Annotated in this window: 111 protein-coding genes and 1 tRNA gene (1 of these 112 cut by a window edge); 67 read left to right on the forward strand and 45 right to left on the reverse strand. The window is 68.6% G+C overall.

Annotated features, from left to right (window positions below):
* Positions 1-222: 222 nt before the first annotated feature.
* Positions 223-987 (forward strand): alpha/beta fold hydrolase, encoded by a 765-nt coding sequence (locus CEF10_RS08110; RefSeq protein WP_101067642.1) that lies wholly within the window; start codon positions 223-225, stop codon positions 985-987.
* A gap of 99 nt (positions 988-1,086) precedes the next feature.
* Here the strand turns inward: CEF10_RS08110 and CEF10_RS08115 are convergent, their stop codons facing one another.
* Positions 1,087-1,272, reverse strand: a complete 186-nt coding sequence (locus CEF10_RS08115) for a CTP synthetase (RefSeq protein ID WP_101067643.1) — start codon at positions 1,270-1,272, stop codon at positions 1,087-1,089.
* 155 nt (positions 1,273-1,427) lie between these two features.
* Between CEF10_RS08115 and CEF10_RS08120 the strand changes: the two genes are divergently transcribed.
* Entirely contained in the window at positions 1,428-1,703 is a 276-nt protein-coding gene (locus CEF10_RS08120; protein WP_101067644.1) for a hypothetical protein, read from the forward strand.
* 221 nt (positions 1,704-1,924) lie between these two features.
* A complete protein-coding gene (locus tag CEF10_RS08125) occupies positions 1,925-2,578 on the forward strand; it encodes a hypothetical protein (RefSeq protein ID WP_101067645.1) in 654 nt (217 codons plus the stop codon).
* 145 nt (positions 2,579-2,723) lie between these two features.
* On the opposite strand, the gene CEF10_RS08130 is transcribed toward CEF10_RS08125, so the two are convergent.
* The 9 genes from CEF10_RS08130 to coaBC form a co-directional block, all read right to left on the reverse strand.
* On the reverse strand, positions 2,724-2,909 hold the full coding sequence (locus CEF10_RS08130) for a CTP synthetase (protein ID WP_101067646.1): 186 nt from the start codon (positions 2,907-2,909) through the stop codon (positions 2,724-2,726).
* A gap of 53 nt (positions 2,910-2,962) precedes the next feature.
* Positions 2,963-3,217, reverse strand: coding sequence for a hypothetical protein (locus tag CEF10_RS08135; RefSeq protein WP_101067647.1), 255 nt, complete (start codon positions 3,215-3,217; stop codon positions 2,963-2,965).
* A gap of 95 nt (positions 3,218-3,312) precedes the next feature.
* The gene (locus tag CEF10_RS08140; protein WP_101067648.1) at positions 3,313-3,552 is read right to left on the reverse strand and encodes a hypothetical protein; all 240 of its coding nucleotides are present in this window, start codon (positions 3,550-3,552) and stop codon (positions 3,313-3,315) included.
* Positions 3,553-3,960: 408 nt separating this feature from the next.
* Entirely contained in the window at positions 3,961-5,121 is a 1,161-nt protein-coding gene (locus CEF10_RS16855) for a hypothetical protein (protein ID WP_157932977.1), read from the reverse strand.
* Positions 5,122-5,139: 18 nt separating this feature from the next.
* Positions 5,140-5,376: a DUF2442 domain-containing protein gene (locus CEF10_RS08145; RefSeq protein WP_101067649.1), complete on the reverse strand. Its 237-nt coding sequence runs from the start codon at positions 5,374-5,376 to the stop codon at positions 5,140-5,142.
* Between the two features lie 346 nt (positions 5,377-5,722).
* A complete protein-coding gene (gene lepA / locus CEF10_RS08150; RefSeq protein WP_101067650.1) occupies positions 5,723-7,525 on the reverse strand; it encodes a translation elongation factor 4 in 1,803 nt (600 codons plus the stop codon).
* A gap of 47 nt (positions 7,526-7,572) precedes the next feature.
* Entirely contained in the window at positions 7,573-8,643 is a 1,071-nt protein-coding gene (locus CEF10_RS08155; RefSeq protein WP_101067651.1) for a HesA/MoeB/ThiF family protein, read from the reverse strand.
* Positions 8,643-9,104, reverse strand: a complete 462-nt coding sequence (dut, locus tag CEF10_RS08160; RefSeq protein WP_101067652.1) for a dUTP diphosphatase — start codon at positions 9,102-9,104, stop codon at positions 8,643-8,645. The genes CEF10_RS08155 and dut overlap by 1 nt, the downstream gene beginning before the upstream one ends.
* A gap of 50 nt (positions 9,105-9,154) precedes the next feature.
* The gene (coaBC, locus tag CEF10_RS08165; RefSeq protein ID WP_101067653.1) at positions 9,155-10,348 is read right to left on the reverse strand and encodes a bifunctional phosphopantothenoylcysteine decarboxylase/phosphopantothenate--cysteine ligase CoaBC; all 1,194 of its coding nucleotides are present in this window, start codon (positions 10,346-10,348) and stop codon (positions 9,155-9,157) included.
* Between the two features lie 65 nt (positions 10,349-10,413).
* On the opposite strand from coaBC, the gene CEF10_RS08170 reads away from it, so the two are divergent.
* Positions 10,414-10,881 carry a hypothetical protein gene (locus CEF10_RS08170; RefSeq protein ID WP_101067654.1) on the forward strand — a complete coding sequence of 156 codons (468 nt, stop codon included), beginning with the start codon at positions 10,414-10,416 and terminating at the stop codon, positions 10,879-10,881.
* Positions 10,882-10,884: 3 nt separating this feature from the next.
* On the opposite strand, the gene CEF10_RS08175 is transcribed toward CEF10_RS08170, so the two are convergent.
* Together CEF10_RS08175 and CEF10_RS08180 are read right to left on the reverse strand one after the other, a co-directional pair.
* Complete coding sequence (locus CEF10_RS08175) at positions 10,885-11,655, reverse strand: ChaN family lipoprotein (RefSeq protein WP_101067655.1); 771 nt, start codon at positions 11,653-11,655, stop codon at positions 10,885-10,887.
* A complete protein-coding gene (locus tag CEF10_RS08180) occupies positions 11,652-12,485 on the reverse strand; it encodes an RNA polymerase factor sigma-32 (protein WP_232796448.1) in 834 nt (277 codons plus the stop codon). Before CEF10_RS08180 ends, CEF10_RS08175 begins: the two co-directional genes overlap by 4 nt.
* Positions 12,486-12,640: 155 nt before the next feature.
* Here CEF10_RS08180 and cobU point away from each other — a divergent pair, with 155 nt between their 5' ends.
* The 3 genes from cobU (at position 12,641) to CEF10_RS08195 (ending at position 15,369) form a co-directional block, all read left to right on the forward strand.
* Positions 12,641-13,162 (forward strand): bifunctional adenosylcobinamide kinase/adenosylcobinamide-phosphate guanylyltransferase, encoded by a 522-nt coding sequence (cobU, locus tag CEF10_RS08185; protein WP_101067657.1) that lies wholly within the window; start codon positions 12,641-12,643, stop codon positions 13,160-13,162.
* On the forward strand, positions 13,159-13,731 hold the full coding sequence (locus CEF10_RS08190; protein ID WP_101067658.1) for a histidine phosphatase family protein: 573 nt from the start codon (positions 13,159-13,161) through the stop codon (positions 13,729-13,731). Before cobU ends, CEF10_RS08190 begins: the two co-directional genes overlap by 4 nt.
* Positions 13,732-13,854: 123 nt before the next feature.
* Positions 13,855-15,369, forward strand: a complete 1,515-nt coding sequence (locus tag CEF10_RS08195) for a YifB family Mg chelatase-like AAA ATPase (RefSeq protein WP_101067659.1) — start codon at positions 13,855-13,857, stop codon at positions 15,367-15,369.
* Here the strand turns inward: CEF10_RS08195 and CEF10_RS08200 are convergent.
* The 4 genes from CEF10_RS08200 to rsmI all read right to left on the reverse strand — a co-directional run bounded on the left by CEF10_RS08200 (position 15,335) and on the right by rsmI (position 18,533).
* The gene (locus CEF10_RS08200) at positions 15,335-16,252 is read right to left on the reverse strand and encodes an alpha/beta hydrolase (protein ID WP_101067660.1); all 918 of its coding nucleotides are present in this window, start codon (positions 16,250-16,252) and stop codon (positions 15,335-15,337) included. The genes CEF10_RS08195 and CEF10_RS08200 overlap by 35 nt on opposite strands.
* Positions 16,249-17,184, reverse strand: coding sequence for a glutathione synthase (gene gshB / locus CEF10_RS08205; protein ID WP_101067661.1), 936 nt, complete (start codon positions 17,182-17,184; stop codon positions 16,249-16,251). Before gshB ends, CEF10_RS08200 begins: the two co-directional genes overlap by 4 nt.
* Positions 17,185-17,253: 69 nt before the next feature.
* Entirely contained in the window at positions 17,254-17,673 is a 420-nt protein-coding gene (locus CEF10_RS08210) for a YraN family protein (protein WP_101067662.1), read from the reverse strand.
* A complete protein-coding gene (gene rsmI, locus CEF10_RS08215) occupies positions 17,670-18,533 on the reverse strand; it encodes a 16S rRNA (cytidine(1402)-2'-O)-methyltransferase (RefSeq protein ID WP_232796442.1) in 864 nt (287 codons plus the stop codon). The genes CEF10_RS08210 and rsmI overlap by 4 nt, the downstream gene beginning before the upstream one ends.
* An 86-nt stretch (positions 18,534-18,619) precedes the next feature.
* Here rsmI and CEF10_RS08220 point away from each other — a divergent pair, with 86 nt between their 5' ends.
* From CEF10_RS08220 to CEF10_RS08235, 4 genes are all read left to right on the forward strand, one after another.
* Positions 18,620-19,801: a penicillin-binding protein activator gene (locus tag CEF10_RS08220; RefSeq protein ID WP_101067664.1), complete on the forward strand. Its 1,182-nt coding sequence runs from the start codon at positions 18,620-18,622 to the stop codon at positions 19,799-19,801.
* A gap of 20 nt (positions 19,802-19,821) precedes the next feature.
* A complete protein-coding gene (locus CEF10_RS08225; RefSeq protein ID WP_101067665.1) occupies positions 19,822-22,599 on the forward strand; it encodes a [protein-PII] uridylyltransferase in 2,778 nt (925 codons plus the stop codon).
* A gap of 581 nt (positions 22,600-23,180) precedes the next feature.
* On the forward strand, positions 23,181-24,734 hold the full coding sequence (locus CEF10_RS08230; protein WP_101067666.1) for a hypothetical protein: 1,554 nt from the start codon (positions 23,181-23,183) through the stop codon (positions 24,732-24,734).
* A 301-nt stretch (positions 24,735-25,035) separates the two neighbouring features.
* Complete coding sequence (locus CEF10_RS08235) at positions 25,036-25,956, forward strand: hypothetical protein (RefSeq protein ID WP_157932978.1); 921 nt, start codon at positions 25,036-25,038, stop codon at positions 25,954-25,956.
* A 389-nt stretch (positions 25,957-26,345) separates the two neighbouring features.
* Here CEF10_RS08235 and CEF10_RS08240 read toward each other — a convergent pair whose 3' ends face one another.
* Both CEF10_RS08240 and CEF10_RS16860 read right to left on the reverse strand, forming a co-directional pair.
* A complete protein-coding gene (locus CEF10_RS08240) occupies positions 26,346-27,749 on the reverse strand; it encodes a class I SAM-dependent methyltransferase (protein ID WP_101067668.1) in 1,404 nt (467 codons plus the stop codon).
* Between the two features lie 8 nt (positions 27,750-27,757).
* On the reverse strand, positions 27,758-28,486 hold the full coding sequence (locus CEF10_RS16860; protein WP_157932979.1) for a hypothetical protein: 729 nt from the start codon (positions 28,484-28,486) through the stop codon (positions 27,758-27,760).
* 663 nt (positions 28,487-29,149) lie between these two features.
* On the opposite strand from CEF10_RS16860, the gene murJ reads away from it, so the two are divergent.
* Positions 29,150-30,688 carry a murein biosynthesis integral membrane protein MurJ gene (gene murJ, locus CEF10_RS08250; RefSeq protein WP_101067670.1) on the forward strand — a complete coding sequence of 513 codons (1,539 nt, stop codon included), beginning with the start codon at positions 29,150-29,152 and terminating at the stop codon, positions 30,686-30,688.
* Between the two features lie 11 nt (positions 30,689-30,699).
* On the opposite strand, the gene CEF10_RS08255 is transcribed toward murJ, so the two are convergent.
* A complete protein-coding gene (locus tag CEF10_RS08255; protein ID WP_101067671.1) occupies positions 30,700-31,386 on the reverse strand; it encodes a rhomboid family intramembrane serine protease in 687 nt (228 codons plus the stop codon).
* Between the two features lie 82 nt (positions 31,387-31,468).
* Here CEF10_RS08255 and trpS point away from each other — a divergent pair, with 82 nt between their 5' ends.
* The 3 genes from trpS to CEF10_RS08270 all read left to right on the forward strand — a co-directional run bounded on the left by trpS (position 31,469) and on the right by CEF10_RS08270 (position 33,749).
* Positions 31,469-32,518 carry a tryptophan--tRNA ligase gene (gene trpS, locus CEF10_RS08260; protein WP_101067672.1) on the forward strand — a complete coding sequence of 350 codons (1,050 nt, stop codon included), beginning with the start codon at positions 31,469-31,471 and terminating at the stop codon, positions 32,516-32,518.
* A gap of 52 nt (positions 32,519-32,570) precedes the next feature.
* On the forward strand, positions 32,571-33,152 hold the full coding sequence (locus CEF10_RS08265; protein ID WP_101067673.1) for a VOC family protein: 582 nt from the start codon (positions 32,571-32,573) through the stop codon (positions 33,150-33,152).
* A 105-nt stretch (positions 33,153-33,257) separates the two neighbouring features.
* Positions 33,258-33,749 carry a VOC family protein gene (locus tag CEF10_RS08270; RefSeq protein ID WP_101067674.1) on the forward strand — a complete coding sequence of 164 codons (492 nt, stop codon included), beginning with the start codon at positions 33,258-33,260 and terminating at the stop codon, positions 33,747-33,749.
* A gap of 13 nt (positions 33,750-33,762) precedes the next feature.
* Here the strand turns inward: CEF10_RS08270 and CEF10_RS08275 are convergent, their stop codons facing one another.
* Entirely contained in the window at positions 33,763-34,323 is a 561-nt protein-coding gene (locus tag CEF10_RS08275; protein WP_408638437.1) for a hypothetical protein, read from the reverse strand.
* A gap of 181 nt (positions 34,324-34,504) precedes the next feature.
* Here CEF10_RS08275 and CEF10_RS08280 point away from each other — a divergent pair, with 181 nt between their 5' ends.
* The 7 genes from CEF10_RS08280 to CEF10_RS08310 all read left to right on the forward strand — a co-directional run bounded on the left by CEF10_RS08280 (position 34,505) and on the right by CEF10_RS08310 (position 39,296).
* Complete coding sequence (locus CEF10_RS08280; protein ID WP_101067676.1) at positions 34,505-35,371, forward strand: branched-chain amino acid aminotransferase; 867 nt, start codon at positions 34,505-34,507, stop codon at positions 35,369-35,371.
* A 62-nt stretch (positions 35,372-35,433) separates the two neighbouring features.
* The gene (locus tag CEF10_RS08285) at positions 35,434-35,889 is read left to right on the forward strand and encodes a universal stress protein (protein WP_101067677.1); all 456 of its coding nucleotides are present in this window, start codon (positions 35,434-35,436) and stop codon (positions 35,887-35,889) included.
* 90 nt (positions 35,890-35,979) lie between these two features.
* Positions 35,980-36,543: a NifU family protein gene (locus CEF10_RS08290; RefSeq protein ID WP_101067678.1), complete on the forward strand. Its 564-nt coding sequence runs from the start codon at positions 35,980-35,982 to the stop codon at positions 36,541-36,543.
* A 4-nt stretch (positions 36,544-36,547) separates the two neighbouring features.
* Positions 36,548-37,135: a tRNA (adenosine(37)-N6)-threonylcarbamoyltransferase complex dimerization subunit type 1 TsaB gene (tsaB, locus tag CEF10_RS08295; RefSeq protein WP_332870143.1), complete on the forward strand. Its 588-nt coding sequence runs from the start codon at positions 36,548-36,550 to the stop codon at positions 37,133-37,135.
* Positions 37,125-37,541: a GNAT family N-acetyltransferase gene (locus CEF10_RS08300; RefSeq protein WP_101067679.1), complete on the forward strand. Its 417-nt coding sequence runs from the start codon at positions 37,125-37,127 to the stop codon at positions 37,539-37,541. Before tsaB ends, CEF10_RS08300 begins: the two co-directional genes overlap by 11 nt.
* A gap of 79 nt (positions 37,542-37,620) precedes the next feature.
* Positions 37,621-38,538 carry a sulfite exporter TauE/SafE family protein gene (locus tag CEF10_RS08305; protein WP_101067790.1) on the forward strand — a complete coding sequence of 306 codons (918 nt, stop codon included), beginning with the start codon at positions 37,621-37,623 and terminating at the stop codon, positions 38,536-38,538.
* Entirely contained in the window at positions 38,538-39,296 is a 759-nt protein-coding gene (locus CEF10_RS08310) for a TIGR02186 family protein (RefSeq protein WP_101067680.1), read from the forward strand. Before CEF10_RS08305 ends, CEF10_RS08310 begins: the two co-directional genes overlap by 1 nt.
* 3 nt (positions 39,297-39,299) lie before the next feature.
* Here CEF10_RS08310 and CEF10_RS08315 read toward each other — a convergent pair whose 3' ends face one another.
* From CEF10_RS08315 to CEF10_RS08330, 4 genes are all read right to left on the reverse strand, one after another.
* Positions 39,300-40,016 (reverse strand): SDR family oxidoreductase, encoded by a 717-nt coding sequence (locus CEF10_RS08315; protein ID WP_101067681.1) that lies wholly within the window; start codon positions 40,014-40,016, stop codon positions 39,300-39,302.
* Complete coding sequence (locus CEF10_RS08320) at positions 40,013-41,539, reverse strand: ATP-dependent DNA helicase (protein WP_101067682.1); 1,527 nt, start codon at positions 41,537-41,539, stop codon at positions 40,013-40,015. Before CEF10_RS08320 ends, CEF10_RS08315 begins: the two co-directional genes overlap by 4 nt.
* 103 nt (positions 41,540-41,642) lie before the next feature.
* Positions 41,643-42,929, reverse strand: coding sequence for a crotonyl-CoA carboxylase/reductase (gene ccrA / locus CEF10_RS08325; protein WP_101067683.1), 1,287 nt, complete (start codon positions 42,927-42,929; stop codon positions 41,643-41,645).
* A gap of 140 nt (positions 42,930-43,069) precedes the next feature.
* On the reverse strand, positions 43,070-44,440 hold the full coding sequence (locus tag CEF10_RS08330) for a 1-acyl-sn-glycerol-3-phosphate acyltransferase (protein ID WP_101067684.1): 1,371 nt from the start codon (positions 44,438-44,440) through the stop codon (positions 43,070-43,072).
* A gap of 136 nt (positions 44,441-44,576) precedes the next feature.
* Between CEF10_RS08330 and CEF10_RS08335 the strand changes: the two genes are divergently transcribed.
* From CEF10_RS08335 to CEF10_RS08365, 7 genes are all read left to right on the forward strand, one after another.
* Complete coding sequence (locus tag CEF10_RS08335; protein WP_101067685.1) at positions 44,577-46,568, forward strand: protein meaA; 1,992 nt, start codon at positions 44,577-44,579, stop codon at positions 46,566-46,568.
* Between the two features lie 147 nt (positions 46,569-46,715).
* Entirely contained in the window at positions 46,716-47,024 is a 309-nt protein-coding gene (locus tag CEF10_RS08340) for an H-NS histone family protein (RefSeq protein WP_101067686.1), read from the forward strand.
* A gap of 71 nt (positions 47,025-47,095) precedes the next feature.
* Complete coding sequence (locus tag CEF10_RS08345) at positions 47,096-47,545, forward strand: GNAT family N-acetyltransferase (RefSeq protein WP_101067687.1); 450 nt, start codon at positions 47,096-47,098, stop codon at positions 47,543-47,545.
* Positions 47,546-47,646: 101 nt separating this feature from the next.
* Positions 47,647-48,414, forward strand: a complete 768-nt coding sequence (locus CEF10_RS08350; RefSeq protein WP_101067688.1) for an enoyl-CoA hydratase/isomerase family protein — start codon at positions 47,647-47,649, stop codon at positions 48,412-48,414.
* The gene (locus CEF10_RS08355) at positions 48,407-49,948 is read left to right on the forward strand and encodes an AMP-binding protein (RefSeq protein ID WP_198586165.1); all 1,542 of its coding nucleotides are present in this window, start codon (positions 48,407-48,409) and stop codon (positions 49,946-49,948) included. The genes CEF10_RS08350 and CEF10_RS08355 overlap by 8 nt, the downstream gene beginning before the upstream one ends.
* A 71-nt stretch (positions 49,949-50,019) precedes the next feature.
* Positions 50,020-51,192 (forward strand): M24 family metallopeptidase, encoded by a 1,173-nt coding sequence (locus tag CEF10_RS08360; RefSeq protein ID WP_101067690.1) that lies wholly within the window; start codon positions 50,020-50,022, stop codon positions 51,190-51,192.
* 20 nt (positions 51,193-51,212) lie between these two features.
* Positions 51,213-52,790 (forward strand): gamma-glutamyltransferase family protein, encoded by a 1,578-nt coding sequence (locus CEF10_RS08365; protein ID WP_101067691.1) that lies wholly within the window; start codon positions 51,213-51,215, stop codon positions 52,788-52,790.
* Positions 52,791-52,797: 7 nt separating this feature from the next.
* On the opposite strand, the gene CEF10_RS08370 is transcribed toward CEF10_RS08365, so the two are convergent.
* Entirely contained in the window at positions 52,798-53,514 is a 717-nt protein-coding gene (locus CEF10_RS08370) for an aspartate/glutamate racemase family protein (protein WP_101067692.1), read from the reverse strand.
* Positions 53,515-53,518: 4 nt separating this feature from the next.
* A complete protein-coding gene (locus CEF10_RS08375) occupies positions 53,519-54,217 on the reverse strand; it encodes a GntR family transcriptional regulator (protein WP_101067693.1) in 699 nt (232 codons plus the stop codon).
* A gap of 57 nt (positions 54,218-54,274) precedes the next feature.
* Between CEF10_RS08375 and CEF10_RS08380 the strand changes: the two genes are divergently transcribed.
* From CEF10_RS08380 to CEF10_RS08430, 11 genes are all read left to right on the forward strand, one after another.
* Positions 54,275-56,029 carry a thiamine pyrophosphate-binding protein gene (locus CEF10_RS08380; RefSeq protein WP_101067694.1) on the forward strand — a complete coding sequence of 585 codons (1,755 nt, stop codon included), beginning with the start codon at positions 54,275-54,277 and terminating at the stop codon, positions 56,027-56,029.
* Complete coding sequence (locus CEF10_RS08385) at positions 56,026-57,168, forward strand: enolase C-terminal domain-like protein (RefSeq protein ID WP_101067695.1); 1,143 nt, start codon at positions 56,026-56,028, stop codon at positions 57,166-57,168. The genes CEF10_RS08380 and CEF10_RS08385 overlap by 4 nt, the downstream gene beginning before the upstream one ends.
* The gene (locus tag CEF10_RS08390) at positions 57,165-58,427 is read left to right on the forward strand and encodes an NAD(P)/FAD-dependent oxidoreductase (protein WP_101067696.1); all 1,263 of its coding nucleotides are present in this window, start codon (positions 57,165-57,167) and stop codon (positions 58,425-58,427) included. The genes CEF10_RS08385 and CEF10_RS08390 overlap by 4 nt, the downstream gene beginning before the upstream one ends.
* A 42-nt stretch (positions 58,428-58,469) precedes the next feature.
* On the forward strand, positions 58,470-59,450 hold the full coding sequence (locus CEF10_RS08395; protein WP_101067697.1) for a TRAP transporter substrate-binding protein: 981 nt from the start codon (positions 58,470-58,472) through the stop codon (positions 59,448-59,450).
* A 79-nt stretch (positions 59,451-59,529) separates the two neighbouring features.
* Positions 59,530-60,063: a TRAP transporter small permease gene (locus tag CEF10_RS08400; RefSeq protein ID WP_101067698.1), complete on the forward strand. Its 534-nt coding sequence runs from the start codon at positions 59,530-59,532 to the stop codon at positions 60,061-60,063.
* Between the two features lie 6 nt (positions 60,064-60,069).
* Positions 60,070-61,383, forward strand: coding sequence for a TRAP transporter large permease (locus CEF10_RS08405; protein ID WP_101067699.1), 1,314 nt, complete (start codon positions 60,070-60,072; stop codon positions 61,381-61,383).
* A gap of 4 nt (positions 61,384-61,387) precedes the next feature.
* Complete coding sequence (locus CEF10_RS08410) at positions 61,388-62,140, forward strand: TSUP family transporter (RefSeq protein ID WP_101067700.1); 753 nt, start codon at positions 61,388-61,390, stop codon at positions 62,138-62,140.
* The gene (locus tag CEF10_RS08415) at positions 62,137-63,072 is read left to right on the forward strand and encodes a hypothetical protein (RefSeq protein WP_101067701.1); all 936 of its coding nucleotides are present in this window, start codon (positions 62,137-62,139) and stop codon (positions 63,070-63,072) included. The genes CEF10_RS08410 and CEF10_RS08415 overlap by 4 nt, the downstream gene beginning before the upstream one ends.
* 90 nt (positions 63,073-63,162) lie before the next feature.
* Positions 63,163-63,933, forward strand: a complete 771-nt coding sequence (locus CEF10_RS08420; RefSeq protein ID WP_101067702.1) for a 5-oxoprolinase subunit B family protein — start codon at positions 63,163-63,165, stop codon at positions 63,931-63,933.
* A complete protein-coding gene (locus CEF10_RS08425; RefSeq protein WP_101067703.1) occupies positions 63,930-64,958 on the forward strand; it encodes a 5-oxoprolinase subunit C family protein in 1,029 nt (342 codons plus the stop codon). Before CEF10_RS08420 ends, CEF10_RS08425 begins: the two co-directional genes overlap by 4 nt.
* Positions 64,955-65,728, forward strand: a complete 774-nt coding sequence (locus tag CEF10_RS08430; RefSeq protein WP_101067704.1) for a LamB/YcsF family protein — start codon at positions 64,955-64,957, stop codon at positions 65,726-65,728. The genes CEF10_RS08425 and CEF10_RS08430 overlap by 4 nt, the downstream gene beginning before the upstream one ends.
* A 614-nt stretch (positions 65,729-66,342) precedes the next feature.
* On the opposite strand, the gene phbB is transcribed toward CEF10_RS08430, so the two are convergent.
* The gene (gene phbB / locus CEF10_RS08435; RefSeq protein WP_101067705.1) at positions 66,343-67,074 is read right to left on the reverse strand and encodes an acetoacetyl-CoA reductase; all 732 of its coding nucleotides are present in this window, start codon (positions 67,072-67,074) and stop codon (positions 66,343-66,345) included.
* Positions 67,075-67,207: 133 nt separating this feature from the next.
* Between phbB and CEF10_RS08440 the strand changes: the two genes are divergently transcribed.
* Complete coding sequence (locus CEF10_RS08440; RefSeq protein ID WP_157932980.1) at positions 67,208-68,347, forward strand: alpha/beta fold hydrolase; 1,140 nt, start codon at positions 67,208-67,210, stop codon at positions 68,345-68,347.
* A gap of 76 nt (positions 68,348-68,423) precedes the next feature.
* Here the strand turns inward: CEF10_RS08440 and CEF10_RS08445 are convergent, their stop codons facing one another.
* Entirely contained in the window at positions 68,424-71,069 is a 2,646-nt protein-coding gene (locus CEF10_RS08445) for a cation-translocating P-type ATPase (protein WP_101067707.1), read from the reverse strand.
* Positions 71,070-71,693: 624 nt separating this feature from the next.
* Here CEF10_RS08445 and CEF10_RS08450 point away from each other — a divergent pair.
* The 13 genes from CEF10_RS08450 (at position 71,694) to CEF10_RS08505 (ending at position 80,705) form a co-directional block, all read left to right on the forward strand.
* Positions 71,694-72,812 carry a tyrosine-type recombinase/integrase gene (locus CEF10_RS08450; RefSeq protein ID WP_101067708.1) on the forward strand — a complete coding sequence of 373 codons (1,119 nt, stop codon included), beginning with the start codon at positions 71,694-71,696 and terminating at the stop codon, positions 72,810-72,812.
* A complete protein-coding gene (locus CEF10_RS08455) occupies positions 72,809-73,543 on the forward strand; it encodes a hypothetical protein (RefSeq protein ID WP_101067709.1) in 735 nt (244 codons plus the stop codon). Before CEF10_RS08450 ends, CEF10_RS08455 begins: the two co-directional genes overlap by 4 nt.
* A gap of 72 nt (positions 73,544-73,615) precedes the next feature.
* Positions 73,616-73,858, forward strand: coding sequence for a MerR family transcriptional regulator (locus CEF10_RS08460; protein WP_101067710.1), 243 nt, complete (start codon positions 73,616-73,618; stop codon positions 73,856-73,858).
* Entirely contained in the window at positions 73,855-74,109 is a 255-nt protein-coding gene (locus CEF10_RS08465; protein WP_101067711.1) for a hypothetical protein, read from the forward strand. The genes CEF10_RS08460 and CEF10_RS08465 overlap by 4 nt, the downstream gene beginning before the upstream one ends.
* Positions 74,106-74,432 carry a DUF4326 domain-containing protein gene (locus tag CEF10_RS08470; protein WP_198586166.1) on the forward strand — a complete coding sequence of 109 codons (327 nt, stop codon included), beginning with the start codon at positions 74,106-74,108 and terminating at the stop codon, positions 74,430-74,432. The genes CEF10_RS08465 and CEF10_RS08470 overlap by 4 nt, the downstream gene beginning before the upstream one ends.
* Before the next feature lie 120 nt (positions 74,433-74,552).
* Positions 74,553-74,996: a hypothetical protein gene (locus tag CEF10_RS08475; RefSeq protein ID WP_101067712.1), complete on the forward strand. Its 444-nt coding sequence runs from the start codon at positions 74,553-74,555 to the stop codon at positions 74,994-74,996.
* An 88-nt stretch (positions 74,997-75,084) separates the two neighbouring features.
* On the forward strand, positions 75,085-77,562 hold the full coding sequence (locus CEF10_RS08480; protein ID WP_101067713.1) for a DUF3987 domain-containing protein: 2,478 nt from the start codon (positions 75,085-75,087) through the stop codon (positions 77,560-77,562).
* On the forward strand, positions 77,559-77,948 hold the full coding sequence (locus CEF10_RS16865; protein WP_157932981.1) for a hypothetical protein: 390 nt from the start codon (positions 77,559-77,561) through the stop codon (positions 77,946-77,948). The genes CEF10_RS08480 and CEF10_RS16865 overlap by 4 nt, the downstream gene beginning before the upstream one ends.
* An 80-nt stretch (positions 77,949-78,028) precedes the next feature.
* The gene (locus CEF10_RS08485) at positions 78,029-78,295 is read left to right on the forward strand and encodes a hypothetical protein (protein ID WP_101067714.1); all 267 of its coding nucleotides are present in this window, start codon (positions 78,029-78,031) and stop codon (positions 78,293-78,295) included.
* A gap of 158 nt (positions 78,296-78,453) precedes the next feature.
* Entirely contained in the window at positions 78,454-79,599 is a 1,146-nt protein-coding gene (locus CEF10_RS08490) for a phage major capsid protein (protein WP_101067715.1), read from the forward strand.
* 223 nt (positions 79,600-79,822) lie between these two features.
* A complete protein-coding gene (locus CEF10_RS08495; RefSeq protein ID WP_198586167.1) occupies positions 79,823-80,287 on the forward strand; it encodes a phage terminase small subunit P27 family in 465 nt (154 codons plus the stop codon).
* Entirely contained in the window at positions 80,284-80,526 is a 243-nt protein-coding gene (locus tag CEF10_RS08500) for a hypothetical protein (RefSeq protein WP_101067716.1), read from the forward strand. The genes CEF10_RS08495 and CEF10_RS08500 overlap by 4 nt, the downstream gene beginning before the upstream one ends.
* Positions 80,523-80,705: a hypothetical protein gene (locus CEF10_RS08505; protein WP_101067717.1), complete on the forward strand. Its 183-nt coding sequence runs from the start codon at positions 80,523-80,525 to the stop codon at positions 80,703-80,705. The genes CEF10_RS08500 and CEF10_RS08505 overlap by 4 nt, the downstream gene beginning before the upstream one ends.
* 363 nt (positions 80,706-81,068) lie before the next feature.
* Here the strand turns inward: CEF10_RS08505 and CEF10_RS08510 are convergent.
* The 3 genes from CEF10_RS08510 to CEF10_RS08520 form a co-directional block, all read right to left on the reverse strand.
* Positions 81,069-81,158: transfer RNA gene (locus CEF10_RS08510), tRNA-Ser, on the reverse strand.
* 143 nt (positions 81,159-81,301) lie between these two features.
* Positions 81,302-83,683 (reverse strand): YbcC family protein, encoded by a 2,382-nt coding sequence (locus CEF10_RS08515; RefSeq protein WP_101067718.1) that lies wholly within the window; start codon positions 83,681-83,683, stop codon positions 81,302-81,304.
* Between the two features lie 16 nt (positions 83,684-83,699).
* Positions 83,700-85,262, reverse strand: coding sequence for a proton-conducting transporter transmembrane domain-containing protein (locus CEF10_RS08520; protein ID WP_101067719.1), 1,563 nt, complete (start codon positions 85,260-85,262; stop codon positions 83,700-83,702).
* Between the two features lie 104 nt (positions 85,263-85,366).
* On the opposite strand from CEF10_RS08520, the gene CEF10_RS08525 reads away from it, so the two are divergent.
* From CEF10_RS08525 to CEF10_RS08535, 3 genes are all read left to right on the forward strand, one after another.
* A complete protein-coding gene (locus CEF10_RS08525) occupies positions 85,367-86,251 on the forward strand; it encodes a LysR family transcriptional regulator (protein WP_101067720.1) in 885 nt (294 codons plus the stop codon).
* A gap of 103 nt (positions 86,252-86,354) precedes the next feature.
* Entirely contained in the window at positions 86,355-88,160 is a 1,806-nt protein-coding gene (locus tag CEF10_RS08530) for an autotransporter assembly complex protein TamA (protein ID WP_101067721.1), read from the forward strand.
* A complete protein-coding gene (locus tag CEF10_RS08535; protein ID WP_101067722.1) occupies positions 88,160-91,897 on the forward strand; it encodes a translocation/assembly module TamB domain-containing protein in 3,738 nt (1,245 codons plus the stop codon). The genes CEF10_RS08530 and CEF10_RS08535 overlap by 1 nt, the downstream gene beginning before the upstream one ends.
* 46 nt (positions 91,898-91,943) lie before the next feature.
* On the opposite strand, the gene CEF10_RS08540 is transcribed toward CEF10_RS08535, so the two are convergent.
* Positions 91,944-94,511: a GcvT family protein gene (locus CEF10_RS08540; RefSeq protein ID WP_101067723.1), complete on the reverse strand. Its 2,568-nt coding sequence runs from the start codon at positions 94,509-94,511 to the stop codon at positions 91,944-91,946.
* Between the two features lie 421 nt (positions 94,512-94,932).
* Here CEF10_RS08540 and CEF10_RS08545 point away from each other — a divergent pair, with 421 nt between their 5' ends.
* Positions 94,933-95,454 (forward strand): hypothetical protein, encoded by a 522-nt coding sequence (locus tag CEF10_RS08545; protein WP_232796444.1) that lies wholly within the window; start codon positions 94,933-94,935, stop codon positions 95,452-95,454.
* A 15-nt stretch (positions 95,455-95,469) separates the two neighbouring features.
* Here CEF10_RS08545 and ychF read toward each other — a convergent pair whose 3' ends face one another.
* Positions 95,470-96,567, reverse strand: coding sequence for a redox-regulated ATPase YchF (ychF, locus tag CEF10_RS08550; protein WP_101067725.1), 1,098 nt, complete (start codon positions 96,565-96,567; stop codon positions 95,470-95,472).
* 81 nt (positions 96,568-96,648) lie between these two features.
* On the reverse strand, positions 96,649-97,029 hold the full coding sequence (locus CEF10_RS08555; protein WP_157932982.1) for a hypothetical protein: 381 nt from the start codon (positions 97,027-97,029) through the stop codon (positions 96,649-96,651).
* A 201-nt stretch (positions 97,030-97,230) separates the two neighbouring features.
* Between CEF10_RS08555 and trpA the strand changes: the two genes are divergently transcribed.
* Positions 97,231-98,022, forward strand: a complete 792-nt coding sequence (gene trpA, locus CEF10_RS08560; RefSeq protein ID WP_101067727.1) for a tryptophan synthase subunit alpha — start codon at positions 97,231-97,233, stop codon at positions 98,020-98,022.
* 130 nt (positions 98,023-98,152) lie between these two features.
* A complete protein-coding gene (locus CEF10_RS08565) occupies positions 98,153-98,629 on the forward strand; it encodes an Hsp20/alpha crystallin family protein (RefSeq protein ID WP_101067728.1) in 477 nt (158 codons plus the stop codon).
* A gap of 65 nt (positions 98,630-98,694) precedes the next feature.
* On the opposite strand, the gene CEF10_RS08570 is transcribed toward CEF10_RS08565, so the two are convergent.
* A complete protein-coding gene (locus tag CEF10_RS08570; RefSeq protein WP_232796445.1) occupies positions 98,695-99,468 on the reverse strand; it encodes a ZIP family metal transporter in 774 nt (257 codons plus the stop codon).
* Between the two features lie 22 nt (positions 99,469-99,490).
* A complete protein-coding gene (locus CEF10_RS08575; protein WP_101067729.1) occupies positions 99,491-99,928 on the reverse strand; it encodes a MaoC family dehydratase in 438 nt (145 codons plus the stop codon).
* Between the two features lie 113 nt (positions 99,929-100,041).
* On the opposite strand from CEF10_RS08575, the gene CEF10_RS08580 reads away from it, so the two are divergent.
* The 7 genes from CEF10_RS08580 to CEF10_RS08610 all read left to right on the forward strand — a co-directional run bounded on the left by CEF10_RS08580 (position 100,042) and on the right by CEF10_RS08610 (position 105,587).
* Complete coding sequence (locus tag CEF10_RS08580; RefSeq protein WP_101067730.1) at positions 100,042-101,208, forward strand: alpha-hydroxy acid oxidase; 1,167 nt, start codon at positions 100,042-100,044, stop codon at positions 101,206-101,208.
* Positions 101,209-101,266: 58 nt separating this feature from the next.
* Complete coding sequence (locus tag CEF10_RS08585; protein ID WP_101067731.1) at positions 101,267-101,896, forward strand: hypothetical protein; 630 nt, start codon at positions 101,267-101,269, stop codon at positions 101,894-101,896.
* A gap of 129 nt (positions 101,897-102,025) precedes the next feature.
* Positions 102,026-102,688 carry a 50S ribosomal protein L25/general stress protein Ctc gene (locus CEF10_RS08590; protein ID WP_101067794.1) on the forward strand — a complete coding sequence of 221 codons (663 nt, stop codon included), beginning with the start codon at positions 102,026-102,028 and terminating at the stop codon, positions 102,686-102,688.
* Positions 102,689-102,817: 129 nt separating this feature from the next.
* A complete protein-coding gene (gene pth, locus CEF10_RS08595; RefSeq protein WP_101067732.1) occupies positions 102,818-103,510 on the forward strand; it encodes an aminoacyl-tRNA hydrolase in 693 nt (230 codons plus the stop codon).
* An 81-nt stretch (positions 103,511-103,591) separates the two neighbouring features.
* On the forward strand, positions 103,592-104,746 hold the full coding sequence (locus CEF10_RS08600) for a serine hydrolase domain-containing protein (RefSeq protein WP_101067795.1): 1,155 nt from the start codon (positions 103,592-103,594) through the stop codon (positions 104,744-104,746).
* 71 nt (positions 104,747-104,817) lie between these two features.
* On the forward strand, positions 104,818-105,138 hold the full coding sequence (locus CEF10_RS08605; RefSeq protein WP_101067733.1) for an antibiotic biosynthesis monooxygenase family protein: 321 nt from the start codon (positions 104,818-104,820) through the stop codon (positions 105,136-105,138).
* 68 nt (positions 105,139-105,206) lie between these two features.
* Positions 105,207-105,587 carry a DUF2237 family protein gene (locus CEF10_RS08610; protein WP_101067734.1) on the forward strand — a complete coding sequence of 127 codons (381 nt, stop codon included), beginning with the start codon at positions 105,207-105,209 and terminating at the stop codon, positions 105,585-105,587.
* A gap of 9 nt (positions 105,588-105,596) precedes the next feature.
* Here the strand turns inward: CEF10_RS08610 and CEF10_RS08615 are convergent, their stop codons facing one another.
* The 9 genes from CEF10_RS08615 to aroA form a co-directional block, all read right to left on the reverse strand.
* The gene (locus CEF10_RS08615) at positions 105,597-105,941 is read right to left on the reverse strand and encodes a hypothetical protein (protein WP_101067735.1); all 345 of its coding nucleotides are present in this window, start codon (positions 105,939-105,941) and stop codon (positions 105,597-105,599) included.
* Between the two features lie 33 nt (positions 105,942-105,974).
* The gene (gene trpB / locus CEF10_RS08620; protein WP_101067736.1) at positions 105,975-107,204 is read right to left on the reverse strand and encodes a tryptophan synthase subunit beta; all 1,230 of its coding nucleotides are present in this window, start codon (positions 107,202-107,204) and stop codon (positions 105,975-105,977) included.
* A gap of 106 nt (positions 107,205-107,310) precedes the next feature.
* Positions 107,311-107,967, reverse strand: a complete 657-nt coding sequence (locus CEF10_RS08625; RefSeq protein WP_101067737.1) for a phosphoribosylanthranilate isomerase — start codon at positions 107,965-107,967, stop codon at positions 107,311-107,313.
* 5 nt (positions 107,968-107,972) lie between these two features.
* Positions 107,973-108,323, reverse strand: coding sequence for a lipopolysaccharide assembly protein LapA domain-containing protein (locus tag CEF10_RS08630; RefSeq protein ID WP_101067738.1), 351 nt, complete (start codon positions 108,321-108,323; stop codon positions 107,973-107,975).
* A gap of 4 nt (positions 108,324-108,327) precedes the next feature.
* Positions 108,328-108,609 carry an integration host factor subunit beta gene (ihfB, locus tag CEF10_RS08635; protein WP_101067739.1) on the reverse strand — a complete coding sequence of 94 codons (282 nt, stop codon included), beginning with the start codon at positions 108,607-108,609 and terminating at the stop codon, positions 108,328-108,330.
* Between the two features lie 278 nt (positions 108,610-108,887).
* Positions 108,888-110,573 carry a 30S ribosomal protein S1 gene (gene rpsA, locus CEF10_RS08640; protein ID WP_101067740.1) on the reverse strand — a complete coding sequence of 562 codons (1,686 nt, stop codon included), beginning with the start codon at positions 110,571-110,573 and terminating at the stop codon, positions 108,888-108,890.
* A gap of 244 nt (positions 110,574-110,817) precedes the next feature.
* On the reverse strand, positions 110,818-111,207 hold the full coding sequence (locus CEF10_RS08645) for a DUF4168 domain-containing protein (protein WP_101067741.1): 390 nt from the start codon (positions 111,205-111,207) through the stop codon (positions 110,818-110,820).
* 118 nt (positions 111,208-111,325) lie between these two features.
* A complete protein-coding gene (gene cmk / locus CEF10_RS08650) occupies positions 111,326-111,949 on the reverse strand; it encodes a (d)CMP kinase (protein WP_101067742.1) in 624 nt (207 codons plus the stop codon).
* 60 nt (positions 111,950-112,009) lie between these two features.
* On the reverse strand, positions 112,010-112,579 hold the 3' portion of the coding sequence (gene aroA, locus CEF10_RS08655; protein ID WP_101067796.1) for a 3-phosphoshikimate 1-carboxyvinyltransferase. The gene runs 756 nt beyond the window's last position; 570 of the gene's 1,326 nt are visible here — the last part of the coding sequence; the start codon falls outside the window, past its right edge; its stop codon occupies positions 112,010-112,012.

Here is a 112,579-nt window from a genome sequence, read left to right on the forward strand (position 1 = left end):
GCCGCGCGGCAGGCTGCGCCGCGCGCGCGCCAGCCGCGTGCGCAGGTCGCGGCCGCGCAGGCCCATCCGCGCGCCCAGCAGCGCGTGCAGGTCTGCGAACCTGGCGTTCAGGTCGTCGCGGTCGATCATCCGTTCCCCCCTCGGGCGCCGCAGGTCTAGCCCGCTCGCGCGGGCACCTCAACAGGGCTGGCGCCGCCGCGACGCGGACGTTAATCAGGGGCCATGCTCAACACAATCCGCCACGGCACATCCTCGGACGCCCCGCCCCTGCTGATCGCCCACGGCCTTTACGGCTCCGCGCGCAACTGGGGCGCCGTGGCCAAGCGTCTGGCCGGCCCGCGCGAGGTGATTGCGGTGGACATGCGCAATCACGGCGCCAGCCCGTGGCACGACACGCACGGCTACCCCGAGATGGCCGCCGACCTTGCGCGGGTGATCGAGGCCGACGGCGGCCGGGCGGACGTGCTGGGCCATTCCATGGGCGGCAAGGCGGCGATGGTGCTGGCGCTGACACGCCCCGAGCTTGTGAACCGGCTGGTCGTGGCCGACATCGCGCCGGTGGCCTACGGCCATTCGCAGATCCAGTACATCGAGGCGATGAAGGCGGTCGACCTCGACCGGGTCGGGAAGCGCTCGGACGCCGAGGCGCAGCTCGCCCCGCTGGTGGACATGCCGCAGCTGGTGTCCTTCTTCACCCAGTCGCTGGACGTGCAGGAGAAACGCTGGCGGCTCAACCTCGACACCCTGGCCGCCGAGATGCCGAAGATCCTGGGCTTTCCCGAGATCGCAGGGCAGTTCGACGGCCCCGTGCTGTTCCTGTCGGGTGGCGGGTCCGACTACGTCACGCGCGATCATCGCCCCGCGATCAAGCGGCTGTTTCCCGCCGCGCAGTTCCTGAAGATCCCCGGCGCGGGCCACTGGCTGCACGCCGAGAAACCCCGCGAGTTCGTCGCGGCCGTGGACGCCTGGCTGAACGAGACCGGCTGACACCACGCCACGCGATGCGGATAGGACGGCGGCGGCCCCACGGGGACCCCTCCCTTTCAACCGCCGCCGCCCGGCCCGCGCGGGGCGCGGGCATCCCGCTCAGTCGCCGCCGTAAAGCGCGCGGGCGACGAGAAAGGCCACGGGCAACGCGGCGACGAATCCGGCAAGCGCGGAGAAGACCACCGGCTGCGTCGTGTCATAGCCGGCGGCCAGTGCGGCGATCATCGCGGACCCCGCGAAAGTGACCCCGATGAAGACGTAAAGGATGAGACCCAAGCGAAACATTTGACCCCTCAGTGCAGTCCACGCGCGTTTTCCAAGCACCCACATTAGCCATTTCGAATATGGCACACATTGATCTGGGTCAGCCCGCGCGCCTTGATCCGCGTCATGCCGCCGGCACGCCGGGCCATGTTAGGATGGGCCGAGGAGGGACCAAAATGATCACGCTGGACGACATCGAGGACATGACCGACCTGAGCCGCGAGGAGATCGCGGCGGTCGCCGAACACGAACACCTGCCCGAATTCAACGCGGCCGTGCTGGGGGACTATACCATGCACCTGCACCACGGCGCGGCGCGGGTACAGCAGATGATCTGCGACGACATCCGCGCGGCGCTGCACCGCGACGACCTTGGGCACGCGCGCGAACTTTACGCCGTGCTGCACCACTTCATCGCCAAACACCCCGAGGCCGCGCGCGGGGCGGAGTGAGGCGTCAGTCGGGCCCGTGAATCGCACGGGTCCCCGCCCGGCCGCCGCGGGGGTCATGCACGCGGACCGCGATGACCCCGGGCACATTAACCACGTGTCAACCCTTTGGGCCAAAAAACCTTATTTCGAACAAAAGGTCTGCCAAGTGTTCTATTTAAGTCAATTTGTTGGCAACTGGGGGGATGCCGGCATCGAACGCACCAGAGCCAGGATCATTCGCAATGCTCAAGACCTTCGCCAAACACACCCGCAAGACCAGCGAGACGGGGATCGCCTCGCCCGGTCAGGACTCGATCCAGACCCTCATCGGCCTCTACTACGACACGGAGAAACGCTGTGATGAAGCGACCGATGAGCTGGAACGCAAGGCCAAGGAAATCATCGCGCGCGTCGACGGGCATGCCGCCGACGGCCGTTTCGGACCGGCGTCGGACGGCGCCCGCCGGAGCGGTACGACACCCGCCTCGGATATCGACGAAACGAACGTTTTCATGGAAGTATCGGACAAGGAGGCCTTCTCGTACCGCGCCCAGCTTGCCCGGAAATACTGTATCCCCTACCGTGTCATGAGCGGCACGAACTTCATCGAGGGCGTAACGGACGAGGATCTGGAAACGCTCGAAAACCTCGAGATCCGCATCCAGTTGCTCCAGTATCAGCTGCAACAGACCGAGCATTTCATACTGGATTCCGTCCCGGAAGATACCGACAACGCGCTGGCCAAGCTGAAATTCATCTCGGCGCTTCTGCTCGACGGCTGCCACCTCGACACGGATCATTTCGCCTATCACGTCAAGGAATGCGTCGATCAGTGCGAAGGCCAGATGCGCGACATGCTCGACACGTACAGAAAGCACGAGGACCTGCTCGTCTGACGCGCGGCGCGGCCCCTTGGGCCAGCCAATGCCGGGGTTGCGCAACGGGCTGGCCCGATGCCGCACCACCACCCGCGAACCGGCTGCCCGGGCCTGCCCCGGCAGCCGGGCGCCGCGGCCCGCGCATGAGGCGGTGCGGCGTCTCTCAGTCGTCGCCTGCCATCGCACGGGCCACCGCCCGGGCCACCGGGACCGCGGCGACAAAGCCCAGCGCGACCGCGCCACCCAGAATCAGGGGCGTGACATGACCGGTGACGAGGGCAACGACGATCCCCACGCCCGCCAGCGTGGCACCGATGAACAGGTGCAGGACGACGATGAGCCAGAACATGGCGCATGGTCTGCACGGGGCCGCGCGGCCCCGCCTTGATCCATGTCAGGCGATCACACCTCGCGCGCGTCCGCGTCGGGCACCACGGCCGAGGGCCCGCCCTTGCGGTGGTCGAATTCGGGGTCGTCGCGCTTGACCTTGCGCGAAACCAGGTATCCGGCCGGCCAGCTCAGCACCAGCCCCGCCAGCGCGGCGGCCAGGATGACTTGCCAGCTGTAGAACCCGAGGGCCAGCACCACGATCACCAGCCCGCCCATCAGCGCGGGCGCCGTGGCGGAAAGTGTCAGGACATAAGTCAGGCGATCCATGTCGGCCTCCTTTCGTTTCCCGGCATGAAACGTGGGGATTGCCGGCGCCGGCCCCCAAGGGACGGTCACGGGCATGTGAGCGCGCGCCCCGCCGGTCATTCGACGCCCAGCATCTCCTTGGCCTTGGCCAGCGTTTCGACCGAGGCCGCGTGATCGCCGGCCTCGTGCAAGGCTTCGCCTTCCGCACGCAGGGCCTTCACCTCGGCCATCCGGGCCTCGGAAAGCTCGGCGGTTTCCATCGCCGCGTCGATCTTCGCCATGTCCATGGGGCACTGCCCGGCCATGGCGGGCGCGGCCAGCAGGGCAAGGGCGGCTGTCAGGGCAAGATGTTTCATGTCGTCTCCTCCCGTTGGTCGATGCCGAGGAGATAGCGCGACGCGGGCACAAGGCGAATCGGAGCGCGGGTCACGGCATGTTGACCCCGCAGCGGCCCGGATGCGGCATGTCCGACGACCGGCGGCCCGTCGCGACCGGCGCGGCGTTGATGCGGATCGGCCTCCTTTCGGGGGCCGTCGGCGCGGGACGGCACGCCGGGCTTGCCCCGCGGCGCCGGATGCGCTTGGCTGGGGCCGGCCGCAAGGCCGGGCTATCGCGCGACCTGCGCGCAGGCCGAGGATTGGCCGTTCTCCAGCGTGCACCGGGACGGCCGGTTCCGGCCGGGGGATGGATACGGGGGCGTAGGGCGGGATTTCATGCCGCTGATGCGGGCGGACAATGTGGACATCGTGAGGTGCAACCCCACCCTACGGGTGCTGCCGTGCAAAAAATTCAATCCGTGTTGTCGGATCGACAAGCATCCAGCCTGGTATTTCCTGTTCAAGAAATATGTCCGAAGAATCGAACGCGCTGAATACCTTGAAAACAAAAGCATCTGACATCTTTGTCAGTGAAGCGCCGAATGAAGCTTCTCCGCCAACTCCGGACGCTGCAATGGCAGTACGACCCGCGCCATCGAAGCGCATGAAAGCGTCATCCCATCCTGTCGTATCATTCGGGGTCGCAACGTCTTGAGAACCTCCGAATTTTGTATCCGAAACCGCGCCATATCCGCAGTTGGAATGATCATATTTACAAGCGAACATCATCCAGGCGCGTTTCAAGGTATCGACATTCAGCTTGGGGGCATAATCGGTTTGCAACCGGATCTTCCAACTCGACAATTGGCCTACTTCATTCACCATGAAAAGATCATTCTTGCCCCGATTCATCATTTCTGCGGCCAGTTCTACGGGAAAGTTGTCCTTGGCTTCGGACAGCAGAAAAATCGTGAGTCTTTGAATATTTTGAATATACTCTGTTACCTTATCGGCCGGGATAACTTTCTGGCCCTTGAAATCAACAAATGGTGCGTGAAAACCCAATCTTGATGTGGGATAAAGAATTCTCCGTGGTTCAGGATTCCATCCTTCGCAATTTGAATAACATGCTTCCTCAAAGTGCTTGTATAGAACGTTATCCGGATGCGTCAGTGTGCCCGCCATAAAAATGACAGCACAAGCTGAAAAACAATTTTCATTTGGCGGCACCTTGGTTGCGAAATATTCATTGACAAGTAAAGCAATTTTGCCCCCTTCCAAGAAGGAGCCTCCGGGCCCATATGTGCAAACCATTCTTGGCCAAACATCATCGAGCGCATCAGTAGATTTCTTGTATGCAGCGTAATCTCGTCTCAGAATTTTCGAAGCAAGGTTAGAAAATTTTTCAAAGTCACCGGTTTTTAATTTGCCAGATATGGAGATATCACATCCAAATTGTTCCCGATCGCGCTCCTTGATGCTGGCAGCGTAAACGTTGATGGCAGATATGCCCAAAAGAAAATTGATGAGGACGCAGCAAAACACAGTTTTCGTCCAGTCGATTGAGGGCGCGAACTTTCTTAATGGTTCTGAAGCGGGAAAACGCATAGCCGGCCTCCTTCCCGTTCACGCCGCCACGTGCGCCCCGCCCTCGCCCGCCAGCAAGGCGGGAACCGAGATGTCTTCGCCCAGCGCCGCCCAGTGCAGCCCGTAGGCGCTGATCGTCACCGCGACGCGCTGCTCCGTGGTGGCGTTCAGCAGCCGGGGGAACCACGCCAGCGACACGCCGAGGATGCGGCCATCGCTCGGATACACCCACATGGTGTCGTCGTCGAAGCGGACAGAGGTTGCATGAACGCTCATGGAGCCATGCAACTCCAGGATGCGCGTGTGGTCAAGGGGTGGTGGGTTTGGAACCCGCCCTACACGGGATTTGCCCATCGCTCACCGCGCATCGCGTTCCCGCGCGGAATCGAGGCGCGCAGCGCCGCCGCGCGATCGCCAGACCGCCCGATCGGGCTGGCGATTTGGTGACGCAGGCACGCCGGTCAGAGGTATTTCGACCTTGGCGGGGATAAAGTGCCCCGAACCGTCCTCGGATCGCCATCCCGCGGTCTGGCCATCGCGCGGCGTTCACGATATTGGGCATGGTGGGGTGAAACCCCAGCCTATGGGAACAAAGGGGCGTGGCGACAGGGTGACCCCCGCCTCACTCGTCCATCTTCAACGCCGAGATGAAGGCTTCCTGCGGGATCTCGACCTTGCCGAACTGGCGCATCTTCTTCTTGCCGGCCTTCTGCTTTTCCAGCAGCTTCTTCTTGCGCGTCACGTCCCCGCCGTAGCACTTGGCGGTCACGTCCTTGCGCATGGCGCTCAGCGTCTCGCGCGCGATGACCTTGCCGCCGATCGCCGCCTGGATCGGGATCTTGAACATGTGGCGCGGGATCAGGTCCTTGAGCTTCTCGCACATCGCCCGGCCGCGCATCTCGGCCCGGTCGCGGTGGACCATGGTCGACAGCGCGTCCACCGGTTCGTCGTTGACCAGGATCTGCATCTTCACCAGCGTGTCCTCGCGGTAGCCGGTGATCTCGTAGTCGAAGCTGGCATAGCCCTTGGTCACCGATTTCAGCCGGTCGTAGAAGTCGAAGACCACCTCGTTCAAGGGCAGGTCGTAGACCACCATCGCCCGGCTGCCGGCATAGCTGAGATCGAGCTGGATGCCGCGGCGTTCCTGGCAGAGCTTCAGCACATCGCCCAGGAAGTCGTCGGGCACGAGGATCGTGGCCTTGATCCGCGGCTCCTCGACATGGGCCACCTCCACCGGGTCGGGCATGTCGGCGGGGTTGTGCAGCTCGTGCATTTCCCCGTCCTTCATGTAGACGTGATAGACCACCGAGGGCGCGGTCGTGATCAGCGAGATGTCGTATTCCCGCTCGATCCGGTCGCGCACCACCTCCAGGTGCAGCAGCCCCAGGAACCCGCAGCGGAAGCCGAAGCCCAGCGCGGCGGAGCTTTCCATCTCGTAGGTGAAGGACGCGTCGTTGAGCGCCAGCTTCTCGATGGCCGAGCGCAGCGCCTCGAACTCCGAGGTATCGACGGGAAAGAGCCCGCAGAACACCACCGGCACCGAGGGCTTGAACCCCGGCAGCGCCTTGGCGCAGGGTGCCCTGTCGTGGGTGATGGTATCGCCCACCCGGGTGTCGCGCACCTGCTTGATCGAGGCGGTGATGAAGCCGATCTCGCCGGGGCCGAGGTCATCGACCACCGTCATCGCGGGGCGGAACACGCCGATGCGGTCGATGGTGTGCACGCTGCCCGTCTGCATCATGCGGATGCGGTCGCCCTTCTTCAGCCGCCCGTCCATGATCCGCACCAAGACCACGACGCCGAGGTAGGGGTCGTACTTGCTGTCCACCAGCATGGCCTTGAGCGGCGCGTCGGCATCGCCCTGCGGCGCGGGCAGCTCGTGCACGATGGCCTCCAGCGTCTCGCGGATGCCCTGCCCCGTCTTGGCGCTGACATGGATGGCACCGGTGGCGTCGATGCCGATGACGTCCTCGATCTGCTCGGCCACGCGGTCGCAGTCGCTGGCCGGCAGGTCGATCTTGTTGAGCACCGGGATCAGCTCGTGGTCCGCGTCGATCGCCTGGTAGACGTTGGCCAGCGTCTGCGCCTCCACGCCCTGCGTGCTGTCGACGACCAGCAGCGACCCCTCGACCGCCTGCATCGACCGTGACACCTCGTAGGAGAAATCGACGTGCCCCGGCGTGTCGATGAGGTTGAGCACGTATTGCTCGCCGTCTTTGGCGGTGTAGTCGATGCGCACCGTGTTGGCCTTGATGGTGATGCCGCGCTCGCGCTCGATGTCCATCGCGTCGAGAAGCTGCTCCTTCATGTCGCGCTCGGCGACGGTGTCCGTCATCTGGATCAGCCGGTCGGCCAGGGTGGACTTGCCGTGGTCGATGTGCGCCACGATCGAGAAATTGCGGATGTGCGAGAGCGGTGTTGCCATGAGGATGCGATATGCTCCGGTGTGGCGGCAGGGTCAATAGCCCGCGCTCAGCCCGCGGCGGTCGTCTCGCCGCCGCACACCGGGCACCCCGGCTGCGGCGCAAGGGTGATGCGCCGGCTTTCGCCGTGAAGCGCGTCGTGGATCAGCATGGTGCCGCGCAGCGGCGTGCCCGCGCCCGCGATGATCTTGATCGCCTCGGCCGCCATCATGGTGCCCAGGATGCCGGGCAGCGGCCCCAGCACGCCCGCCTCCGCGCAGCTCGGCGCAAGCCCCTCGGCAGGCGCCTCGGGGAAGATGCATTCGTAACAAGGTGTGCCGCGCGCGGTGTCGAAGACGGTAAGCTGCCCCTCCCACTGCGACAGGGCGCCCGAGATCAGCGGCACCCCGGCGGCATGGGCCGCGGCGTTGGCTGTATAGCGGGTCTCGAAATTGTCGCTGCCGTCAAGCACCAGGTCATAGTCCGCGAAAAGGTCCCCGGCGATCTCCGCGGTCAGCCGCCGGTTGTAGGGGCGCACGGCCACGAAGGGGTTCTGCGCCTGCAATGCCTCTGCGGCCGACTGCACCTTGGGCCGGCCGATGGCGTCGTCGCGGTGGATGACCTGCCGCTGCAGGTTGGCGTTCTCCACCACGTCGCCGTCGATCACGCCCAGCGTGCCCACGCCCGCCGCACCGAGGTAGAGCAGCGCGGGCGAGCCCAGCCCGCCGGCCCCGATCACCAGCACGCGCGCGCGTTTCAGCCGGGTCTGGCCCGGCCCGCCGATCTCGCGCAACACGATGTGGCGGGCATAGCGTTCCAGCTCCGTGGGCGACAGCCGCGCGTCCTGCGCCGGCGCGTCCCGCGGCCCGCCGTTTCCCGCGGGCGCGGCGGCCCGGGCGCGCAGGTACCGCAACCCCGAACGGTACCCCAGGACGAGCGCGACGCCACCGCCCAGGATCAGCCAGGGCGCCGGGCTGCCGCCCGTGGCCTGCCGCAGCCCGTGGTCCAGGGGCAGCCCCAATTGCATAACGACGACAGCCGCCCACAACCCGCCGATCATCGCCCAGCGATGCCGGCGCGGGGTGCCCATCACGGCGCCCAGCCCCCAAAGCCCCGCGGCGATCACCAGCACCAGTGCCATCACGCAACCCCCGTGGAGCCGAAACCGCCCCCGCCGCGCGGCGTGTCGCCCAGCGTCTCGGCCAGTTCGAAACCCGCGCGCACCACGGGCGCCACCACCATCTGCGCGATCCGCGCGCCGTGCGCGACATGGAACACCGCCTCGCCCGCGTTCATCACGATCACGCCCAGCGGGCCGCGGTAGTCGCTGTCGATGGTCGCCGGCGCATTCGGCAATGTAATCCCGTGACGCAGCGCCAGCCCCGAGCGCGGGCGCAGCTGCACCTCGTATCCGTCGGGAACGGCCAGCCGCAGCCCCGTGGGCACCAGCGCCCGCGCGCCCGGGGCCAGCGTCACGCCCGCCCGCTCCGCTTCGGGAAAGTTGGCACGCAGGTCCGCGCCCGCCGCTCCGGCGCTTTCATAGGCCGGCAGGCCCAGCGCCCGGTCCGCCCCGTCGTCCCAGGTGATACGGATGGTGACCATGCCAATCCCTTCATCTTGCCCGAAATACTCCCGCCGGAGGCGCCCGGCGGTCAAGCCAGCGCGTCGGCGATCCGCCGGGCCAGGCGGTCGCCCACCTGCGCCTTCGTCATCCGCGGCCAGTCCTCGACGCCACCGTCGGTGATCAATGTAATGGCGTTCTCCACGCCGCCCATGATTCCCGTGGCCAGGCTCACGTCGTTGGCAAGCATCCAGTCGCAGCCCTTGCGCGCGCGCTTGGCAGCGGCATTCTCGATCACGTCGTGCGTCTCGGCAGCAAACCCCACGACCAGCCGGGGGCGCCCTGCCGCCATCCCGGCCACCGTGGCCAGGATGTCCGGGTTTTCGGCGAAATCGAGGCGCGGGGTGCCCCCGGCCTCCTTTTTCATCTTGCGCTCGCCCGCGCCGGTGACGTGCCAATCGGCCACGGCCGCCGCGAAGATGGCCGCATCCGCGGGCAGCGCCGCCTGCACCGCCGACAGCATCTCGCGCGCGGTTTCCACGCGCACCACCTCGACACCCGGCGGCGGCGGCACCTCGGCCGGCCCCGTGACGAAGACCACCTCCGCACCCAGCCCCGCCAGCGCCGATGCGATGGCCGTGCCCTGCACGCCGGAGGAGCGGTTGGCGATGTAGCGCACCGGGTCGATGGGCTCGTGCGTGGGCCCCGAGGTCACCACGATACGGCGCCCCGAAAGCGGGCCGTGGCGCAGCCGAGCGCCCGCGGCCTCGACGATTTCCCACGGCTCGGACATCCGCCCGGGGCCGTGTTCGCCGCAGGCCATGTCGCCCGTGCCCGGCCCGACCGTCGTGACGCCGTCGGTTTCAAGCGTGGCAAGGTTGCGCCGGGTGGCGGGGTGCTGCCACATCCGCACGTTCATCGCGGGCGCGACCAGCACCGGCGTATCGGTGGCCAGAAGCAGGGTGGAGGCCAGGTCGTCGGCGTGGCCGTGGGCCATCTTCGCCATCAGGTCGGCGGTAGCGGGCGCCACCACGACCAGATCGGCACTGCGCGACAGCTCGATATGGCCCATCTCGGCCTCGTCGGTCAGGTCGAACAGCGCGGTATAGGCCTTCTCGCCCGCCAGCCCCGCCGCCGACAGGGGCGTGACGAATTCCTCCCCCGCCCGTGTCAGCACCGGCGTCACGCCCGCGCCCTCGGCGCGGAACCGGCGGATCAGCTCCAGCGCCTTGAAGGCGGCGATGCCGCCGCCGATGATCAGAAGGATTCGTTTGCCTGCCAGCACGTAACTTGCTCCCGGATTGCCCGACGTTTATAGGCTTGGGCAGGCCCTGAAACAATGGACAGCCGATGGCCCGGCTCGAATTGACCACGACCCTCGCCGCCCCGATCGCGGATGTCTGGGAGGCGCTGCAACGGCCGGCGACCCTGGCGTGGGTGTCGCGCGGCTGGCTGGCCTTCCGCCCCATAGACCCGCCGGCGCTGCCCGCGCGCTGGCCCCGCAGCGGCGATTTCACTGTCGCTCTCGCCGCCTTCGGCATGGTCCCGATCGGCCGGCAGGTCATGGGCGTGCGCCGCCCCGACGTGGCCCCGCCCCGCCGCGCGCTGCGCGACAAGGGGCACGGCACGCTCGTCCGGGTCTGGGACCACATCATCGAGCTCACCCCCCAGGGCGAAACGGCCACCCGCTACACCGACCGCGTCCGGATCGAGGCCGGGTGGCTGACACCGCTGGTCTGGCTGTGGGCCCGGGGGTTCTATGCACACAGGCAACGGCGCTGGCACGAGTTGGTCCGCAACGGCTTCGACACGGGATGACTCCTACCCGGAAAAGGCCGCGCAGGGGTCCGGGCGATCGACGCCCGGCGCCGAGATCACCTCGTCGAAGCGCCCAGGCAGGGTGCGGTCATCCTCGGTCTGGCCAACGACATGAACGTCGAGGTCCGGCGCCACGCGCCGCAGGAACCGGGGCATGCCGCGATCGGCCCGCGCATGGCCGTTGCCCGTGATCACCGCCACCGGGCCGCCGGTGTCGCGCACCGCGCGCACGGCGGCCCGCGCCAGCATGGCGTCGCGCAGCCGCTGGATGGCGACCATGCCGGGCAGCGCGGATTCGGGCAGCGCGTCGCAATGCGCGGCCATCTGCTCGGCCTCGCGCGCGGCCCTCTCGTCCTCGGGCAGTGGCCTGTCCAGCCCGTAGGCCGCCGGGTCACCCCCGAAGCTTTCGGCGATGCCCGTCTCCATCGCATCGCGGGCCTGCGCGCGCGGCAGCCCGGCGCCGTAGATGCGTGCCTGCGGTGCAGCGGCGAAGATCGGGTAATACATCCCGAAATCGGGCCAGCCGCGCGCCTCCCACTCCAGCACCTTGCCCAGTTTTTCCGGGTCGTCGCGCAGATCGGGCGCCACGCGCGCGGCCTGCGCTGGCGTGAGCATCTCGAAGACGATCGCCGCCGGTTGCAGCTGCGCCACGCGCGCGGCCTGCGTCTCGTGGTGGGCGGGATTGTCATGCACCTCGCCCAGGACGAGCACGTCCTGGGCAAGGGCCGTGACGGGCATGAGGGCGGCGAGCGCCGCGCAGAGCAGGCGTTTCATGCCAGCAGGCTTTGCACCTCTGCACCCTGGCGTTCAAGATGCTTGCGCATCTTCTCGAACGCCGCCGCTTCGAGTTGCCGCACCCGTTCCTTGGACAGCGACAGTTCCTCGCCCAGGCTTTCCAGCGTGCGCGGCTCGTCGCGCAGCTTGCGCTCGTGCACGATGAAGCGTTCGCGGTCGTTGAGCCTGCCCATGGCGTCGGCCAGCCACTGGCGCAGGGCGTCGCGGTCGTGATCGTGCTCGACCAGCTCGTCGCCGCGCAGGCCCTCGTCCTCGAGCGTATCGATCCACTCGCGGCCCTCGTCCTCGGCCGACTGCGTGGCGTTCAGCGAGAAGTCGGCGCCCGACAGCCGGCCCTCCATCATCTCGACGTCGCGCAAGGGCACGCCGACCTCGTGGGCGACCATCTCGCGCAGCTGGTGACGATCCAGTTCCTCGCCCTTCGCCATTGCCTCGCGCTCGATACGGGCCTGCACCCGGCGCATGTTGAAGAACAGCGATTTCTGGCTGGAGGTCGACCCGGTGCGCACCATCGACCAGTTGCGCATGACGTAGTCCTGCACGCTGGCCTTGATCCACCAGACGGCATAGGTGGAAAACCGCACGCCCCGGTCGGGGTCGAACTTGTCGGCGGCCTTCATGAGGCCCAGCCCGGCCTCCTGGATCAGGTCGTTCATCGGCGCACCGTAACGGCGGAACTTGGCCGCCATCGAGATCGCCAGACGCATGTAAGCGTTGATCAGCCGGTGCAGGGCTTCCTCGTCACGGTGATCGCGCCAGGCGTAAGCCAGCGCGCGTTCGGTTTCCGCGTCCAGCAACTCCGCCTTCATGGCGCTGCGGGACATCGTCGTCGTTTCAGGTGTGTCCAAAGGCATTGTGACCCCCTCCGGGCGCGTCAGCCTCGGGACCGACGCCCCTTTTGCAGTGTTGCACGGAATGGTACGCAGCAAAAATCAAACCGGATCACATCGAGGTGCCAAGCGGGATGCTGCCAGACCTCACACTGGTGCTCGGGGGCGCAGCCTCGGGCAAGTCCGCCTTCGCCGAGCGCCTCGTGCGCGACAGCGGGCAGCGGCCGCTCTATCTTGCGACCGCGCAGGCGCATGACGACGAGATGCGCGCGAAGATCGCGCGTCACCGCGCCGCGCGCGGCCCGGGCTGGGACACCGCCGAGGCGCCGCGCGAGCCCGCCGAGGTTCTGGCCGGCGCCGCCGCCGGGCAGGCGGTGCTGCTGGATTGCGCGACCATGTGGCTGAGCAACACCCTGCTGGCCGGGGCCGACGTCGACGCCGCGCGCACCACGCTGCTGCACGCGCTCGCGGCCTGCGCCGCGCCCGTGGTGGTCGTCAGCAACGAGGTGGGCCTGTCGGGCGTGCCGGACAACGCGCTGGCCCGGCGGTTCCGTGACGCGCAGGGCCGGCTCAACCAGGCTCTGGCCGAGCAGGCGGACCTCGCGGTGCTGGTGGTCGCCGGGCTGCCGCAGGTCCTCAAGGGGCACCTGCCTTGACCCGGCTGCACTGGGTCCGCCACGGGCCCACGCACGCGCGCGCCATGGTCGGCTGGTCGGACATCGCCGCCGACCTGAGCGACGCGGACACCCTCGGCCGGCTGGCGGCGCATCTGCCGCCGGATGCGCCGGTGATCGCCTCCGACCTGCAGCGTGCGGACCAGACGGCGGCCGCGATCGCGGGCGCGCGCCCGCGCCTTCCCGCCGACCCCGACCTGCGCGAGATCCATTTCGGCGACTGGGAAATGCGCGGCGTGGCCGACCTTGCCGACGACGCGCGTCTGCGCGCCTTCTGGGACACGCCCGGCGACGTGCGCGCGCCCGGCGGCGAAAGCTGGCACGAGGTCTGCGCGCGGGTGAACCGCGCGGTCGACCGGCTGCTGGCGGGCGAGCCGCCCGCCGATATCGTGGTCGTCGCGCACATGGGCGCGATCCTGACGCAGGTGCAGAGGGCGCTGGACGTCAGTGCCTACGCCGCCTTCGGCCACCGCATCGACACGCTGTCGGTGACCGAACTCCACCTGAGAGACGATGGCTGGCACGCCGCGCGGATCAACCACCGCCCGTGACGGCGGCGCCGTCGGGATCGAGTATTTCGGGCAAGATGAAGGCATGGGGGAGGGCGCGTGTTAACCATTCGGTAACAGCCGGCGGGGTACGCGTTAACCATCCTTCGGCAACACCGGCACACCATGGTCTCCCGCGCCTACACCGTCGCCTTCGAGGGGGTCGAAACCCGGCCCGTGGAGGTGCAGTGCGCGGTCACGCCCGGCATGCCCGCCTTTTCGGTCGTGGGCCTCCCCGACAAGGCGGTCAGCGAGGCGCGCGACCGCGTGCGCACCGCGCTGGGCGCCATGGCGATCGCCCTGCCCTCCAAGCGAATCACCGTCAACCTTTCGCCGGCCGACCTGCCCAAGGAGGGCAGCCATTTCGACCTGCCCATCGCGCTGGCGTTGCTGGCCGCGCTCGAGGTGATCCCCGAGGACGCGGTCGAGGCCACCACCGCGCTGGGCGAGTTGTCGCTTGACGGCGCGCTGCTGCCGGTGATCGGCGCCCTGCCCGCCGCGCTGGCCGCCGCCGCGGAGGAGCGCACGCTGCTGTGCCCGCGCGCCTCGGGCGCCGAGGCCGCCTGGGTCGATGCCGCGCAGGTGATCGGGGCGGGCACGCTCGCCGACGTGGTGCGCCACTACACCGGCCAGTCGCCGCTGCCGCCGGCCGCGCCGGGCGAGGTCACCGGCGACGCCTCGGGCCGCGATCTGCGCGATGTCAAGGGCCAGGAACGCGCCAAGCGTGCGCTGGAGATCGCCGCGGCGGGCCGGCACCACCTGCTGATGGTGGGCAGCCCCGGTGCCGGCAAGTCGATGCTGGCCGCGCGCCTGCCCGGCATCCTGCCGCCGCTGACGGCGGCCGAGGCGCTGGAAACCTCGATGATCCACTCGCTGGCCGGGCTCCTCGACGAGGGCGGGATCAGCCGCGCGCGCCCCTTCCGCGAACCGCACCACACCGCCTCGATGGCGGCGATCGTCGGCGGCGGGCGCCGCGCCGCCCCGGGCGAGATCAGCCTCGCGCACAACGGGGTGCTGTTCATGGACGAGTTCCCGGAATTCCCCCGCACCGTGCTGGAGACCCTGCGCCAGCCGATCGAGACCGGCGAGGTCATGATCGCCCGCGCCAACGCCCATGTGAAATATCCCTGCCGCTTCATGCTGGTGGCCGCCGCGAACCCCTGCAGGTGCGGCCACCTCAGCGACCCGGCCCGTGCCTGCGCCCGCGCGCCCCAGTGCGGCGAGGATTACCTCGGCCGCATCTCGGGGCCGTTGCTGGACCGCTTCGACATGCGCATCGATGTCCCCCCCGTGGCGTTCTCGGATCTCGACCTGCCCGCGGCGGGCGACGGCACGGCAACGGTCGCTTGCCGGGTGCGCGACGCGCGCGCGGCGCAGGCGGCACGCTACGGCGAACACGCGGCGTTCCGGCTGAACGCCGACGCGGAAGGTTCCGCGCTGGAGGCGGCCGCGACGCCCGACGCGGAGGGGCGCGCGCTGATCTCGCGCGCGGCGGACCGTTTCGGCCTGTCGGCCCGCGGCTACCACAGGGTCCTGCGGCTGGCGCGCACGATCGCCGACCTCGACGGGACCGAGGCGGTGCGCCAGCCGCATGTGGCCGAGGCGCTCAGCTACCGGCTGGCCGGGATGACAGACAGCTGATCCACCCCGCGAGATGCAGCAGCGTCTCGCGCGCCTCGGGCAAAAGCCGGGGCGGGAACATGGGCCAGACGTGGGGCAGCCCCGGCGCGATCCGGCAGGCCACGGGCACGCCCTGCCCCGACAGGCGCCGGGCCATGCGCCGGGTATCGTCCAGCAGGATCTCGGTGTCCCCGGCCGTCAACCAGACCGGGCCGGCGCCCGCGAAATCCGCGAAGAGGGGCGAGGCCCGCGGATCATCGGCGTCGGCCCCGTGCAGGTACATCCCGGCCAGCTCGCCCGCGCGCGACGCGGGCAGCATCGGGTCGGCGCGCGCGTTGTCGCGCAAGCTGCGCCCCGAGAACGTCAGGTCGGTCAGCGGCGAGAAGGCGAAGCTTCCCAGCGGCTGCGGCAGGCTCAGCCGCGCGACCTCGGCCAGCACCGCGAGCGCCAGCCCGCCGCCCGCGCTGTCGCCGCCCAGGATCACGGGGCCCTCAGCGGCGAGCGCGCGATAGGCCGTCAGCGCATCGTCGAGCGCCGCGGGAAACGGGTGCTCGGGGGCAAGGCGGTAGTCCGGCAGGCACGCCGGCAGCCCGGTCAGCGCCGAGAGCCGCGCCAGCATGGCGCGGTGGGTGCGCGGGCTGCCGAAGACGTAGCCGCCGCCGTGGAAATACAGGATCGCCGGCCCCTCTCGCACGCCCGGCACGCTCGCCCAGTGGACGGGCACGGCGTGGCCCGACTCCTCCAGCGCGCCGTCCCGGAAGGCCGCGCCACGCGGCGGCCGGAACCAGAACCGCGCCTTGGCCTCGAAGCTATCGCGCAGCGCGACCGAGTCGTCGATCCGCGCCAGCATGGGCTTTTCCGTCAGCCGCAGCGCGAGGTTCAGCAACCGCCGGCGCACGCTCACGCCCGGCGCGCCTCCACCGCGTCCCAGATCATGCCGGCGACGTTCGTGCCGTCGAACCGCTCCATCTCCTGGATGCCGGTGGGCGACGTCACGTTGATCTCGGTCAGGTAGTCGCCGATCACGTCGATGCCCACGAAGACCTGCCCCTTGTCACGAAGCAGCGGGCCGATGGCCGCGCAGATCTCGCGGTCGCGCGCGGTCAGCTCCGCCTTCTCGGCCCGGCCGCCCACGTGCATGTTCGACCGCGTCTCGCCCGAGGCGGGCACGCGGTTGATGACGCCGGCCGGTTCGCCGTCCACGAGGATCACCCGCTTGTCGCCGCGCGCGATCTGCGGAAGGTATTTCTGCACGATCAGCGGCTCGCGCGAGAAACCGGTGAAGAGTTCGTGCAGCGAAGCAAGGTTGCGGTCGGATTCCGACAGGTGAAAGACGCCCGCGCCGCCGTTGCCGTAGAGCGGCTTCAGGATCACGTCGCCCTGGGCCGCCTTGAAGGCGCGGATCGTCTCGAGGTCGCGGGCGATGGTGGTCGGCGGCATCAGCTCGGGGAAATCCAGCACCAGCAGCTTCTCGGGGAAATTGCGCACCCAGAACGGGTCATTGACCACCAGCGTGCCCGGGGCCAGCCGCTGCAGCAGGTGCGTGGTGGTGATGTAGAACATGTCGAACGGCGGGTCCTGGCGCAGCCAGACGACATCGAAATCCGACAGGTTGACCACCCTCTCGTCGCCGAGGCGGAAATGGTCGCCCGCCACGCGCCGCACCTCCAGCGGATGCCCGCGCGCGGTGACGGTGCCCTGGTCATAGGCCAGGTGCTCGGGCAGGTAGTAGAACAACTCGTGCCCGCGCGCCTGCGCCTCCTCGGCCAGCCGGAACGTGCTGTCGGCCTCGATGTCGACGGGGCCGATCGGGTCCATCTGAAATGCGATCTTCATGCCGTGCCCTTCGCGTCGCCTGCTGCGCTTGCGCCTCACTTCATGCGCCAAGGGGACGCCGGGTGCAAATCAGAAATGGCCGAAGGCGTTCTCGATGATCTCGACGTGCCCCGCACCGTCCACGGCGGCCAGGTCGAAGCGCACCGGGGTCAGCTGGCCCGCCGGAAGCGTGCCGATGTATTCCGCGGCGGCGGCGTGAATGCGGCGCATCTGCGCCGGCCGCAGATGCGCGATGGCCTGGTCGGTGGTGCGGGCGCGCTTGACCTCGACGAAGACGATGGTGTCGCCTTCGCGCAGCACGAGGTCGATCTCGCCGCCCCGTCCCCGCCATCGCCGCGCCAGCGACGCGGCGCCGCGCGCGGCAAAGACCGCGGCGGCCTGCCGCTCGGCGGCATCGCCGGCCAGCGCGTTGCGCTGGCCCCGCGTGCGCCGACCCGGCGCACCCGCCGGGTGCGCGCCGGTCGAGGCAGCCTGCGCATGCACCGTCATGCCTTGCCCTCCAGTTCCAGGGCGCGCTGATAGACCCGCCGGCGCGGCAACGACAGCTGCCGCGCCACGCTGTCGGCCGCGTCGCGGACCGTGCGGGTTTCCAGCGCCTGTTCAAGGGCGGAGTCTAGGTCCGACTCGTTAACGGGCCGTTCAGGCGCCTCGCCGATCAGCACGACGACCTCTCCCTTCACCCCTTGCGCGGCGCTGCGCGCGGCCAGTTCCTCCAGCGTGCCGCGCTGCACCTCCTCGAACCGCTTGGTCAGTTCCCGCGCGATCGCCGCGGGCCGATCACCGCCCAGCGCCTCGGCGGCGTCCGCCAGCATCGCCGCCGTGCGCGCCGGCGATTCGAAGAACACCAGCGTGCCGGGCACCTGCGCCAGCGCGGCAAGCGCGGCCTTGCGCTTGTTGCCGCCGCTCGGCAGGAACCCGCCGAAGAAGAACCGGTCGGTCGGCAGCCCCGACAGCGCCAGCGCCGTGACCGGCGCCGAGGCACCGGGCGCCACCGTCACCGCGTGCCCGGCCTCGCGCGCGGCGCGCGCCAGATCGTAGCCCGGATCCGCGATCATCGGCATGCCCGCCTCCGAGGCGTAAACGACCGATTTGCCCTCTGCCAGCTCTGCCAGGAGCCGCGGCCGCATGCGCGCGCCGTTGTGGTCGTGGTAGGACAGAAGCGGCCGGTCGGCCCGCGCGATACCGTGGATCTGCATCAGCTTGCGCAGGCTGCGCGTGTCCTCGGCGGCCAGCACGTCGGCGCCCGCCAGCAGGTCGAGCGCACGCAGCGTGATGTCGCGCGCCGTCCCGATCGGCGTGGCGATCAGGTAGAGCCCCGGCGCGGTGCCTGTTTCGCTCGGATTCCCCACTGGACCCATCCCGCGTGACGTTTATTATCGCGACCACCCGCGGCACCGGCCGGCGCCGCGGCATCGAAGGAAGCGAGAAGGTCCCCATGTTCGCCGTTTTCCACCGCGCCCGCAAGCTGATCGGACGTCCCGTCCTCGTCCTGGCCGCCCTTTGGCTGGCCGCCTGTCAACCCGCCGGGCTGAGCGATGTGACCGGCGCGCCCTCGCTGCGCGGCGGCCAGCCGGTGCCCGTGGCCCTTCTGGTGCCGCACGGCGCGCAGGACGCACAGGTCCAGAAGCTGGCGCGCGACCTCGAGAACGCGGCGCGCATGGCCGCCTCGGACCTGCAGGGCGTCAAGGTCGACCTGCGCGTCTACGGCACCGCCGACACGCCGGCCAAGGCGGCCGAGGCCGCGCGCAACGCCGTGGCCGACGGGGCCAGGATCATCGTCGGCCCGCTGCGCGCCGAAACCGCCCGCGCCGCGGGCGGGGCCGCGGCCGGGCGTGGCGTCAACGTGCTGGCGTTTTCCAACAATCCCGAGGCGGCCGGCGGCAACGTCTTCATCCTCGGACAGACCTTCGAGACGACGGCGCGACGGCTGACGCGGTTCGCCGTGCGCGAGGGCCGCGAGCGGTTCCTCGTCCTGCACGCGCGCAACGAGGCCGGCCGGCTGGGCCGCCGCGCGATCGAGACGGCCGTGCAGCGCAGCGGCGCCCGGGTGGTTGGCACGGTGAGCTACGAGTTCTCGCAGCAGGCGGTGATCGAGTCGGTCGACCGCGTGCGCGACGCCGTGTCCGAGGGCGCGCCCGACACCATCTTCATGACCGCCAACTCGGCGGGCGCGCTGCCGCTTTATTCGCAGATGCTGCCCGAGGCCGGCATGGGGCCGCCGGAAATCCAGTACATCGGGCTGAGCCGGTGGGACAAGCCGCCGCAGACGCTGGAACTTCCCGGCGTGCAGGGCGGCTGGTTCGCCCTGCCCGACCCGCAGCGGCAGGCGCGTTTCCGCAGCCGCTACGAATCCGCCTATGGCGCGCCACCGCACGAGATCGCCGGGCTGGCCTATGACGGCATCGCCGCCGTGGGGGCGCTGGCCAAGCAGGGCCGCCGTGACGCGCTGAGCCGCGACTCGCTGACCCAGTCCGCCGGGTTCCAGGGCGTCAGCGGCGTCTTCCGCTTCCACCCGGACGGCACCAACGACCGCGGGCTCGCCGTCGCCACGATCCGCGACAACGCGGTCAAGGTGCTGGCCCCCGCACCGCAAAGCTTCAGCGGCACCGGTTTCTGATCGCCCGCGCAAGGACGCCCATGAAGGATCTCGCCCCCGGCCCGGACGACCTGATCCGCCCGGCCGCCGACATCTTCGACACCGCCGCGGTGGCGCACCGGCTTGACCGGATCATCGACCAGGGCCGGCAGGACGGCGACACCGAAGCGATGCGCCGAGAGGTCGTGGCACTGCTGCGCGAGGCGCTGGACCGCGGGCGCGAGATCATCGCCGAGGGCTTCGCCGCGCACCCGTTCCAGGCACGCCCGGTGACCCGGGCCTATACCTGGCTGACCGACTGCGTGATCCTGACGGCGCTGGAGGCCGCCACCCGCGGGATGCACCCGCTGGCCACGCCCACCGAATCCGAGCGCATCGCAGTCTGCGCGGTCGGCGGCTTCGGCCGGGGCGAGATGGCCCCGCAATCCGACGTCGACCTTCTGTTCCTGACACCCTACAAGATCACGCCCTGGGCCGAGAGCGTGATCGAGAGCATGCTCTACATCCTGTGGGACCTGAAGCTGAAGGTCGGCCACGCCAGCCGCACGATCCGCGACTGCCTTCGGCTGGGCACGGAGGATTTCACGATCCGCACCGCGCTGCTGGAGTTCCGCTATCTCGGCGGTGACGCGGCGCTGGCCGGGGAGCTGGAGGCGCGGCTGTGGGACGAGCTGTTCGAGGGCAGCGAACGCGATTTCATCGAGGCCAAGCTGGGCGAGCGCGACGCGCGTCACGAGAAGCAGGGCGGCCAGCGCTACATGGTCGAACCCAACGTGAAGGAGGGCAAGGGCGGGCTGCGCGACCTGCAATCGCTGTTCTGGATCGCCAAGTACCTGCACCGGGTCAACGACGCGGCGGAACTGGTGCGCCTGGGCGTCTTCACCGCCGAGGAATTCGACACCTTCGAACGCGCCGAGACCTTCCTGTGGGCCGTGCGCTGCCACCTGCACCTGCTGACGGGGCGGCCCAACGACCAGCTGACCTTCGACTTGCAGGTCGAGGTGGCCGAGCGCATGGGCTATGCCGACAGCGCCGGCCGCCGCGCGGTGGAACACTTCATGCAGGACTATTTCCGCCACGCCACCGCGGTGGGCGACCTCACCCGCATCTTCCTGACCAAGCTGGAGGCCGCGCACGTCAAGTCCGAACCGCTGCTGCAGCGGATCTTCCGGCGCAAGAAAAAGCTCAAGAAGGGCTACGTCGAGGTGCACGGCCGGCTGGCGATCGCCGACGAGGCGGAATTCCTGTCCGACCGGCTGAACCTGCTGCGCCTGTTCGAGGAGGGGCTGCGCACCGGGCTTCTGATCCACCCCGACGCGATGCGGCTGGTGGCCGCCAACCTGCACCTGATCGACGACTCCGTCCGCCGCGACCGCGAGGCGCAGAAGCTGTTCCTCGGGCTGCTGCTCAAGCACGGCAACCCCGAGCGCGCCCTGCGGCGGATGAACGAGGTCGGGATGCTCGCCGCCGTCATCCCCGAGTTCGAGCCGATCGTCGCGATGATGCAGTTCAACATGTATCACAGCTACACGGTCGACGAGCACACCATCCAGTGCATCAGCCAGCTGGCCCGCATCGAGCGCGGCGAGCTGGAGGAGGAGCTGCCCGTCGCCTCCTCGATCCTCGAGGAGGGGGCGATCAACCGGCGCGTGCTCTACGTCGCGCTGCTGCTGCACGACATCGGCAAGGGCCGCGACGAGGATCACTCGATCCTCGGCGCCCGCATCGCCCGCCGCGTCGCGCCGCGGCTCGGGCTGAAACCGCGCGAGGTCGACACCGTGGAATGGCTGGTGCGCTACCACCTGCTGATGTCGGACATGGCGCAGAAACGCGACATCGCCGATCCGCGCACCGTGCGCGACTTCGCCAAGGCCGTGCAGACGAAGGAACGGCTGGACCTGCTGTGCGTGCTCACCGTCTGCGACATCCGCGGCGTTGGCCCGGGCACCTGGAACAACTGGAAGGCCTCGCTGCTGCGCGCGCTCTACCGCCAGACCCGCCGTGCGCTCGAGGGCGGGCTGGAGGACCTCAACCGCGAACAGCGCGGCTCGGAGGCCAAGCGCAAGCTGCGCGAGATGCTGGCCGACTGGCCGAAATCCGAGATCAAGCGCGAGACGGCCCGCCACTACCCGACCTACTGGCAGGGGCTGCACGTCACCGCGCATGTCGTCTTTGCCCGGCTGCTGCGCGAACTCGAGGACGACGGCATCGGCATCGACCTGGCGATCGACGAGGACCGCGACGCCACCCGCGCCTGCTTCGTCATGGCCGACCATCCCGGGATCTTCTCGCGGCTGGCGGGCGCGCTGGCGCTGGCGGGCGCCAACGTGGTGGACGCGCGCACCTACACCTCCAAGGACGGCTACGCCACCGCCGCGTTCTGGATTCAGGACGGCGACGGCCACCCCTTCGAGGCCGAGCGCCTGCCGCGCCTGCGCGAGATGATCCACAAGACGCTTAGGGGCGAGGTCGTCGCCGGAGAGGCCATACGCCGCCGCGACAAGCTGAAGAAACGCGAAAAGGCGTTCCGGGTGCCCACCCATATCACCTTCGACAACGACGGCTCCGAGATCTTCACGATCATCGAGGTCGACACCCGCGACCGCCCCGGGCTGCTCTACGACCTCACGCGCACGCTGTCGGACAACCACGTCAACATCGCCAGCGCGGTGATCGCCACCTACGGCGAACAGGTGGTCGACACCTTTTACGTCAAGGACATGTTCGGACTGAAACTGCACTCCGAGGCCAAGCGCACCGCGCTCGAGCGCAAGTTGCGCGCGGCCATCACCGAGGGCGTGAAACGCGCGGAAGGGTGAGGGCCGGTGCGCCGCCGAAGGCACCGGGAAACCAACCGGGAGAGGATTCGAGGCCCGAACGGGCGGAGCGCGGGGGCTGCCCCGAAACGGTCCGCACACGGCGCCCGACAACCGCTGGACGCGGTCGAGGCGAGTGGCAAGGGCCACCGGAACGAGTGCAGCCAAGAACAGGTCATCTTCGCGCGGATGATGACAGGTCTGACGACGAGGCACCGTGAGGCGAAGACCGTCATGATCGGCGTGACTTGCCCGAAGCCCCACCCGGCAGCGACCGGGAGGGGCGTGAAAGGGAGCGCCTCGAGCCGTCGCAAGCTCATCCCTCTGGCACGCCCCAAAATTGGCTTCGACAATCACTTTACCGGCGCCTATGATCCCAGACGGCGCTCCTGTTGGGCAACGCCGGGTGAAGGAGGAACTGCCACCGGAGGTTTTCCGGCCGGGGGCCAATGAACCGTGCCGGGGCGATCGATGAGCGCTGGCGGGAGCATGCAGCCCTCGGGCGCGCTGGCCCGGATCAAGCACGGGGTTTTGGCAAGCCGACGCACACTGACATGACCAATCCACGCTCTCCGTCCCGCGCATTGCGCCTGCTTTGGTTCTTCACCGTGCTTTGCGTGATCTTCGGCCTTCTCTACCGGCTCCTGCCCGTTGCCCTCGGCCCCGACTGGTTGGCACGGTTCTTCATCACCGAGGATGGCTATCTGATGCTGACCGTGGCGCGCAATCTGGCGGACGGCGCCGGCCTGTCGGTCTCGGATGGCGAGATTGCCACGAACGGCGTGCAGCCTTTGGGCACTTTTCTCTACGCTCTGCCCTACCTGGCCACCGGCGGGGACAAAGTGACAAGCCTCGTCGGCGTCATCCTGATCATGGCGCTCGTGTCGGTCTTCGCGTTGTTCGCGATCCGCGCCTTCGCGGCACGCAGCCTGGCCGGGTTGGCCGAGGGGCCGATCTGGGCTTGGATGGTCGCCGCGTTATGGTTTCTTGGTCCGCTCATGCTTTTTCACAGCATGAACGCGCTAGAAACCGGCCTGGCGACACTGGCGGTCGTCGCCCTGCTCTTGTGGTTCGGAAACCTCTGCGAAGCGCAAAGGCCTTTCACGGTCGCTGAAAGGATCGTGCTGGGGCTTCTATCGGGCCTGGTTTTCCTGGCCCGGATCGATTGCGCCTTCCTGGTCACGGCGATCTTCGCGGTGCATTTCGCGCGCTGTTTGCTGACCGGAGGAGGACTCGGTCGGGCGCTGCGGGATCTTACGTTGCCCGGCCTCATCAGTCTGGCGATGGCCACCCCGTGGCTCGTTTACAACAAGGTCGGGTTCGGCTCGATCATGCCGATCAGCGGCACGGCACAGTCACTCACAGCGGAGTTCGGTCAGAATCTCGGGCTTCTGCCGGCGAAACTGTTCGAAACCATGTTTCCGATGCTGCCGATACCCGGCGCGCTCGAAAGCGCGTTGCCGGTGCAGGTGATCTGCGGGCTGAGTGTTGTCGGTGTTCTCGTCGTATTTGCGGGGCTTTCTTGGTCACGCCGCCGCCCCTTCCACGCGGCGCTTCTGGCCTACGGGCTTTATGGCGTGGCGATCGCGTTCTACTACGGTGCCCTTTTCGGTGCGCCGCATTTCCTGAGCCGCTACTTGGCACCGCTTGGCCCGCTGCTGATCATCGCGGCGATCACCGTGGCCCTGACGCTGTTCGAACGTGTGTCCCGGCACGGCCCAGCCATCACCGGCGCGCTGAGCGCGGCCAGCCTTGTCCTTTGCATCGCCCTTCTGGGCGTGAAACTGGCCGGAGGGCTCAAGCAGGGGCATTTCCAGGTCGTGGAATGGGTCGACGAGAACGTCCCCGATGACGTCTGGGTCGGCGCGGTGCAGACCGGCACGTTGGGCTACTGGCATGACCGAACGATCAATCTCGACGGCAAGGTCAACCCCGAGGCGCTGGCCGCCATCAAGGCGCAGGGCAGCGTGCTCGACTATGTCGTCGACAGTCCGATCACATATCTGGCCGACTGGTCCGGCATTGCCGGCTGGGTCGACAACCCGCGGTTCGCCGAGGCCTTCGAACTCCTCGTTATGGACGAGGACCGGAACCTCGGTGTCCTTCGGCGCCGCGACAGCGACCCGGTGGGAAGCTGAGATGCCGGCCGTGGCATCGCCGCCCCCGAGATGACTGTCGGTCGCGACCGCTCCGGGCAGGTGCAGCGGGGGATCGTGGCCGCCTCGTTCGAGGCGTATCGCGTCTTCCGCGAGGCCCGGCTTGCTTGAACGGCCGCAACGATGCGCCACCCTCAAGGGCCGCGTCACCCGTTCCCGGCCATGGCGCGCGGCGGGACGTGCGGAGTTTCGAAACGGACGGGAACAAACCGGACCCGTCTTCCCGATCGCGCCGTTTGTTGCCAGTATGACCGGCAACATGAACACGAAGGTCCGATCAATGATGCTGCATGGACGACTGATACTGCTCGCGGCGCTCATCGGGTGCGCAACCCTGATCCCGGCTGCCAACGCTCAGGTCGCGGACCTGCCGCCGCGCGAGCCGAGCCCGCTTTCCGTGCGGCAGATCCACAGCGGCCACAGCCTGACGGATACGTATATGAGCCACCCCTGGCCGGGCCGCCTCGTCCTGGCGACCAGGGCCACCCCGGGCGGCGAAGACGCCCAGGACACGATCGCAACGTCCACGATTCCCGGCGCGCCCCTGCACTGGCGATGGAGGCATGAACCCGGTCACGGAAAACCGGATGCCCGCTCGGACATCGGGGATTACGAGCTTCTGGTCACGACCGAGGCCGTTCCCCTGAGCCCGAGCCCGGAGGACTTCGCGGCGAACACGCTCGACCAGATCGAGAAATGGGTCCGGAACACGTGGGAACACGGCAACCGGGGGCGCGGCGCCGAATTCATGCTCTACAGCACCTGGGTGCATTGGCCGACGCCCGAGGAAGGGGCCGCGGCAGCCGGAGGCGGATTGCCGTTCCGCCGGCAACTCGAGCGCGAGGGGAAGAAATGGGAACGGATGCAGGACCACGCGAACGCCGTGCGCCCGGCCGGCATGCCGCCGGTCTACATGATCCCGGGCCACAGGCTCATGATGCGCATCCACGACGACATCCGGACCGGGCGCGCACCGGACCTCGATCACATCAGCGACATCTTCGCGGACGACATCCATCCCAACGACATGGGGCGGTACGCGGTGACATGTCTCGTCTACGCCGTGATCTACCAACGCGACCCGCGGAGCCTGCCGGACAAGCTGGCCGATCCCGAGGATACCCTGAGCACGGCGCAGGCCCGGTATTTCAAGGAAACCGCGTGGGAGGTCGCGAGAAACTACGACCGCGCGGGATTGCGATGATGGAACGCAGCCCGATCCGGGCGCCGGGCGGTTCTGCCACCTCGCGCGCACGCTGACGGACAACCGCGTCAACATCGCCAGCGCGGTGAAAAAACGGTCGACACCATCCAAGTCAAGGCCGAACCCGGGCCGAACCCGATCCCCGAGGCCAAGCGCGCCGCGCGCCATGGCCGGGACGAGTGCGCATGCAAGCCGGGCGAAGCGCTGCCTGTCGCCGCGTTGCGGACGCATAGCCGGTCCTGACGGCGAGACGGCCCGGTATCATCACTGCCACCGAACGATATCGAGACGGAGCGGAACCTACTTGAACAGGTCGCGTTGCATCAGCAGCCGTGCATGAGCCAAATCGGCCCACCATGCGGAGTTTCGCTGACATGGCAATATTCGGGTCAGAGGCCTACTCCATGCAACATGTGTGCACGCTCACCAAGTGCCTCTCCGTTGCAATAGGCCACAAGCTCATCCTCGCTCATTCTCACGCCGGCCCCGAGAAACGCCGATGCGAATGCGGGCCATCGCTCCTGTTCCAGGTAGACCTGCCGGCGACCGAATTCATTGAAGGCTTCGCAGGCATCCAGAGATATTTGTTTCGGTCGGTTTGTGAGGAGCGGCTCAACGAGCCCGCCCGCGATCATGGCGACCAGTGCCTTCTGACTCTCTTCCGGGTCGGCTCCATGATTTTTCGCCTGCTCAATCACTTCGCCTACGGTTGTTGGTCCGTCGGACACCGCTTCGGCCACGATATTTCCGAGTTCCCCGGCAACCGGAATGTTTCCGCGTGGTGTGCGTATCGTGAGGGGGACGGATAGATCTTTCAATTTCGCAATACCCAGGTTCCTAAAATTCTCGACGCCCGTTTCCGCGTTGACGATCGGCGCGCCACGCGAAAAAACGTCCATTCGAAAAGATTGATTGAGCGCGAAATCCCTGAAAGTTTCGCCCAGTCCTGCGTTTGACGCCTTGTCGAGGTAAACCTGAAGTTCGTTCGAGAAACACAGGCTATCGAAGTTCTCGATAAGCCGCGCCGAGCCAAGATAGTCGAGACAGTAAGGCAGTTCCGTTTTCGCCAAACGGTCATGCCACAAAGCCGCCGCGTGACGCGGGCGGAATTCATGTTCCAAATACGATTGCGGTTTGTCAGCGAGCCTGTCGAGCCAGAGTGCGGCAGCCGAATTGTCGCGAAAGAATCCGGCTTGCTCCTGTCTGAGAAGACCCAAGTAGTCGAGGGCCGCTTTCGTTGGCGGCTCCGTTGCAAATGAACCCGGACTTTCAGCCAACTGTTGGACCAGATGCCTTGCAGGTTCAAAGGCTGCCCACCCGGGCATTGAATTATAGCTCATATACACAAGGCCACCGGTTCGGAGGTGACGTTGCAGGATTTCATAAATATTTTCACGGGTCACGGTATCGACCCATGACAGCACACCGTGACACACAATAAAATCGAACGTCCCAAGTTCGCCCGAAGACGTTTCCACCACATCCTGGAAGCTCGCCTCGATATAATTCGCATTCGGGAGACCGATTGATTTCGCACGGTCCACCGCCTTCAGAACGTGGTCCGGAATGAGATCAATGCCGACGAACTCGCTTTCGGGATAAACCGCGGCCAGCAAAGACGTGGTGAAGCCGCTGCCACATCCGAGGTCAAGAAAGCGGAATGGCTGTTCTAAGCACAGTGGCCGCCGGTTTCGCAGCACCGATAAGCATCTCAGATGCGCCGGTGCAACAGCGGGATAGTAATGGAGCGGAAATTCGCGTTCGGTAAAATAACCATCGGGATCACCAGACATCTTCGCAGTCAGACGAAGAAGGGGTCAAAGTCGGGTGCCAAATTGTTAATTCCCGTCTCGAAATCAAGCGGAATACCACCGGCGTCCGGGTCGCTTATCTTGTGAAAATCCTCAAATATTCCATCAATCTTGAGAAACGCATCATCGGTACCACTAGCTTGGTCTTCGGATGCATCCGGGGGCAGGTAGAATTTCATGAAATCAATTTTCACGAAATCCTCGTCGCTTCCATTGCTTTCGGGTGGCGTGAAGATGAAATCATCTCCGGATTCAGCAAACACATACTTCATGAAGATTTCGGGCGGCAGCTCATCCAGATATGGCGAAGATTTATCATAAATCTCGGGTGTAGTCCCATCAAACAATTTTACACCGACAATATCGGTACCATCCAGAATTTCTTCGACTGGATCAGCAGTCCATTTTCCGGACAAATTGCTCCAGTCCGTTCCGGGTACATTACTCCAGTCCGTTCCGGGTACAGGCGACCAATCCCAATTAATCTTTCTAAACGCATCACCGTTGCTCTCGGTCGGCCCAAGCACGGGCATGACGGGCTCAGTTACCGGGCCGTCCGGGGGAATTTGGTCGATGACTTCCTTTAGGAAAAAATCGTCGTTTCTCGCAATAAATTCTGTTTTTGTTGCTACTGAAAACGAGTCTGGCAGAGGTGCCCCGAGAACGGACTGAGGGTCGTCGACGATTGTCGCTGCATCAGCACGGTATCTTGTAGACATAATATATTCTCCCCATTCATTATTGTAACAAATGACCGGGGGGTGTCTCAAACGCGGAATCAGCCCGCATTCCAGGTACTTGATCCACGGTCGCATGCAAGGGCCGGCGTGTATTCCGCGGCGTCGGAGTCATATTGGCGCCGGTGTTGAGGGGGTCCCGAGCGCGGCGGAAAAGCCGAAATCGCAACATGGGTTCAACGCTTCGCAACGCTCTCCCATAGGCCGGGCTACCCTGTCCGGCGGCGCGCATCAGCCGGCGCACGACCGCCTTGGTGAAACGGCTCTGGCTGTTGATGACCACGCTTCGGTTGGGCAGCGCATCGTCCGGACCGGGTTTTGCGCAACTGGATAGACGGCTGTGGTTTCCGGTTTTGCAAGGTCGGCTTCTGCACATTCCCGCCATCCACGACCCGCCCAACACGGTCGGACTCGGCCACCCAGCCGCACCTGCCCGCGCGCCCGGTCAACCCCGCCGCGGGGCGGGCGGGGGCACCGACGTGATACCGACGGTGTGCCGACGCGGGACCGGGCGAAGGTTTCGCCGCCGTCTCCGCGGCCTGACCGTGATTCGCCGCCCGGCGCGGCGCGGGCGCGGGCCGGTGCCCTTCCCCCCCGCGCGCCGATCCGCTAAGCGGGGGGCGATCCGCCCCGGGAGGTGCGCCCATGAAACCCGTCCGCCTGCTTTCGGGCGTGCTGACCGTCAGCGCCTGGACCCTGATGAGCCGGGTCCTGGGCTTCGTGCGCGACGTGCTGATCGCGGGCTTCCTCGGGCCCGGGGTGGCGATGGACGCCTTCGTCGCCGCCTTCCGCCTGCCCAACATGTTCCGGCGCTTCTTCGCCGAGGGCGCGTTCAACGCGGCCTTCGTGCCCATGTTCTCCAAGCGCCTGGAATCGCGGGACGATCCCGAGGGCTTCGCGGCGCTGGCGCTGTCGGGGCTGGGGCTTGTGCTGCTGGTGCTGTCGGGGCTGGCGATGGTGTTCATGCCCGCGCTGGTCTGGGCCACGGCCGAGGGCTTCGCCGGCGGGCCGCGCTTCGGGCTGACGGTGGATTACGGGCGGATCGTGTTCCCCTACATCCTGTTCATCTCGCTCGCGGCGCTGTTCTCGGGCGTGCTGAACGCCACCGGCCGCTTCGCCGCCGCGGCCGCCGCGCCGGTGCTGCTGAATGTCATGCTGGTCGCCGCCATGAGCGTCGCCGCCTGGATGGGCGGCGCGGTGGCGCGCGTCCTGGTCTGGACGATCCCCGTGGCCGGGGTGGCGCAGCTGGCGCTGGTCTGGATGGCGACGCGCCGGGCGGGCCTGCATATCGTGCCCGTGCGGCCCCGATGGACGCCCGAGATGGCACATCTCGTGCGCGTGGCCGTGCCGGCGGCGCTGGCGGGGGGCGTGATGCAGGTCAACCTTCTGGTGGGCCAGCAGGTGGCGTCGAACTTCGACAAGGCGGTCAGCTGGCTCTACGCCGCCGACCGGCTCTACCAGCTGCCGCTGGGCGTGGTGGGCATCGCCGTGGGCATCGTGCTGCTGCCCGACCTGTCGCGCCGCCTGAAGGCCGAGGACGACGCCGGCGCGCGCGAGGCATTCTCGCGCGCCGGTGAGATTTCGCTGGCGCTGACGGTGCCCGCGGCCGTGGCGCTGGTGGTGGTACCGCTGCCGCTGGTGTCGGTCCTGTTCGAGCGCGGGGCCTTCGGGGCCGACGACACCGCCGCGACGGCGCTGGCGGTGGCCGTCTACGGGCTGGGGCTGCCGGCCTTCGTGCTGCAGAAGATCCTCCAGCCCCTGTTCTTCGCGCGCGAGGACACGCGCAGCCCTTTCCGCTACGCGCTGGTGGCGATGGTGGTGAACGCCGTTGTCGCCATCGGGCTGTCGTTCTTCATCGGCTGGATCGCCGCGGCCATCGGCACGACGCTGGCGGGCTGGGCGATGGTCGTGGCGCTGGCCCGCGGCGCGCGGCCGATGGGTGATGTCGCCCGGTTCGACGCCCGGTTCCGCGCGCGGATCTGGCGCATCCTGATCGCCTCGGCCGTGATGGGCGCGGTGCTGTGGGGCGCGATGGTGCTGCTCACCCCGATGTTCGCGCTGCCCGGCTGGCGCTGGGGGGCGCTGATTGCGCTGGTGGGCGCGGGCCTCGTCAGCTATTTCGGCACGGGCCAGGTGATCGGCGCCTTCCGCCTGCACGAATTCCGCGCTGCGCTGCGGCGCTGATCCGTGCGCGCTCAGCGATGGCGGATCATGGCGCGCATCCGCTGCCAGCCGCCCGGGCTGACGAAGAAGGACAGCGCGAAGCCCGCGGCGAAGCCGGCGACATCCGCCACCCAGTCGCGGCTGCCGCCGAAGATCAGCCCGAACACCAGCTGGATGCCCAGAAGCACCGCGATCAGCGTGAAGGCGCGCGATTGCTGGGCGCCCATCTGCCCCAGCCGCTGCCACAGGATGTAGGTGAACCCGCCGATCAGCCCGTAAACCCCGGGGAACGCCCCGATGAGCCACGGCTGCCCGGCGGCCACGAACCCGTAGACGACCGCCCCGACCACCGTGGACACCACGAAGACCGACAGCGTGGCCAACTGGCTGAAGACCTCGCCCACGAACTTGCCCAGCGCCAGCAGCAGGACCCCGGCAAAGATCGCGTGGGTGAAGGTGCCGTGCACGAAGGCGTAGCTGACGAAGCGGATGACATGCTCGGCCGGGTAGACGCCGTTCACCAGCATCCAGTCCATCACGTCCGCGTTGAACCCGAAGGCCTGGATCGCGCCCTGGCGCCAGCCCACGGCCTCGGGGCCGCCGACAATGCCGCGGGACCCCAGCATGAAGGCCGTCTCGATCCCCATGATGACGAGGAAGAGCGCGGCGATGACGGGGGGCAGCGGGTTGACCGGGTGCTGGGGCTCGGGCGGTGTCATCGGGTCTTCGGGGCCTTTGCTTGACGGGGCATCGGCCCATGGGTAAGCGAGGCCGACGGATAAATCCAGACGGAGATCGATCATGACGGAAGGGGCCCAGACGCCCCGCGCGGCCGATGGCTTCACGCCGCGCGTCTTTTCGGGGATCCAGCCCTCGGGCAACCTGCACCTGGGCAACTACCTGGGCGCGCTCAAGCGGTTCGCGGAACCGCTGGATGCGGGGGTGGAGGCGCTCTACTGCATGGTGGACCTGCACGCGATCACGGTCTGGCAAGAACCCGACGCGCTGCGCCACGCCACGCGCGAACTGGCGGCGGGCTTCATCGCCTCGGGCCTCGACCCGGAGCGGGCGATCCTGTTCAACCAGAGCCAGGTGGCCGAGCACGCGCAGCTGGCGTGGATCTTCAACTGCGTGGCGCGCATGGGCTGGATGAAGCGGATGACGCAGTTCAAGGACAAGGCCGGCAAGAACGCCGAGCAGGCCAGCCTCGGGCTTTTCGGCTACCCGGCGCTGATGGCGGCCGACATCCTCGTGTACCACGCCACGCAGGTGCCCGTGGGCGAGGACCAGAAGCAGCACCTGGAGTTAACCCGCAACATCGCCGCCAAGTTCAACCACGACTACGGTATCGAGTTCTTCCCCGACACCGAGCCCGTGATCGAGGGCGCGGCGACACGGGTGATGAGCCTGCGCGACGGCGAGAAGAAGATGTCGAAATCCGACCCCTCGGACATGAGCCGTATCAACCTGACCGACGACGCCGACACCATCGCCAAGAAGATCCGCAAGGCCAAGACCGACCCCGAGCCGCTGCCGGAGACGGCCGAAGGCCTGGAGACGCGGCCGGAAGCGCGCAACCTCGTCAACATCTATGCCGCGCTGGCCGACAAGAGCGTCGAACAGGTCATGGCCGAAGCGGGGGGCAAGCCGTTTTCCGAGTTCAAGCCGATGCTGGCCGACCTCGCAGTCGAGCGCATCGCCCCCATCTCTGCCGAGATGGGCCGGCTGATGGAGGACCCCGCCGAGATCGATCGCCTTCTCGCCCGCGGCGCCGAGCGCGCCCGCGCCATCGCGCATCCGATCCTGCAACGCACCTACGAGATCGTCGGCATGGTCGGCGCCCGCCCCTGACCCGTTGCATCGGTGCGCGCGCGCCCCGATAGTCGACGGACAGGAGGGCGACATGCGCAAGATCCAGGCACAGGGCGTGCACCACATAACGCTGACCGGCGCCGACCGGCAGACCTCGATCGATTTCTGGGAGGGCATGCTGGGCATGCCCTTCGTCTTCGAGCAGCCCAACCTCGACGACCCGGACGAAGGGCACCTGTACTTCGATCCCGGCGACGGGCGGCTGATCACGGTGTTCACCAACGAGGCGCGCGCGCCGGTGCACCGCCGCACGCCGGCCGACCCGGGCTGCGTGCATCACCTGGCCTTCGCGGTCAGCCGCGCCAGCTTCGCGCAGGTGGCCGAACGGTTGAACGAGCGCAACATCGCGCATTCCGGGCCGAAGGACCGCGGGTTCATGGACTCGATCTATTTCCGTGACCCGCTCGGCCTGCTCATCGAACTGGCCTGCTACCGGTTCGAGCCGCCGACCGGTTGCAGCCACGCCGATGTGCTGATGGAGGCACACCGGCTGCGTGCGGAACGCGGCGATCACGCCATAGCCGAGGTTCACCTGGCCGATGCCATAGAGCGGCTGGTCTCGGCGCGGCGGCCGAGCCTGTCGTCGGACCGGACCGCCAAGCCCCCCCGCTGACGGTCCCGCTGTGCAACGGCGCACAGGCGGCCGCGCATGCGCCGGGATTGCGCGAACGCGGGCGCGTGCCCATCATGCCGGCGCAACAAACGCACGGTGACCACCATGACCGCCCCGGTTCATCCCGAAACCCGCATCGGACACATTCACCTGAAAGTCGCGGACCTCGACCGCGCGGTCGGCTTCTATGCCGGTGTTCTCGGTTTCGAGGTGCAACAATACTTCGGGGATTCGGCGGCCTTCCTTTCGGCCGGCGGCTATCACCATCACATCGCGCTGAACACCTGGCACAGCAAGGGCGGGCCGCCCGCGCCCAAGCATCGCGCGGGGCTGTTTCACGCCGCGATCCTCTACCCCGACCGCACGCAACTGGCCGACGCGGTCGCGCGGGTGGTTGCTGCCGGGATCCCGATCGAGGGCGCGGCCGACCACGGGGTGAGCGAGGCCGTCTACCTTTCTGATCCGGATGGCAACGGGATCGAACTCTGCCGCGACCGGCCGCGCGAAGACTGGCCGCGCGATCCAGGGGGCGCGCTTGCCATGGTCAACGCGCCGCTCGACGTGCAGGCGCTGCTGAACGAGGCCCCCGACAGGTAAGCACGGACGCCGGTTACCGTTGCCGCGTCACGGCTTCGGCGTCCGGCCGGCGCGCCGCGCGGTCGCGCTTGGCGGCCAGAACCTCCTTGCGCGGCCGCCAGGCATATCGGGTGTCGTCGCGCGTCGGCACCCAGTGCAGCACGCCGCCCTTTCGCCAGGGGTCCAGCACGATGCCGTCGAACATCGTGTCGCCGCGCCGGCTGACGATGACGGTGGAATGATCGATGCGGAACGGGTTGTCGGCGTTAGCGATGGCCCGGTGCAGTTCCAGCGTGCGGAATCGCTCCTGCGCCAGCCGCGCCTGCATGTCGTGCGCCCAGTGCCAGCACAGTCCGCGCGGGCGCAGACCCATGTTGACCTTCGCGTTGTGCACGAGCGGGGGATCGGTGATCCGGTATTCCTCGGCCAGCCGGTCGGTGTGGGCATAGGCGACGCGGGCGGCGCGCGCGGCCTCCTGCGGGTCGACGTCCTTGCCCAGCGCGCGGATCCCGGTCGCCAGCGCCGCCACTTCCGTGCGCTCCGTGGCCGGCGGCGCACCGGCGCATCCGGTCAACGCCAGCGATGCCGCCAGCACCACAATGCACATGACCCTACGGACGAGTCCCAAGGCCGTCGGCCCCTTTTGCTGCCCCTTGTGATCGAAAGCTACCCGGCGCCTTCGACGATGTCGAGATGCCCAACCGGTGACCCACTGGACCCCGGCGCCACGCGGCCCTAGGCTGCGTCGCAAACGGGGCGAAGGAGGAGGCGCAGCAATGGCCACGGGCACCAATATCCGCACCTATTTCGACGGCCACTGGCACGACGGCGACGTCATGGTCATGCGGGCGGCCGACCACGGGGCTTGGCTGGGCAGCAGCGTGTTCGACGGCGCGCGCTACGTCGACGGGCTGGCGCCGGACCTCGACAAGCACTGCGCGCGGGTCAACGCATCGGCGCGGGCGCTGATGATCACCCCGACCGTGACCACGGACGAGATGGTCGGGATCATCAACGAGGGGCTGGGCGCCTACCCGAAGGACGCGGCGATCTACATTCGCCCGATGTACTGGGCGATCGAGGGCGGCCACCTCGCCGTGGTGCCCAAGGAGGACGGCGCGACGGGATTCGCGATCAGCCTCGAGGAGGTGCCGATGGCCCCGCCCGAGGCCACGACAACCCTGACGCGCACGCGGTTCCGCCGGCCGGTGCTCGAGGACGCGGTCGTGAACGCGAAGGCGGGGTGCCTTTATCCCAACAACGCGCGCATGCTGGCCGAGGCGCGGTCCAAGGGCTTCGGCAACGCGCTGGTCGCCGACGCGCTGGGCAACGTGGCCGAAACGGCGACCGCCAACGTCTTCGCGGTCCGCGACGGCGAGGTGTTCACGCCCATTCCCAACGGCACCTTCCTGTCCGGCATCACCCGGGCGCGGCACATCGACAACATGCGCGCCGAGGGCATGACCGTGCACGAGACGGTGATGAGTTTCGAGGATTTCCACGCCGCCGACGAGGTCTTCCTGTCGGGCAACCTGATGAAGGTCACGCCGGTCACGGCGTTCGACGACACCAGCTACCAGGTCGGCCCGGTGACGCGGCAGGTGCGCGACATGTACTGGGACTGGGCGAAAAGCGCGAGATGAGCGCGCAGCTTGCCCGGCGGGCCGATTGGCGGCATCATGTGCCGGGCGAGGAGTGATCCGACATGCGCAAGTTTCTTGTTGTCCTGGACGACAGCCGCGAATGCCTCAACGCGATGCGGTTCGCGGCGATGCGCGCGGCGCACACCTCGGCGGGTGTCGAGATCCTGTCGGTCATTCCGCCCGAGGAGTTCAACCACTGGATCGGCGTGGGCGAGGTCATGCGCGAGGAGGCGCGCGAACGCATCCACGCGCATTACGAGGTGTTCGCCAAGTGGATGCGCGACAAGCAGGGCGTGGACCCCGAACTGGTGATCCGCGAGGGCGAACCGGTCAACGAGATCATCGCGCAGGTGCAGGACGACCCGGAAATCGGCGTTCTCGTCCTCGGGGCGGGCACCGGCAAGAAGGGGCCCGGCCCGCTGGTCACACAGCTGACCAGGAACGCCGGCACGATGCCGATCCCGATCACGATCGTGCCCGGCGACCTGACCAAGGAACGACTGGAAGCGATCACCTGACCGCGCCCGATTTTTAGAACGGTTCTAAACCTTGACTTCGTCCACCGGGGTCCGCATATCTTGGCAAGCCCGACGAAAGGTGCACCTGAAATGTTCATCCAGACCGAATCGACGCCGAATCCCGCCACCCTGAAGTTCCTGCCTGGGCAGACCGTTCTGGAGGCCGGCACCGCCGACTTTCCTTCGCCTGACGCCGCCGACAAGTCCCCGCTGGCCAAGCGAATCTTCGGGGTCGATGGCGTCACGGGCGTGTTCTTCGGCAATGACTTCGTGACCGTGACCAAGGCCGAGGACATCGAGTGGGATCACATCAAGCCCGCCATCCTCGGCGCGATCATGGAGCATTACCAGACCGGTGAGCCGGTGATCGCCGGCGAGGGCGCCGAACCGGCCGGCCATGCCGAGCACCACGGCGAGGACGCCGAGATCGTGGGCCAGATCAAGGAATTGCTGGACACCCGCGTGCGCCCCGCCGTGGCGCAGGACGGCGGCGACATCACCTTCCACGGCTTCGAACGCGGCGTCGTCTACCTGCACATGCAGGGCGCCTGCGCGGGTTGCCCGTCCTCGACCATCACGCTGAAGATGGGCATCGAGAACCTGCTGCGCCACTACATTCCCGAAGTGACCGAGGTGCGCCCGATCGGCATCTGACGCGTTGCTGACACTGGGCTTCGATACGTCCGGCCCGCATTGCGCGGCCGTCCTGCTGCGCGATGGCGCGGTCGTCGCGTCCGCCGCGGATGACATGGGCCACGGGCAGGCCGAACATCTCGTGCCCATGCTCGAACGCATCCTTGCCGAGGCAAACGTCGGATGGGCCGACCTCGACCGTATCGGCGTCGGCATCGGCCCCGGGAATTTCACCGGCATCCGGATCGCGGTCGCAACCGCGCGAGGGCTGGCGCTGGCACTGGAACGGCCGGCTGTCGGCGTCTCCAGCTTCCGGGCCATCGAGCACGGCCGCGCCGAGCCGCACCTGGCCGTGGTGCCGGGCCCGCGCGACCAACGCTACATCGCGCCGCCGGGCGAGCCGCCGTCGCTGGTGACGCTGGCCGAAGCGCAGGCGCATGGCCTGCCGCTGCGCGAACCTCCCCCACCGGCGCAGCTCGTGGAGGCTATCGCGCGGATCGCGGCCGCCGCGGACGTGACCGACCTTCCACCGCCTGCGCCGCTTTACGTCAAGCCCGCCGATGCAGCCCCGCCGCGCGACCCTGCCCCGAGGATCCTGCAGGATGACGCCTGAGGCGATGGCAGCGCTGCACGCGCGGGCCTTCGCGGGCGAAGGCCGTGGCTGGCGCGCGCCGGAGTTCCGTGCCCTGCTCGACAGCGTTGGCGTTTTCGCAACGGGTGACGCGCGGGCCTTCGCGCTCGGCCGCGTGGCCGGCGACGAGGCGGAGCTTCTGACGCTGGCCACCGACCCGGCGCACAGGCGGCAGGGCCTGGGGCGTGCGCGATTGGCCGACTACGAGGCCGAAGCGCGACAGCGCGGCGCGCGGCATGCCTTTCTGGAGGTTGCCGGCGACAATGCCGCGGCCTGCATGCTCTATCGCGCCGCGGGCTACGCCGAGGCGGGCCGGCGGCCGGCCTACTACGCGCGCCCCGGTGGATCCCGGGCCGACGCGCTGATCCTGCGCCGCCCCCTGGAATAGCCCGACGACCCGCCGGCAATCGCCTCCTGATTCCGCCCCAGCCTTGTCAAACCGGCGGACATGCGGCTAGGTGATGGTCATGCAGATCTACCTGCCCATAGCCGAAGTCTCGGTGAACGCCTTCCTCCTGTTCGGGCTGGGCGGGCTGGTGGGCATCCTGTCGGGCATGTTCGGCGTGGGCGGCGGCTTCCTCATGACGCCGCTTCTGTTCTTCATCGGCATTCCCCCCGCCGTGGCCGTGGCGACCGAGGCCAACCAGATCGTCGCCTCGTCCTTCTCGGGCGTGCTGGCGCACCTGCGACGAAAGACGGTCGACCTGAAGATGGGGGTGGTATTGCTCATCGGCGGTCTCGCGGGGGCGGCGCTGGGTGTGCTGGTTTTCAACTACCTCAAGTCGCTGGGCCAGGTCGATCTTCTGGTGCGGCTTTGCTACGTGGTGTTCCTGGGCGTGATCGGGGGCATGATGTTCCTCGAAAGCCTGCGCGCGATCCGGCAAACACGCTCGGGCGGCCCGGCCCGCCGGCGCCGTCGGCACACATGGGTGCACGGGCTGCCCTTCAAGATGCGGTTCCGCACCTCGGGGCTTTACATCAGCGTCATCCCGCCGGTCCTGGTCGGCGTGGCCGTGGGTATCCTCGCGGCGATCATGGGTGTGGGCGGCGGCTTCATCATGGTGCCGGCGATGATCTACATCCTCGGCATGCCGACCAAGGTGGTTGTCGGCACCTCGCTGTTCCAGATCATCTTCGTCACCGCCTTCACGACGCTGCTGCACGCGACGACGAACTACACCGTCGACGTGGCATTGGCCGTGCTGCTGCTGGTGGGCGGTGTCATCGGTGCCCAGATCGGCACGCAGATCGGCACGCGGATGAAGGCCGAACAGCTGCGCATCCTGCTGGCCGTCATGGTGCTGGCCGTCTGCGGCAAGCTGGCCGCCGATCTTCTGATCAAGCCGGCCGAGGTCTATTCCATCGGCGAGGCGGGAGGGCACTGATGCGGCTGTGGCTCGGGCTCCTGCTGTGCCTTTGCGCCCTGCCCCTGCGGGCCGAGGAGGTGGTGCTGGGCCTGAGCCGGGACAGGGTCGCGATCACGGCAACCTTCGAGGGGTCCGAGATACTGGTCTTCGGGGCGGTCAAGCGGGAGGCGCCGATTCCCCAGGAGCCGCTCGATGTGATCGTGGCCATCGCCGGGCCTTCGAAACCGGCGGTGGTGCGCCGGAAGGAACGCCGCTTCGGCATCTGGATGAACACCGAGGCCGTCGAGGTGGACGCGGCACCCAGCTTCTACGCCGTGGCCACCAGCGGGCCGCTCGACAAGGTATTGTCCGAGGTCGAGGACCTGCGCCACCAGATCACGCTCGAACGTGCGATCCGCTCGGTGGGCGCGCCGATGACCATCAAGGACGCGCGGCGGTTCACACAGGCGCTGATCCGCATCCGCAAGAAACAGGGCGCCTACCAGACGCTCGAGGGCGGTGTCGCGCTGGACGAACAGACGCTGTTCCGGACCGCCATCGACCTGCCGGCCAACCTGACCGAGGGGCAATACGACACGCGCATCTTCCTCACGCGCGAGGGGCGCGTGGTGTCCAATTTCGAGACCACCATCGACGTGCGCAAGGTCGGGCTGGAACGCTGGCTTTTCACGCTGTCGCGGCAGCAGCCCCTGCTTTACGGGCTGATGTCGCTGGCCATCGCCATCGCCGCCGGCTGGGGCGCCTCGGCGGCCTTCCAGCTCCTGCGGCGCGCCTGAGCGTCAGCCGCGGCCGACGAAGGGCATCCTGGTCGCCATCAGCGTCATGAACTGCATGTTCGCCTCTGCCGGGAGCTTCGCCATGTGCAGCACCGTGCGCGCCACCTCGGCCACGTCCATCGTTGGCGGCGGGTTGTCCGGGTCGGTGGCGATGACACCGTCAAGAAGCGCTGTGCGCGCGTTGCCGATATCGATCTGGCCGCAGGCGATGTCGAAGTCGCGCCCGTCGAGCGACAGCGACTTCGTCAGCCCCGTGATCGCGTGCTTGGTCGCGGTGTAGCCCACCGAGGCGGGCCGTGGCGCGTGCGCGCTGATCGAGCCGTTGTTGATGATGCGCCCGCCCCGCGGGGTCTGCGCGCGCATCCGGGCAAAGGCCGCCCGCGCACAAAGGAACATGCCCGTCAGGTTGACCTCGACGATCTGCCGCCATTCCTCCGGGTCGAGCCCGTCGATCAGCGCGGCCCGCCCGAAGGTGCCGGCGTTGTTGAACAGAACATCCAGACGCCGCTCCGCGCAGAACGCGCCAAACGCCGCGTCAACGGCGGCCGCGTCGGTCACGTCGCACGGCAGAACACGGGCAGCCGGGTGGCCGTCGGCCACGGCCTCGAGCGCATCGCGGCGGCGCGCCAGAAGCCCCACCCGCCAGCCGGCGTCAAGGAAATGGCGGGCGCATTCCGCGCCGATCCCGGCGCTCGCCCCGGTGATGACGATCGAGTTCACGTTTCCTCGGCCTCCAGTTCCAGCGGCGCGGGCGCGGCCTTCAGATCGTCGGTGCGCAGCGGATGCGTGGGCTTCGACAGGCGGTTGCGCACCACCCAGTGCAGACGCTCCTCCGCGCGGGTGATGGCGACATAGGCCAGCCGCTTCCACAATGGCTGGCCGGCCTCCGTGCGACCCATGCGCGCGGCGGCGAACAGGTCGGGCGCGAAGACCTGCACCTCGGGCCATTGCGATCCCTGCGCCTTGTGAATGGTGACCGCCGCCCCGTGAAGGAAGCTCGCGCCCATCGAGGCGGCAAACGGGATGAAGGGTTCCTCCTCCTCCGGCTTCTCGATACGCACGATACTGGCCGCGCTCACGCGCGGATCCTCCGCGCCGATGACGTGGAGCCGCGAAAAGCCGGGCTTCTTGCCGGGGCCGAGGTAGATGACCTGCGCCCCCTTGATGAGCCCGCGCGCCTCGAGGTCCAGCCGCCGCTTGCGGTGCTTGAGCGGCAGTTCGATCCCGTCGCAGATCAGTGGCTCGCCCGGCAGAAGTTCCGTCTCCGGGGCCTGGTGCACGGTGCGGAACGCCTGGATCAGACGGATGCGGGTCGCGTTGCGCCACACCAGCACGGGGCTGCGCGCCATCAGGTCGACCTCCACCCGGCCCGAAACCTGCACACGGTCGTCGCGGGCGGCGATCTCGTGGACCATCGACTCGAAGTCCTGAAAACCGATCGCCGGGTCGGACAGAGCGTGTGCCAGATCGAGGATCGGGTTGTCCTGCGTCTGCCGGTGCACGCGGTGCAGGGTCAGCTTGGCGTCATCGGCCATCCCGTCGAAAACCATGCGCCCCGACTGGTTCACGGGCGCAAGCTGCGCGGGGTCACCAAACAGCAGGACGGTTGGGAAGATTTCGCGCAGGTCCTCCATCTGCCGGTCATCGAGCATCGAGGCCTCGTCGACGAAACCGATGTCGAGCGGATCCTCGCGGCGCTTCCAGCCGGTGATGAAATCCGACCCGCGCAACCCGGCGGCGGCCAGCGCCCCCGGCACCGACTTGTGGCTTTCGTAGAAGGCCAGCGCGCGGTCGAGCGCCTGGTCGGTCAGCCCTTCGATCTCCGGGCGGTCCCCTTCGCCCGAAAGCCACTCGGCGATCTTCTCGTAGTCCTTGTCGTAGACGGGGGTGTAGAGGATGCGGTGGATCGTGGTGGCGGGCACGCCGCGGGTGCGCAGCACGCTCGCGGCCTTGTTCGTGGGCGCCAGCACCGCAAGAGTGCGCCGGTCGCGGCGGCGGCGCCCCTCGTAATCGCCCGAAACCAGCTCGACCCCGGCCTCGCGCAGCGCGTGCGTCAGCGAGGACAGCAGCAGCGTCTTGCCCGACCCGGCCTTGCCGACAACCGACATGACGCGCGATCGCCCCTCGCGCGGGGGGGCCAGCAGGCCGTTGTCCAGGTCGACGCCGGCCTCGCGCAGCGCCTCGGCGATGCGATCGTGGGCCTCGGCCTGGTCCTCGGAAAATGCGGGCGCCGGTACGGACATGGCGCGAACCCTAACCTTGCGCCGCGGCCTGCGCCAGAGCAAGCGGCGCCGCGCGAAACACGCGGCGCCAATGTCCTGACCGGGGCTGCAGCCCGCGCGCCGGTTACGGGCCCGCCTCGAGCACGTCCTCGACGGTGCGCAGCCCGGTGCGCGGCGATTGCACCAGCACGGCCATGTTGCCCGGCTTGTGCTCGTTGCGCAGCATCTTCATGTGTGCCTGCGGCAGGGTATCCCACGCGAAGACCTCGGACATGCAGGGATCGAGCCGACGTTCGAGCATCAGCTTGTTGGCGGCGCTCGCCTGCTTGAGGTGGGCGAAATGGCTGCCCTGCAGGCGCTTCTGGTGGCTCCACATGTGACGCACGTCGAAGGTGCAGTTGTAGCCCGTCGTGCCGGCGCAGATCACCACCATGCCGCCCCGTTTGACCACGAATGTAGAGACGGGGAACGTCGCCTCGCCCGGATGCTCGAAGACCATGTCGACGTTCACGCCCTTGCCGGTGGTGTCCCAGATGGCCTTGCCGAAACGGCGGACCTCGGCGAACCACTCCTTGTATTCCTCGGTGTTGACTTCCGGCAGCCGGCCCCAGCAGTTGAAATCCTTGCGGTTGATCACACCCTTCGCGCCCAGGTCCATCACGAAGTCGCGCTTGTCCTCTTCGGATATCACGCCGATCGCGTTCGCGCCGGCGGTGTTGATCAGCTGGATCGCGAAGGATCCCAACCCGCCCGAAGCCCCCCAGACCAGGACGTTCTGGCCCGGTTTCAGGTCATGCGGTTCGTGGCCGAACAGCATCCGGTAGGCGGTGGCCAACGTCAGCGTGTAACATCCCGACTCCTCCCAGGTCAGGTGCTTGGGCCGCGGCATCAGCTGCTGCGCCTGCACCCGGGTGAACTGGGCGAAGGAGCCGTCGGGGCTCTCGTAGCCCCAGATGCGCTGGCTGGGCGACAGCATCGGATCGCCCCCGTTGCAGGCCTCGTCGTCGCCGTCGTCCTGGTTGCAGTGCACGACAACCTCGTCGCCGACCTTCCAGCGGGTGACCTTTTCGCCGACCTTCCACACGATGCCCGCCGCGTCCGAGCCGATGATCGCGTAGGGCGCCTTGTGCTGACGGAACACCGAGGCCGGCTGGCCGAGGCAGGCCCAGACGCCGTTGTAGTTGACGCCCGCGGCCATGACCAGGATCAGCACCTCGTGGCTGTCGATCTCGGGCGTGTCCACGACCTCCTTCTGAAGGGCCTGGTCGGGGTCGCCGTGACGCTCCTGCCGCAGGACCCATGCGTGCATCTTCGGCGGCACATAGCCAAGCGGGGGCAGTTCGCCGACCTCGTAAAGGTCCTTTTCCGGTGCGTCGTACTCGGCGATGCCCGTTTCCGTGTCCAGCGCCATGGTCAGCCTCCTCGTCATCCTTTTGCCGCGACGCAGAATCGCGGTTCGCCCCATGGGATAGCCAGCGGCACGCAACAATGCAATGCCGTTTGGTTGGAATTTGTAATTTTATGACCGCGCGGATGCAGAAAGATCCGCGATTACGCGCTGCACCCGCGAAAATGATGGCCGATGGAGGCCGCGTAATACTCCAGCAGGGGCCGCGCGTCCTCGGGCACCGTGATCGCGCCGCGCCCGTCCGCGACCAGCCCGCGCCATCGCAACCGCCGCAACCCTTCCGCCGCAAGCGCGGCACCGTCCCCGTCGGGGTGGCGCACGTGGTCGCGCGGCAGCGCCGCGACCATCCCGTCGACCGCCGCGGCCAGATCGGACTCGCCGGGCGGGGCATCCGCCAGCAGCAATGCGCGGGCGACCAGCGGCACGGGAAGGACTGGCACCTCGGCGCCGATGCGTTCCATCAGAACCTCGCCCAGACCCTCCACCCCGGCGCCGGGCCTGTCACGCTCGAACGTCGCCAGTGACAGCGGAGGGCCGAAGCTCACCGCGGCGAACCCCTGCCGGTGGTAACGGCCCGCCAGCTTGCGCCAGAGCTGTTTCAGGATGGAAACGGCGACAACGCTGATGCGGGCGCGAAAGCGGCGTTCGCCCGACCGACCGGCTGCCACGAGGGTCCGGTCCTCGAGCACCCGGTCGTAGTTCAGCGCCACCGGCACGAAGACAACGTCGCGCGACTCGGCGCTACGCCCTTCCACGATGTATTTCAGCAGGCCCAGACGTGGCGGCGCCAGCGCGCCGTCGAGGCTGAGACCGCCCTCGGGGAACACCGCTTGTGTCACGCCGCCTTCCGTCGCCAGCCTGACGTAACGCGCGAGCACCCGGCGGTAGAGATCATCGCGCGATTTCCGGCGAATGAAATAGGCCCCCATCGCCCGGATCAGGCCCGAAAGCGGCCAGACCCGGGCCCATTCGCCCACGGCATAGGCCAGGGCCGAGCGTTCGGCGACCAGCCAGGTGACCAGCACGTAATCCATGTTGCTGCGATGGTTCATGACGAAGACGACTGTTGCGTCGCGGTCCACGGCACCGAAAGCGTCCTCGTCGAAATGTCCCAGCCGGACGTGATAGAGTGCCCGGCTGAGCCACTTGGCGAGCCGCGTGGCAACCCCGAAATAAGCCGTGGCGCTGAAACGCGGCACGATCTCGCGGGCGTAGCGGCGCGCCTGTTCGAAGGCCACGTTCTCGGGCACGCCGTGCTCCTTCGCATGCTGCGCCACGGCGCGGCTGACCTCGGGGTCGTAGATCAGCCGCTGGATCATGTCGTGGCGACGGGCCAGCTTGAACGGCTCGATCGGCCGCTGCAGCCGTTCGTTGAGGCGCGCGACCACCCGCTCCATCCGGCGGCGGAAGAACCACCGAACGGAGGGAAAGAGAAAATGCGACGCGAAGGTGACCGCCGCGAAGGCGACCAGGAGCACCAGCACCCATAACGGCATTTCGACGGTTCGGCCCATTGGTGCAGCAAAGCAGGTCGCGCGCCCCGCGTAAATGGCCTACGCCGCAACGCAGCGAATTGACAGTGCCACAATGTTTTTCCTATGAACGCGTAAGCGCAACAAAATTGCGCAAACTGATTCACGAGGCCCGCCGATGTCGCAGACGCAGAATGAGCCGCAGAAAGACCGCCAGCCCGACCGCCCCTGGCTGATCCGCACCTATGCCGGGCATTCGACTGCAGAAGCCTCGAACGCGCTTTACCGCGCCAACCTGGCCAAGGGACAGACCGGGCTTTCGGTCGCCTTCGACCTGCCCACGCAGACCGGCTACGACAGCGACCACGTGCTGGCAAAAGGCGAGGTCGGCAAGGTCGGGGTACCGGTGTGCCACATGGGCGACATGCGCACGCTGTTCGACCGGATCCCGCTGGACCAGATGAACACCTCGATGACGATCAACGCCACCGCGCCGTGGCTTCTTTCGCTCTACATCGCGGTGGCCGAGGAACAGGGCGCGGACACCTCCAAGCTGACCGGCACGGTGCAGAACGACCTGATCAAGGAATACCTCAGCCGCGGCACGTACATCTGCCCGCCCAAGCCGTCGCTCCGGCTGATCGGGGACGTGGCGGAATACTGCTATGCCAACGTTCCCAAGTGGAACCCGATGAACGTCTGCTCCTACCACCTTCAGGAAGCGGGCGCGACGCCCGAGCAGGAGCTGGCCTTTGCCCTTGGCACCGCGACGGCGGTGCTGGACGAGCTGCAAACCCGCGTGCCTGCCGCTGATTTCCCGCGGCTGGTGGGGCGAATCAGCTTTTTCGTGAACGCGGGCATCCGGTTCGTCACCGAGATGTGCAAGATGCGCGCCTTTGTCGACCTGTGGGACGAGATCTGCCGCGAGCGTTACGGCGTGGAGGACCCGAAATACCGCCGCTTCCGCTATGGCGTGCAGGTCAACAGCCTCGGGTTGACCGAGCAGCAGCCGGAAAACAACGTCTACCGCATCCTGCTGGAGATGCTGGCGGTGACGCTGTCGAAGAATGCACGCGCGCGCGCCGTGCAGCTGCCGGCCTGGAACGAGGCGCTTGGCCTGCCCCGGCCGTGGGACCAGCAGTGGTCGATGCGCATGCAACAGATCCTGGCCTACGAGACGGACCTTCTGGAGTTCGACGATCTGTTCGACGGCAACCCGGCGGTCGACGCCAAGGTCGAGGAACTGAAAGAGGGCGCGCGCCACGAGCTCGCCAGCATCGACAGCATGGGCGGGGCCGTCAATGCCATCGAGTACATGAAGGCGCGGCTTGTGGACTCCAACGCCGACCGGCTGGGCCGGATCGAGCGCAACGAGACCGTGGTCGTGGGCGTCAACAAGTTCACCGAGTGCGAACCCAGCCCGCTGATGGACGAGGAGGGCGGCATCCTTGTCGTCGACCCGGCGGTGGAACAGGAGCAGGTGGACAGGCTCGACGCCTGGCGGGCCGCGCGCGACGATGCGGCCGTGTCCGAAGCGCTGGCCGCCCTGCGCGCGGCCGCGCAGGCGGGCGAAAACATCATGCCGCCCTCGATCGCGGCCGCCAAGGCGGGGGTGACCACCGGCGAATGGGCCGAGCAGATGCGCGCCGTGTTCGGCGAATACCGCGGGCCCACCGGCGTGTCGCCCAACCCGTCGAACAAGACCGAGGGCCTTGACGATATACGCGCCCGGGTGGACGCGGTCAGCGACAGGCTGGGCCGGCGCCTGAAATTCCTCGTCGGAAAGCCCGGCCTCGACGGGCACTCCAACGGGGCGGAACAGATCGCCTTCCGCGCACGCGACTGCGGCATGAACATAGACTACGAAGGTATCCGGCTGACGCCCGAACAGATCGTCGCCGGCGCGGTGGAAAGCGGCGCGCATGTCATCGGGCTGTCGATCCTGTCGGGCAGCCACGTGCCGCTGGTCGAGGATACGCTGCACCGTCTGCACGAGGCCGGACTCGGCGACGTGCCCGTGATCGTGGGCGGCATCATTCCCGAAGAGGACGCGAAACGTCTCAAGGACATGGGCGTTTCGAAAGTCTACACGCCAAAGGATTTCGAGCTGAACACGATCATGATCGACATCGTGACGCTCGCCGATCCCGCGGCGCTGGCCGCTGAATAAGCCTGCGGCAAACCCTTGCGGGAATTCACGAACGGGCTTCGCCTCTGAATGGAAGCCGGCGCCGGAATTGCGACCCATCCGTTTTCGGGATTGCATTTTCATGCAATTGCGCCAATATCCTTGAAAACATGTTCAAGGGGAAACGAGATGGAAATCGATCTCGACAAAATGTCGAAAGACGAGTTGCTGGCTCTGAAAAGAGACGTTGAAAAGGCGCTGAAGACTGTCGAAACCCGCCGCCGCGCCGAAGCGATGCGTGCGGCGGAAGAGGCGGCCAAGGAATACGGCTTCTCTCTTAACGATTTGCAAGGCGGTGCCGGAAAGGGGTCGAAAGGTGCGCCCAAGTACCGAAACCCCGAAAATCCCGAACAGACCTGGACAGGCCGGGGCCGCAAACCGAATTGGGTGATCGAGGCACTGGAAAACGGCAAATCGCTCGACGATCTGGCAATCTGAAGCAAAAGCCGCATGGTGTCTCAAGACGAGATCATGAAGATTTCGCCGGAAACCTGCGGGAATGCCGGTCCATGAGCGGGAAAGTTCGAATCCGGCCGATCGAACGGCGCGATGAAAGCGGTTGGCGCGCGCTCTGGACGGAGTACCTGGATTTCTACGAAACGACCGTCTCCGACGAGGTCTACCAGACAACCTTCGCGCGGCTGTGTTCATCCGACCATCCCGACCAGAACGGCCTGATCGCGCTCAGCGGCGACCGCCCTGTCGGGCTGGTTCACTACATCTTCCATCCGCACAACTGGCGGATCGAGAAGACCTGCTACCTGCAGGATCTCTACACCCACCCGGACGTGCGCGGCACGGGCGTCGGCCGCGAATTGATCGAGGCCGTCTACGCCGCCGCCGATGCCGCCGGATGCCCCTCGGTCTATTGGCTGACACAGGACTTCAACACCCAGGCGCGGCGGCTCTACGACCGGGTGGGCAAGCTGACGCCCTTCATCAAGTACGCGCGCCCATAGACACGCGCGGCAGAACATTGACCGCGCCACCGCTTGCCGCCTAGCCTTCCGCCCCGAGGGCACCCGACGCCCGGATGCCCGGAACCAGGAGGCCGACAGGCATGGCGGACGATCCCATTCTCGAAGACCGGGCGGGCGGCTGCCTGTGCCTGACACTCAACCGGCCCGACCGGATGAACGCCTGGGACAGCGCGATGCGCGCGCAACTGGTGAACCGCCTGGCCGCGGCCGCCACCGACCCCGAAGTGGCGGCCGTGGTGCTGACCGGCGCGGGCGACCGCGCCTTCAGCGCGGGTCAGGACCTCAATGAACTCAGCACCTTCGACGCGGGCATGGCCGAGGACTGGATCGACAGTTTCGGCGCGCTCTATCGCGCGGTGGGCACGTTGGAGGTGCCGGTGATCGCCGCGCTGAACGGCGTGGCCGCCGGATCGGCGTTCCAGTTCGTGCTGCTCACCGATATCCGCATCGGGCACGCCGGCGTGCGCCTTGGCCAGCCCGAGGTGAACTCCGGCATCGCCAGCATCACCGGGCCCTGGATCATGCGCGAGATGCTCGGGCTGTCGCGGACGAAGGAACTGACGCTCACGGGCCGCCTGATGGACGCCGACGAGGCGCACCGGCTGGGCGCGCTGCACGAAGTGGTCCCGCAGGACCGCGTGCTGCCCCGCGCGATGGAACTGGCCGACGAGCTTGGCGCCAAACCCCGCACGGCGATGCGCCTGATCAAGCGGCGCTTCTTCGAGGTGCTGGAGCCGGGACTGGACGATGCGATCACGGCGGCCAAGCGCTATCATCGCATGTCGTTCGAGTCCGGCGAGATGCAGGAGGAAACGCGCAGGTTCCTCGGCCGGGGCGGCGATGAATAGCATCGCATCCCTGCCCGCCGCCCTGGCGCCGCCCTTCCCCCGAACGCTGGGTGGCCTTCTGTTGGACCGGGAGCGCGACACGCCGGACGACGTGCTGCTGATCCACGAGGGGCGCGAAATCACCATCGGCGAACTTGCCGCCGCCGCGCGGGCCGAGGCCGGTGCGCTCCGGGCACAGGGTATCGTGCCGGGTGATCCGGTGCTGACGATGCTGGAGGCCGGGCCGGGCCACATCGCGCAGGTGCTGGGCATCGCGCTGGCCGGTGCGCTCTGGGTGCCGCTGGCACCCGACGCGCGGGGGCCGTCGCTGGCGCATGCACTCACGGTGGCCGACCCGATGCTGGCGGTGGCCGCGCCGGGCACCACGCAGACACTGCGCGCGGCGGGCTACCCGGCCGACCGTCCGGTCCTGGAGCGTGACGGCTGGGCATGGCGGCCTGCCGAGGCGGCACCCGAACTCGGGCCGCCCGCCGACCCGGACGCGCACCGCGCGATCCTGTTCACTTCGGGCACCACCGGCCCGCCCAAGGGCGTGATCGTGACCGAGCGGATGCTGATCGCCTCGGCCGCCGGTTGCGCGCTGGCCAGCGCCTGCACGCCCGGCGACGGCTACCTGATGTGGGAGCCGATGCACCACATCGGCGGGCCGCAATTGCTGGCGATGGCGCTGGCGGGGCGGGCGCGGCTTGTGCTGGTCGAACGTTTCAGCGCCAGCGGGTTCTGGGACGCGGTGCGCCAGAACCGCGTGACGAAGATGCACTATCTGGGCGGCATCCTGGAAATCCTGCTCAAGGCGGCACCGGCCGCGAACGACCGCGACCACCCGGTCACGCTGGCCTTCGGGGGCGGGGCCCGGCCCGACGTCCAGCGTACGTTTTCCGAACGTTTCGGCGTGCCGCTGCGCGAGGTCTACGGCATGACCGAGGCCTCGAGCTTCACCACGGTGAACATGAACGGCGCGGAAGGCGCGGTCGGCCAGCCCGTTCCATGGCTCGACGTGGAGATCCGAGATGCGGCGGGCCATCCGGCCTGCGGCGAGGCGACGGGCGAAATCGTGGTGCGTGCGAGGCACGCGGGGCTGTTGACGCCGGGCTACCTGGGCGACCCGGACGCCACCGCAAAGCTGCGGCGGGACGGCCGGCTGTTCACCGGCGACATGGGCCGGCGTGACGCGGCCGGCAACCTGTATTTCCTGGGCCGCATGACGGATTCGCTGCGGCGCCGGGGCGAGAACGTCTCGGCCTGGGAGGTCGAGACGGCGCTGGCCGCGCATCCCGACATCGCCGAAACGGCCGCCGTCGGCGTGGATGCCGAGACGGGGGAACACGACATACTGTGTTTCATCCTGCTGCGCGACGGCGTTGCCTGGGACCCCGCGGCGCTGGCGGACTGGGCGCGCGCCAACCTGCCCCGCGCGCATGTCCCGCGCTACTGGAAGCAGGTGACCGCGTTCGACCGAACCCCCAGCCAGCGCATCCGCAAGGCCCGGCTGGATCGCGACATCGCGGACGCCTTCGACCGCGGCGACCGCTGAGCGGGGGTGGCCCGCGGGCGCGGCCCGTGCAAGTCTGGCCCGAGAACGGTACGGAAGAAGGGGGACGAAAGGTGCTGCTTTTCGACAGATCGGAATACCAGGCCCGCGTCGAACGCGTTAAGGCGGCGATGGCGGCACGCGGCATCGACGTGCTGCTCGTCGCGTCGCCGGCCAACCAGTTCTGGCTGACGGGATATGACGGCTGGTCGTTCTACACGCCGCAGATGGTCGTCGTCGCCGCCGACCGCGCCGAACCGGTCTGGATCGGCCGCAAGATGGACGCCGCCGGCGCCAAGTTCACCGCCTATCTCGCGGCGGACAACGTCGTGCCCTACCCCGACGAATACGTTGGCTCCGACACGCTGCACCCGATGGATTTCGTCGCCGACCGGCTGATCGACATGGGGCTGGGCGCGCGTGCCGTCGGCGTCGAGACCGACGACTACTACTACACCGCGCGCTGGGATCATATCCTGCGCCGCCGCCTGCCGGAGGCGGATTTCCATGACGCCTTCCTGCTCGTGAACCGCTGCCGCATGGTCAAGTCCGAGCGGGAGTTGACCTACATGCGCCAGGCCGGGCAGATCGCCGCGGCCGCGCAGCAGGCCGCATTCGAGGCCGCGGCGCCCGGCGTGCGCCAGTGCGACGTGATGGCCGAGGTCTACCGCGTGACCACCGCCGGGCTGCCGGAGTTCGGCGGCACCTTCCCCTGCAAGCCGCCCAACGCGATGGTGGGCGAGATGTGCTCGGCCCCGCACCTGTCGTGGACCGACGAACAGCTTGCCGACGGTGACATATTCTACATCGAACTGGGCGGAATCCGGCACCGGTATCACAGCCCGCTGTCGCGCTGCATCTACCTTGGCACCCCGCCGGACGAGCTCAAGCGGCTGTCCGAGGTGATCGCCGAGGGGCTGCAGGCGGTGCTCGACACGGTCAGGGCGGGCGCGACCTGCGCGGACCTCGCTGCCGCCTGGCAAAGGGTCAGCCGAAAGCACGGGGTCGAGAAGGACAGCCGCATCGGTTACCCGGTCGGCATCGGCTACCCGCCCACGTGGGGTGAGTTGACGGCCAGCCTGCGCAGCACGGATACCACGGTGCTGGAACCGGGCATGACCTTCCACTGCATTCCCGCGATCTGGCGCGAGCACGACGGCGTGGTCATCTCGGAAACCTTCGCGGTCACCGAGACGGGGGCGGAGGTCTTCGCGCAGTCCCCGCGCGAGCTGTTCGTCAAGGCCTGAGCGCGGCAAGGGAGGCGCCGATGACACCTGCACAAGCCCACAGGCCCGTGGTGATGACCAGCCATCGCGGCATGGTGGTGGCCGGGCATCACCTTGCCGCGGAGGCCGGCACGCAGATGCTGCGCGAAGGGGGCAACGCGATGGACGCCGCGATCGCCGCCGCCGCGACGCTGGCCATCGCCGTGCCTTACATGAACGGGATCGCGGGCGATGCGATCTCGCTTTGGTGCGATGCAAGCGGCACTGTGGAGACGATCAACGGCTCGGGCCGCCTGCCCGGTGCCTTCGACGCGCAGGCGCTGGCCGACGCGGGCCACGCCGCGCTGCCCGCGACCGGTCCGCTGACGGTGACCGTGCCCGGTGTCGTTGCCGCCTGGGGCGAGGCGCTGGAGCGTTACGGCACGCGCGATCTTTCCCACGTGCTGACGGCCGCGATCGACGCGGCAGAAACCGGCGTGCCGGCCGACGCGACCAACACCGCCTTCTTCAACGGCCCGGTCTACGCCGGATTGTGCCGCGATCACCCGGAGCTGACCGAAATGTTCGGGCGGCCGGGCGACTGCCGCCTCGGACAGGTGCTGCGCCAGCCCGGCGCGGCGCGCACGCTGCGGCAGCTGGCGCGGGACGGCTGGCGGGCGTTCTATTCCGGGCCGCTGGCCGACGCCTGGCTGGCACAGGCCAGCGCCAGCGGTGTGCTGCTCTCGGCCGACGACCTTGCCGGCCACCGCACCGAGTTTCAGGCGCCGCTCAGCGTGGCGTGGCGGGGGATGACGCTGCACGCCGCGCCCCCCAATTCCCAGGGGCTCGCGCTGGCCGCGCTGGCCGGGCTCGAGCCGCATCTCGCCGCCGGGACGCCCACCGACGGCCACGACCCGGTGGTCGACCCGCTGGCCTACCTTGCACAGAAGCGGGCCGCCTTTGCCGCGCGCGACCGCTGGTGCGCCGATCCGGCCCGGGTCGATCTGCCCGCCGACCTTCTGGACCCGCCCGGACTGCAGCGGCTGGCTGCCGAAACGCCGGGCCGCCCGCCGGTGTCGGGGGGCGGCGACACCGCCACGCTGGTGGTCGTCGACCGCGACGGCAATGCCGTCTCCTGGGTGCAATCGCTGTTCGAGGAATTCGGATCGGGCGTCACCTGCCCCGAGCAGGGTCTGGTGCTTCACAACCGTGCCCGGCTGGAAACGCTCGACGGCGATCCGGTGCGCGGGGCGCGTGCGGGCATGCGCCCCTTCCACACGCTGTGCCCGGCGATCGTCACCCGCGCCGGCGGGCTTGCCATGACGCTGGCCACGCCGGGCGACCACGGCCAGCCGCAGAGCCTGTACCAGATCCTGCGGCGGCACTATCAGCAGGGCCTCGACGTGCAGCAGGCCATCGAATGGCCCCGCATCCGCCATGACACCGGGGATACCGTCCTGCTCGAGGACCGCTGCCCGCCGGCATGGGACGACGCGCTCGGCGCCGCCGGCTGGCAGGTACGCCGCGTCGGAGCGTGGTCGCGGCTGATGGGCGGGGCGAACGCGATCGCGCGGCGCGAAGACGGGCTGCTGATGGGCGGGGCCGATCCGCGCCGGTCGTGCTACGCCATCGTTGGCTGAGCCGACGTCAGAGCGGGTAGCGGCGCGGCACGAGGCCGGACTGGAACCAGCTGACGAAACTTTCCATCGTGAAAACGGGCAGGCCCGTCGCCGCGGCGATATCGGCGGCGTAGGGCATCATGTTGGTGCACTCCAGCACCAGCGCGCCCAGGTCGGGGTGCGCGGCCTGCAACGCCTGTGCGGCCTCGATATTGTCGGCGCGCGCCGCCGCGACGTCGAGTGCCGGTTCGTCGTCGAGAATCACGCGGGTGAATTCACGCCCCCCTTCCGTGGACCCGACGGGGGTGCCCTCCGGCACGCCCGCGGCAGCCAGGTGCGCGGGTGTCAGGGTCGACGCCGAGATCGTCAGGATGCCGGTGCGGCGCCCCGGCGGCAGCAAACGGTCGACCATCGCCACCTGCATCAGCGACGAGGCCGCCACCGGCACGCCCACCGCGGCGGCAAGATCGCCCTGGAACAGAGACAGGAACCCGCAGTTCGTGGTGATCCCGTCCACCCCGTCGGACACAAGCTCCCGGCCGGCCGCCACGAAGGCTTCCAGCAGCCCCTCGGCGCCGCGGCGCACCACGTGATCCGGCGAGGCCGTGCGCACCACGCGGTAATGCACCGGGAACGGCCAGGTCGCGGCATTGCCCATGTCGCCGGGGATGCGCGGGAACCGCGCATCGAGCATCAGGATTCCCACCGCCGCGCCGTAGACGGATTTGCCACCGGTCACCTGCATTGGCCTACTCCGCCCCGCCGACCAACCGGTCGAACAGCTCCTCGGGGTCGGACACGAAGATGTTGGAATACCCTTCACGGACAGCGGCCACGATCTGGTCCATCCGGCGCATGACATGGATTTCCAGAACCGCCACCGCGCGGTCTTCATCGCGCGCCTCCAGCGCCTCCATGATCTCAAGGTGTTCGCCCTTGGTGGTGCCGACCCGGTGGCCCATGTCGACCCAGCGGATGAACCGGATGCGTTCGTTGATGCGGTCGAGGTGGCGCACCATCTCCGAGTTGCCCGCGAGCCGCGCGATACCCAGGTGGAAAGCCTCGTCGCGCTCGACCACCTCGCGGATGGTCAAGCCGGCCGTGGTCAACCCGTCGGCGTGCAGCCGGTCGCGCAACGCGGCGATCCCGGCGCCCTCCGCGCGGTGGCACGCACGGCGGACGGCGGCCGTCTCGATCACGACCCGCATCTCGTACAACTCGAAGATCGTCTGGGGATCGAGCGCGCGGCAGAAGAAACCCTGGCCGGGGCGGAACTCGATCAGCCGTTCGGCCACCAGGCGGTTCAACGCCTCGCGCAGCGGTGTCCGGCTGGCATCGAGCTGGCGGGCGATCGTGCCCTCGTTGATCCGCTCGCCCGGACGGAAATCGAAATTCACCGCGCGTTCCTTGAGGCGGTTGTACAGCGCTTCGACCCGACCTTCGCTCATGACCCGTCCTTCATCGACGCGGAAACGTCATTGACAGCATACAGGCCATCTTTCAGCATGCAAACCTGTATACAGCTCTGCGCACAAGGTGGCCAGGCGGGGGAACCAGGGGTGAATGCGTCAGGCGCGAACCATCTGACGGGGGCCGAGGCGACGGTCCGCATGCTCGAGGCGCACGGCGTCACGCATGTTTTCGGGCTGTGCGGGGACACCACCCTGCCCTTCTATGACGCGCTGGCGCGGCTCGATCACGGCCTCACCCACTTCCTGACACGCGATGAGCGCCACGCCGCCTACATGGCCGACGGCTACGCCCGTGTCACCGGCAAGCCGGGGATCTGCGAAGGCCCCTCGGGCGGCGGCGCGACCTACATCCTGCCCGGGCTGGTGGAAGCCGACGAAAGTTCCGTTCCGGTGCTCGCGCTGACCACCGACGTGGCGACCACGGCCGCCGGGCGCTACCCGCTGACCGAACTCGACCAGGAGGCGCTGTTCCGCCCGGTGACCAAGTGGAACGCCGTGCTCGACAACGCCGCCCGGCTGCCCGCGCGGATCCGCGCGGCCTTCCGCGCGATGACGACGGGCCGGCCCGGTGCGGCGCATCTGGCCCTGCCCTTCGATACGCAAAAGGGCGAGGTGCCCGGATCCGAGATCTGGGCGGATCCCCGGCACGCCACCTATCCCGCCGAGCCCGCCGCGCCCGACCCGGCCGCCATCCGCGCGGCGGCGGACGTGCTGGCACAGGCCGAAAGCGCGGTCGCCATCTGCGGCGGCGGACCGGTGATCGCGGGCGCCGCGGCACCGCTCGCCCGCATTGCTGAACTGCTGGACCTGCCGGTGGCGACCACCGTCTCGGGCCAGGGCGCTTTGGCCGAGACCGACGCGCGGGCGGTCGGTGTCGTGGGCTCCAACGGCGGCGTGCCGGCCACGCGTGCCGTGGTGGACGAGGCGGACGTCGTGCTGTTCATCGGCTGCCGCGCGGGCTCGGTGACGACCGAACGCTGGCGCTCGCCACCGCCCGGGCGGCGCGTGATCCACATCGACAGCGACCCGATGGTGATCGGCGCGAACTACGCCACCGAAGCGGCGGTCTGCGCCGACGCGCGGCTGGCGCTGGAGGCGCTGGCCGACGAGCTGGCGGGCCGTGGCGACCTGCCCCGCCAGCGTGGGCAGGCGCGGGCGGCGGCGGCCTGGCAGGCGAAGCTGGCCGATTTCGCGCCGCTGTCGGAAAGCACCGCGCGCCCGGTCCGCCCGGAGGCCGTGATCGCCACGCTGATGGACGCGCTGCCGCCCGATGCCACGATCGTCGCGGACCCGGGCACGCCCTGCCCCTATGTCTCGGCCCATTACCGGCTGCCGCGGGCCGGGCGGCATTTCATCTCCAACCGCGCGCACGGGGCACTGGGGTACGCGCTGGCCGCGGCGATGGGCGCGCGGGTGGGCCGCCCCGGCGCCCCCGCGCTGGCGCTGATGGGAGACGGATCCTTCGGGTTCTGCTGCGGCGAGTTCGAGACGCTCGTGCGCTACAATATTCCGGTCAAGGCGCTGGTGTTCTCGAACGCGACCTACGGCTGGATCAAGGCGGGCCAGCACAGCGGCTTCGGCCAGCGGTATTACAACGTCGATTTCGACCGAACCGACCACGCGGCGGTGGCCCGCGCCTTCGGCATGCGCGCCTGGACCGTCGAGGACCCGGCCGACCTGCGCCGGACGGTCGGCGAATGGCTGGCCTGCGACGGCCCTGCCCTGATCGACGTGATCTCGCAGCCGCTCCACGAGGCCGCGGCGCCGGTATCGGAGTGGGTGGCATGAACGCGGATCTTGGCCAACCCATCACCGGCTTCGCGCTGTGGCATCTCGAGGTGCCGGTCGTGTCGCGCCGCGATCACGGCGTGGGCTCGGTCGCCGGCGCATGCGAGACGATCGTGCTGCGCCTGACGGCCGAGGATGGCACGCAGGGCTTCGGCGAGGCCGCGGCTTGGGCGGTGTTCACGGGATCGCCCGAGGCAAGCTTTGCCGCGCTCGACCGCTACCTGCGTCCGCTGGTCGTCGGCCGGCCCGTGGGCCACGTCGGCGCGATCATGGCCGAGGCCGACCGCGCCGTCGCCCACTGCACCGAGGCGAAGGCGGCGCTGGAAACCGCGCTGCTGGACCTGTGCGGGCGGATCGCGGGCGTGCCCGTCTGGGCGCTGCTGGGCGGCAAGTGCCGCGACGCGATCCCGCTGTCGTGTTCGCTGGCCGACCCGGATTTCGACGCCGACCTCGCGCTGGTGGACCGGCTGCGCGCGGACGGTGTCGGCACGGTCAAGCTCAAGGCCGGGGTACACGGCCACGCCTTCGACATGATGCGGCTCGAGCGGCTGCGCCAGGACCACCCGGACCTTGCCGTGCGCGTGGACTACAACCAGGCACTGGGGCCGGAGGACGCCGAGGCGCGGGTGCGCGACGTGGCCGCCCTCGCCCCCGACTTCATCGAACAGCCCGTGTGCGCCGGGCAGTACGCGCTGATGGCGCGCCTGCGTGACGCGATCGACGTGCCGCTGCTGGCCGACGAAAGCGTTTTCGGCCCCGAGGACATGCTGCGCGCCGTGGCCGAGGGGATCTGCGACGGGGTGTCCATCAAGATCATGAAGGCCGGCGGGCTGGCGCGGGCGCAGCGCGTGGCCGAAACCGCCGCGGATGCCGGGCTGACGGCCTATGGCGGCGACATGTTCGAAACGGGGCTGGCCCATCTGGCCGGGGTGCACATGATTGCCGCAACGCCCGCCATCATGCTGGGCTGCGAATTCTACCAGGCGCGCTATTACCTGGCCGAGGACATCCTCGACGCGCCCTTTCCGGTCCGCGACGGGGCGGTCGAGGTGCCCGACGCGCCCGGGCTCGGAATCGCGCCGGCGCCGGACGCGCTGGCCCGTTTCGCCAGGCACAGCATGGCGAAGGCCACGGCATGACGGCAAGGCGACACCATACCGTCGTGATCGGCGCAGGGATCGTCGGCGTCAGCACCGCGCTGTCGCTGCAGCGCGAGGGCCAGGACGTCACGCTGATCGACCGGGCCGGGCCGGGCGAAGGCGCGAGCTTCGGCAACGGCGGCGTGCTGGCCGCCTGCGCGGTCGTGCCCGTGACCGTGCCCGGGCTGATGCGCAAGGCGCCCCGGATGCTGTTCGACCCCGACCAGCCGCTGTTCCTGCGGTGGGGATACCTGCCACGGCTGCTGCCCTGGCTGCGCCTTTACATGAGCCATGCCAATGCAGAAGATACCCGCCGGATCGCGCAGGCACTCGCGCCCCTCACAGGCGACAGCCTTGCCGACCACCAGTCGATGGCCGCGGGCACGCCGGCCGAGCGCTGGATCACGCCGTGCGACTACCTCTACATCTACGACGAGCGCGGGCATTTCGAGGGCGATGCCTTCGGCTGGGGCATCCGCCGCGCCCACGGCTTCGACTGGGAGGAGCTGGAAGGCGCGGATTTCCACGCCTACGACCCCGCGTTTTCGCAGGATCTGAATTTCGCGGTGCGGCTGCCCGGGCACGGACGCATTACCGACCCCGGCCGGTACGTCAAGGACCTGGCCGCGCATGTCGAGGCGCAGGGCGGACGCGTCCTGACCGCCGAGGTCACGGATATCGCGCAGGAGGCCGGGCGCGTGACGGGCGTGCGTGCCGGTGGCGAGACGGTGGCGTGCGACGCGGTCGCGCTGTGCACGGGGGCGTGGTCGAAACCGCTTGCGCGCAAGCTGGGGGTCGAGGTTCCGCTGGAAAGCGAGCGGGGCTATCACCTGGAATTGATCGAGCCCACGGTCATGCCGCGCGCACCGGTCATGGTCGCCTCGGGCAAGTTCGTGGCAACCCCGATGGACGGGCGCCTGCGGCTGGCCGGGGTGGTGGAGTTCGGCGGGCTGGACGCGCCGGCGTCAAAGGCGCCGCTTGAATTGCTCAGGCGCAACGCACGCGCCGCCCTGCCGGGGCTGGACTGGCGCGAGACGCGCGAGTGGATGGGCCACCGCCCCGCGCCGTCCGATTCCATTCCCCTGATCGGCGCGGCCCCGGGCCTGCGCGGCGCCTATCTCGGCTTCGGCCATCATCACATCGGGTTGACGGGCGGCCCAAGAACAGGGCGTCTGCTGGCCCAGCTGATTGCCGGCCGCCAGCCGAATGTTGACGTGACACCGTATTCCCCGGCACGCTTTGCCGCGACCGGGGTTTGACAGCCGCAAGGCGCAACCAACCAGAAACAGGGAGACCCAAAGATGAAAAAGCTGACAAGCCTGATGACCGCCACGGCGCTGACGGCCGCCGCGGCCACGCCATCGTTCGCCGAGACCTGGGACATGCCGATGGCCTATTCCGGCTCGAATTTCCATTCGGTCACCGGCGCGGAATTCGCCGAGTGCGTCACGAGCGGCACCGGCGGCGAGATCGACATCAAGACCCACCCCTCGGGTTCGCTGTTCGCCGGCAACGACATCAAGCGCGCGGTGCAGACCGGGCAGGTCCCGATCGGGGAACGGCTGCTGTCGGCACACCAGAACGAGGATCCTATCTTCGGTGTCGATTCCATCCCGTTCCTGGCCACCTCGTTCGACCAGGCCGACGACCTCTGGGAAGCCGCCAAGCCGACGATGGAGGAAATCCTGGCCGAGCAGAACCTCAAGCTTCTGTATTCGGTCCCGTGGCCGCCGCAGGGCCTCTACTTCAAGGAGCCCAAGGAATCGATCGAGGACATGGAGGGCGTCAAGTTCCGCTCCTACAACAATGCCACGGCGCGTCTGGCCGAGCTGACCGGCATGTTGCCGGTGCAGATCGAGGCGGCCGAGATCAGCCAGGCCTTCGCCACCGGCGTGGCCGATTCCATGATCTCTTCGGGCGCGACGGGCTATGACCGCAAGGTCTGGGAGAGCCTCAACTACTTCTACGAGGTCGATGCCTGGCTGCCGCGCAACTACGTCTTCGTCAACACGGATGCCTGGGAAGGCACCTCGCAGGACAACCGCGACGTGTTGATGGGCTGCGCGGGCCTGGCGGAATATGCCGGCACCTGGCGTGCCAAGGAATACACTCAGTTCACGCTCAACCAGCTCGCCCAGAACGGCATGACCGTCACACCCGCCAGCGACCAGATGAAGGCGGAGCTCAAGGAGATCGGCGAGACGATGACCCAAGAGTGGCTGGATAAGGCCGGCGAGCAGGGCGAAGCGATCGTCGAGCGGTTCCGCGAGATGCAGCAGTAAACTGCCTGCCGGGCGCCGCCACCGCGCGGCGCCCGGACCTTCATCCACCGGACAATCGCATATCGACAGGAGGCCGGCCTTGGAACTGTTCCGCGGGGTGCGAACCATACTCGACGCGATCTACAAGGCGGCAGGCGTCGTTGCCGCGCTTTGCCTGGTCGCCATTCTCGTTCTGATCGTTCTACAGATGCTGGCGCGCTGGACAGGCCTCGTCTTCATCGGGGCGACCGACTACGCCGGGTACGCGATGGCCGCGGCCAGCTTCCTGGCGTTCGCCTATGCATTGAACCACGGCGCGCACATCCGCGTGTCGATTGTGTTGAACACGGTTTCGAAACCGGTGCGGCGCTGGCTCGAGATCTGGTGCTTCGGGATCGGCACGGCGGTCATGTGGTATTTCGTCTGGTACGGGCAGCGTTTCGTCTACTGGTCTTGGAAATTCAATGAGGTCAGCCAGGGCCAGGACGCGACGCCCTTGTGGATTCCGCAGAGCGCGATGCTGATCGGTGCCGTGATCCTCGCGATCGCGCTGACCGATCACCTGCTCCACCTGATCGTCCGCGGCGAGCACCGCATCAGGAACCATGTCGTCGAACAAGATTACGAGGGGTGACGCGCCGTGGAAAACATCTCGATCATCATCCTGTTCCTGTTCGTTCTTTTCACGCTCCTGGGCAGCGGTGTCTGGGTCGGACTCGCGCTGATGGGCGTGGCATGGGTCGGCATGGAGCTTTTCACCACCCGGCCCGTGGGCGACGCGATGCTGACGACCGTCTGGTCGGCCTCGTCGTCCTGGACGCTCACCGCGCTGCCGCTGTTCATCTGGATGGGCGAGATCCTGTACCGGACGCGATTGTCCGAGGACATGTTCCGCGGCCTGTCGCCCTGGATGGCCGGGCTGCCCGGCGGGCTGGTGCACACCAACATCGTGGGCTGCACGGTCTTCGCGGCCGTCTCGGGCTCCTCGGCGGCCACCCTGACCACCGTGGGCAAGATGTCCATCCCCGAGCTGCGCGCACGCAACTACCCCGAGCGGATGGTCATCGGAACGCTGGCGGGCGCGGCCACGCTGGGGCTCATGATCCCGCCGTCACTGACATTGATCGTCTACGGCGTGACGATCAACGAAAGCATCTCGAAGCTGTTTTTCGCCGGCATCCTGCCGGGGCTGGTGCTGGCGTTGTTCTTCATGGCCTATGTCGCGATCCGCGCGACGCTCTCGCGCGAGTGGAACCCGCGCCGCGACGACCGCATGAACCTGATGACCAAGCTCAGGAACTCGCGCTTCCTCATTCCCGTGATCTGCCTGATCCTCGTCGTGATCGGCTCGATGTACCTCGGCTTCGCGACCGCGACCGAGGCAGCGGCCTTCGGGGTTATCGGCGGGCTCATCCTTGCCGCGACGCAGGGATCGCTGACGTGGGAAAGCTTCACCGAAAGCCTGCTGGGCGCCACGCGCACCTCGGCGATGATCGCGCTGATCCTTGGCGGCGCGGCCTTCCTGTCTCTGTCGATGGGATTCACCGGCCTGCCGCGCGGGCTGGCCGACCTGATCGCGCAGTGGGATCTGTCGCGCTTCGAGCTGCTGATGGTGCTGCTGGTCTTCTACATCATCCTCGGCATGTTCCTCGACGGGATCTCGTCGGTGGTGCTGACCATGGCGGTGGTGGAACCCATGGTGCGCGAAGCCGGGATCGACATGATCTGGTTCGGCATCTTCATCGTCGTGGTGGTCGAGATGGCGCAGATCACGCCGCCCATCGGGTTCAACCTGTTCGTGCTGCAGGGCATGACCGGGCACGAGATGAACTTCATCGCGCGCGCCGCCATCCCGATGTTCCTGATGATGGTCGTGATGGTCTTCATCCTGATCCTGTTCCCGGACCTGGCGACCTGGTTGCCCGAAAACATCCGGTCGGGGCCCGCGGGATAGCCAGGTGGCCGATGCCGCGCATCTCCTGTCGCTGCCGTGGCTCGTGGCGGCGGTGCTGGCGATCGTGTTCGTCGCCGCCATCGTGCAGATCAACCTCGGCATGGGGTTCGGGCTGACCGCGGCGCCGCTTCTGGCACTGCTCGATCCCGCGCTGGTGCCGGTGCCCACGCTGGCGCTGGGGCTGATGACGGCCAGCTGGGGGGCGTGGCGCGAACGTGAACACGTCCAGTGGCGCGAGGTCGCAGTCGGCGTGCCGGGCCGTATCGCGGGCGTGGCCGCCGGCGCCGGGCTGCTGGTGGTGATGCCGGGGCCGCGGGGCTTCATGCTGGCCTTCGGCACGATGATCGCGCTGGCCGTGGTCCTGTCGGCAGCCGGATGGCGGATGCGGTTTTCCACCGCGTCGCTGCTGGGGATGAGCACGCTGTCGGGACTGATGGGCACGCTGACCTCGGTCGGGGCGCCGCCGATGGCGCTGATCTACCAGCACCGCGCGGCGCAGCAGGCCCGGCCGACCATGGCGGCCTTCTTCGCGGTGGGCTGCGTGTTCTCGCTGACCGGGTTGGCGCTGTCGGGCTGGGCGGGGCCTGACGACCTTCTGCTCGTTGCGATCATGGCGCCGGCGATGCTGGCCGGGATCGCCGTGGCGCGGCGGCTGGGCCGCCGCTTCGACCGGCGCTTCCGCCCTGCCCTTCTGTCGGTCAGCGCCATTGCCGCCGTCATCCTGATCCTGCGGGGCCTCGGGGGACTGGGCGTTTGAGCCGCGCGCTCGCGCCATTCGTGCTGGCCGCGCGACACGCGCGCGGGCTGCTGGTCTGCGGGCTTCTGGCGGGCGTCGCGCTGCCCGGGGCGGCACAGGCGATCAAGCCGTGGCTGGCCGAGCTGGTCGCGGCCTCTCTGTTCTTCGCCGCCCTGCGCATCGGCCCGCGCGAGGCACTGGGCGCGGCGCGGGACCTGCCGCGCACGCTCGGGCTGGTCGCGGCCCTGCAACTGGCGCTGCCGGTCGCGGTGCTGCTGGTCTGCGCCGCGATGGGCTGGCGCGACACCCTGCCGGCGCTGGGGCTCGCGCTGATGCTCGCCGCACCGCCGATCGCCGGCAGCCCCAGCCTGACGGTGCTGGTGGGGCACAACCCGGCCCCGGCATTGCGTCTTCTGGTGCTGGGCACCTTGCTGGTGCCGCTGACGGTTCTGCCCACGCTCTGGCTGATGCCGGTTCTGGGCACGCCGGCCGCGGTGCTGGCGGCCGCGGCGCGCCTGCTGCTGGTGATCGGGATCGCGGTGGCCGCGGCCCTGGTTGTGCGCGGGTGGCTGATGCCGGCCCCGGCGCCGCGCACCGTCGCCGCGCTGGACGGCATGGGCGTGCTTTTCCTGACGGCGGTGATCCTCGGGCTGATGTCGGCGCTGGGCCCGGCGCTGCGCGAGGCACCCTTGACGCTGCTGGGGTGGCTGGCCGCCGCGATGACGGTCAACCTGGGGATGCAGGTGGCGGTGAAACTGCTGCACGCCCCAAGGCGCGGTGACCACGACGCAGCCGTGCCCCATGCCATCGCCGCGGGCAACCGCAACATCGCGCTGTTCCTTGTCGCCCTTCCGCCCGATGTGACGGGGCCTTTGCTGGTCTTCATCGGTTGCTACCAGGTGCCGATGTATCTGACACCGCTGCTGCTGGGACGGTTCTATGCGCCCCGCTGAAACCGTGCGCCGCATCCGCCTGCCGGATGGCCATCGCCACGGCCGGTGTGTATCGTCCCCCCACGCCGAGACGACGAGGGCCCCTTGGCAATGAGCGCGGCAACGGACGACACCGCCGAGGCCACCGGGACGCCCGGCTGGCCGCGCATCCGCACGGTCGGGGTGGACGGCATGCTGGTCAGCTTCGGCGACAGGCTGAGCGAGCCGGCCAACCGTGCCGCGCTGGCGTTCCGCGGCGCGCTGGACCGCGCGGGCTGGGACGGGGTCGAGGAAACCTCGACCTCGCTCGTCTCGGCCTACCTGCGGTTCGATCCGCTCTGGACGGATCACGGCGCCATGCGCGCCGCGCTGGAGACACTTCTGGCCGAGCGTGACTGGTACGCCGCCCCGCTGCCGGAGGGCCGGCGCCTGTGGCGCATCCCGACCGTTTACGGCACCGACCTCGCCCCGCAGCTAGAGGCCGCGGCGCAGGCCGCCGGAATGACGCCGGAGGCGGCGGTCGAGTCCCTGTCGCGGACGCGCGTTCGCGTGCAGACCATCGGCTTCGCGCCCGGCCAGCCCTACCTTGGCGAGCTGGACGAGGCCTGGGACATCCCGCGCCAGAAGGAACTGACGCCGCGCGTGCCCGAGGCCGCGCTGACCGTGGCGATCCGCCAGCTCGTCCTGTTCTCGGTCAGCACGCCCACCGGCTGGCGCCACGTCGGGCAGACCGCCTTCCGCCTGTTCCGGCCGGACTCCGACACGCCCTTCGTGCTGCGCCCGGGCGACGAGGTGCTGTTCGACGCGGTCGGGCGCGAGACACTGGAGGCCATGCGCCGCGACGGCCCGGACGGCGGCGCCCGTCCGGAGGCCATCGCATGAGCCGCGCCCTGATCGTCCACCGCGCGGGTCCCGGCGTGACCGTGCAGGACCTCGGGCGCCCCGGCTACATGGCGTTCGGACTGTCGCGCGGCGGCGCCGCGGACCGGCTGGCCCTCGCCGAAGGCGCAGCGCTCCTGGGCCAGTCCGAGACATGCGCCGCGCTGGAAATGGCGGGCATGGGCGGCGAGTTCGAGGCCGGTGCCGACCTGCGGATCGCGCTGACCGGCGCGCCGATGCACGCGGCGATCGACGGCACACGGGTGACCTGGAACGCCAGCCACGCGTTGCCCGCCGGATCGCGGCTGTCCATCGGCGGGGCCGAGGCGGGCAATTACGGCTACCTGCACCTTGGTGGCGGGCTGGCAACGCCCGAGCGCCTCGGCTCGCGCGGGGCGCACCTGGCCAGCGGGCTGGGCAACGTGATCGAGGACGGCGCACATCTTCCCGTCGGCGACGACACGGCGCCCGGCGACACCGGGATGCGGCTGGACGCGGACACGCGCTTTGACGGTGGCGAGGTGCGCGTTGTTTCCAGCCTTCAGACGGATTTCTTCGGTTCCGAGGAGGTCGCACGCTTCGAGGCCACGACGTTCCGGCGCGACGCGCGCGGCAGCCGCATGGGCGTGCGCCTGACTTCCGACGCCGAGAGTTTCCACAGCGAGGCCGGGCTGAGCGTGATTTCCGAGGTCGTGGTGCCCGGCGACATCCAGATCACCGGCGACGGCACGCCCTTCGTCCTTCTCGCCGAATGCCAGACGACCGGAGGCTACCCGCGCATCGCCTCGGTCCTGCCCTGCGATTTGCCGCGGGTCGTGCAGGCCCGGCCCGGGGCGGCGCTGACGTTTCGCTTCGTCACGCTCGACGATGCGCTGGTCGCCGAACGAAAGGCGCACGATCACCGCGCCGGCCTGCGGGACGCGCGTCATCCGCTGGTGCGCGCACCGCATGACATCCGCGGGCTTCTGTCCTATCAACTGGTCAGCGGCGTGACCGCCGGCGACGACATCGAACGGGGGGAGACATGACAACCAGCGTGGACCTCAACGCCGACATGGGCGAAAGTTTCGGGCCGTGGAACATGGGCGACGACATGGCGCTTCTGGAGATCGTGACCTCGGCCAACATCGCCTGTGGCCACCACGCCGGCGACTGGGACGTGATGGCCCAGACGATGCGCGCGGCGATCGAGCGCGGCGTCGGCATCGGCGCGCATCCCGGTTTCACCGACCTGCAGGGCTTCGGCCGGCGGCGCATGCAGCTGCCGCTGGAAAGCCTTGGGAACCTCGTGCGCTATCAATTGGGCGCGGCACAGGCAATGGCGCGGGCCAACGGCGCCCGGGTGCGGCACCTCAAGCTGCACGGCGCGCTGGCGAACATGGCCTCGGAGGACGAGGAGATGGCCCACGCCTGCTACGCGGCCGCGCTGTCCGTGGATCCCGAGATCATCATCATGGTGCTGGCCGGCACCGCCCAGCAGCAGGCCGTGGCCGAACTGGGCTGCAAGGCCGCCTGCGAGATCTTCGCCGACCGCGCCTACCGCGACGACGCCACGCTGGTCGACCGCAGCGAAGACGGCGCCGTGATCCACGACCCCGAAACCGCTGCCCGGCGCATGGTCGATATGGTGCAGGCCGGGGCGATCGTCACCGAAACCGGCAAGCATATCCCGACCCGCATCGACACGATCTGCCTGCACGGTGACACGCCCACGGCGGTGGAAATCGCCCGCAGCGTGCGCCGGTCGCTCAAGGACAGCGGGATCGAACTGAAACGGTTCGAGGGCACGCCCATCTGAATGGCCATACCTTGGCGGGCGCCCCGTCAAACACCGTCGAGAAAGCTCACGACGTCCCTGTAACGCACTGGGTCAAGGCCCTTTCTCGGCCTGCTCCGTTCTGGGGCCTGCAACCACGACCAGGGACGTCAACCGCGGTTTCGTATCCTCCGAACGGCTCTTGAACGGAGAAATCAGCGACGCAGATCAAACCGGCGCGGCAGGGGGCCGGCCCGGAACGCATGTCTGACGGGAACGGGGCGTGCCTGCGCTTGGACCGCAGCGGGCGCAAGGAATTCCGATGCAACCCGACGTGCAAGGCAGGAAGAAGTGGTTCACGCCCGGCATTGTGCCGGGCACTCCGAACCCCTACGCGCGCCGGGAAGCCAGCGGCGAGCAGGGATGCGAGGGCGCGACGAAATCGACCTTGCGGGGGTTTTGCGCGGATCCGGCGAATCCGACCTGCCGGTCGAGCAGGAATCGCTCGTGGATCAGGAAGTAGGGTCAGGCCATCCATCCTTCGCCCTCGACGCGGTGACCGTGTGGCAGCGGCGAAATGCACGGGGCGCGGTAAGTGTCGCGCATCGCGCGGGCCGAGAAGACCGCGGCGTGCGCGCCTCTGCGCCGCGGCGGGCTCAGCCCATTCTCAGGCCGCCGTTGACGGGCAGGGTCGCGCCGGTGATGAAGGCGGCGTCCTCGGAGGCGAGAAAGCGCACGCAGCGCCCGACCTCGCCGGGATCGGCCAACCGGCCCATCGGGACCTGCCCGATGATCCGGTCCATGATCTCGTCGGGCACCTGCGCGACCATGTCGGTGTCGGCATAGCCGGGGGCGATCGCGTTGACCGTTATGCCCTTCCCGGCGCTTTCGCGGGCAAGTGCGCGGGTAAAGCCCTCCACCCCCGCCTTGGCGGCACAATAGTTCGTCTGCCCGGCCTGCCCGCGCGCGGCGTTCACCGACGATATGTTGATGATCCGGCCGTAGCCGCGCGCGCGCATGCCCGGCATGACCGGCCGCGTCATGTTGAACACCCCGCCCAGGTCCACGTCGATCACCGCGTCCCAGTCCGCGTCCTCCATCTCGTGGAACATGACGTCGCGGTTCACGCCCGCGTTGTTGACCAGCACGTCGATCGGGCCGAGGCGGTCCTCGATTCGCGCGATGCCGTCCCGGCAGGCCGCGCGGTTCGCCACGTCCCATTCGAACACGGGCAGGCCGGTATCGCGGGCAAAGCGGTCGGCGCGGGCGCCCCCGCCAAGGTGGGTGACGGCAACGCGGAAGCCCGCGTCCTCCAGCGCTTTCGCCGCGGCGGCCCCGAGGCCCTGGATGCCGCCGGTGACCAGGGCGACGCGTTCGGTGTCGGTCATGCGTGCTCCATTCCTTTCGTCCGTTGCACCTGGCGCAGGATGCACGCCGCCGGGCCGGCCGTCGTTGATCACGGGCAAACCGCGCCCGGACCCGCGCCATCGCGCGGTCCGCCATGAACGCTGTCCCGTGATCTTGGCCGCCGTTTCCTTTATACTCGGCGCCGACGAGTGGCCCGGCGCCACCGCGCCCCGAAGACAGGGAGGCAAGGGGATATTTACCATCGTCCAGGCGCTCACGCCGGTCTACCGGCCCGCTGACAGCCTGCGCCGGATGCAGGCCGCTTGGCTGGCTGCGCTCGGCTTCGGGTCCGACGAGGCGGCGCATGACATGATCGCCTCCGGTCCGCTGTGGCGGCTGCGCCGCTACCGCGGCGACGGCACGGGGCCGGCTGTGCTTCTGGTTCCCGCCCCGATCAAGACCCACGGCGTCTGGGATCTTTCGCCCGACGCCAGCGTCGTGCGCCGCTGTCTGGAGGCGGGGTTTCGCGTGCACCTGCTCGAATGGCGCCCGCCGCGCGACGGCGATGCGCCGTGCGGGCTCAAGGGTTATGCCGACACGGCGCTCTCGGGCGCGGTGGCCGCCGTTGCGGACGCGACAGACGGCGCGAAACCGGTCGTTGTCGGTCATTCTCTCGGCGGCACGCTGGCGGCGATCCACGCCGGCCTGCGCGCCGACACGCTTTCCGGTCTCGTCCTGCTCAGCGCGCCGGTCTGCTTCGCGCATGACGCCAGCGGGTTTTCCGGCGCGCTGTCAGCGACCGCCTCGCCGCTGCTGTCGGATGCCGATGTCATCCCCGGCGCGCTGCTGACACAGCTCAGCGCCGCGGCGTCCCCCGGCGCGTTCCTCTGGGGCCGGGTCAGGGACGCGGCCGCCACCGCCGGCGACCCCGCGGCCGCGCGCCTGCGCATGCAGATCGAGCGGTGGTCGTACGACGAGGTGCCGCTTTCGGGGAAACTCGTGCGCGAGGTGCTCTCGCGCCTCTACCACGACGACAGCCTGTGCCGCGGCACGCTGGACATCGACGGCCACCGGATCGATCCCGCGCGGCTGCGGCTTCCGATGCTCGCCGCCGTGAACACCGCAGACGACGTGGCCCCACCGCAGGCGGTTCGCCCGTTCTTCGACGCGATGCCCGGCGCTGAAACCCGGGTGATCGCGTATCCCGGCGAAACCGGCATCGTGCTGCAGCACCTTGGCGTGCTACTGGGGCGCAAGGCCGGCTCGGGCCTCTGGCCGGAGATCATCGCCTGGATCCGCGCGTGGACGGACTGATGCCGATGACGCCGTCGCGGGCACGGATGCCACTTTCCCGGGTCGCGGTGGCATCAGACGAAGGTGGCCCGAGAAATCACTTGCCGATCAGCTTGAGCGCCTGCCCCACGACAAGCGGGGCAAGGCTGCCCGCCGCGATCAGCGCCCAGCTTTCCGGCCCCGGTGGAACCGTGTCCAGAACCTGCGCGAGCCCGGGCATATAGGCGGCGGCCAGCAGCAAGGCAACACCGATGGCCAGCGCGCCCCAGACCCATGGGTTCAGCGTCACCTCGTTGCGGACCAGACCCGCCGCCGCGTCGCGCATGTTGAACACGTGCCAAAGCCGCGCGAAGCCGAAGGTCAGGAACGAAACCGTCACGGCAGCTTCGGCGCCCATGCCCAACGCGAAGGCCGCCGCGAAGGCCGCCATCACCGAGGTGGCAAGCAGCACCCCGTACCCCCCGATCGTTCCCCAGAGCCGACGGGTCAGCAGGGGTTCACCCGGGTCGCGCGGCGGGCGGCGCATGACGGTGTCGCCCTTCTCGCCCAGCCCCAGCGCCAGGGCGGGGAAAACATCCGAGACGATGTTGATGAACAGGATCTGCAGGGGCAGCAGTGGCAGCGGCGCATTCACAAGTGCCAGTACCGAGACCGCAAGGATCTCGGCGATGTTGCCCGACAGCATGTAGACGACGAACTTGCGGATGTTGCCGAAGATCCGGCGCCCGCCGGCGATCGCGTTGACGATGCTGGCGAAGGAATCGTCGCGCAGGACCATGTCGGCGGCCTCGCGCGCGACCTGCGTGCCGCGCTGGCCCATGGCGACGCCGATATCCGCCTTCTTGAGCGCCGGCGCGTCGTTCACGCCGTCGCCGGTCATGGCGACGACGAGTCCGGCGCGCTGGTAGAACTCGATCAGGTCGAGCTTCTGCTCCGGCGTGAAGCGGGCGAAGATCGCAACCCCGCGCAGGTCGTCGCGCGCCTCGAGGTTCTCCCGGTCGAGGTCCGCGAGGTCACGGCCGTGCACCACCCGCGCCGTCGCGGCATCATCGACGAGCCCCACCTCGGCAGCGATGGCCCGGGCGGTGCTCGGCGCGTCGCCGGTGACCATCACCGCGTGGATGCCGGCGCGCCGGCAGTTCAGCACCGCCTCCCGCACCCCGGCGCGGGGCGGGTCGACAAGGCCGACGAGGCCGACGAGGGTCAGCTCGCGATACGGCGCGGTCGGCGCCTCCGGGGCCATCCTGCGTGCCACGGCCAGGGTCCGCAGCCCCGCCTCGGCGAGGCGCTCGGTCGCCGCGGCCCAGGCCTGCCGTGCCGACGCATCAAGCGGCTGCGTGTCCCCGTCGGGCGTCATCACCCGCGTCGCGGCGTCGAGCACCGCCTCCGGCGCCCCCTTGACGGCGACGACGACACCCGCCTCGTCGCGGTGGACCGTCGCCATCATCTTGGTGTCGGGATCGAAGGCCTCACGGGCGATCTCCGGCCGGCCTTCCACAAGCGCCGCGCGTTCGATCCCCGCCGCGCGCGCGGCCGCCAGCAGCGCGATCTCGGTCGGGTCGCCCGCCGGGTCGGCATCCGGCGTTCCCAGACGCGCGTCGTTGCACAGCGCCACGGCCTCCAGCAACGCGGCAAGCGTGGGCGCGTCATCCGGCGTGACCGGACTGCCCTCGCGCTCGGCCCCGTGCACGCCCATATCGACCGGACCGTCGGCCAGCACCAGGCGGCCGACACGCATCCTGTTCTCGGTCAGCGTACCCGTCTTGTCGGTGCAGATCACGTTCGTGGCCCCGAGCGTTTCCACCGCCGAGAGCCGCTCGACCAGGGCATCGCGGCGGGCCAGCCGCCACATGCCCCGGGCGAGCGCGACGCTGGCGACGATCGGCAGCCCCTCCGGCACCGCGGCAACGACCAGCGCCACGCCGGTCTCGACCATCAGGAGCGCGTCGCGCCCTGCCGCGATGCCGACCAGCGACACCATCGCCGCGACGGCGAGGATCGCCAGGAGCAGGCGCCGACCGAGCGCGTCGAGGCGTTTCTCGAGGGGCGTGTGCGCCGCCTCGGCCGTCTGGGCCAGCGCCGCGACCCGCCCGATCTCGGTATCCATGCCCGTCGCCGTGACAAGGCCCAGGCCGCTGCCGTTGCTGACCGCCGTCCCCTTGTGGACCATGTTGGTGCGCTCGGCGAGCGGCGGCGCACCCGCGAGCGAACCGGTCTGCTTCGTCACCGGAACCGACTCGCCGGTCAGGGCGGATTCGTCGATGGCCAGCGCATCGGCTTCGAGCAGCCGCAGGTCGGCCGGGACGACCTCGCCCGCCGCGAGATGGACGATGTCACCGGGCACGAGCGCCGCCGCGTCCACCTCGCGTGTCTTGCCGCCGCGGCGAACCCGGGCGGTGGCGCGGTCCAGCGCGCGCAGCGCCTCCATCGAGCGGGTGGCGCGAAGCTCGGTCACGAAGCCGATGGCGACGTTGATCACGATGGCCACGGCGATGGCGATGGCCTGCACCCCCTCGCCGATCGCGACCGAAAGCAACGCGGCGAGAAACAGCAGGCCGAACACCACGCTCTTGGCCTGATCGACGAGAATGGCGAAGGTGCGCCGCCGCCGGGCGCGGCGCAACCGGTTCGCGCCATGCGCCTTGAGGCGCCGGCGTGCCTGCGCCTGCGTCAGCCCTTGGTCGCGATCGCTGTCGAGCGCATCGAGCAGTGCAGCGGCGCTCTGGCTCCAGGTTTCCGGCATCGTCGATCCGCCTGTGAAGAAAAGGGGGCGGGCACACGGCAGCGGCGCCAGAAACGGGAGGTTGCGGGTCGGCGCCGGGGAGTGAAGACCACGATTCGTCCGCGCACTCAAGCACGGGCCGGCTCCTCGACAACATCTTCATCGAGTTGCAGTGGCGGAGCCCGGAGTGCGCATGCATATGCCTGCACGCTCGGGCGACCGGATCAAAAGAGACGGCGGGCATCGCCAAGGGCACCGACGACGACATTCCGGTCCTCTTGAGCCGTCTCCCAGCGAACCAGCGCGTGATCGACAAGTCCGCGGCAGAATTCGCCACTGGAAAGCCGCCCATTGAGGCGGTTCACCCGTGAGAAAGCCGTGTGAGGGGCTCTCCCGCTTCTTCGGGCTTCCCTCCGGAAAACCAGCAGCTCATGAGGCGCTTGAGAAATGGCGGAGACGATGGGATTCGAACCCACGAGACCCTTTCGGGCCTACTCCCTTAGCAGGGCGGTTTCTTTCCTAGATATGGCGCAGTTAGGCGCAAACGCCTTTACGCTATCCCCTTGATTCCCTATGTTTTGGCTCAGTTCGGCGCAGACGGGCACCCACTAGACCTAGAGCGCCATTTTGAACCACGGTTGAACCATGCCCGATCTGAGCAACAAGACCGCCCGCCGCAAGCTGAAGCCGCGCAGTTCCGCCTATACGCAGAAGCTGGCCGAGGGCCGCGCCCTGGGCTACCGCAAGCGCACCGCCGGCGCGCCGGGCCGTTGGCTCCTGCGCACTGCCGAGGATGAAGGCGGCTACGCCTTCGAGGTGCTCGGCGCGGCCGACGATCATGCCGAGGCCGACGGCCGCGAGGTGCTGTCCTATACGCAGGCGCTGGCCGCCGCGCTGGGCAAGCAGACGGCAGACCCGACGAAGATCACTGTCGCGCAGGCGCTGGACGAATGGGCGCGCGCCAAGGTGGCGACGGCTTCGACCGAGAAGCGCAAGGCCGACATCGAGAGCACGGCCCGCCGGATCGCCGCCGCCTTCAAGCGCAAGACGCTCAAGACGATCACGGCGCGCGACATTGCGCGGTGGATGGACGGCTACATCGTGGAGGGCAAAGACCCGCGCGCCCGCCGTGCGACCGCAAACCGCGACCTCGCCACGCTCAAGGCCGCGCTGACCCGCGCCGCGAACGCCTACGACTACACCGGGCCGCGCGCATGGGAGGCCGCCAAGAAGTTCGCCAAGGCCGAGAGCTTCGGCGCCCGCATGGTGATCCTGACGCTCGAGCAGGAGGCGCAGTTGATCGCCGCCGCCCGCTCTGACTTCGCGGACGTGCTGACTGCATTGCAGATGACCGGCGCGCGCTATGGCGAGATACGCCACGCCACGGCGGGCGATCTTCAAGGCAACCGCCTCACGCTGGAAGGCAAGACCGGGCGGCGCACGATCGCCCTGTCGCCTGACAAGGCCGCATGGTTCGCTGAGCGCGCCAAGGGCCGCCCGAAGGGCGCGCCGCTGCTGATCCGCCACGACGGCACCGGCTGGCCGGACGGCGGGCAGATGAAGCCCATGCGCGCGGCCGTCGCCGCCGCAGGACTGCCGGAGACCGTGACGACCTACGCCCTGCGGCATGGCTTCATATCGCGGGCTCTGTCGGCCGGCGTGCCGATCGCCGCGGTGGCGCAGCACGTCGGCAGTTCGCCCGAGATGATCGCGGCGAGCTACGCGAAGTTCACGCCGACGCAGATGCAGGAGTGGTTCGCGTGACGGAGGGGCGCAAAACGCACTACCAGATTTTTTGCATGATCTGCGATGAATGCGGCATCGAGTATCGTGGGCCGGATACGCCCGAACGGCTTCCTCGAAACTACAACCTGACGCGGGAGGCCTACCAACGTCTCAATGGGTGGATTGCCAAGATGCACGGGGCCGCCTCCGTTTGGGAGCGGCCGGGAGAGATCGAAACTCAGCTAGAGGACGCCCGAAAGAAACTGGCCGCCGCGATCGAGGCCATCGAAAAGCTAGATAACTACGCGAGGGTTCAGGCGCGACGCGAGGCTCTAAAGGAGCGGGATGCAGAGTTTGAGAGGCAACTTGCGGCAATCGCCGAGAGTGGAGCGCCGCGAGACGAACAGTTAGAGCGCATGAACAGGGTAATAGAGGCGTTCCAGACCGTCCCGCGAGAGGAGTGGATTGACTACGCCGCAATCGCCCAGATCAAGGCGCTGAGTGCGGCGTTGACCCGCCCGATCGAGCAGGCAATTCCTATGGTGCAGGAAGGCCGAGGGCGCCCGCGCAATCTGCGCGCATATGCGGTGGCCGAACATGCCTACGTGATTTTCGAGGAACTGACCGGGCAGAAACCGACCTTCTGGAACGCCAAGGAGACAACACCCTTCGGCCGGATAGTGCAACAACTGTTCAACGTCTATGGCATCAAGAGCAACGTCCGGAAGCCCATCGAGGCGGCTATGCACAAATTCAGTTCCGAGACCTGATTTTAGGCATTTAGCCATGCTAGGGGCAGTTAGGCGAGATTGAACGCACCTTCACAACGAAAGGGCGTTCAAATGGACACGAACCACACGCAGACCGCCGCAGGGCCGATCCCGCGCCTGCAACTCAGCCTGGCCGACGCCGCCGAGGCGCTGAACATCCCGCAATCGACGCTCGAGCTTGAATGCCGACGCGGGCGCGGGCCGAAGTTCTACATCGTCGGCCGCCGGAAATACACGACCGTCGAACTGATCCGCGAATGGCAGGCGCAGAAGATCGCCGAAGCCGAGGCCGAGGCGCGCGAGGTGGCGGCATGAGCTTCCTCGAGGAACTTTCATACGACCTGATCCGCCTGCAAGGGCTGATCTGCGCGCTCGATGTGGTCGCGGATGCCGCGTCCATCACCCCGGATGGCGTCGAAGCCCCGCCGCACGTCAAGCGCGCGCGCGAATCGGAGCCGGTGCTGATCGAGACGATCGAACAGCACGGCGAGGCGCTGATTCAGAAGGTGGGGCGCGCGGCGCTTGAGGAGAACAGGGCCGCACGCGGCCGGGAGGGCGCGCAATGACCGGCCGTCGCATCCAATGGCATCGCGGCATGGGCAAGCTGCCGGAAGGCGCTGCCTACGTCGGCCGGCCGAGCCGCTACGGCAACCCGTTCAAGGTCGGCGCGCCGCACCCGGACGATGGCGCGCCTATGAGCCGCGCCGACGCGGTGGCGCTTTTTCGGCTCTGGCTCACCCAGCCCGAGCAAGCCGAGTTGCGCGACCGCGCCCGGCGCGAACTGGCGGGCCGTGACTTGGCTTGCGCCTGTCCGCTCGACGGCGGGCCTTGCCACGCCGACGCGCTGCTCGCGCTGGTGAACGGGGCTACCGAGACCGCCAACGAATGAAGCCCGCACCGAGGGACGCGGCACGGGCTTCGAGACCTTGGGGAGCTTGGCGGCTTCGTGAGGTAATATAGCACCGCCGCGCCCCTCGGGCAACGAAAACCCGAGTGAGGCACGGAGCCTATGAGACACATCACACGAGCGCAGCGCCGGCAACTGCGGCGCAACGCCGATACCGTCGCGCCGCTGCTGGCGCGCACGACCCTGCACCGCGTGGCCGACGGGCGGCTCGAACTCACGACCGATCCGATCGCGCTGGCCGCGCTCGAACGCGGCTTCCGCGCCATGCTGCGCGGCAACTGCCGGCCGATCGTGCAGGAACTCACGCCCGAGGAAGGCGCGCGGCTGCGCGATCCGGGCAGCCTGCCGCCGCCGCCTCTGCCGGGCTTGCGGCACTGGGGCGCCTTCGGGGTGGACGTGGCCGGCTGCGGCACCTTCTCGACAACCTGGACGGTAATTCAGGGCCTGCCGGAGACCGAGGTGCGCGCCGAGGCCGAGCGGATAGTGCTCGAGCATCTGGCGAAGGCCGCGAACGTCGCGGGCCTGCCGATGGAGGCCGCGAAATGAGACAGCTTCAAATCAGCTTCGTGATGCGCGCGCACGGGCTGACCGAGGCGCAGGCGCAGGCAATCGCAAACCTGATCTGGGGGATGGCATGAACACGCAAGACAATGCCAACCGCGACCTCGCGCTTTCGCTCGCTCGCGCCGGGCTGCCGGTGATCCCTTGCCTCGAGGCCGACGGTCTCGCTTACGACAAGGACGGCAACCCGAAAAAGGCCAAGGCGCCTTACACGCCGCGAGGCCTTCACAATGCCACCACGGACGCCGAACAGATTGGCGCGTGGTGGACGCAATGGCCGGGCGCTCTTCCCGGCATTCCGACCGGCGAGGCCAGCGGGCTTTCGGTGATCGACGGCGACATCGACCGCGACACGGGCGAGGCCAAGGGCGAGGAGGAGATCGGCGCCCTGGGCCTCGACCACCCCGACGCGGTGCCCGTGCGCACGCAATCCGGCGGCGTGCAACTGATCTACCGCCATGCCGAGGGCGCCCGCACATCCTCGAAACAGGCCGCGCCGCACATCGACACGCGTGGGGCCGGCGGATACATCGTCGCGCCCGGCGCGCGGATGCAGGACGGCGCGCGCTACCGCTACGAGGGCCGCAGTCTGGCACAGGCGCTCCGCGCCGGCGATCTTCCGCCCTATCCCGTCGAGGCCGTCGAGGCCGCGATCGCCAAGGCCAAGGCCAGCAAGGCCGGCGACGGGGGCGGCACGGGCGAGCCCATCCGCATCGACACGGGCGAGGATCGCACCGAGGCCACGGATGCCGAGACCATCGAGGTTGTCCGCAAGCTACTTGCCGAGGCGCCGAACGATCTTGGCCGCGAGGAATGGGTGAAGCTGGCCGTCTCGCTGCGCGCCGCATATGGCGAGACGCTGCGCGACGACTTCATCAACTTCAGCCTGGGCTACCTCGGCGCCGCGTCCTGCACGCCGGAGGCCGCGCGCCACGTCTGGACCACGGCGAGCGAGGCGAAGGCCGTCACCGGCATCGGATCCGCGCTCTACCTGCTGAAACAGGCCGTCGGGCCGGATCGCTTCACGACGATCTGGCGCGCGACCTTCGGCCGGACTCGAGGCGGCAATGCCGGATTCGGAAGATCAGGAGGATTAGGAGGGGAACACGTCGAGCCGACGCCGCTGATCCGCGAGATGCCGGAGGCGGGGCCGTATCCCGCCGAGGCGCTCGGCGCCCTGCGAGAGCCGGCCGAGGCGATCGCCACCGCGACCGAGGCACCCGTTGCTATGTGCGCGGCGTCCGTCCTGGCATCGGCGGCGCTCGCGGCGCAGGGGCACCGGGACGCCGAGACGCTGAACGGCACCGCGCCGGCGAGCCTCTTCTTGTTGACGGTGGCCGAGAGCGGCGAGCGCAAATCGACCGCCGACCGCCTCGCGATGCGTGGCGTGCGGGACTTCGAGGCCGACCTGCGCACCGACTACGAGATCGAGCGCGACGCGTGGAAGGATGCGCAGGAAGTCCGGAAGGCGGAGCGCGCGAAGATCGTGGGCGACAAGAAGGCCGACGCCGCGAGCAAGCGCGCGGACCTGGCGGCGCTCGGGCCGGAACCGCCGGCACCGCTGAAGCCGCATATCGTCGCCTCGGCGCCGACGGTGGAGGGCATCACGAAGCACCTGCCCGAACTGCGGGGCAGCCTCGGCATCATGACCGAGGAAGGCGGCGCGCTGATCGGCGGGCATAGCATGAAGGCCGAGAACAGGCTGGCGACCTGCGCGAGCCTCTCGGCAATGTGGGATGGCGCGCCGCTCGACCGCTGGCGGGCCGGCGATGGCGTGGAGGTTTACACCGGGCGGCGCTTCTCGGCGCATATCCTCGTGCAGCCGGTGGCCGCCGAGGCGCTCCTGGCCGATCCGATGGCGAACGGGCAGGGCCTCGTGGCGCGCTTCTTGACCTGCCGGCCGACCTCGAGGATCGGCGGGCGCCTGCGCATGGAGCGGGACGCGACCGCCGAGGCCGAGATCGCGCGCTTCGCCGCCCGCATCCGGGCGCTTCTCTCGCGGCCGTTGCCGGTGGCCGACGGCACCCGGAACGAACTCGCGCCGCCGATCCTGCCTCTCTCGAGCGAGGCGCGCGCGGTGCTGACGGACTTCGCCCGCGAGGTGGAGAGCGCGCAGGCGCCGGGCGGACCTTTCGAGGATGCGCGGGCCTTCGCCTCGAAAACGGCCGAGCACGCCGCCCGCATCGCGGCGGTGCTGACGATCTTCGCGGACCCGGACGCCGCCGAGGTGACGGGCGAGACGATGGCCGGCGCAACGGCGATCGCCACCTTCTACGCGAACGAAGCCGCCCGCCTTGCCGACGCGGCCGTGATCCCGCCCGAGGTGGCCGAGGCCGAGCGGATGCGCAAATGGCTCCTGACCTCGTGGGGCGAGCTTTTCATATCCGCCGGCATCGCCGCGCAATTCGGGCCGTTCAAGCTGACCGACAAGGCACGGAAGGCGCTGCGGCGGCTTCAGGACCACGGCTGGCTGATCGAGGCCGACGGCGCCGAGGTGAGAGGCAAGGCGCGCAAGGAGGCGTGGCGCATCGTGCGGGAGGCGGCGCAATGACCGCCTTTCGCTTCGACGCCGAGGCCGCGCTGAAACGTGCGCGCGAAGGGCGGCCCCTTCCTAATCTTCCTAATCGTCCTAACCGGGGCGACGCCGACGGGGCAGGATTAGGAGGATTAGGAGGATTAGGACCGGAGCGCGATCTACCGCACGCATCCGCCCCGGACCTGCGCGCCCGCCTCGACGCCGCCCGCGCCCGCGTCGCGCGCCTCGTGGACGCCGACGGCATCGCCCGCACCGACGCCGCGATCGAGGCCGTCTGGGACGAGGCCGAGGCGCTGGCGGCCGTGCGAGAGGCCGAGGGCCCATCTGTCACAAGTTGTGACAGATCGTTTTCGCTGGCGGCCGTGCGAGAGGCCGAGGGCACCCCGCATCGCAAAGTCTGAGAAGCGCCGCGCGGAAATCGGCGGCGTCCCCCGAATTCCTGCGCGTGCAGAACTGAGCCAAAAACCGGAGACCGAGACCCATGACCGACGACACACGAGACGACGCCACGCGGATCGCCACGGACGGCATCTGCCGCCTGTTCGCGGAGGCGCGGCGCGAGGGCATCGAGGACGCCGAGACGGCCGTTGCCGCGATCAACGCCGCGCTCGCGTGTTACGAGGCCACGCACGCCCGCACGGGCGCACGCTACGCCGCCGAGGCGCGGCAGGCGCTGGCGCGGGCCGAGACGTTGCGGCTGATGGACCTCGACGCCAGGCTGATCGGAGACGCGGCGGGGCGCGCGTGACTGTGGACGAGGACTCGGTGATGGGGTATATTGATATCGCAAGCCATGAGGGACTCTGGCCTGCACCCGACACGCCGCATGATGGACTCTGCTGCGCGACGGAAAAACCCTTCCTGACATAGCGGTTTCGACCGCGCCTTAACGCATGGAGTCCCGACATGGACCAGCTTAACGAAATCCAAAACCTTGTGGAGCAAGGCAACGACGCATTTTCGGCCAAAGCCGCCGAACTATCCGACCGCCTCGACCAGATCGAGACGCAGATGGGCCGCCCTGGCGCGCCCGGCGTGAAGGCCGAGGAAAGCGACCCGCATTCCGACGCCTTCTCGGCATGGCTGCGCGATCCGCGCAACGACACGAAGCGCCACGCGCTCGCGGACGTGGAGGCGAAGCAAGCCTCGGGCACGTCCGACGCGGCGGGCGGCTTCATCGTGCCGGAACTGATCGCCCGCCCGCTGCTGATGCGCGCCCGGGACGCGAACACGCTGCGCCCGATCGTGCGCCGGATCGAGGTGGCAAGCGGCGACGTGATCCTTCCGCTGAGCAACGCCGACGCGACGAGCGGCTGGGCCGGCGAGACGGACACGCGGACGGGCACGACCGAGCCGACGCTGACCGGGCCGAAGCCCACCTTCGGCACGCTCTATGCGCTGGTCGAGGCGACCGAGGAACTCGTGACCGACGCCGCCTTCAACGTGGCGGACTGGTTCACGATGGAAGCCGGCGCGGCGCTGGGCGAGGCCGAGGCGATCGCAATGGTCTCGGGCAACGGCACGAACAAGCCGACCGGCATCCTGCACACGGCGCCGGAGGCGGGCGCAGACGGCAGCCGCACGGCGGGCGCGTTCAAGTATCTGCCGAGCGGCACGGCCGACACGCTGGGCGCCGATCCCTCGGCGGTGCAGGATCTTCTCGTCAACCTCGTCTATGACCTGAAGGCGCAGTATCGGCAGGCCGGCCGCTGGTTGATGAACTCGGCAACGGCCGGCGAGGTGCGCAAGCTGAAGGATGCAGACGGCCGGATGCTCTGGTCGGATGGTCTCGGCGCGAGCGAGCCGGCGCGGCTGCTGGGCTTCCCGGTGACGCTGAGCGAGGCCATGCCTTCGATCGGCGCCGACGCGCACCCCATCGCCTTCGGTGACTTCAGCCGGGGCTATGTGCTCGCGGATCGCGGCGGGCTTCGCGTGACGGTGGACGACAACGTGACCCAGCCGGGCCGCGTGCGCTGGTATATCCGCCGGCGGATCGGCGGCATCGGCTACGACACGCACGCGGTGCGCTTCGCCAAGTGCGCCACGTCGTGATGTGAGATGCGCGGGGCTTTTTGATTGGCTTTCAACCCCGCGACAGGCCGCGCCCCTTATTCAGCCAAGGGGCAGGCCGACCGCCACCGCGCCCGCGTCGTGCTGGTTCGCCAGTTGGGCGCGGTGGCACCTAACCGGGGCCTTCGGTTCTTCACGAAGGCCAGAACGGGAACCGGCGGCCACACTCTTTTTCTCGCAGCGTCACATCGGAGGCAATTTTGACATGGCCAAACGGAAACCGGACCGCTTGAAGATTGTTGCGGGCACTGCGCGCCCTGACCGGATGAACCCGGACGCGCCTTCTGCAAATCTTGGCACCGCTGAGCCGCCCGAATGGCTGAGCGAACGCGCAACCGAAATTTTCTCGCAACTTTCCGTGACCCTCCACGGCATGGGCATTGCCTCACCTGACGATCAAGCGGCTTTGGCGATGCTGGCGAGCCGTTTGGAGGAAATCGAGGTTTGCACGGCGGTGATCGAGGATGCGGGCCGCACCTACACCACGACAGCGACCTCGGGCGACAAGCTGGTAAGGGCACGACCCGAGGTAGCCATGCGCAATGAGGCCATGCGGCACGCGCAATCGCTCTTGGCTGAGTTTGGGCTTTCCCCCGCCAGTAGATCGAAAGTGAGTGCGAGCGAGTCAGCCGATGAAAACCCGTTCAAGGCGCTGGATTATTTCACATGACAGGCGATGATCTGCCCCATGCCGCGCGGCTGGCACATGGCCGGATGCTGGACGCCTTCGACGCCTTCGCACGGGGGCTTGTGGAGCGCGAGCGCGCCGCAATGCGGGATCACCTGCTGGAAACCGGAATGACGCCTGAGCGGGCCGCACAAGGCGCTGAGGCGCATGTCGCGCGGATCGAGCAGGCCATGCAGATCGAGCGCGCCCGGCTTGAAGCCGAGGGAGCGCGGACGCAATGAGCGATTGCCCGGATCGCCGCTTGTGGTGCGCGGTGCTGGGGGCGGCGCTGCACGACGCAGCGCGGGGCAAGGAAAGCGGCTGGATCGGCTCACGCGACTTTCACACGGTTTGCGCCTTGGTCGGAATCGACCCCGACGCGGTGGCCGAGCGTCTTGCACCGCCGAGCAAGGCAACCTGAGCCTTGTAACGGTTTCCCGCAAGGAGGGGCCCCGCCCGCCGGCTCCCCGGTGCCTTCCTAAGCTTTGCCATGCCCCCGGCGTCCGTCGCGGAGGAAAATCCGAGGTTCGCCGCCGGTAACGCCGGAACGCAGGACGCCGGGCATAAAGGTTACGTCGCGGCGGCCGGGATAACCTTTTCTGTCTGGACCTCGAGGCGCGGCCGAGACCGGCGGCGAACCTTTGCTTTCGCGCTGCGCGAGGCGATTCCGGTGGCCGGGCTGAACCGTGGTTCAAGAGCACGCGGGCGGTTGAACCATTTTTGAACCACACGCCAAAATTGACCGGTTAGGGCGCCGCCGGTTGCCACCTAAGTCATTGAAAAGTGGCGGAGACGATGGGATTCGAACCCACGAGACCCTTTCGGGCCTACTCCCTTAGCAGGGGAGCGCCTTCGACCGCTCGGCCACGTCTCCGACGATCCGTCTAACGGGGGTGCGTTCGGAAAACAAGACGAAATTCCGGGGCCGCGCGGGCCGCGTCGCCGGGGCGCGGCCGGCCCGCGGCACTGGCGGATGCCGGGCCGGGGCGGCCTTTTGCGCACCCCGGCCCGGAGGAGTCACGCCGCGGTGGCCGCGCTTGCGGTCTCCGTCCAGCCACGGCCCGGGCGGTAGCGCGCCGTGACGCGGCCCTGGTCGAGGGCGAACAGGTGCAGCCAGCCGTTGTCGACCAGCGCGCGCAGGTCCGGGTGCCGGTCGAGCACGCCCGAGATCGCGTCCTGCGGCGCCTCGATCATGACCGACAGGCGCAGCGGCTCGTGCGCCGGAGCCTCCCCGTCGTGCACGGCCTGCCAGGGCAGCCCGGGCCGCAGGATGCCGCCGTTGCCCTGCACCACGCCGATGCCGCCGGTGACGTTATGGATCAGCTTGTTGCCGCCACCGAACGCCTCGGGCGCGACCAGCGAGCCGTAGTACTGCAGGCTGATCCAGCTGGCCACGACGACCGGGGCGGTCATGATCAGTTCCAGCGTGGCGAAGTCGGTGTCGCTGCGCCAGTCGTAGTCGTGCAGGAAAACGCGCCCCCCGAGGTCGAGCCCGGACGTGGCCGCGCGCGGCGCCGCGATGAAGCCCGCGCACCCCGCCAGGCCCCACTCCGGGCGCAACTCGGCCCAGTTGGCAGCGCGTTGCGCGACCGTTCCGGCCTGCGCCCCCGGCAGACGCCGCGCGCGTTCGGCCCGCGTCACCTCGCCCGCGCGATCCAGCCATTGCCGGGCCCGCGCCAGCGCATCGACGTGGTCGCGCGGCGGCGTGTCCTCGTAGAGCGTGACCGCATCGGTCGTGGTGTCGTGCAGCCCGGCAACGAAATGCGTGTCCGCCGGCAGGTCGATCCCGTGGCCGGGCAGGTGTTCGCGCGTCTCGGGATCGTTGAGCAACGCGGCCAGCAGCCGCGCGGAGGCCTCGCCGGTATACCCGCCGCAGGCACCGCAGTGATAGGCGCTTTCATGCGGGTTGTTCGTCACCTGCGCGCCGTGGCCCAGGAGCAGAACCAGCGGCGCGTGCCCCCGTGTCAGGCTCATGGCCTTGAGCACGCTCGCCGCGGCCTCGGCCCTCTGCTCCGGGGCGAGTTCGTCCTGCAGCCGCGGCGCGGAACCGGCGCCGGCCGCGGCCTTGCCCCGCCCCAGCGCGTCACGCAGCAGCTTGGCGCCGTAGAACGGCCCCGCGGCCTCGACGAAGGCGAAGGACGAAACCGCCGCCTGCCGGAACCGGCCCCAGGCGCGCGCGGCGCGCGCGCGGATCCGCGTGGCCTGTTCGGCCGCCGGCCCGGCATGGCCCGACGATGTCAGTTCGGGCTGCAGGAGGACGGGAAGGTGCGGCTCGACCACGTCCGAGCCGTGCTCGCGGTGCGCGACCTTCAGCCCGAAGAACCCGGCGAACCCGATCGTCTCGATGCCCGGGTCGAGCGTTTCCAGCGCGCGGCGGAACACCTCGGAGCGCACGTCGATGCAGAAGGCCGCCTGCAGCGCCGGCCGCGCCGGCCGCGTCTCCGGCGCCCCGGTCATCGCGGTATCCAGCCGGGCCTGGTAGGCCCGCTCGGCCGCGTCCTGCAGGATGGCGTCGATCACGTCGTCCTGGGTGGGCGCGACCGGCGCCGCGTGCGCCGCCACGGTCCGGGCCCAGGCGTCCGAGATCCCCGGCGCATGGGCGGCAAGCGCCTCGTCCCAGATCAGCCGGATCGCCAGAAGATCGGTCAGCGTGTGGTCGCTTTCCCCCTTGCGCTCGGCCTCCCAGAGCAGCCAGCGGGCGTGCTGCGACCAGCCGCCAAGGTCCATGAACAGGCGGTGAAAGGCCGTCTCGGCGGCAGCCTCGGTCAGCCCCAGGCTTTCCGAGGCGCGCAGGATCGCCCGTTCGGCGGTGTCCGGCGCCTCGGCCACGAAGGCACAGAAGCCCTCCAGCCCCGCGATTTCCGGGGTCAGGTCGTGCGTGGCCCATTCGCGCCACGCCGCGTAGGCCCCGCGCCCGGGCGCGGGCGTCCACAGCGCCTGACCCTGGTCGAAATGCCCCGCCGCCCACAGGCCCACGCTGCGCGCGATCACCGCCGGCCAGTCCGTGCCGGTTTCGCGCGTGGCCAGATGCGCCACCGTCGGAAACGCCTCGGGCGCCGGGCTTTCGCCGTGCAGCCTGGCCTTAAGATAAGCCAGATCCACGGGCTTGAGCGGCGAGGCGCTGGCGAAAAGCGCCGCGGCAAGGGCATCATCGCTGATCTCGCCGGCGGCGACCTGGGCCGCGTAGACATGCCGCGGCCGGGTCAGGCGCACACCGGCCACCCGCGCCATCCGCGCGGAGGCGGTCGCCAGGTCCTCGTCCGACTGGCCGAGGAAAGGGTTGACCGCCACCGTCGCCTCCAGCGGGAAGGCGGGCGGGATGGCCCGCGCCGCGGCTTCGGCGGATTGCAGGAGGTCGGTGATCCGCGCGGGCGCGATCTGCTCGTGCTTGAGGAACATGGCCGTATCCTTTCGGTCAGTGTTGCTTGGAGGCCCGGAGCCCGCCGATCAGGCGGTCGAGCAGGGTGTTGAGGTAAAGCCCGTTGGCGATGTGAACGCGCAGGCCGGCGGTCGACGGGTGGTGCGCCCAGAGCGGAAAGAGCGACTGCGCCACCGCGACCAGTGCAAAGGAGACAAGCGCCACGAGGATCAGCGCCCATTCCAGAGCCCCCGGCACCGGCGGCACCGGCAGATGCGCGCCCCACAGGCCGTTGGCCACGAGCTGGAAGGTGAAATAGGCCAGCGCCGCGCCCAGCGCGGCCAGCGCCGTGCGCTGCGTCAGCGCCGCCGGCGCGGCATCGGCCAGTCCCTGCGCGACCAGGTAGGCCACCCCGAAGATCAGGATCGCGCCCAGCGCCAGCGCCTGCGCCGATTTCGGCCCGATCAGCGTGGCGAAGCCGCCCGCGACCACCGCGTAGAGCACGAGGGCAAGGCCGAATGCCTTCGCCACCGCCCCGAGCCGCGGCACCGCGACGGGCCCCGGGCGCCGGATGGCGGCCACGGCCCGGACGGCGTTGCCCGACCCCAGGAACGCGTGCGCCTTGTAGAGCGAATGCGCGACGATGTGCAGAAGCGCCAGCGCCCACAGGCCCAGGCCGCATTGCAGCAGCATGAAGCCCATCTGGCTGACGGTGGACCATGCCAGCGCCGTCTTGATCGCGCTTTGCGTGAGCATCACGACGGCCCCGAACAGCGCGGTCAGCCCGCCTAGCATCACCAGCGCGGCCATGGCGCCGGGGCTGGCCTGAACGGCCTCGGCCATGCGGATCAGGATGACCCCGCCAGAATTGATGATGCCCGCGTGCAGCAGGGCGGATACGGGCGTCGGCGCCTCCATCACCTCGGTCAGCCAGCCGTGCAGCGGGAAGGCCGCGGTCTTGAGCGCGGCGCCCAGCACCAGCACGGCGACGGCAGCGTGCCCCGCGACGGGCAGCCCCGCCTGCGCACCGGCGGCGATGCCGGCGTAATCGAGCGTGCCGAAGGCCAGCCAGAACAGCGACGCGGCAAGCACGAAGGCCAGGTCGCCCGCGCCCCAGACCAGCGTGAACTTGGTCGCGGCGCGGCGCGCTTCGGGACGGTCCGGATAGAACAGCAGCAGCCGCCGCAGCGCGAGCCCGATGGCGGCGAAAGCGGCGACGAGCACCACGAAACTGCCAGACAGGACGAGCACGAGAACACCCGCGAGGGTGGCCAGCATCAGCGCGTGGAACATGCCCTCCCGGGGTTCTCCGTCGAGATAGGTCCTGGCGTACCGCATCACGACCCACCCCACGAATGCGACGAGCACGGACATCGTCGCGCTGACGGGATCAAGGCGCAGCGACAGCCACGCCGCCGCCCCGCCGGGAGAGACAACCGCGGGACCGCTGGCAATCATGTACACGGCACCGGCCACCGCGAGCGCCAGGGCGGACAGGGCCGCCCCCTCGGCAAGGTAGGTCAGCGCACCATTGCGCCCGGTCGGGCGCAGGAAAAAGACGCCCGCTGCCGCAAGCAGCAGAACCGGGGGCGTGAGCAACAAGAACAGATCGGGCGACATGGCGTATCTCCGGGTCGGTTTTCTGGACTGACCGCTGGAATACGCGTTGCAGGAGCATGATAAAATTATATCTTTTTATGATTTTCGTTCTATTATATGGAACTATGTCCACTCTGAACCTTCACCATCTGCGCCTCTTCCGGGCCATCGCGCACGACGGCACGCTGACGGGTGCCGCCCGAACGCTGAACCTGTCGCAATCGGCGCTCTCGACGCAGATCAGGACGCTCGAGGAATCGCTGGGCCATGACCTTTTCGAACGGCGCGGCCGGCGGCTGGTGCTGACCGAGGCGGGCCGCATCGCGCTGGACCATGCCGAGGCGATCTTTCGCACCGCCGACGACCTTGCCGCCACGCTTCGCGAAAGCGGAGGGCCGCGGCGCGCGCTGCGGGTCGGCGCGCAGGCAACCCTGTCGCGCAACTTCCAGATCGAGTTCCTGCGCCCCCTGATCGGCCGGCCAGACGTCGAGGTCGTGCTGCGCTCGGGCTCGCAGGAAGAATTGCTGCGCGGGCTCGAGGCGATGGCGCTCGACGTCGTGCTGACCAACCTCGCGCCGGCCCGCGATGCCGCCAGCCCCTACCTGATCCAGCGGATCTCGGACCAGCCGGCCGGCCTGATCGGGACGCCCGCCCGGGCGGGGACACCGCCACGCCCGCTGGCCGAACTGCTGTCCGACGAGCCGTTGATCCTGCCCACGCCCGAAACCGCGTTGCGCGCCGGGTTCGACGCGCTGACGGTGCGGCTGGGTATCACGCCGCAGATCGCGGCCGAGGCCGACGACATGGCAATGCTGCGCCTTCTGACCCGGGCCGACGTGGGCCTCGCCGTGATCCCGCCCATCGTCGTGCGCGACGAACTCGCCACCGGAACGCTGATCGAGGCCGCGACGCTCGAGGGTATGGAAGAGACATTCTTTACCGTGACCCTGCAAAGGCGGTTTCCCAACCCGTTGCTGTCCGAATTGCTGGCGCACCCGCCAGCCCCTTGACCCGCGAACGGGCGCGGCATGGGCGGTCATGCGCGCGGGGGTCACTTGATCGGTTCACCATTTCCCGCCCGTGCGATAGCGTGAGTCGCAGGCGCAAAGGATCATGTATTTGGCAGGCCACCTCATTCGCACGTCGGTCGTCGCGGTCGCCCTGGCCGTCCTGACGACGGTTGCACCACTCGGCGCAGCCGAGGTCACCCTGCTTGCGCCGGCCGCCGGTGATTCCTTGCGCCAAGCGCTCCGCGCCAGTTCCAGAACCATCACCGCTGCCGGGCGCGAAACGGCCTCCGCGCAGGATCTTCTGGCCGCGGCGCGCGCGGATTACGCGCGCCTCGTCAATACGTTGTACGATGCGGGTTTCTACGGCGGCGTGGTCAACATCCGCGTGGACGGCCGCGAGGTCGCCGAAATCCCGCCGCTTGGCGGACCCGAACGCATCGGGCGCATCACGATCGAGGTGAAAGCCGGCACGCCCTTCACCTTCTCGACCGCGCGGATCCGCCCACGCGCACCTGAAACCGAGCTGCCAGAGGCGTTCGCCCCCGGCCGGCGTGCCGATGCCACCGTGATCCGGGATGCCACGCGTGCGGGCATCGACGGCTGGCGCGCGCACGGCCACGCCAAGGCCGATGTCGCGTCACAGCGGATTACCGCCGATCACTCGAACGACAGCCTCGCGGCCGAGATCATGCTGGCGCCGGGGCCGCGCCTGAGCTTCGGCACCCTCACCGTCGAAGGCGACAGCCGCGTGCGCCCCGAACGCATCCGCGAAATCGCGGGCCTGCCCACGGGGGAGGTGTATTCCCCGGAACAAATGCGGCGCGCGGCAGAGCGACTGCGGCGCACCGGCGTTTTCAGTTCCGTCGTCCTTACGGAGGCGGAAACGCCCACGGCGGACGCCCGCCTGGGCGTCACCGCCGAGGTTTCGGATGCCAAGCCCCGCCGCATCGGGTTCGGTGGTGAACTGGCCTCGCGCGAAGGGCTCGCCGTCTCGGGCTTCTGGCTGCACCGCAACCTGCTGGGCGGCGCGGAGCGGGTCCGCGTCGAGGGCGAGATCGGAGGCATCGGCGGCGACTCGGGGGGGACCGACTACAGCCTGTCGGCACGCATCTCGCGGCCGGCCACCTTTTCGCCCGACACCGGAGTCTTCGCCGAAGCCCGGCTGGAGGAGCGCGACGAGCCTGATTACCGCGACCGCAGCTTCCAGGTCGAAGGCGGGCTTTCGCGCATCTTTTCCGAGCGGCTTTCCGGCGAAGCGGCCGTCGCCTACCGGTTCTCCGACATCGACGACGCGCTGGGCTCGCGCAGCCTCGGCCACCTGCTGCTGCCCGCGGAAATCACGCGGGACACGCGCGACTCGCCCCTCGACGCCGCCGCCGGGAACTTCCTCGAGGTGAGCGCGACACCGTTCGCGGCCGTGGGCGACGGCGATTCGGGCGCAAGGCTGCACCTGGATGCGCGCGTCTACCGCGGGCTCGGGCAGGACGGCGGCACCGTGCTGGCGGCCCGGGCGCAGGCGGGCACGGTACTCGGCGCCGGCCTTGCCGGGGTGCCGCCGGAAATGCTGTTCTTTTCGGGCGGGGCCGGCACGGTGCGCGGCCAGCCCTATCAATCGCTGGGCGTCGATCTGGGTGGTGGCCGGCAAACCGGCGGGCGCTCGTTCCTGGCCGTCAGCCTCGAGACCCGCCTGCCGCTGCAGGGCGGTTTCGGAGCGGTGGCCTTCGCCGACACCGGATTCGTCGGCAGGGACAGCTGGGGCGGCGGCAACGGCGAGTGGCACAGCGGCGCCGGCCTTGGCCTGCGCTACGATACCGGGGTCGGTCCGATCCGGCTCGACGTGGCCACGCCACTGGACGGTGACGCGGGCGAAGACTTCGAACTCTACGTCGGCATAGGGCAGGCATTCTGATGGCGCGTCTGGTTCATTTCATGATCGCACTGGCGACCGTCGCCCTGCCGGCACCGCTGGCCGCGCAGGACGACGGCGGCACCTTCCTCGAAGGGCTGATCGAGGACAGGCTGTCGACCGACGGCACGCAGGTGCGCGTCGAGGGGTTCGCCGGCGTGTTGAGTTCGGAGGCCACGCTCGAGAAGCTGACCATCGCCGACGCCCGCGGCGTCTGGTTCACCATGCGTGACGCCCGCCTGCAATGGACGCGCTCGGCGCTGCTGCAGGGCCGGCTCGAGGTCGCCGAGCTCTCGGCGGAGCGCATCGACATGCCCCGCCTTCCACGGGCCAAGGCGGGGCTCGCGCCCGAGGATTCGGCGGCGCGCGGGTTCTCCCTGCCCGACCTGCCGGTTTCGGTCGAGATCGGCAAACTGCGCGCCGGCCGGGTGACGCTGGGCGCGCCCGTACTTGGGCAGGCAGTCGCGTTGTCGGCCGACGGCAGCCTCACGCTGGCCGGCGGCGCGGGCGAGGCCGCGCTCACCGTCACCCGACGCGACGCCGAGGCACGGCTGGAGTTCGAGGGCAGCTATGCCGACGCAACCCGCCAGCTCGCCGTTGACCTGGAGGTCGAGGAAGCGGAAAACGGCCTTCTCGGCACGCTTCTGGCACTGCCCGGCACGCCGGCGTTGTCGTTTCGGGCCGAAGGCGCGGGGCCGCTGTCGGATTTCACCGCCGACGTCGCGCTCGCCACGGACGGGGCGCCCCGGCTGTCCGGACAGGTGCGGCTGTTCACCACCGGGGACGAAGGCCCCGCGCAGGCCTTCGCCGCCAACCTTACGGGCGACATGCGCCCGCTCTTTCCCGAAGAACTCCGGCCCTTCTTCGGGGGGCAGACGCGCCTCGCCGTCGATGGGCGCACCGGGGGCGAAACCGGGCTGCAACTGTCGCGCTTCGAGGCGCAGTCCGCCGCGATGGAGCTTTCGGGCACACTGGACCTCGGCCCCGCCGGCTGGCCGCGCGCCTTCGATGTCTCCGGGCAAATCGATGGAGAGGGGTCGGTCCGCCTGCCGCTGGCCGGCGCGGCAACGCGGGTCGACACGGCACGGCTGAGTGCCCGTTTCGATGCCGCCCGCGGCGAAGCATGGCAGGCCGACCTGACCGTGACGGGGCTGGAGCGCACCGGCACGCTGCAACTGGAAGAGATGCGGCTGACCGGCCGCGGCACGATGCGCCGCCGCGACGGCGGCACCGTCAACGGCACCCTCTTGGCCAAGACGGCGGGGCTGGCGCTGACGGACGCCGCGTTGCAACGGGCCGTGGGCACCGCACCGTCCGGGCGGCTTACCTTCGGTTACCGTCCGCAGGCGCCGCTGCGCGTCGATACCCTGGTTGCAGAAAGCGCCGGCGCACGCCTGACCGCCGAGGGAGAGATCGGCGCATTGGCCGACGGGGTGCCCGTCTCGGGCTCGGCGCAGCTGCAAGCGGCCGACCTGTCACGCTTCGCGGCCCTCGCCGGGCGCGACCTTGCCGGACACGGCACCGCGCAGGTGGACGGGCGCGGCACGCTGCTGGGCGGGGATTTCGATGCACAGGTCTCGGCGCGGACCGAGGCGCTGCACACCGGCGCGCCCCGGCTCGACCCGCTGCTGGCGACGCCGACGGACGTGTCGCTTTCCGCGGCGCGCGACACCACGGGCACGCGCATCCGGTCCTTGACGCTGTCGAACCGCGACGTGACCGCGACGGCGTCGGGCCAGTTGACGCCGAAGGAGGGCACGCTGGACCTTTCGGCGCGGATACGCGAGATCGCCCGTGCCGAGCCCCGGCTCGAGGGGACGGCCACCCTCGATGCCGGCATCGCCTGGACGGACGGCGGCCCCCTTCGCGCGCAGGACTTCACCGTGACGCTTGGCGCGGCACGGATGCGCGGCAGCGGGCAGATCACACCGGGCGACCCGGCGCTGCCCCTGGATGGCCGCGTGACAGTGGACATCCCGCGCCTGTCCACCTTCGCCCGGCTCGCGGACCGGCCACTGGCCGGGCGCCTCGAGCTGTCCGCGCAGGCGGCCGGTGCCCTGCGGAAAGGCGACCTGACGGTGACAGCGGATGTGACGGGCACCGAGCTGAGCACGGGCATCCCCACGCTTGACCCCGTGGTCGACGGGCGCCTCATCATGTCCGGCGAAGTGGCGCGCCGCGACGGGGCGCTCGACATCCGCGAACTGGCGATGGAAACGCCACGGCTCGTCGCCAACGCCAAGGGGCAAGCGCCGGGCAAGCCCGTCCGCCTGTCGGCCCGGCTGGCCGACCTCGGGCTGATCGCGCCGGGCTTAAGCGGCCCGCTCACGGTCGACGGTGACCTGCGGCCGACCGACATCGCGCGTGGTCGCTGGGAGGTCTCCCTGCGCGCCGACGGCCCCGGTGGCGCGCGCGCGCGCGTTTCCGGCGATCTCGCGGACTATGGCCGCGAGCTTGGGCTGGTTCTCCGCGGCTCGGCCCCGCTGGGGCTGGCGAACAACTTCATCGCGCCGCGCTCCCTGCAGGGCACGGCGGAGTTCGACCTGCGCGTGAACGGGCGGCCGAGGCTGTCCTCGGTTTCGGGGCAGGCGCGGCTGCCCGGTGCGCGGGCGGCCCTGCCCGCGCTCAACACCGCCGTGACGGGGATCACCGGAACGGTCCGGCTGGGCGGCGGTCGGGCAGACGTCGATCTGAACGGTGCCGTCCGGGCCGGAGGGCGGCTTGGGCTGACAGGGTCGGTGGCGCTTGACCCGCCGTTCCGCGCCGATCTGCGCCTGCCGCTGACGGGCGTGACATTGCGCGACCCCGGCGTTTTCGGCACGCGGGCCAACGGGCGCGTGGCCGTCGAGGGACCATTGGCCGGGGGCGCCTTGATCTCAGGGCGCCTCGACCTGGTCGAGACGGAAATCCAGGTCGCACCGACCGGCGCGGGCACGGGCCTGGAGCCATCGCGCGTCGACCACCTCAACGCTCCGGCCGACGTGAGGGCCACGCGGCGCCGGGCCGGGCTGACCGGGCGCGGCGCAAGCGGCACGGGCGGCCCGAGCTATCCACTGGACCTGTTGGTGCGCGCGCCCAACCGTGTGTTCGTGCGCGGACGCGGGCTCGATGCCGAGCTGGGCGGCAATCTGCGGCTGGGCGGAACGACAGCCAATGTCGCGCCCAGCGGCACCGTCGAGCTGATCCGCGGGCGCCTCGACATTCTTGGCCGGCGGCTCGACCTGACCGAGGGGCGCGTGACGATGCGCGGCAGCTTTGACCCGGCGCTGCGCTTCGTGGCCGAAACCCGCGCCAACGACATCACCGCCCGCGTGATCGTCGAAGGACTGGCGAGCTCGCCTGATATCACCTTCACGTCGCAGCCGGAACTTCCGCAGGAAGAGGTGCTGGCGCAAATGCTGTTCGGGCGCGACCTGGGGTCGATCTCGCCGTTCCAGGCAGCGCAGCTGGCCTCGGCGGTCGCCACGCTGTCCGGGCGCGGCGGCGCCGGGATCATCGGGAACCTGCGCCAGGCGACGGGATTGTCCGACCTGGACGTGACCACGGGCGAAGCCGGCAACACGCAGCTGCGTTTCGGCAAGTACCTGACCGAGAACATCTATTCAGAGGTCACCACCGACAGCGGCGGAAAGCAGCAGATCGAGCTGAACCTCGACGTGTCCACGTCTGTCACGGTCAAGGGCCGCGCTGACACGGAAGGCGGCACCGGGCTGGGCGTCTTCTATGAACGCGATTACTGACGGCGTGCCGGCCCGCGCCTCCATGAAGCGCGGGCCGCATTCGACATCAGGATTTCGGGCGGGCGTTCTCGGGATCGTAGAGCGGCTTGTAGCCCACGGCCGCCACCTTCATCGGGTAGGTTTCGTGGAAATACTCCATCGTCAGGTCCCGTCCCTCTTCGCACCAGTCGTGCGGCAGGTAGGCCAGCGCGATGTTCTTGCCCACTGACGGACCATAGGCGATGGAGGTGGTATAGGACCGCCGGCCCAGCTCGTCGACCAGCACCTCGCCCGTATTCGGATCCATGATCGGGCAGGCCCCCATGGGGAAGCGGGCGACACCGTTGGAATCGGTGTTCCCTTCCATCGTGAGCGTGCACAGGTACGCCGGCTGGCGGTCGCGCGCGCGCTGTTCGAGGTAGACCTCCTTGCCGAAGAAATCCGCATCCTTGACCTTGGGCCGCGCAAGGCCGGCCTCGACGAGGTTGTATTCCGTGAGAAGGTCGGCGTTCTGCAGGCGCAGGCTCTTTTCCAGCCGCCGGCTGTTGGCGTAGGTCTCGATGCCCACCGGCGTCACGCCCAGTTCGTACAGCATGTCCCACAACGGCAGGCCGTAGCTGAGCGGGAAGTGAAGCTCCCACCCCTGTTCGCCGACGTAGGAGATGCGGAAACCCGACACCGGCACCCCGCGCAGGGTGAAATCGCGCGAGGCGGCGAAGGGGAAGTTCTCGGGCGTCAGCACCTCGGGGTCATCGGCCAGCTTCTGCAGCGTCGCGCGGGCGTTGGGACCCCATACGCCGATGCAGCCCATGTGGTCCGTGCGCTCCTCGATGTGCACGGTCCAGCCCTTGTCCTCGGCCATGCGCTGCATCCAGACACGGTCGCGGTTGCCGGCATCGCCACCGTCGATCACGCGGAAGCGGTCCTCGGCAAGGCGCACGATGGTCAGGTCGGAGCGCACCCCGCCCGCGCTGTCGAGGAAGTTGGTGTAGACGCCCTTGCCGATTGGCGTGGTGCCACCGACCTTCGAGACCGAGCAGTATTCCATCAGCGCCTCGGCGTCCGCGCCGGACACGTCGTAGAGCGCGAAATGCGACAGGTTCACCATGCCGACATTCTCGGACATCTCCAGATGCTCGGCGTTGGAGACGCGCCAGAAGTGGCGCGCGTCCCATTCGGCCTCGCGCTTCGGGACGTGGTCGGCCCATTTCTCCAGGAGCCTTTCCTCGTTGGCGGCGTAGCCGTGGGCGCGCTCCCAGCCCGCGGCCTCCATGAAATAGCCGCCCAGCTCACGCTCGCGAAGGTTGAAGGGCGGCATGCGCAAATTGCGGCCCATGCTGTAGGGCTCGCGGTTGTGGACCGCCGGGTTGTAGATCTTGAAGGCGGTTTCGTAGCACCGGTCGTGAATGTAGGCGTTCGTCTTCTGGATCGGATAGTAACGCGTCACGTCGATGCCGTGGTGGTCGATCTCGGTGCGTCCGTCGGTCATCCAGTCGGCGATCACCTTGCCGGTGCCGGGGCCATCCTTGATCCAGACGGATTCGCCGTACCACAGCCCGCGCACCTCGGGCGACTCGCCGATCGACGGGCCGCCGTCGGCGGTGACCTGCAAAAGCCCGTTGAACGAATGCTTCTCGTCGAAGCCCAGCTCGCCCAGGATCGGGGTCAGCTCCATCGCCCGCTCCAGCGGCTCGATCACCTGCTCCATCTCCAGGTCGTTCTGCGAGGGCGACAGACGCGCCTGCGCCTTCTCCAGGATGTCGCGGGGGTGCACCATGCGGGGGTTCTTTTCCTCGTAATACCCCCACTCGATCTGGCCGCCCTCGGTGGTGGACGGATCGCCGGTGTCGCGCATGTAGGCCGAGTTGCCCTGGTCACGCAGCAGCGGGTATCCGATCTCCTTGCCGGTGCCGGCGAACTGGTCATAGGGGCCGAACCACAGCAGCGGGTGCTCGACCGGCATGATCGGCAGGTCCTCGCCCGCCATGTCCGCGATCAGCCGCCCCCAGAGCCCGGCGCAGACCACGACATGATCCGCCGCGATGTAGCCGCGGTGGGTTTCCACGCCGCGGATCCGCCCGTTCCGGATGTCCAGCCCCGTGGCCGGGGTGTTGGCGAAGGCCTGCAGCTTGCCGGTCTTTTCGGCCGCCTGCACCATCTCGCCGGTGACGGTCTGTGACCGCGGGATCACCAGGCCGGCGTCGGGATCCCAAAGCGCCCCCTGGATCATGTCCTCCTCGATCAGGGGAAACTTCTCCTTCACCTCCCTGGGTGACACCAGTGAAACGTTGTTGCCGAAGGCCTTGCCCGAGGCGACCTTGCGCTTGAGTTCCTCCATGCGCTCGTCGTCGCCGACCCGCGCGACCTCGAAACCGCCGATGCGGGAATAGCGGCCCAGCCGTTCATAGAAGTCCACGCTGTAGCGGGTGGTGTAGATCGTCATCTGGTCGTGCGCCGTCAGGAAACAGAAATCCGAGGCGTGCGAGGTCGACCCGATGTCGGTGGGGATAGCGGACTTGTCGAGCCCGACGATGTTGTCCCATCCCCGCTCGATGAGATGATGTGCGACCGAGGCGCCGACGATGCCGCCCTGGCCGATGATGACGACTTTAGCGCTGTTGGGGAAACTCGACATTCCTGGCGTCTCCGGTGAAAGGCTGTCTTGCGTGTTCCTGGGCATCTCGACGTTCCCCGCAGGCACGCCACGGTGCCGCGGGAGACGTTTTTGGCCCTTTGAAACGGGTGGCATCTCAAGGGTCTGGAAGGCTGTCGCGAAAACGACCGAGCGGGTTCCGTTGGCGACCGCACCGCGGACGCCGCCCGAGCCTGCCGGCAACTGCCTGGCATGACCGGCGTTTCACCGTCGCGGCAGAAAGCGGAAATGGCATCCGGCCCGTCGCCGCGCGCGAACGGCGAACGCAACGCACAGGCGCCCGTGCCCGGACGCGGCGAATCGATGTCCCGGCGCGGCACACGCGAATGTAACAATCACATGACAATGTGAACGGCGAATTAAGCAATTCCGGGTTATCCTCGTGCAGGAGGATGAAGAAACGATGCAGTCAAGACCCGTGAAACCCCTCGCCGCACTGGCGCTTGTCATTGCCCTGTCCCCGCAGGCGGCGGCCGGCCACGACCGGCCGGATTTCGAGTGGACCAGGACCGACCCCGCCTTCGAACGCACATGCACCCACTACGAGAACCGCGCGCGGTTCCTGCCGCGCGTGCGCGGCACCGCATTCGAGGCCACCCTGGCCGACGCCTGCCGCGCCGCGCTGGACACGCTCGAAAGCGGCCGCGTTGCCTCGCCCTACGAAGGCAAGCGCGCCTGGCTTTTCCTGAAGCGCCTGACCGCGCTGAAACGGGCGGTGATCGAAATGAACATGGCGCGGATGTTCGGTCCGGACCCCGCGCCGTTCGACCAGATCAAACGGCCTGCCACGCGCCTGAACGCCCCGTCGGCGGTGAGACCGGTGAACCGGTTCAGCGAATATCTGATTGCGCGCGAGATGGGTGTCGTCCGGCGCCTGAACGACTGGGCGCGCGCATCCGACTTCCCGGTTCTCGCCCTGCGATGACGCGACCCCGACAGGTCAGGTGTTGAACAGGAAATGCATCACGTCGCCGTCGCGGACGACGTATTGCTTGCCCTCCGCGCGCATCTTCCCGGCGTCCTTGGCGGCCTGTTCGCCGCCCAGGGTGACGAAATCGTCGTAGGATATCGTCTCGGCGCGGATGAAGCCCTTCTCGAAGTCACCGTGGATGACGCCGGCGGCCTGCGGCGCGCGGGTGCCGGAGGGAATCGTCCAGGCGCGCGCCTCCTTGGGGCCCACGGTGAAGAAGGTCTCAAGATTCAAGAGCTCGTAACCGGCACGGATCAACCGGTCGAGACCGGCCTCCTCCAGCCCCATCTCCTCGAGGAAGACGGCGGCCTCCTCCGGGTCGAGCTGGCTGATCTCCTCCTCGATGCGCGCGCTGATGACCACCGTGGCCGCGCCCTGCCGCGCGGCCATTTCCTGCACGGCGGCGGACTGCGCGTTGCCGGTGGCCGCGCTGGCCTCGTCGACGTTGCACACGAACAGGATCGGCTTGTTGGTGAGAAGCTGAAGATTCGCCCAGGCGCGACGGTCTTCCTCGGCCACCTCGACAAGGCGGGCGGGCTTGCCGTCCTCCAGCATCCCCTGAGCGGCGGCGAGCAGACGGTCCTGCTGCTGGGCCTCGCGGTCATTGCCCTTGAGCTTGCGCACGAGGCCCGCGCGGCGTTTCTCGATGCTTTCGAGGTCGGCCAGCATCAACTCGGTCTCGATGGTCTCGGCATCGGCCACAGGGTCAACCGTGCCGTCCACGTGGGTGACGTCGGCGTCCTCGAAGCAGCGCAGGACATGGGCGATGGCATCGACCTCGCGGATGTTGGCAAGGAACTGGTTGCCCAGCCCCTCGCCCTTGGAGGCGCCCTTCACCAGCCCGGCGATGTCCACGAAGGTCATGCGCGTCGGGATCACCTGCCGCGACCCTGCGATCCGCGCCAGTTCCTCGAGCCGCGAGTCCGGCACGGCAACCTCGCCCACATTCGGTTCTATCGTGCAGAAGGGGAAATTCTCGGCCTGCGCGGCGGCCGTGCGTGTGAGCGCGTTGAAAAGGGTGGACTTGCCCACGTTGGGCAGCCCGACGATTCCCATCTTGAAGCCCATCGCGGCTCTCCCTTGGCTCGGATGCCGCGCTCTTAAGGGCACGGCCCGCGCATGACAAGGGGCCGCGCCGGTGCATCGCGTTCAGAGAATTTCCATCCCCTTCACGTGGCAGCGCCGCCGCGGCGCCGCGGTGGCGTTGTCCGCGCCACTCGCACGCGGCGGCCGGTATCCCGATATCACGACGCGCCGCGTCATCGCATCGCCCGGAACGCGACCGCCCGCGTCGGGGCCGGACGCCCTTTGCGCGATCACGTGGTCGATGACCGCAGCCTGAACGGTGGCCAATGCCGTTGCGACCAGCCCCATCGCGGCCACCGCCGCCGCCCCCAGGCACAGCGCCGCGGCCTGGACCAGATGTCCGGGTGTCACCACGGCGAACCCCAGGGCGAGGACGCCCGCGATGCCGCCGCCGGCGGCCAACCCGAGCCCGGCACGCGCGACGATGTCCAGGCGTCTCGACACGCGCCGGCACGCACCCGATTGTTGCGGATCGTGTACCATTCAACCTCCACTCGTTTCCCGCACCGCCATACATGTTAGAGGACCGAGCGGTCACGGTTAACCCACATCCGTGGGGCACGATGCCGAACCCGCACGCCGGGCATTGATTTCCGTCCGCCTTTCGGCCAAACCCGATGCGATGACCCATGAATGAGGCTCCATATGACACGGATCGACGCGAGGTTCGCCGCGCTCAAGGCCGCCGGGAAGAAGGCTTTCGTTTCCTACGTGATGGCCGGCGACCCGGACTACGACACCTCGCTGGAGATCGTGCGCGGCCTGCCGGGGGCGGGCGTGGACATCATCGAATTGGGGCTGCCCTTCACCGACCCGATGGCCGACGGCCCAACGATCCAGTTGGCCGGCCAGCGCGCGCTCGAGGCAGGACAGACGCTCGAGAAGACCCTGGAACTGGCGCGCACGTTCCGAGAGGGCGACGACGAGACGCCCATCGTCCTGATGGGATACTACAACCCGATCTACAGCCGCGGCGTTGAGCGGTTTCTCGAGGATGCGAAGGCCGCGGGGATCGACGGGCTGATCGTGGTGGACCTGCCCCCCGAGGAGGACGAGGAACTGTGCATCCCCGCCGCGAAGGCCGGGCTGAATTTCATACGGCTGGCCACGCCCACAACCGACGACAAACGCCTGCCCCGCGTGCTGGAGAACACCAGCGGCTTCGTCTACTACGTCTCGATCACCGGGATCACCGGGGCGGCCGCCGCGGACGCGTCGGAGGTCGCGCCCGATGTTGCACGCATCAAGGCACAGACCGAGTTGCCGGTCGTCGTGGGCTTTGGCGTGCGCACGCCCGAAACCAGCCGCGACATCGCCGCCGTGGCCGACGGCGCGGTGGTCGGATCGGCCATCGTGGGCAAGATCGGCGCGGGCGAGGCACCGGCGGCGGTACTCGACTTCGTCAAGGGACTGGCCGAGGGTGCGCATTCGGCGTGACACCGCCAGCCCCTTGAAATCTTTGCAGCAATTTTCCATTTCACCGGTGAAAGGAAAGCGGCCCGAACCGGCGGGCCGTGCAAGGCTGTCTCGTGGAACGGCTTTTGTGAAAACGCAAAGGAGGTTGACGATGACACCCACTTTGACACCCTGGAAAACCGACATGACACCGATGGCAGACCGCTTCGCAAGCCGCGGCAACGATCCGTTCCTGGCGCTGCACGGCGGCATGAACCGGCTGTTCGACGAAGTCCTGCGCGACTTCGGGATGACGGGCAGCTGGCCACACGTCGACATCACCGACAAGGACGACGAAATCGTTGTCGAGGCGGAACTGCCCGGCATGGAAGAAAAGGATGTCGAGGTCATGCTCCGTGACGGTGTCCTGACCCTGCGGGGCGAACGCAAGGACGAACGCAGCGATGAGGGGCATCGTGTCACCGAGCGGTTCCGTGGCCAGTTCGAGCGCCACATCCCGCTGGGCGCCGAGATCGACGAGGACAAGGTGTCGGCGCAATTCGCCAACGGGGAACTGCGCATCACCCTGCCCAAGGCCGAGAGCGAGGCGCCCGAGGCCAAGAAGATCGAGGTCAAGCGCGCCGCTTGACCCGCACGGAGTCCCGGCATCAGGGGGGCGCGCCCGCGCAGGCGCGCCCCTTTCATGCGTGACCGTCAGCCCAGGATCACGTCGAGCAGCATCATCACGACCAGCCCCACGACCAGACCCGTCGTCGCGGCGTTCTGATGACCGTGCCGGTGCGTTTCCGGGATGATCTCGTGGCTGATGATATAAAGCATGGCACCGGCGGCGAAGGTCAGTCCCGGCGCCAGCATCTGTTCGGAAAGCTGCACCGCGCTCACCCCCAGCAGCCCGCCCACGGGCTCGATCAACCCCGTGGCCAGCGCGACCAGAACCGCGACGCCCGGGCGATACCCCTGCCCGCGCAGCGCCACCGCGACGGCAAGGCCCTCGGGCGCGTTCTGCAGCCCGATCCCGGTGGCCAGCGACAAACCGTTGGCCATGTCGCCACCGCCGAATCCGACACCGACGGCCATGCCTTCGGGAAAGTTGTGGATGGTGATGGCAAACACGAACAGCCAGATCCGCGACAGTGCGCCCGGGTCGGCGCCTTCCGGGCCGGTCACGAAGTGGCGATGGGGCAGGACCGCGTCGAGGACGGCCACCAGCGCCGCCCCCGCGCCGATACCCAGAGCGGCCACGATGGCCGCAAGGGGCGTGGACCCATACACCGCCTCGCCCGCCTCGATCCCCGGCAGGATCAGCGAGAAGTAGGAGGCCGACAGCATCACGCCCGCCGCGAAACCCAGCATCGCGTCGGACGCCCGCTGTGACACGCTCCGTCCGAACAGCACGGGAATCGCGCCAATGCCCGTCATCAGCCCCGCGACCAGGCTGGACAGGACGCCGACAAGGATCATGCTCATGCGCCAATCCTCGTGCGGGCTGTCACGGGCGCCGACGCAGGATGTGCGTGGCCGTGTAGGTCATGACCACCGCATCCTCCTGGTTGAGGACCTCGTAGGCGATGACGGCGCGGCCGCGGTCGGGCCGCGAGCCCGAGAACCGCCGCGACACGACCCGCCCTGTCGCACGCAGCGTGTCGTCGGGGCGCACCGGCACCAGCCAGCGAATGTCGTCCATGCCGGGCGACCCCATCGAGGCCTTGTTCCAGATCCCCGCTTCGAGCGTGAGGCGAAACGCCACAAGCATCGTGTGAAACCCGCTGGCAATGATCCCGCCATAGGGCGAGGCGGCGGCCGCCTCGGCATCGAGGTGAAAGGGTTGCGGATCCCACTGGCGGGCGAAGTCCACGATCTCTGCCTCGTCCAGCGTTCGGCTTTCGGTTTCGAAGGTGAATCCTTCCTCCAGATCGTCGAGATACATTCGCGCTCCTGCCCTTGGCACCGTCGTGCGCGATCCTGCCCCGGTCTTTCGGATTGCGCAATGCATGGCGGATTGGTAAGCCAAATTAGCCAATTTCCGGGGGACTGTCGCCCATGCCTGCCATCACCAATATCGAAGACCTCAGGCAACTCTACGAACGCCGCGTGCCGCGCATGTTCTACGACTACGCGGAAACAGGCAGCTGGACCGAGCAAACCTTTCGCGAGAACACGACCGATTTCCGCGACATCTACCTGCGCCAGCGCGTCGCCGTCGACATGGCCGGGCGCAGCACGAAAAGCACCATGGCGGGCCAGGAAGTCGCGATGCCCGTCGGGCTCGCGCCCGTGGGGCTGACGGGGATGCAGCACGCCGACGGCGAGATCAAGGCCGCCCGCGCGGCCGAGAAGTTCGGCGTGCCTTTCACCCTGTCCACCCTGTCGATCTGCTCGATCGAGGACGTGGCCGAGAACACCGAAAAACCCTTCTGGTTCCAGGTCTATACCCTCCGCGACGAGGCGTTCATGAAGCGGCTGTTCGAGCGCGCGGCGGCTGCCAAGTGCTCGGCGCTGGTGATCACCGTGGACCTTCAGGTCATGGGCCAGCGCCACAAGGACATCAAGAACGGGCTGTCGGCACCGCCCAAGCTGACGCCGAAGTCGGTGGCCAACATGATGACCAAGGTCCGCTGGGGTCTGGGCATGCTGGGCACCAAGCGGCGCGAGTTCCGCAACGTCGTGGGCCATGCCGAGGGCGTCAGCGACCCCGGCTCGCTCGCCCGCTGGACGGCCGAGGCATTCGACCCCTCGCTCGACTGGGAGAAGATCAGGCAGTTCCGCCGCATGTGGGATGGCCCCGTCATCATCAAGGGCATCATGGACGCGCGCGACGCGCGCGAGGCGCTGAACGTCGGCGCCGATGCCATCGTCGTGTCCAACCACGGCGGCCGGCAGCTCGACGGTGCATTGAGCGCGATCCGCGCGCTGCCGTCCATCATGGACGCCGTGGGCGACAAGATCGAGGTGCACCTCGACGGCGGCATCCGCTCGGGCCAGGACGTGCTCAAGGCCGTCGCGATGGGGGCCAAGGGCACCTACATCGGGCGCGCCTTCACCTACGGGCTGGGCGCCATGGGCGAGGCGGGCGTGACGAAGGCGCTCGAGATCATCCACAAGGAGCTCGACACATCGATGGCGCTGTGCGGGCGAACCGACGTGACCGGCCTCGACGAGGATATCCTGCTGGTGCCGGAGGATTTCGAGGGCCGCTGGAAAAGCTGATCTTTGACAGCCTGGCGCGCAGGCGGCATTACGGGGCGACCGTGACAGGGGTGCCCCGATGCTGATCTTCGTCGATGCCAACATCGTGCTTTTCGCGACCCCCAAGACCGGCAGCACGGCCTATCATACCGCGCTGCGGCCGCAGGCCGACATCGCCTTCGTCGGACGGGCGTCGCTCAAGCACATGCCGGCGCGCAAGTATCACCGTCACCTTGCCCCCTACCTGCGCGAGGCGCACGGGCTTGCGCCGGAGCGGGTGGCCGTCATGCGCGACCCGCTGGATCACGCCCGCAGCTGGTACCGGTACCGCTGCCGCCCGGCGGCCCGCGACAAGGCAGCCTCGGCCGCCGGCGTTGGGTTCTCGGACTTCGTCGAGGCGCTGATCGCCCGCGATCCGCCGGAATTCGCCAAGGTGGGCAACCAGTTCAACTTCCTGACCGACCGGGATGGAAACCTGCTTGTCGATCATCTTTTCGCCTACGAGCGCAAGGGCCTGTTCCACGACTGGCTCGAGGCCAGGCTCGACCGGCGGTTCACCACCAAGACCAAGAACGCCTCTCCGCCCGCCGATACCACGCTGGATCCGCAGGTGGAGACGAGGTTCCGCGCCGCCCGCACGCGCGAGTACGCGCTCTATGACCGGCTGCTCGCCGCCGGTGGGCATCTGGAGACGCCCGTGACGGCCTGACACGGCCCCGCCGGTGGCGCAAAAATCTCGCCAAGGGCCTTTCCAAGCTGCAATTGCTGGTCTATAGGGCGAGGCTTACCGCGGGGTTACAGCCTTGGAGGAGCCCCGCACCAACTTATGGAGACAATCATGGCTGGAGAGATTCCTGATCTTCACGCCCAGGAACGCACGGGGACGGGCAAGGGCGCCGCCCGTGCTGCGCGCCGCGCGCACATGGTTCCGGGCATCGTGTTCGGCGGCGACACCGATCCGCTTCCGATCAACATCCCCTTCAACGAGCTGATGAAAAGGCTCACCGACGGCCGCTTCAAGTCGACGCTGTTCAACCTGAAAGTGCCGGGCCACGATGACGTGCGCGTGATCTGCCGCGACGTCCAGCGCGACGTGGTCAAGGACCTGCCCGTCCATTTCGACCTGCTGCGCCTGCGCCGCACGACGAAGATCAACCTGTTCATCCCCGTCGAGTTCGTGAACGAGGAAGAAGCCCCCGGCATCAAGCGCGGCGGCGTTCTGACCGTGGTCCGCAACGAGATCGAACTGATCGTGACCGCCGGCGACATCCCCGAGAAGGTCGTCGTCGATCTCGCGGGGCTCGACATCAACGACAGCGTGTCGATCAGCCAGGTCGAACTTCCGAAAGGCAGCAAGCCCACGATCGACCGCGATTTCATGATCTGCTCGGTCTCCGCGCCGTCCGCACTGAAATCCGACGACGAGGAAGCAGAGGAAGCGGACGCCGACGAGGTACCCACGGTTGGCGAGGAGGAAGCCCCCGGGGAGAGCGAGGCGTAATACCGCCGCTTGAACGCCGGAACCCGGAACGCGGCCCCCTCGGGCCGCGTTTTGCGTTCGCACCGGCGACGATTGATTCCGCGGCGCACACAGCGTAGATCGACCGTGACACCGCAGGGAAACAGGGCGATGCAACTCTTCGTGGGCCTCGGCAACCCCGGCGCCAAGTATGCGCGCAACCGTCACAACATCGGCTTCATGGCCGTCGACCGGATCGCGCAGGACCACGGCTTCGGCGCGTGGAAGGGCAAGTTCCACGGCGCGCTGACCGAGGGGCGGCTTGGCTCCGAGAAGGTGCTGCTTCTCAAGCCCGAGACCTTCATGAACCTCTCAGGCCAGTCGGTGGGCGAGGCGATGCGGTTCTACAAGCTGGAACCGGCGGACGTGACCGTGTTTCACGACGAACTGGACCTCGCGCCCGGCAAGGTGCGCGTAAAGACCGGTGGCGGGCACGCCGGCCACAACGGCCTGCGGTCGCTGCACCAGCACATCGGCGAGGCCTACCAGAGGGTGCGCCTGGGAATCGGCCACCCCGGCCGCAAGGACCTTGTCACCCACTACGTGCTGCAGGATTTCGCAAAGGCCGATGCCGACTGGCTCGACGACCTTCTGCGCGGCGTCAGCGACGGTGCCCCCGACCTGGCGGAAGGGCGCAACGACAGGTTTCTCAACGCCGTGGCACAGCGGCGCGCACCGGAGCCGAAACCGGCGCCAAGGAAGGCTGCGGAGGACACACCCGCCACCGGGGCGAAACGTGCAGAAAAGCCGGACGAGTCCGACACCCGCACACCGCTGCAGAAACTCGTCGACAAGTTCCGCTGATCGCGCGGCCGCGCCGCCGCGCCAGTCTTGCCCACGGCATCCGGCGGTGCTTTGCTGTCACGGGGCGACGCGGAGGCGAAGATGCGCAAGTTCCTGGCGTGGGCGGGTCGGCTGACCCTTTTGCTGCTGCTCGCGGCGCTGGCCGTGGGGCTGTGGAACCGTGACGAGCTGCGTCGGCTGTGGACGGTCAACACGCTTTTCGACGCGGGCCGCATCGTCGGCAATTTCTCGAACATGGACGCGGCGTTCCTGACCGCGCCGGTGCCCCGCGGCGACCGCCCGGTGGCCCCCTTGCCGGACGGCGCGGCCATGGCACTGCCCGAGGGTGCAAATGCCTGGATCGAGGCCCGCGCCGTCACCTCGCTTCTGGTGCTGCACGATGGGCGGATCGTGCACGAAAGCTACCACCGGGGGACCGGCCCTGACGACCTGCGCATCGGCTGGTCGGTGTCCAAGAGCTTTCTCTCGGCGCTGCTGGGCGTGCTGCACGAAGAGGGGGCGATCACGTCGCTCGACACCCGAGTGACGGCCCACGCCCCCGCGCTGGCCGGCAGTGCCTATGACGGCGCCAGCATCCGCAACGTGTTGCAGATGGCCAGCGGCGTGGCCTTCGACGAGGATTACCTGGACCACGATTCCGACATCAACCGGATGGGGCGCGTGCTGGCCCTCGGCGGCACGATGGACGGTTTCACCGCCCGGCTGACGGAAACGCGCGCCGCACCGGGCGCGGATTGGCATTACGTCTCGATCGACACCCACGCGCTGGCCATGGTGATCCGCGGCGCGACGGGGCGCGGCCTGCCCGCGTTGATGGGCGAGAAGATCATCGCGCCGCTGGGCGTGGAACGCGCGCCCCTTTACCTGACCGACGGCGAGGGCGTGGCCTTTGCGCTCGGCGGGCTGAACATGACCACGCGCGACTACGCGCGCTTCGGCCAGATGATCCTTCAGGGCGGGCGCTGGCAGGGCCGGCAGGTCGTGCCGCGCGACTGGATCGCCCGTGCCACCCGGCCCAGCGCGCCGACCGCGCCGGACGATCCGGCCTACGGCCTGCACTGGTGGGTGCCCGGCGACGGCGAGGCGATGGCCCGCGGCGTTTACGGGCAGTACATCTGGATCGACCGCGCGCGCGACGTGGTCATCGTGACCACCGCCGCCGACCGCGCGTTCCGCGACGATGGGGTGCACGCATCCAACCTCGCCATGTTCCGCCGTATCGCCGACGCGCTCTGAAGCCCTTGATCCGTCGCGATCAGGTGCGTTTACTCGCCCCACGGCGCTGGCCCACGCAACAAGGAGAGAACATGAGCTTCATCGCGATGAACCGTTTCAAGGTACGCCAAGGCGCGGAGGCCGATTTCGAGGCGATGTGGAAAGCCCGGGAAAGCCGCCTGTCCGAGATGGAAGGCTTTCGCGAATTCCGCCTTCTCAAGGGGCCGGAGGGTGACGGGTACCGGCTGTATTCCAGCCATGTGATCTGGGACAGCCGCGCCGATTTCGAGGCCTGGACGAAGTCGGAACAGTTCCGCGACGCGCATCGCAACGCTGGCGCATCCGCGACACGGGACGCGCTGCTGGAGCCACCGCAGTTCGAAGGCTTCGAAACCGTTCTGCGCGAGGGTTGAGTACAGCGTGCTTTGCGGTGCCCGCCAACCGGACTAGATTACACCGTGCAGCAAGCGGAGGGTGCGCCATGATCTCGAAAGATCCCGCGATCAACGTCCTGGGGGAAACGCTCGCCCCCTGTTCCGAAGCCGACCCCATCACCGGCTTTTTCCGCGACGGCCACTGCAACACCTGTGCCGAGGACCGGGGCAGCCACACGGTATGCGCGACGATGACGGCCGAGTTCCTGGCCTACTCCAAGTACGTGGGCAACGACCTGAGCACCCCGCGTCCCGAGTTCGGCTTCCCGGGGCTCAAGCCCGGAGATCACTGGTGCCTGTGTGCCAGCCGCTTCCTGCAGGCGCACGACGACGGCTGCGCGCCGCGGGTGCGACTCGACGCGACGCACCGACGGGCGCTCGACGTTGTGCCGATGCGCATTCTGGAGGAATACGCCGAACGCGCCTGAAACGCGCGCTCAGCGGCAGCGTTCATAGGTCATCGCAAAGCCCGCCTCGACCCGCACGAGCCCGTCGTCCGTGGGCATGAGCAGCACGCGCGATGCCCATTCCTGCCCCTCGCCCCGGCACACCATGTCATAAAGGACGGCGCCCGTCATATCGCGCACGGGCACCGGGTTGGTCAGCCGGCAGGTGCTTTCCCAGAACCGGATCGTGTCGCCCGCGATCCGCACCTTGCCGTCATCGAGGGCCTTCGCGCAATTGAGCGCGTAGGTGCCTTCGAGGTCGGCCGGGTACACCGCGCCGGCAAACAGGACCAGGGCAAGGGCCGGAGCGGCAAGTCGCAGCACGCCCCGCAGCATGGCATGCCTCCTGTCATCACGCGGGCCGACCGGTCAGTCGCCGCTTTCCATGTCGTACCCCAGGTGACGGCCGACGGTGAAGATGTCCTTGTCCCCGCGGCCGCACATGTTCATGCAGATAATGTGATCGCCGGGCAGGTCGGGGGCGATCTTGGTCACATGCGCCAGCGCATGGCTGGGCTCCAGCGCGGGAATGATCCCCTCCTTCGCGCAGCACAGCTGGAACGCCTCCAGTGCCTCGGCGTCGGTGATGCTGACATACGCGGCACGTCCCGAATCGTGCAGCCAGGAATGTTCCGGCCCGATACCGGGATAATCCAGCCCCGCGGAGATCGAGTATCCTTCCAGGATCTGCCCGTCGTCGTCCTGCAGCAGGTATGTGCGGTTGCCGTGCAGCACGCCCGGCCGCCCCCCTGTCAGGGATGCGCAATGCTCCATGTCGTCGTTGACGCCCTTGCCGCCCGCCTCGACCCCGATGATGTTGACCTCGGCGTCGTCGAGAAACGGATAGAACAGCCCCATCGCATTGGACCCGCCGCCGATGGCGGCGATCACGGTGTCGGGCAACCGGCCTTCCGCGGCCTGCATTTGCTCGCGCACCTCCTTGCCGATGATCGACTGGAAGTCGCGGACCATCGCCGGGTATGGATGCGGGCCGGCCACGGTGCCGATGCAGTAGAAAGTGTCGCGCACGTTGGTCACCCAGTCCCGCAACGCGTCGTTCATCGCGTCCTTGAGCGTGCCGCGCCCCGAGGTCACGGGCACGACCTCGGCCCCCAGCAGCTTCATGCGGAACACGTTGGGGCGCTGCCGTTCCACGTCGTGCGCGCCCATGTAGACCACGCATTGCAGCCCGAACTTGGCGCAGACCGTGGCCGTGGCGACACCGTGCTGGCCGGCGCCCGTCTCGGCGATGATGCGGGTCTTGCCCATTCGCTTGGCCAGGATGATCTGGCCCAGCACGTTGTTGATCTTGTGCGCGCCGGTGTGGTTGAGTTCGTCGCGCTTCATGTAGACCTTGGCACCGCCAAGATGCTCGGTCAGGCGCTCTGCGAAATAAAGCGGGCTGGGACGGCCGACGTAGTGCGTCCAGAGATGCTGCATCTCGGCCCAGAAGCTGTCGTCGGTCTTGGCGTGCTGGTACTGCTCGTCGAGTTCGAGGATCAGCGGCATCAGCGTCTCGGACACGAACCGGCCGCCGAAATCGCCGAAGCGGCCGCGTTCGTCCGGGCCGGTCATGAAGCTGTTGACAAGGTCGTTCATCGCAAGTGCCTTCCGGTCTGTGCCGCCTCGGGGTGAATATGATGCGCGGCGAGAATTTTCCAGCCCAATCCGCCCGGCCGGGCCACGCGTGGCGGCGGATCCATCTTCAGGCCCTCAGCCGGCCCGTTGCGGCATCGACGAAGCGGCGCATGAGCTCCGCGTCCTTCTCGCCCCTCCGGCTTTCGACGCCCGACGAAACGTCGACCTGCCGCGCCCCGGTGAGCCGGATCGCGTCGCCGACGTTGTCCGGCGTCAGCCCGCCCGCCAGCATCCACGGCACGGTCCACTTCCGTCCCGCGATCAGCCGCCAGTCGAAGGCCAGGGCGTTACCGCCGGGCCGCGTGGCCCCCTCGGGCGGCTTGGCATCCACCAGAAGCTGGTCGGCCACGCGGGCATAGAAATCAAGCTGCGTGAGGTCGGTTTCCGTGGCCACGCCAACCGCTTTCATAACCGGCAGGCCGGTGCGCTGTTTCACCTCGGTCACGCGGGCCGGGCTTTCGTTCCCGTGCAATTGCAGCATGTCGATGGGCACCGCGCCGGTCAGGACGTCCAGCATCGCGTCATCGGCATCGACGGTCAGCGCGACGCGCGTGATCCCTTCGGGCACGGACTGCGCCATGAAGGCGGCCCGGTCCAACTCGAGGTGGCGCGGCGACGGCTCATAAAACACGAAACCGACATAGGACGCCCCCGCCAGCAACGCCGCGGGAATGTCGGCGGGGTCGGTCAGCCCGCAGATCTTCACCCGGATATCCTGGGCCATTCGGGTCAGCTCGCCTCGTCGAGTATGGCGAGCACCTCGTCCTTGCCCTCGTTGCGCTCACCCTTGAGGCGCTTGACCTCCGCGCGCAATGCGCGCATCTCGCGCGCCTGCCGCGCTGCGGCGGCGCGTTCCTTCGCCTCCCGGATCCATTCCCAGATGAAACCGATCACCAGCCCGGCCACGACCCCGCCGAAGATCACCACGAAAAGCGGCACTTCCATGCGCGGGTTCAGCGCGGCAAGACCGGCCAGTTCGTCGGGCAGGACCTGCACCGACACCATCTGCCGGTTGGCAAGCGCCAGCAGGACCAGGGCGATGGCGAATACCCCGATGGAGGCGTAGCGAACATACCGCATGCTTTCACTTCCCGTTCAGACGGTCGCGCAGAAGCTTACCCGTCTTGAAGAACGGCACGCACTTCTCCTCCACGTGCACCGATTCGCCCGTCCGGGGGTTGCGTGCCGTACGCGCGTCACGCTTCTTCACCGAGAATGCCCCGAAGCCGCGCAATTCCACTCGGTTGCCCTGCGCCAGCGCATCCGTGATCTCGTTGAATATCGTGCTCACGATCCGCTCGACATCCCTTTGGTAAAGATGCGGGTTCTCGTCGGCGATCTTCTGAATCAATTCCGATCGGATCATCGGCCTGGTCCCCCCGGACATTCCACGGTCGTGACGAACATACCACGGCCTAACTGTAGACAGAAGCGGAAGAATCCGAAACAGAAAGCCTGTGCCGCCATGGAGGAAATTCCCCGCCACCACGGGCGTGCGCGAAAAACTGCCGGGCAGACCGGCGCGGCGCGCGCCGAATTCGGCGGGCCTCATCATCCCGGCAGGGGCTGATTCGCCCGCAACGAAAACGGCCCCGCCGACGCCGGCGGGGCCATCCGATGTGTCGCGGCGGCGTGCGGCCGGCGTTACTTTTCGTCCTCGCCCTTCAGCGCCGCGCCGAGGATATCGCCCAGGGATGCACCGGAATCGGAACTGCCGTACTGTTCCACGGCTTCCTTTTCCTCGGCGATCTCGCGCGCCTTGATCGACAGGCCGAGACGGCGCGACTTCGTGTCGACGTTGGTCACACGGACGTCCACCTTGTCACCGACGCTGAAGCGGTCGGGGCGCTGCTCGGAGCGATCGCGGCTCAGGTCGGAGCGACGGATGAAGCTCTTGAGCCCGTCGTATTCCACCTCGATGCCACCGTCCTCGATCGCGGTCACCTCGACGGTGATGATCGAGCCACGCTTCACGCCACCGATGGCCTCCGCGAAGGGGTCGCCCTCGAGCGCCTTGATGGACAGCGAGATACGCTCCTTCTCGACGTCGACTTCCGAGACGACCGCCTTGACCACGTCGCCCTTCTTGTAGTTCTGGATCGCCTCCTCGCCGCGCTCGTCCCAGGAAAGATCCGACAGGTGCACCATGCCGTCGATGTCGCCGGGCAGGCCGATGAACAGGCCGAACTCGGTTATGTTCTTGACCTCGCCCTCGACCTCGGTGCCCACGGGGTGGGTTTCGGCGAAGACCTCCCACGGGTTGCGCTGGGTCTGCTTGAGCCCGAGGCTGACGCGGCGCTTGGCCTGGTCGATCTCGAGCACCATCACGTCGACCTCCTGGCTGGTCGAGACGATCTTGCCGGGGTGCACGTTCTTCTTGGTCCAGCTCATCTCGGAGACGTGGACAAGGCCCTCGACCCCCGGCTCCAGCTCCACGAAGGCGCCGTAGTCGGTGATGTTGGTCACGCGGCCGGTATGGACCGATCCGATCGGGTACTTGGCGGCGACCATGTCCCACGGATCCTCCTGCAGCTGCTTCATGCCGAGGCTGATGCGGTGGGTTTCCTTGTTGATCTTGATGACCTGAACCTTGACGGTCTCGCCGATCGACAGGATCTCGGAGGGGTGGTTGACCCGGCGCCACGCCATGTCGGTGACGTGCAGCAGGCCGTCCACGCCGCCCAGGTCGACGAAGGCGCCGTATTCGGTGATGTTCTTCACCACGCCTTCCACGGTGTCGCCCTCGCTGAGCTTGGCGATGACCTCGGCGCGCTGTTCGGCGCGGCTTTCCTCGAGGATGGCGCGACGGCTGACCACGATGTTGCCGCGGCGACGGTCCATCTTGAGGATCTGGAAGGGCTGCTTGAGACCCATCAGCGGGCCGGCGTCGCGCACGGGGCGCACGTCGACCTGGCTGCCGGGCAGGAACGCCACGGCGCCGCCCAGATCCACGGTGAAGCCACCCTTGACGCGGCCGAAGATGGCGCCCTCGACGCGTTCGTCGTTCGCATAGGCCTTTTCCAGCCGGTCCCAGGCTTCCTCGCGGCGGGCCATCTCGCGGCTGATGACGGCCTCGCCCTTTGCGTTCTCGGCGGCGCGAAGGTAAACCTCGACCTCGTCGCCGACTTCGAGTTCCGCGTTCTCGCCCGGGTTCGCGAATTCCTTGAGATCGACCCGGCCTTCCATCTTGTAGCCGACATCGATGATGGCCTGGCCCGCCTCGATGGCGATGACCTTGCCCTTGACGACCGTGCCCTCCTGGGGCGTGTCCATTTCGAAGCTTTCTTCGAGGAGGGCTTCGAATTCCTCCATGGATGCGTTCTGAGCCATGTGGCAGTGTTTTCCTTCGTCTGGTCGATTTTTCCGGCCGCGCGGTTGTCTCCGCCGGTCTTGATGGGGATCGTTGGTCAGGCAGCCCACAAAACAAAGAGGGCCGGTTGGCCGGCCCTGCTCGATCTCTTGGCCTTGTGGCGGTGTCCGCCGTGTCGACACGCGCGCTATAGCCTGCGCGCGCGCGGCAATCAAGCCCCCGGTGCGTGGCGGCCCGCGGACGAACGACCCGCGGGCGCGCGGGTCACTCGGCCGAGCCGCGCATTTCCTTGACGCGTGCCGTGATGCGATCGGCAAGCGCCTTGTCCTGGCCCGCCGCTTCCGAGATGCTGACGTATTCGTCCACGGTGATGTTGTCGGCGTCCTTGATCGCCTGCGCCATGGCGCCGTTGGCCTCCTTGACCAGCGCGGCCTTCTCGTCGTCCGAGCCGGCGGCCTTCACCTTGGGGATGTAGTCCCGGCGCACGGTCTCGACGTCCATCATCGCCGTGGTGAACGCCTCGATCTTGGCATCGGAATAGGCCTGCGTGTCCTGGGCCGCGGCGCTCTGCGCCGTCAGCGCCGTGATGGGTGCGGATGCCAGCGCGAGCGCGAGGGCCGTGGTCGTTGCCGTCAGTGTCCGGTTGAGGGACATGAAACCTCCTGAAAATTGGTGTGACGGGCCAACAGGCATGTCCCGCGGCCCCGGCACCAATACGTATGCGGTCTTGGGCGACACGCAACCGGTGCGCAGGAAATCAGTGGCCGGACACTCAGGCGCGCGCGCGATCGGCCCGGGCCGCGTTCACGATCTCGATCGCGGCCGCGACAGCCTCGTCGATGGTCATCCGGGTCGTGTCGAGCGTGACGGCATCCTCGGCGGGCCTGAGCGGGGCGGCGGCGCGGGCGCTGTCGCGCGCGTCGCGGGCCCGCAGGTCGGCCAGAACCTCGTCGAAACCGGCGCCGTGCCCCTTCTCGCGCAGTTCCTTCTGCCGGCGCTCCGCGCGGGTCTCGTCGCTGGCGGTGACGAAAAGCTTCACGTCGGCCTCGGGGCAGATGACCGTGCCGATGTCGCGCCCGTCGAGCACCGCGCCGCCCGCCCGGCTGGCGAAGGCGCGCTGAAAATCCACGAGGGCCTGCCGCACCTCGGGCAGCGCGGCGACATGGCTGGCGGCCTGCGCCACGTCGGGCGTGCGCAGGTCGCCGGCCTCCAGGTCGGCGGGCTCCAGCGCCCGGGCGGCGTCCAGCGGGTCGGTGCCGTCCAGAGTGCGCCGTCCGGTGGCGCGGTAGAGCAGCCCGGTGTCCAGATGCGCGTATCCGAAATGTGCCGCCAACGCCTTGGCCACGGTGCCCTTGCCCGCCGCCGCCGGCCCGTCGATCGCGATGGTGAACGCCATGCGAAGCCCTTTCTGCCGTCTTTTCGGGGACCCAAGCGTTACGCGACGCGCGCGCGGCTCTCAAGCCCCGTCGCGGCGGATATCCGCGCCCAGCCCCGCCATCAGCGGTTCGAACACCGGAAAGGAGGTGGCAATCGGCCCGCCATCATCCACGCCCACGGGCCGCCACGCGGCCAGTCCGAGCACCAGGAAAGACATGGCAATGCGGTGGTCCAGGTGGCTTGCGCAGGTCGCCCCGCCCGGCACGCCGCCCGCGCCGCGGCCGTGGACGATCCACCAGTCCTCGCCTTCCTCGACCTCGACACCGTTCGCGCGCAGCCCGGCGGCCATGGCGGCGATGCGGTCGCTTTCCTTCACGCGCAACTCGCCCACGCCGCGCATCACGGTCGGCCCCTCGGCGCAGGCGGCCACGACGGACAGGACGGGATATTCGTCGATCATGCTGGCGGCGCGCGCGGGGGGCACCTCGATCCCCGTCAGACCGGGCGAGAAGCGCGCGCGCAGGTCCGCCACCGGCTCGCCGCCTTCCTCGCGCGTGTTCTCGTAGTCAAGGTTCGCCCCCATGTCGCGCAACGTGGTGAACAGCCCCGCGCGGGTGGGGTTCAACCCGATGTTGGGCACCAGGACGTC

The sequence above is a fragment of the Roseovarius salinarum genome (assembly GCF_002834145.1).
GTDB classification, from domain to species: Bacteria; Pseudomonadota; Alphaproteobacteria; order Rhodobacterales; family Rhodobacteraceae; genus Roseovarius; species Roseovarius salinarum.

Bases quoted from the DNA above. Each gene is read 5' to 3' on its own strand.
- CEF10_RS08305 (WP_101067790.1), top strand. From the start codon at position 37,621: ATGCAGATCTACCTGCCCATAGCCGAAGTCTCGGTGAACGCCTTCCTC.
- CEF10_RS08535 (WP_101067722.1), top strand. From the start codon at position 88,160: ATGGCGCGTCTGGTTCATTTCATGATCGCACTGGCGACCGTCGCCCTG.
- CEF10_RS08350 (WP_101067688.1), top strand. From the start codon at position 47,647: ATGGCGGACGATCCCATTCTCGAAGACCGGGCGGGCGGCTGCCTGTGC.
- CEF10_RS08450 (WP_101067708.1), top strand. From the start codon at position 71,694: ATGCCCGATCTGAGCAACAAGACCGCCCGCCGCAAGCTGAAGCCGCGC.
- CEF10_RS08460 (WP_101067710.1), top strand. From the start codon at position 73,616: ATGGACACGAACCACACGCAGACCGCCGCAGGGCCGATCCCGCGCCTG.
- CEF10_RS08120 (WP_101067644.1), top strand. From the start codon at position 1,428: ATGATCACGCTGGACGACATCGAGGACATGACCGACCTGAGCCGCGAG.
- CEF10_RS08280 (WP_101067676.1), top strand. From the start codon at position 34,505: ATGGCCACGGGCACCAATATCCGCACCTATTTCGACGGCCACTGGCAC.
- CEF10_RS08240 (WP_101067668.1), bottom strand. From the start codon at position 27,749: ATGTCTGGTGATCCCGATGGTTATTTTACCGAACGCGAATTTCCGCTC.
- gshB (WP_101067661.1), bottom strand. From the start codon at position 17,184: ATGAAGATCGCATTTCAGATGGACCCGATCGGCCCCGTCGACATCGAG.
- CEF10_RS08345 (WP_101067687.1), top strand. From the start codon at position 47,096: ATGAGCGGGAAAGTTCGAATCCGGCCGATCGAACGGCGCGATGAAAGC.
- CEF10_RS08520 (WP_101067719.1), bottom strand. From the start codon at position 85,262: ATGTCGCCCGATCTGTTCTTGTTGCTCACGCCCCCGGTTCTGCTGCTT.
- phbB (WP_101067705.1), bottom strand. From the start codon at position 67,074: ATGACCGACACCGAACGCGTCGCCCTGGTCACCGGCGGCATCCAGGGC.
- CEF10_RS08490 (WP_101067715.1), top strand. From the start codon at position 78,454: ATGGACCAGCTTAACGAAATCCAAAACCTTGTGGAGCAAGGCAACGAC.
- CEF10_RS08375 (WP_101067693.1), bottom strand. From the start codon at position 54,217: ATGAGCGAAGGTCGGGTCGAAGCGCTGTACAACCGCCTCAAGGAACGC.
- CEF10_RS08155 (WP_101067651.1), bottom strand. From the start codon at position 8,643: ATGGCACTGGTGCTGGTGATCGCCGCGGGGCTTTGGGGGCTGGGCGCC.
- CEF10_RS08355 (WP_198586165.1), top strand. From the start codon at position 48,407: ATGAATAGCATCGCATCCCTGCCCGCCGCCCTGGCGCCGCCCTTCCCC.
- CEF10_RS08605 (WP_101067733.1), top strand. From the start codon at position 104,818: ATGAGCTTCATCGCGATGAACCGTTTCAAGGTACGCCAAGGCGCGGAG.
- CEF10_RS08330 (WP_101067684.1), bottom strand. From the start codon at position 44,440: ATGGGCCGAACCGTCGAAATGCCGTTATGGGTGCTGGTGCTCCTGGTC.
- CEF10_RS08235 (WP_157932978.1), top strand. From the start codon at position 25,036: ATGCTGCATGGACGACTGATACTGCTCGCGGCGCTCATCGGGTGCGCA.
- CEF10_RS08630 (WP_101067738.1), bottom strand. From the start codon at position 108,323: ATGCGGTATGTTCGCTACGCCTCCATCGGGGTATTCGCCATCGCCCTG.
- CEF10_RS08585 (WP_101067731.1), top strand. From the start codon at position 101,267: ATGCTGATCTTCGTCGATGCCAACATCGTGCTTTTCGCGACCCCCAAG.
- CEF10_RS08130 (WP_101067646.1), bottom strand. From the start codon at position 2,909: ATGTTCTGGCTCATCGTCGTCCTGCACCTGTTCATCGGTGCCACGCTG.
- CEF10_RS08505 (WP_101067717.1), top strand. From the start codon at position 80,523: ATGAGCGATTGCCCGGATCGCCGCTTGTGGTGCGCGGTGCTGGGGGCG.
- CEF10_RS08340 (WP_101067686.1), top strand. From the start codon at position 46,716: ATGGAAATCGATCTCGACAAAATGTCGAAAGACGAGTTGCTGGCTCTG.
- cobU (WP_101067657.1), top strand. From the start codon at position 12,641: ATGCTGCCAGACCTCACACTGGTGCTCGGGGGCGCAGCCTCGGGCAAG.
- CEF10_RS08615 (WP_101067735.1), bottom strand. From the start codon at position 105,941: ATGCTGCGGGGCGTGCTGCGACTTGCCGCTCCGGCCCTTGCCCTGGTC.
- CEF10_RS08270 (WP_101067674.1), top strand. From the start codon at position 33,258: ATGACCGCCCCGGTTCATCCCGAAACCCGCATCGGACACATTCACCTG.
- CEF10_RS08180 (WP_232796448.1), bottom strand. From the start codon at position 12,485: ATGAAGGCGGAGTTGCTGGACGCGGAAACCGAACGCGCGCTGGCTTAC.
- CEF10_RS08380 (WP_101067694.1), top strand. From the start codon at position 54,275: ATGCAAACCTGTATACAGCTCTGCGCACAAGGTGGCCAGGCGGGGGAA.
- CEF10_RS16855 (WP_157932977.1), bottom strand. From the start codon at position 5,121: ATGCGTTTTCCCGCTTCAGAACCATTAAGAAAGTTCGCGCCCTCAATC.
- CEF10_RS16865 (WP_157932981.1), top strand. From the start codon at position 77,559: ATGACCGCCTTTCGCTTCGACGCCGAGGCCGCGCTGAAACGTGCGCGC.
- CEF10_RS08590 (WP_101067794.1), top strand. From the start codon at position 102,026: ATGGCTGGAGAGATTCCTGATCTTCACGCCCAGGAACGCACGGGGACG.
- CEF10_RS08425 (WP_101067703.1), top strand. From the start codon at position 63,930: ATGAGCCGCGCCCTGATCGTCCACCGCGCGGGTCCCGGCGTGACCGTG.
- trpS (WP_101067672.1), top strand. From the start codon at position 31,469: ATGACGGAAGGGGCCCAGACGCCCCGCGCGGCCGATGGCTTCACGCCG.
- trpB (WP_101067736.1), bottom strand. From the start codon at position 107,204: ATGAACGACCTTGTCAACAGCTTCATGACCGGCCCGGACGAACGCGGC.
- CEF10_RS08370 (WP_101067692.1), bottom strand. From the start codon at position 53,514: ATGCAGGTGACCGGTGGCAAATCCGTCTACGGCGCGGCGGTGGGAATC.
- CEF10_RS08480 (WP_101067713.1), top strand. From the start codon at position 75,085: ATGAACACGCAAGACAATGCCAACCGCGACCTCGCGCTTTCGCTCGCT.
- CEF10_RS08300 (WP_101067679.1), top strand. From the start codon at position 37,125: ATGACGCCTGAGGCGATGGCAGCGCTGCACGCGCGGGCCTTCGCGGGC.
- CEF10_RS08290 (WP_101067678.1), top strand. From the start codon at position 35,980: ATGTTCATCCAGACCGAATCGACGCCGAATCCCGCCACCCTGAAGTTC.
- CEF10_RS08225 (WP_101067665.1), top strand. From the start codon at position 19,822: ATGAAGGATCTCGCCCCCGGCCCGGACGACCTGATCCGCCCGGCCGCC.
- rpsA (WP_101067740.1), bottom strand. From the start codon at position 110,573: ATGGCTCAGAACGCATCCATGGAGGAATTCGAAGCCCTCCTCGAAGAA.
- CEF10_RS08475 (WP_101067712.1), top strand. From the start codon at position 74,553: ATGAGACACATCACACGAGCGCAGCGCCGGCAACTGCGGCGCAACGCC.
- CEF10_RS08525 (WP_101067720.1), top strand. From the start codon at position 85,367: ATGTCCACTCTGAACCTTCACCATCTGCGCCTCTTCCGGGCCATCGCG.
- dut (WP_101067652.1), bottom strand. From the start codon at position 9,104: ATGGTCACCATCCGTATCACCTGGGACGACGGGGCGGACCGGGCGCTG.
- CEF10_RS08545 (WP_232796444.1), top strand. From the start codon at position 94,933: ATGCAGTCAAGACCCGTGAAACCCCTCGCCGCACTGGCGCTTGTCATT.
- CEF10_RS08470 (WP_198586166.1), top strand. From the start codon at position 74,106: ATGACCGGCCGTCGCATCCAATGGCATCGCGGCATGGGCAAGCTGCCG.
- CEF10_RS08395 (WP_101067697.1), top strand. From the start codon at position 58,470: ATGAAAAAGCTGACAAGCCTGATGACCGCCACGGCGCTGACGGCCGCC.
- CEF10_RS08430 (WP_101067704.1), top strand. From the start codon at position 64,955: ATGACAACCAGCGTGGACCTCAACGCCGACATGGGCGAAAGTTTCGGG.
- CEF10_RS08420 (WP_101067702.1), top strand. From the start codon at position 63,163: ATGAGCGCGGCAACGGACGACACCGCCGAGGCCACCGGGACGCCCGGC.
- CEF10_RS08625 (WP_101067737.1), bottom strand. From the start codon at position 107,967: ATGGCCCAGGATATCCGGGTGAAGATCTGCGGGCTGACCGACCCCGCC.
- lepA (WP_101067650.1), bottom strand. From the start codon at position 7,525: ATGGCAACACCGCTCTCGCACATCCGCAATTTCTCGATCGTGGCGCAC.
- CEF10_RS08600 (WP_101067795.1), top strand. From the start codon at position 103,592: ATGCGCAAGTTCCTGGCGTGGGCGGGTCGGCTGACCCTTTTGCTGCTG.
- CEF10_RS08390 (WP_101067696.1), top strand. From the start codon at position 57,165: ATGACGGCAAGGCGACACCATACCGTCGTGATCGGCGCAGGGATCGTC.
- CEF10_RS08310 (WP_101067680.1), top strand. From the start codon at position 38,538: ATGCGGCTGTGGCTCGGGCTCCTGCTGTGCCTTTGCGCCCTGCCCCTG.
- CEF10_RS08540 (WP_101067723.1), bottom strand. From the start codon at position 94,511: ATGTCGAGTTTCCCCAACAGCGCTAAAGTCGTCATCATCGGCCAGGGC.
- CEF10_RS08335 (WP_101067685.1), top strand. From the start codon at position 44,577: ATGTCGCAGACGCAGAATGAGCCGCAGAAAGACCGCCAGCCCGACCGC.
- CEF10_RS08210 (WP_101067662.1), bottom strand. From the start codon at position 17,673: ATGACGGTGCATGCGCAGGCTGCCTCGACCGGCGCGCACCCGGCGGGT.
- CEF10_RS08125 (WP_101067645.1), top strand. From the start codon at position 1,925: ATGCTCAAGACCTTCGCCAAACACACCCGCAAGACCAGCGAGACGGGG.
- CEF10_RS08170 (WP_101067654.1), top strand. From the start codon at position 10,414: ATGGCCCGGCTCGAATTGACCACGACCCTCGCCGCCCCGATCGCGGAT.
- murJ (WP_101067670.1), top strand. From the start codon at position 29,150: ATGAAACCCGTCCGCCTGCTTTCGGGCGTGCTGACCGTCAGCGCCTGG.
- CEF10_RS08320 (WP_101067682.1), bottom strand. From the start codon at position 41,539: ATGTCCGTACCGGCGCCCGCATTTTCCGAGGACCAGGCCGAGGCCCAC.
- trpA (WP_101067727.1), top strand. From the start codon at position 97,231: ATGACACGGATCGACGCGAGGTTCGCCGCGCTCAAGGCCGCCGGGAAG.
- CEF10_RS08255 (WP_101067671.1), bottom strand. From the start codon at position 31,386: ATGACACCGCCCGAGCCCCAGCACCCGGTCAACCCGCTGCCCCCCGTC.
- CEF10_RS08220 (WP_101067664.1), top strand. From the start codon at position 18,620: ATGTTCGCCGTTTTCCACCGCGCCCGCAAGCTGATCGGACGTCCCGTC.
- CEF10_RS08500 (WP_101067716.1), top strand. From the start codon at position 80,284: ATGACAGGCGATGATCTGCCCCATGCCGCGCGGCTGGCACATGGCCGG.
- CEF10_RS08445 (WP_101067707.1), bottom strand. From the start codon at position 71,069: ATGCCGGAAACCTGGAGCCAGAGCGCCGCTGCACTGCTCGATGCGCTC.
- CEF10_RS08565 (WP_101067728.1), top strand. From the start codon at position 98,153: ATGACACCCACTTTGACACCCTGGAAAACCGACATGACACCGATGGCA.
- CEF10_RS08575 (WP_101067729.1), bottom strand. From the start codon at position 99,928: ATGTATCTCGACGATCTGGAGGAAGGATTCACCTTCGAAACCGAAAGC.
- CEF10_RS08140 (WP_101067648.1), bottom strand. From the start codon at position 3,552: ATGAAACATCTTGCCCTGACAGCCGCCCTTGCCCTGCTGGCCGCGCCC.
- CEF10_RS08175 (WP_101067655.1), bottom strand. From the start codon at position 11,655: ATGAAACGCCTGCTCTGCGCGGCGCTCGCCGCCCTCATGCCCGTCACG.
- ihfB (WP_101067739.1), bottom strand. From the start codon at position 108,609: ATGATCCGATCGGAATTGATTCAGAAGATCGCCGACGAGAACCCGCAT.
- cmk (WP_101067742.1), bottom strand. From the start codon at position 111,949: ATGGCGTTCACCATCGCGATCGACGGGCCGGCGGCGGCGGGCAAGGGC.
- ccrA (WP_101067683.1), bottom strand. From the start codon at position 42,929: ATGGCGCTGGACACGGAAACGGGCATCGCCGAGTACGACGCACCGGAA.
- CEF10_RS08580 (WP_101067730.1), top strand. From the start codon at position 100,042: ATGCCTGCCATCACCAATATCGAAGACCTCAGGCAACTCTACGAACGC.
- pth (WP_101067732.1), top strand. From the start codon at position 102,818: ATGCAACTCTTCGTGGGCCTCGGCAACCCCGGCGCCAAGTATGCGCGC.
- CEF10_RS08265 (WP_101067673.1), top strand. From the start codon at position 32,571: ATGCGCAAGATCCAGGCACAGGGCGTGCACCACATAACGCTGACCGGC.
- CEF10_RS08495 (WP_198586167.1), top strand. From the start codon at position 79,823: ATGGCCAAACGGAAACCGGACCGCTTGAAGATTGTTGCGGGCACTGCG.
- ychF (WP_101067725.1), bottom strand. From the start codon at position 96,567: ATGGGCTTCAAGATGGGAATCGTCGGGCTGCCCAACGTGGGCAAGTCC.
- CEF10_RS08385 (WP_101067695.1), top strand. From the start codon at position 56,026: ATGAACGCGGATCTTGGCCAACCCATCACCGGCTTCGCGCTGTGGCAT.
- CEF10_RS08645 (WP_101067741.1), bottom strand. From the start codon at position 111,207: ATGTCCCTCAACCGGACACTGACGGCAACGACCACGGCCCTCGCGCTC.
- CEF10_RS08465 (WP_101067711.1), top strand. From the start codon at position 73,855: ATGAGCTTCCTCGAGGAACTTTCATACGACCTGATCCGCCTGCAAGGG.
- CEF10_RS08485 (WP_101067714.1), top strand. From the start codon at position 78,029: ATGACCGACGACACACGAGACGACGCCACGCGGATCGCCACGGACGGC.
- CEF10_RS08530 (WP_101067721.1), top strand. From the start codon at position 86,355: ATGTATTTGGCAGGCCACCTCATTCGCACGTCGGTCGTCGCGGTCGCC.
- CEF10_RS08195 (WP_101067659.1), top strand. From the start codon at position 13,855: ATGGTCTCCCGCGCCTACACCGTCGCCTTCGAGGGGGTCGAAACCCGG.
- CEF10_RS08285 (WP_101067677.1), top strand. From the start codon at position 35,434: ATGCGCAAGTTTCTTGTTGTCCTGGACGACAGCCGCGAATGCCTCAAC.
- CEF10_RS08570 (WP_232796445.1), bottom strand. From the start codon at position 99,468: ATGAGCATGATCCTTGTCGGCGTCCTGTCCAGCCTGGTCGCGGGGCTG.
- CEF10_RS08365 (WP_101067691.1), top strand. From the start codon at position 51,213: ATGACACCTGCACAAGCCCACAGGCCCGTGGTGATGACCAGCCATCGC.
- CEF10_RS08110 (WP_101067642.1), top strand. From the start codon at position 223: ATGCTCAACACAATCCGCCACGGCACATCCTCGGACGCCCCGCCCCTG.
- CEF10_RS08115 (WP_101067643.1), bottom strand. From the start codon at position 1,272: ATGTTTCGCTTGGGTCTCATCCTTTACGTCTTCATCGGGGTCACTTTC.
- CEF10_RS08515 (WP_101067718.1), bottom strand. From the start codon at position 83,683: ATGTTCCTCAAGCACGAGCAGATCGCGCCCGCGCGGATCACCGACCTC.
- CEF10_RS08610 (WP_101067734.1), top strand. From the start codon at position 105,207: ATGATCTCGAAAGATCCCGCGATCAACGTCCTGGGGGAAACGCTCGCC.
- CEF10_RS16860 (WP_157932979.1), bottom strand. From the start codon at position 28,486: ATGTCTACAAGATACCGTGCTGATGCAGCGACAATCGTCGACGACCCT.
- CEF10_RS08145 (WP_101067649.1), bottom strand. From the start codon at position 5,376: ATGAGCGTTCATGCAACCTCTGTCCGCTTCGACGACGACACCATGTGG.
- CEF10_RS08135 (WP_101067647.1), bottom strand. From the start codon at position 3,217: ATGGATCGCCTGACTTATGTCCTGACACTTTCCGCCACGGCGCCCGCG.